General features: G+C 53.5%; 86 protein-coding genes (2 of these 86 cut by a window edge). 49 read left to right on the top strand and 37 right to left on the bottom strand.

Annotated elements, in window-relative coordinates; genetic code table 11:
- The 3 genes from FIV00_RS18230 to FIV00_RS18220 form a co-directional block, all read right to left on the bottom strand.
- Nucleotides 1-75, bottom strand: partial view of an autotransporter assembly complex family protein gene (locus FIV00_RS18230; RefSeq protein ID WP_209006603.1) — the 5' portion only. It extends 1,908 nt beyond the left edge of the window; only the first 75 of its 1,983 coding nucleotides appear in the window; its start codon is at nucleotides 73-75; its stop codon lies off the left edge, out of view.
- A gap of 214 nt (nucleotides 76-289) precedes the next feature.
- The gene (folD, locus tag FIV00_RS18225) at nucleotides 290-1,201 is read right to left on the bottom strand and encodes a bifunctional methylenetetrahydrofolate dehydrogenase/methenyltetrahydrofolate cyclohydrolase FolD (RefSeq protein WP_152502086.1); all 912 of its coding nucleotides are present in this window, start codon (nucleotides 1,199-1,201) and stop codon (nucleotides 290-292) included.
- 136 nt (nucleotides 1,202-1,337) lie between these two features.
- Nucleotides 1,338-2,522, bottom strand: coding sequence for an AGE family epimerase/isomerase (locus tag FIV00_RS18220; RefSeq protein WP_152502085.1), 1,185 nt, complete (start codon nucleotides 2,520-2,522; stop codon nucleotides 1,338-1,340).
- A 234-nt stretch (nucleotides 2,523-2,756) separates the two neighbouring features.
- Here FIV00_RS18220 and FIV00_RS18215 point away from each other — a divergent pair, with 234 nt between their 5' ends.
- The 5 genes from FIV00_RS18215 (at nucleotide 2,757) to FIV00_RS18195 (ending at nucleotide 9,197) form a co-directional block, all read left to right on the top strand.
- A complete protein-coding gene (locus FIV00_RS18215; RefSeq protein ID WP_152502084.1) occupies nucleotides 2,757-3,887 on the top strand; it encodes a polysaccharide biosynthesis/export family protein in 1,131 nt (376 codons plus the stop codon).
- Between the two features lie 73 nt (nucleotides 3,888-3,960).
- Nucleotides 3,961-5,310: a capsule biosynthesis protein gene (locus FIV00_RS18210; protein WP_152502083.1), complete on the top strand. Its 1,350-nt coding sequence runs from the start codon at nucleotides 3,961-3,963 to the stop codon at nucleotides 5,308-5,310.
- The gene (locus FIV00_RS18205; RefSeq protein ID WP_152502082.1) at nucleotides 5,294-6,616 is read left to right on the top strand and encodes a capsule biosynthesis protein; all 1,323 of its coding nucleotides are present in this window, start codon (nucleotides 5,294-5,296) and stop codon (nucleotides 6,614-6,616) included. Before FIV00_RS18210 ends, FIV00_RS18205 begins: the two co-directional genes overlap by 17 nt.
- Before the next feature lie 50 nt (nucleotides 6,617-6,666).
- A complete protein-coding gene (locus tag FIV00_RS18200; RefSeq protein ID WP_152502081.1) occupies nucleotides 6,667-8,358 on the top strand; it encodes a hypothetical protein in 1,692 nt (563 codons plus the stop codon).
- Between the two features lie 29 nt (nucleotides 8,359-8,387).
- A complete protein-coding gene (locus FIV00_RS18195) occupies nucleotides 8,388-9,197 on the top strand; it encodes an SDR family oxidoreductase (RefSeq protein WP_152502080.1) in 810 nt (269 codons plus the stop codon).
- Between the two features lie 53 nt (nucleotides 9,198-9,250).
- Here the strand turns inward: FIV00_RS18195 and FIV00_RS18190 are convergent, their stop codons facing one another.
- The 3 genes from FIV00_RS18190 to FIV00_RS18180 all read right to left on the bottom strand — a co-directional run bounded on the left by FIV00_RS18190 (nucleotide 9,251) and on the right by FIV00_RS18180 (nucleotide 20,165).
- Nucleotides 9,251-10,609, bottom strand: coding sequence for an aminotransferase class I/II-fold pyridoxal phosphate-dependent enzyme (locus FIV00_RS18190; RefSeq protein WP_152502079.1), 1,359 nt, complete (start codon nucleotides 10,607-10,609; stop codon nucleotides 9,251-9,253).
- 24 nt (nucleotides 10,610-10,633) lie between these two features.
- Nucleotides 10,634-18,259: a type I polyketide synthase gene (locus FIV00_RS18185; RefSeq protein WP_209006602.1), complete on the bottom strand. Its 7,626-nt coding sequence runs from the start codon at nucleotides 18,257-18,259 to the stop codon at nucleotides 10,634-10,636.
- A 367-nt stretch (nucleotides 18,260-18,626) separates the two neighbouring features.
- On the bottom strand, nucleotides 18,627-20,165 hold the full coding sequence (locus tag FIV00_RS18180; RefSeq protein ID WP_152502078.1) for a trimethylamine methyltransferase family protein: 1,539 nt from the start codon (nucleotides 20,163-20,165) through the stop codon (nucleotides 18,627-18,629).
- 244 nt (nucleotides 20,166-20,409) lie between these two features.
- Here FIV00_RS18180 and bmt point away from each other — a divergent pair, with 244 nt between their 5' ends.
- From bmt to FIV00_RS18165, 3 genes are all read left to right on the top strand, one after another.
- Nucleotides 20,410-21,438: a betaine--homocysteine S-methyltransferase gene (gene bmt / locus FIV00_RS18175; protein WP_152502077.1), complete on the top strand. Its 1,029-nt coding sequence runs from the start codon at nucleotides 20,410-20,412 to the stop codon at nucleotides 21,436-21,438.
- 161 nt (nucleotides 21,439-21,599) lie between these two features.
- Entirely contained in the window at nucleotides 21,600-22,943 is a 1,344-nt protein-coding gene (locus FIV00_RS18170) for a ferric reductase-like transmembrane domain-containing protein (protein WP_152502076.1), read from the top strand.
- A 174-nt stretch (nucleotides 22,944-23,117) separates the two neighbouring features.
- Complete coding sequence (locus tag FIV00_RS18165) at nucleotides 23,118-23,549, top strand: PaaI family thioesterase (RefSeq protein ID WP_152502075.1); 432 nt, start codon at nucleotides 23,118-23,120, stop codon at nucleotides 23,547-23,549.
- Nucleotides 23,550-23,565: 16 nt separating this feature from the next.
- On the opposite strand, the gene FIV00_RS18160 is transcribed toward FIV00_RS18165, so the two are convergent.
- On the bottom strand, nucleotides 23,566-24,777 hold the full coding sequence (locus FIV00_RS18160) for a GGDEF domain-containing protein (RefSeq protein ID WP_152502074.1): 1,212 nt from the start codon (nucleotides 24,775-24,777) through the stop codon (nucleotides 23,566-23,568).
- 315 nt (nucleotides 24,778-25,092) lie between these two features.
- On the opposite strand from FIV00_RS18160, the gene rplM reads away from it, so the two are divergent.
- From rplM to FIV00_RS18145, 3 genes are all read left to right on the top strand, one after another.
- Complete coding sequence (rplM, locus tag FIV00_RS18155) at nucleotides 25,093-25,560, top strand: 50S ribosomal protein L13 (protein WP_152502073.1); 468 nt, start codon at nucleotides 25,093-25,095, stop codon at nucleotides 25,558-25,560.
- A gap of 2 nt (nucleotides 25,561-25,562) precedes the next feature.
- Nucleotides 25,563-26,039, top strand: coding sequence for a 30S ribosomal protein S9 (rpsI, locus tag FIV00_RS18150; RefSeq protein WP_152502072.1), 477 nt, complete (start codon nucleotides 25,563-25,565; stop codon nucleotides 26,037-26,039).
- 193 nt (nucleotides 26,040-26,232) lie between these two features.
- On the top strand, nucleotides 26,233-27,630 hold the full coding sequence (locus FIV00_RS18145) for an MATE family efflux transporter (RefSeq protein WP_152502071.1): 1,398 nt from the start codon (nucleotides 26,233-26,235) through the stop codon (nucleotides 27,628-27,630).
- A 3-nt stretch (nucleotides 27,631-27,633) separates the two neighbouring features.
- On the opposite strand, the gene FIV00_RS18140 is transcribed toward FIV00_RS18145, so the two are convergent.
- Nucleotides 27,634-28,071 (bottom strand): helix-turn-helix domain-containing protein, encoded by a 438-nt coding sequence (locus FIV00_RS18140; protein ID WP_152502070.1) that lies wholly within the window; start codon nucleotides 28,069-28,071, stop codon nucleotides 27,634-27,636.
- A 69-nt stretch (nucleotides 28,072-28,140) separates the two neighbouring features.
- Between FIV00_RS18140 and FIV00_RS18135 the strand changes: the two genes are divergently transcribed.
- Nucleotides 28,141-29,382, top strand: coding sequence for an MFS transporter (locus tag FIV00_RS18135; protein WP_209006601.1), 1,242 nt, complete (start codon nucleotides 28,141-28,143; stop codon nucleotides 29,380-29,382).
- 23 nt (nucleotides 29,383-29,405) lie between these two features.
- Here FIV00_RS18135 and guaD read toward each other — a convergent pair whose 3' ends face one another.
- Nucleotides 29,406-30,710, bottom strand: a complete 1,305-nt coding sequence (guaD, locus tag FIV00_RS18130) for a guanine deaminase (RefSeq protein WP_152502069.1) — start codon at nucleotides 30,708-30,710, stop codon at nucleotides 29,406-29,408.
- A 152-nt stretch (nucleotides 30,711-30,862) separates the two neighbouring features.
- The gene (locus FIV00_RS18125; protein ID WP_152502068.1) at nucleotides 30,863-31,798 is read right to left on the bottom strand and encodes a hypothetical protein; all 936 of its coding nucleotides are present in this window, start codon (nucleotides 31,796-31,798) and stop codon (nucleotides 30,863-30,865) included.
- A gap of 390 nt (nucleotides 31,799-32,188) precedes the next feature.
- On the opposite strand from FIV00_RS18125, the gene speB reads away from it, so the two are divergent.
- A complete protein-coding gene (speB, locus tag FIV00_RS18120) occupies nucleotides 32,189-33,151 on the top strand; it encodes an agmatinase (RefSeq protein ID WP_152502067.1) in 963 nt (320 codons plus the stop codon).
- A 38-nt stretch (nucleotides 33,152-33,189) separates the two neighbouring features.
- Here the strand turns inward: speB and FIV00_RS18115 are convergent, their stop codons facing one another.
- A complete protein-coding gene (locus FIV00_RS18115) occupies nucleotides 33,190-33,786 on the bottom strand; it encodes a DUF6653 family protein (protein ID WP_152502066.1) in 597 nt (198 codons plus the stop codon).
- Between the two features lie 314 nt (nucleotides 33,787-34,100).
- Between FIV00_RS18115 and FIV00_RS18110 the strand changes: the two genes are divergently transcribed.
- Nucleotides 34,101-36,422, top strand: a complete 2,322-nt coding sequence (locus FIV00_RS18110) for an EAL domain-containing protein (protein WP_152502065.1) — start codon at nucleotides 34,101-34,103, stop codon at nucleotides 36,420-36,422.
- Between the two features lie 31 nt (nucleotides 36,423-36,453).
- Here FIV00_RS18110 and FIV00_RS18105 read toward each other — a convergent pair whose 3' ends face one another.
- Nucleotides 36,454-38,259 carry an alpha/beta hydrolase gene (locus FIV00_RS18105; protein WP_152502064.1) on the bottom strand — a complete coding sequence of 602 codons (1,806 nt, stop codon included), beginning with the start codon at nucleotides 38,257-38,259 and terminating at the stop codon, nucleotides 36,454-36,456.
- 340 nt (nucleotides 38,260-38,599) lie between these two features.
- Here FIV00_RS18105 and FIV00_RS18100 point away from each other — a divergent pair, with 340 nt between their 5' ends.
- The 5 genes from FIV00_RS18100 to recJ all read left to right on the top strand — a co-directional run bounded on the left by FIV00_RS18100 (nucleotide 38,600) and on the right by recJ (nucleotide 44,676).
- The gene (locus FIV00_RS18100) at nucleotides 38,600-38,842 is read left to right on the top strand and encodes a hypothetical protein (protein ID WP_152502063.1); all 243 of its coding nucleotides are present in this window, start codon (nucleotides 38,600-38,602) and stop codon (nucleotides 38,840-38,842) included.
- 394 nt (nucleotides 38,843-39,236) lie between these two features.
- A complete protein-coding gene (locus FIV00_RS18095) occupies nucleotides 39,237-40,454 on the top strand; it encodes an LL-diaminopimelate aminotransferase (RefSeq protein ID WP_152502062.1) in 1,218 nt (405 codons plus the stop codon).
- Nucleotides 40,455-40,477: 23 nt separating this feature from the next.
- A complete protein-coding gene (locus FIV00_RS18090; RefSeq protein ID WP_152502061.1) occupies nucleotides 40,478-41,800 on the top strand; it encodes a homoserine dehydrogenase in 1,323 nt (440 codons plus the stop codon).
- A gap of 51 nt (nucleotides 41,801-41,851) precedes the next feature.
- Nucleotides 41,852-42,847 (top strand): class II fructose-bisphosphatase, encoded by a 996-nt coding sequence (glpX, locus tag FIV00_RS18085; protein WP_173006045.1) that lies wholly within the window; start codon nucleotides 41,852-41,854, stop codon nucleotides 42,845-42,847.
- An 11-nt stretch (nucleotides 42,848-42,858) separates the two neighbouring features.
- Nucleotides 42,859-44,676, top strand: a complete 1,818-nt coding sequence (recJ, locus tag FIV00_RS18080) for a single-stranded-DNA-specific exonuclease RecJ (protein ID WP_152502059.1) — start codon at nucleotides 42,859-42,861, stop codon at nucleotides 44,674-44,676.
- Nucleotide 44,677: 1 nt separating this feature from the next.
- On the opposite strand, the gene FIV00_RS18075 is transcribed toward recJ, so the two are convergent.
- Nucleotides 44,678-45,301 carry a LysE family translocator gene (locus FIV00_RS18075; protein ID WP_152502058.1) on the bottom strand — a complete coding sequence of 208 codons (624 nt, stop codon included), beginning with the start codon at nucleotides 45,299-45,301 and terminating at the stop codon, nucleotides 44,678-44,680.
- Nucleotides 45,302-45,716: 415 nt separating this feature from the next.
- Here FIV00_RS18075 and FIV00_RS18065 point away from each other — a divergent pair, with 415 nt between their 5' ends.
- From FIV00_RS18065 to FIV00_RS18055, 3 genes are all read left to right on the top strand, one after another.
- A complete protein-coding gene (locus FIV00_RS18065) occupies nucleotides 45,717-46,604 on the top strand; it encodes a nitrilase-related carbon-nitrogen hydrolase (protein ID WP_152502056.1) in 888 nt (295 codons plus the stop codon).
- A 115-nt stretch (nucleotides 46,605-46,719) separates the two neighbouring features.
- Nucleotides 46,720-47,205, top strand: a complete 486-nt coding sequence (locus FIV00_RS18060; protein WP_152502055.1) for an NUDIX hydrolase — start codon at nucleotides 46,720-46,722, stop codon at nucleotides 47,203-47,205.
- 148 nt (nucleotides 47,206-47,353) lie between these two features.
- On the top strand, nucleotides 47,354-48,874 hold the full coding sequence (locus FIV00_RS18055; protein ID WP_371419538.1) for an inorganic phosphate transporter: 1,521 nt from the start codon (nucleotides 47,354-47,356) through the stop codon (nucleotides 48,872-48,874).
- 16 nt (nucleotides 48,875-48,890) lie between these two features.
- On the opposite strand, the gene FIV00_RS18050 is transcribed toward FIV00_RS18055, so the two are convergent.
- The 5 genes from FIV00_RS18050 to FIV00_RS18030 all read right to left on the bottom strand — a co-directional run bounded on the left by FIV00_RS18050 (nucleotide 48,891) and on the right by FIV00_RS18030 (nucleotide 54,887).
- Complete coding sequence (locus FIV00_RS18050) at nucleotides 48,891-49,628, bottom strand: endonuclease/exonuclease/phosphatase family protein (protein ID WP_152502054.1); 738 nt, start codon at nucleotides 49,626-49,628, stop codon at nucleotides 48,891-48,893.
- Between the two features lie 119 nt (nucleotides 49,629-49,747).
- On the bottom strand, nucleotides 49,748-50,323 hold the full coding sequence (locus tag FIV00_RS18045) for a sarcosine oxidase subunit gamma (RefSeq protein WP_152502053.1): 576 nt from the start codon (nucleotides 50,321-50,323) through the stop codon (nucleotides 49,748-49,750).
- Complete coding sequence (locus FIV00_RS18040) at nucleotides 50,316-53,318, bottom strand: sarcosine oxidase subunit alpha family protein (RefSeq protein WP_152502052.1); 3,003 nt, start codon at nucleotides 53,316-53,318, stop codon at nucleotides 50,316-50,318. The genes FIV00_RS18045 and FIV00_RS18040 overlap by 8 nt, the downstream gene beginning before the upstream one ends.
- Entirely contained in the window at nucleotides 53,315-53,620 is a 306-nt protein-coding gene (locus FIV00_RS18035) for a sarcosine oxidase subunit delta (RefSeq protein WP_152502051.1), read from the bottom strand. Before FIV00_RS18035 ends, FIV00_RS18040 begins: the two co-directional genes overlap by 4 nt.
- 13 nt (nucleotides 53,621-53,633) lie before the next feature.
- Nucleotides 53,634-54,887: a sarcosine oxidase subunit beta family protein gene (locus FIV00_RS18030; RefSeq protein WP_152502050.1), complete on the bottom strand. Its 1,254-nt coding sequence runs from the start codon at nucleotides 54,885-54,887 to the stop codon at nucleotides 53,634-53,636.
- Nucleotides 54,888-55,277: 390 nt separating this feature from the next.
- Between FIV00_RS18030 and FIV00_RS18025 the strand changes: the two genes are divergently transcribed.
- On the top strand, nucleotides 55,278-56,390 hold the full coding sequence (locus tag FIV00_RS18025; protein ID WP_152502049.1) for an S-(hydroxymethyl)glutathione dehydrogenase/class III alcohol dehydrogenase: 1,113 nt from the start codon (nucleotides 55,278-55,280) through the stop codon (nucleotides 56,388-56,390).
- Nucleotides 56,391-56,560: 170 nt separating this feature from the next.
- Entirely contained in the window at nucleotides 56,561-57,388 is an 828-nt protein-coding gene (fghA, locus tag FIV00_RS18020; protein ID WP_152502048.1) for an S-formylglutathione hydrolase, read from the top strand.
- On the opposite strand, the gene FIV00_RS18015 is transcribed toward fghA, so the two are convergent.
- From FIV00_RS18015 to FIV00_RS17995, 5 genes are all read right to left on the bottom strand, one after another.
- Nucleotides 57,385-58,473, bottom strand: coding sequence for a lysophospholipid acyltransferase family protein (locus FIV00_RS18015; RefSeq protein ID WP_152502047.1), 1,089 nt, complete (start codon nucleotides 58,471-58,473; stop codon nucleotides 57,385-57,387). The genes fghA and FIV00_RS18015 overlap by 4 nt on opposite strands.
- Nucleotides 58,470-59,903 (bottom strand): cytochrome P450, encoded by a 1,434-nt coding sequence (locus FIV00_RS18010; RefSeq protein ID WP_209006600.1) that lies wholly within the window; start codon nucleotides 59,901-59,903, stop codon nucleotides 58,470-58,472. The genes FIV00_RS18015 and FIV00_RS18010 overlap by 4 nt, the downstream gene beginning before the upstream one ends.
- 56 nt (nucleotides 59,904-59,959) lie before the next feature.
- Nucleotides 59,960-60,334: a DUF423 domain-containing protein gene (locus tag FIV00_RS18005; protein ID WP_209006599.1), complete on the bottom strand. Its 375-nt coding sequence runs from the start codon at nucleotides 60,332-60,334 to the stop codon at nucleotides 59,960-59,962.
- Between the two features lie 94 nt (nucleotides 60,335-60,428).
- On the bottom strand, nucleotides 60,429-62,471 hold the full coding sequence (locus FIV00_RS18000; protein ID WP_152502045.1) for a M3 family metallopeptidase: 2,043 nt from the start codon (nucleotides 62,469-62,471) through the stop codon (nucleotides 60,429-60,431).
- Nucleotides 62,472-62,942: 471 nt separating this feature from the next.
- Nucleotides 62,943-63,551 carry a pyridoxamine 5'-phosphate oxidase family protein gene (locus tag FIV00_RS17995; protein ID WP_152502044.1) on the bottom strand — a complete coding sequence of 203 codons (609 nt, stop codon included), beginning with the start codon at nucleotides 63,549-63,551 and terminating at the stop codon, nucleotides 62,943-62,945.
- A 489-nt stretch (nucleotides 63,552-64,040) separates the two neighbouring features.
- Between FIV00_RS17995 and FIV00_RS17990 the strand changes: the two genes are divergently transcribed.
- The 7 genes from FIV00_RS17990 to FIV00_RS17960 all read left to right on the top strand — a co-directional run bounded on the left by FIV00_RS17990 (nucleotide 64,041) and on the right by FIV00_RS17960 (nucleotide 71,579).
- On the top strand, nucleotides 64,041-65,396 hold the full coding sequence (locus FIV00_RS17990) for a substrate-binding protein (protein ID WP_152502043.1): 1,356 nt from the start codon (nucleotides 64,041-64,043) through the stop codon (nucleotides 65,394-65,396).
- Nucleotides 65,397-65,502: 106 nt separating this feature from the next.
- The gene (locus FIV00_RS17985) at nucleotides 65,503-66,534 is read left to right on the top strand and encodes a branched-chain amino acid ABC transporter permease (protein WP_152502042.1); all 1,032 of its coding nucleotides are present in this window, start codon (nucleotides 65,503-65,505) and stop codon (nucleotides 66,532-66,534) included.
- Between the two features lie 3 nt (nucleotides 66,535-66,537).
- The gene (locus FIV00_RS17980) at nucleotides 66,538-67,746 is read left to right on the top strand and encodes a branched-chain amino acid ABC transporter permease (protein ID WP_152502041.1); all 1,209 of its coding nucleotides are present in this window, start codon (nucleotides 66,538-66,540) and stop codon (nucleotides 67,744-67,746) included.
- Between the two features lie 11 nt (nucleotides 67,747-67,757).
- Nucleotides 67,758-68,513 (top strand): ABC transporter ATP-binding protein, encoded by a 756-nt coding sequence (locus tag FIV00_RS17975; RefSeq protein WP_152502040.1) that lies wholly within the window; start codon nucleotides 67,758-67,760, stop codon nucleotides 68,511-68,513.
- Nucleotides 68,510-69,289 (top strand): ABC transporter ATP-binding protein, encoded by a 780-nt coding sequence (locus FIV00_RS17970; protein ID WP_152502039.1) that lies wholly within the window; start codon nucleotides 68,510-68,512, stop codon nucleotides 69,287-69,289. Before FIV00_RS17975 ends, FIV00_RS17970 begins: the two co-directional genes overlap by 4 nt.
- Nucleotides 69,290-69,451: 162 nt before the next feature.
- Complete coding sequence (locus FIV00_RS17965) at nucleotides 69,452-70,534, top strand: calcium:proton antiporter (RefSeq protein WP_152504314.1); 1,083 nt, start codon at nucleotides 69,452-69,454, stop codon at nucleotides 70,532-70,534.
- Nucleotides 70,535-70,634: 100 nt separating this feature from the next.
- On the top strand, nucleotides 70,635-71,579 hold the full coding sequence (locus tag FIV00_RS17960; protein WP_152502038.1) for an ornithine cyclodeaminase family protein: 945 nt from the start codon (nucleotides 70,635-70,637) through the stop codon (nucleotides 71,577-71,579).
- A gap of 26 nt (nucleotides 71,580-71,605) precedes the next feature.
- Here FIV00_RS17960 and FIV00_RS17955 read toward each other — a convergent pair whose 3' ends face one another.
- Nucleotides 71,606-72,457: a GNAT family N-acetyltransferase gene (locus tag FIV00_RS17955; RefSeq protein WP_152502037.1), complete on the bottom strand. Its 852-nt coding sequence runs from the start codon at nucleotides 72,455-72,457 to the stop codon at nucleotides 71,606-71,608.
- Nucleotides 72,458-72,737: 280 nt separating this feature from the next.
- On the opposite strand from FIV00_RS17955, the gene FIV00_RS17950 reads away from it, so the two are divergent.
- From FIV00_RS17950 to FIV00_RS17925, 6 genes are all read left to right on the top strand, one after another.
- A complete protein-coding gene (locus FIV00_RS17950; RefSeq protein WP_152502036.1) occupies nucleotides 72,738-75,449 on the top strand; it encodes a caspase family protein in 2,712 nt (903 codons plus the stop codon).
- 117 nt (nucleotides 75,450-75,566) lie between these two features.
- Nucleotides 75,567-75,851 (top strand): hypothetical protein, encoded by a 285-nt coding sequence (locus FIV00_RS17945; RefSeq protein WP_152502035.1) that lies wholly within the window; start codon nucleotides 75,567-75,569, stop codon nucleotides 75,849-75,851.
- 68 nt (nucleotides 75,852-75,919) lie between these two features.
- A complete protein-coding gene (locus FIV00_RS17940; protein ID WP_173006043.1) occupies nucleotides 75,920-77,491 on the top strand; it encodes a caspase family protein in 1,572 nt (523 codons plus the stop codon).
- Nucleotides 77,492-77,654: 163 nt separating this feature from the next.
- Complete coding sequence (locus FIV00_RS17935) at nucleotides 77,655-78,341, top strand: hypothetical protein (protein ID WP_209006598.1); 687 nt, start codon at nucleotides 77,655-77,657, stop codon at nucleotides 78,339-78,341.
- Nucleotides 78,338-80,269 carry an adenylate/guanylate cyclase domain-containing protein gene (locus tag FIV00_RS17930; protein ID WP_152502033.1) on the top strand — a complete coding sequence of 644 codons (1,932 nt, stop codon included), beginning with the start codon at nucleotides 78,338-78,340 and terminating at the stop codon, nucleotides 80,267-80,269. Before FIV00_RS17935 ends, FIV00_RS17930 begins: the two co-directional genes overlap by 4 nt.
- Before the next feature lie 101 nt (nucleotides 80,270-80,370).
- A complete protein-coding gene (locus tag FIV00_RS17925; protein WP_152502032.1) occupies nucleotides 80,371-82,374 on the top strand; it encodes a M23 family metallopeptidase in 2,004 nt (667 codons plus the stop codon).
- Nucleotides 82,375-82,603: 229 nt separating this feature from the next.
- Here FIV00_RS17925 and tssH read toward each other — a convergent pair whose 3' ends face one another.
- The 9 genes from tssH to FIV00_RS17880 all read right to left on the bottom strand — a co-directional run bounded on the left by tssH (nucleotide 82,604) and on the right by FIV00_RS17880 (nucleotide 94,868).
- Nucleotides 82,604-85,411, bottom strand: a complete 2,808-nt coding sequence (gene tssH, locus FIV00_RS17920) for a type VI secretion system ATPase TssH (protein ID WP_152502031.1) — start codon at nucleotides 85,409-85,411, stop codon at nucleotides 82,604-82,606.
- A 25-nt stretch (nucleotides 85,412-85,436) separates the two neighbouring features.
- The gene (gene tssG / locus FIV00_RS17915; RefSeq protein WP_173006042.1) at nucleotides 85,437-87,077 is read right to left on the bottom strand and encodes a type VI secretion system baseplate subunit TssG; all 1,641 of its coding nucleotides are present in this window, start codon (nucleotides 87,075-87,077) and stop codon (nucleotides 85,437-85,439) included.
- Complete coding sequence (tssF, locus tag FIV00_RS17910) at nucleotides 87,074-89,071, bottom strand: type VI secretion system baseplate subunit TssF (RefSeq protein WP_152502029.1); 1,998 nt, start codon at nucleotides 89,069-89,071, stop codon at nucleotides 87,074-87,076. The genes tssG and tssF overlap by 4 nt, the downstream gene beginning before the upstream one ends.
- Nucleotides 89,068-89,619, bottom strand: a complete 552-nt coding sequence (gene tssE, locus FIV00_RS17905; RefSeq protein WP_152502028.1) for a type VI secretion system baseplate subunit TssE — start codon at nucleotides 89,617-89,619, stop codon at nucleotides 89,068-89,070. Before tssE ends, tssF begins: the two co-directional genes overlap by 4 nt.
- Nucleotides 89,620-89,763: 144 nt before the next feature.
- Nucleotides 89,764-90,249 (bottom strand): type VI secretion system tube protein Hcp, encoded by a 486-nt coding sequence (locus FIV00_RS17900; protein WP_152502027.1) that lies wholly within the window; start codon nucleotides 90,247-90,249, stop codon nucleotides 89,764-89,766.
- Between the two features lie 207 nt (nucleotides 90,250-90,456).
- Nucleotides 90,457-91,980, bottom strand: a complete 1,524-nt coding sequence (gene tssC, locus FIV00_RS17895; RefSeq protein WP_152502026.1) for a type VI secretion system contractile sheath large subunit — start codon at nucleotides 91,978-91,980, stop codon at nucleotides 90,457-90,459.
- Nucleotides 91,981-92,535 (bottom strand): type VI secretion system contractile sheath small subunit, encoded by a 555-nt coding sequence (tssB, locus tag FIV00_RS17890; RefSeq protein WP_152502025.1) that lies wholly within the window; start codon nucleotides 92,533-92,535, stop codon nucleotides 91,981-91,983.
- Between the two features lie 274 nt (nucleotides 92,536-92,809).
- Nucleotides 92,810-94,093, bottom strand: coding sequence for an ImpA family type VI secretion system protein (locus FIV00_RS17885; protein ID WP_152502024.1), 1,284 nt, complete (start codon nucleotides 94,091-94,093; stop codon nucleotides 92,810-92,812).
- A 79-nt stretch (nucleotides 94,094-94,172) separates the two neighbouring features.
- Nucleotides 94,173-94,868, bottom strand: a complete 696-nt coding sequence (locus FIV00_RS17880) for an OmpA family protein (RefSeq protein WP_209006597.1) — start codon at nucleotides 94,866-94,868, stop codon at nucleotides 94,173-94,175.
- A 423-nt stretch (nucleotides 94,869-95,291) separates the two neighbouring features.
- On the opposite strand from FIV00_RS17880, the gene FIV00_RS17875 reads away from it, so the two are divergent.
- The 11 genes from FIV00_RS17875 (at nucleotide 95,292) to FIV00_RS17825 (ending at nucleotide 111,792) form a co-directional block, all read left to right on the top strand.
- The gene (locus tag FIV00_RS17875) at nucleotides 95,292-97,085 is read left to right on the top strand and encodes a type VI secretion system Vgr family protein (protein WP_152502022.1); all 1,794 of its coding nucleotides are present in this window, start codon (nucleotides 95,292-95,294) and stop codon (nucleotides 97,083-97,085) included.
- A gap of 42 nt (nucleotides 97,086-97,127) precedes the next feature.
- Nucleotides 97,128-97,718 (top strand): hypothetical protein, encoded by a 591-nt coding sequence (locus tag FIV00_RS17870; protein ID WP_152502021.1) that lies wholly within the window; start codon nucleotides 97,128-97,130, stop codon nucleotides 97,716-97,718.
- Between the two features lie 24 nt (nucleotides 97,719-97,742).
- Nucleotides 97,743-99,497, top strand: coding sequence for a type VI secretion system-associated FHA domain protein TagH (gene tagH, locus FIV00_RS17865; RefSeq protein ID WP_152502020.1), 1,755 nt, complete (start codon nucleotides 97,743-97,745; stop codon nucleotides 99,495-99,497).
- 68 nt (nucleotides 99,498-99,565) lie between these two features.
- On the top strand, nucleotides 99,566-100,900 hold the full coding sequence (tssK, locus tag FIV00_RS17860) for a type VI secretion system baseplate subunit TssK (RefSeq protein WP_152502019.1): 1,335 nt from the start codon (nucleotides 99,566-99,568) through the stop codon (nucleotides 100,898-100,900).
- Nucleotides 100,900-102,510 (top strand): type IVB secretion system protein IcmH/DotU, encoded by a 1,611-nt coding sequence (icmH, locus tag FIV00_RS17855; protein WP_152502018.1) that lies wholly within the window; start codon nucleotides 100,900-100,902, stop codon nucleotides 102,508-102,510. The genes tssK and icmH overlap by 1 nt, the downstream gene beginning before the upstream one ends.
- Before the next feature lie 33 nt (nucleotides 102,511-102,543).
- A complete protein-coding gene (tssM, locus tag FIV00_RS17850; protein ID WP_152502017.1) occupies nucleotides 102,544-106,197 on the top strand; it encodes a type VI secretion system membrane subunit TssM in 3,654 nt (1,217 codons plus the stop codon).
- A gap of 4 nt (nucleotides 106,198-106,201) precedes the next feature.
- Nucleotides 106,202-106,879 (top strand): type VI secretion system-associated protein TagF, encoded by a 678-nt coding sequence (gene tagF, locus FIV00_RS17845; RefSeq protein WP_152502016.1) that lies wholly within the window; start codon nucleotides 106,202-106,204, stop codon nucleotides 106,877-106,879.
- Nucleotides 106,876-107,625 (top strand): PP2C family serine/threonine-protein phosphatase, encoded by a 750-nt coding sequence (locus FIV00_RS17840; protein WP_173006040.1) that lies wholly within the window; start codon nucleotides 106,876-106,878, stop codon nucleotides 107,623-107,625. Before tagF ends, FIV00_RS17840 begins: the two co-directional genes overlap by 4 nt.
- Before the next feature lie 13 nt (nucleotides 107,626-107,638).
- Nucleotides 107,639-109,546 carry a serine/threonine-protein kinase gene (locus FIV00_RS17835; protein WP_152502014.1) on the top strand — a complete coding sequence of 636 codons (1,908 nt, stop codon included), beginning with the start codon at nucleotides 107,639-107,641 and terminating at the stop codon, nucleotides 109,544-109,546.
- A 30-nt stretch (nucleotides 109,547-109,576) separates the two neighbouring features.
- Complete coding sequence (locus FIV00_RS17830; RefSeq protein ID WP_152502013.1) at nucleotides 109,577-109,999, top strand: biopolymer transporter ExbD; 423 nt, start codon at nucleotides 109,577-109,579, stop codon at nucleotides 109,997-109,999.
- The gene (locus FIV00_RS17825) at nucleotides 109,996-111,792 is read left to right on the top strand and encodes a hypothetical protein (protein WP_152502012.1); all 1,797 of its coding nucleotides are present in this window, start codon (nucleotides 109,996-109,998) and stop codon (nucleotides 111,790-111,792) included. Before FIV00_RS17830 ends, FIV00_RS17825 begins: the two co-directional genes overlap by 4 nt.
- Here FIV00_RS17825 and FIV00_RS17820 read toward each other — a convergent pair.
- The 3 genes from FIV00_RS17820 to FIV00_RS17810 all read right to left on the bottom strand — a co-directional run bounded on the left by FIV00_RS17820 (nucleotide 111,784) and on the right by FIV00_RS17810 (nucleotide 113,441).
- A complete protein-coding gene (locus FIV00_RS17820; protein WP_152502011.1) occupies nucleotides 111,784-112,455 on the bottom strand; it encodes a MotA/TolQ/ExbB proton channel family protein in 672 nt (223 codons plus the stop codon). The two genes, FIV00_RS17825 and FIV00_RS17820, sit on opposite strands and share 9 nt — an antisense overlap.
- A gap of 35 nt (nucleotides 112,456-112,490) precedes the next feature.
- Nucleotides 112,491-112,922: a hypothetical protein gene (locus FIV00_RS17815; protein WP_152502010.1), complete on the bottom strand. Its 432-nt coding sequence runs from the start codon at nucleotides 112,920-112,922 to the stop codon at nucleotides 112,491-112,493.
- Nucleotides 112,923-112,988: 66 nt separating this feature from the next.
- The gene (locus FIV00_RS17810; protein WP_209006596.1) at nucleotides 112,989-113,441 is read right to left on the bottom strand and encodes a DUF1036 domain-containing protein; all 453 of its coding nucleotides are present in this window, start codon (nucleotides 113,439-113,441) and stop codon (nucleotides 112,989-112,991) included.
- 137 nt (nucleotides 113,442-113,578) lie between these two features.
- Here FIV00_RS17810 and FIV00_RS17805 point away from each other — a divergent pair, with 137 nt between their 5' ends.
- Complete coding sequence (locus FIV00_RS17805; RefSeq protein ID WP_152502008.1) at nucleotides 113,579-114,004, top strand: biopolymer transporter ExbD; 426 nt, start codon at nucleotides 113,579-113,581, stop codon at nucleotides 114,002-114,004.
- 82 nt (nucleotides 114,005-114,086) lie between these two features.
- Here the strand turns inward: FIV00_RS17805 and FIV00_RS17800 are convergent, their stop codons facing one another.
- Nucleotides 114,087-115,343, bottom strand: partial view of a caspase family protein gene (locus FIV00_RS17800; protein WP_152502007.1) — the 3' portion only. It continues 297 nt past the right edge of the window; 1,257 of the gene's 1,554 nt are visible here — the last part of the coding sequence; its start codon lies beyond the right edge, outside the window — the gene reads right to left on this strand; the stop codon is at nucleotides 114,087-114,089.

Genomic DNA, 115,343 nt, shown 5'->3' with positions numbered 1-115,343 from the left:
CGCTGCCAGTGCAGTGTGAACGTTGAGACGCGTGTCCGCTCGAGAGCCGGACATGCAGGACGGAAGACCCTTCACTTACTGCCGCCTGTCGGATTGGCATGGCTTCTTGCAAAGAAACACTCTTGTGCAATTCAACCAGCTGCTGATGCAGCCCCTACGTCACCCACGTTAAGGAGCCATGGTTAAAGTAATACAAACACGATAGACCATGGCGCAGGTATCAACGCAAGAGTGAAGGGTCCTCAAGAGCTTGATCACCTGAATTGGGTGTCAAATACTCCAATGGTTGTCAGAACAGTGCTTGATCTTCTGGTAAATTCATCAAACGTCGAGCGGCGGTCAAAGTATTGGCCATGAGCATGGCAATTGTCATGGGACCAACGCCACCTGGCACAGGTGTGATCGCGCCGACATGATCGACAGCCTCATCGAAGGCGACATCCCCAACAAGTCGTGTCTTTCCCTCGCCCTTTTCGGTGGCCGGAATACGATTTATGCCAACATCGATGACGGTAGCGCCAGGCTTGATCCAGTCACCTTTGACCATTTCAGGTCTCCCGACTGCCGCAACAACAATGTCAGCCGCCTTAACAATCGCTGGGAGATCCTTGGTTCGGCTGTGAGCGATGGTGACCGTGCAACTTTCTTGGAGCAGCAGGCTGGCCATTGGTTTGCCGACAATATTGGAACGACCGACGACGACCGCGTTCAGTCCAGACAAAGTGTCGCCCAATGTCCGTTTCAGAAGCACGAGACTGCCTGCCGGTGTGCAGGGGACAAGCGCGCTGGCACGTTCTCCAGCCGTCAAAAGGCCGACATTTACCGGATGAAAACCGTCGACATCCTTTTCAGGACGAATCAGGCGAAGAACCTTGCTTTCGTCAATGTGACCGGGCAGCGGCAATTGTACCAGAATGCCGTGAATCTCCTCGTCTTCATTCAACTGCGACACCAGAGCGAGCACGTCCTCTTCGCTCGTGTCCGCCGCGAGTGTGTGTTTCACGGAATGAAAGCCGCAAGCTTCTGCCGCTCGGTCTTTGTTTCGGACGTAGACTTGGCTTGCCGGGTCTTCACCAACAAGAACAACCGCCAGTCCCGGCCGTTTTCCAGTCGCTTCCAATAACTGCGCTGCGCGATGAGTGATTTCATCGCGAACTGAATTTGCGATTTCCTTGCCGTCAATTATCTGCGCCTGGGGCATTCAGCCTCCTCATACATCTGCAATTGCAACATCCGATTTCAGAGGAACCTATAGAACCGCAATCAAGTTTCCAAAAGACGGTTTGCGTCTTTTCCTTTGCTGGTTGCGCCACGAAATGCACGCTTGTTGATAAGCACTATTTACCAGCTGCAAACCTGTTCAGTTCGGAAATGGCGCAGACAATGTGGTATAAGGAGCTGGCCGGTGCCGGCTCGTCTTCAAACTCTCCGTCTGGACTCATCTTGTCCCGCCAAAGGCCTTCAGGCGCTGATTCGAAGAACTTTCGCATCGCGTTTGCAGCATCCGGTATGTCTGACAGATAGGCGTCGCGCTCCGGTCCGTTGGAAATTTCTGCAAGAGCGATCGCGGCCTTTAACCATTCGGTCTGACCCCATAGTCGCGCGATCGGGTCGCGAACACTGAAATCGTCATTCATTGCCATGAATGTGACACCACGTGACTCGTCGATTCCATACGTCCAGGCAATATCATAAAGGCGCCTTGCGGCTATCAATGCACCGGCGTCGTTGCGAGATTGGCCCCATCGTGCCAAAAGCCAGGCCCATTCAAATTGATGTCCCGGTTCCATAACGCGGCCCAAATCTTCGCTGAATGGAGACCAATCCATCTCAAAAAACTCTCGCAATCCTCCGGTGACGGGATCGATAAAGCGGTTCAGTGCCAGTTCGGCGATTTCGTCAGAAAGTTCCCGCCATGCAGGATCAGCGGAAATGGCTTCCCAGGCCAGGCATGCTTCAAACATGTGCATGTGCGGGTTTGAGCAAAGAGGCAGTTTGTCGGGATTGGCTTCTCGAAACCCGCCATGTGGATTGCGATAGTTTTCAGTCAGATAGTTCAATAAATCGGATGCATGCTCTTCGGCGTCTGACTGCAAGTCAGAGACATTGCCTGCTATTTGCGCGAATGCAAACAGTGCAAAGGCCTGATTATAGAGATCGAACGTTTGATCCGTTACCCGGTTTTCGACATCAACCGACGAGATGAAGTAGCCCTCGTTCGAATGATATGCGTCAAGGAACCATTTATATAGACCCTTGGTGAGGGCTTCGGCTGGGCCGGACCACCCTAGCTTCGCCCCTTCCAGAAAAGAGTAGATCTGTCTTGGAACAACTCTGGCCCGCCTGGCGACAAACAGGGGTTTCTGTGTTGCCAGATCAATCGACTCGTAACACTCGCCTTTGTCGATATCGGCACCGAGAGCTGTCCACATCGGCAGTGCACAATTATTCAGCCAGACTGTCAATTCTGCGGATTGGTGCTGTACCGATCTTCCGACTTGAGTTTTGTCAATTGTTGTCATCGAAGACTCCGATACGAGCATAATTCTGCCGGACTCAACCAGGACACTAATGGCCTTGGCGCTAAGAACTGAAGACGATAAATCAGAAATTAATCAATTCACTAGGAAAAACGGTCTACTGTTACAGCAAAGTCACAGATGGGATGTTTCTCCGGGGGAAAGGGCCGTTGTGTCTTGGACAACCCCGACAGGGAATGCTACCAGACTGGCAACCAATGGGTGGATCGGGTTCTAATGCGTTTTATTTCTGTTTTGGTAGCTGCGGCGGCTTTGTTCGGGTGTTCCGCACTGCCCGGCGATGGGCCGGCTGCCATTAACATTACTTCCCAGGATGTTGAATCGAGCGCCGAAGCCGGTGATTTCACCGTCGTTGTGATCGATCCGGTCAACATTGAGGCGATCCGGGCGTATCGCCCTCTGGCTTTTGCCAACCAATTCCGTGGCGTTGGGCGCGGTGGGTCACCAACTCTCTTGGGTGTTGGCGATACGCTTGTTGTAACAATATGGGAAGCTTCACCGGATGGCCTGTTTTCCAGCGGCGATAGCGGCTCCAGCCAAATTCCATCGGTCGTCGATGAGAACGGCTTTATCTTCGTGCCTTACGCCGGGAGGGTGCGTGCCGCCGGATTGAGTATCGAAGGTCTTCGTCAATCGGTTCAGAAGAAGCTTGTCGGAAAGGCAGTGGAGCCGCAGGTTCTGATTTCTCTGAAAGACAAGCTTAGTTCCACGGCCGTTGTTGTTGGTGATGTCATGAAGCCGGGTGTCTACCCGCTTCCACTGCGCAATACGCGGTTGCTTGATCTCGTTGCGCAGGCCGGTGGCGCTCGCGAGGCGACATACGAGACCGTCGTTACTTTGAAGCGAGGCAACAGGGCAGGGACGACACGTCTGGAAGACCTGATCGATTTTCCTGAAAATAACGTCCTTATTTCACCAAGCGACAACATTCTCTTGTCTCATCGCCCGAGAACGTTCTCAGCGTTTGGTGCCGTAAAGTCCAACCAGTTAGTGCCTTTCCGTACAAAGAGTGTTTCGATGGCTGAAGCGCTCGCTACAGTTGGTGGTCTTAGAGACGAAAGAGCGGACGCCAATGGTGTGTTCTTGTTCAGATACGAAGACGCCGCGTTGGTCCGGCAGCTTAGACCGGAACTTGCTGACAAACTGGCCGGTAAAAAGACTGCTCCGCTGGTATACAAAGTGAGCTTGCGTGACCCGAAGGGGTTCTTCATGACGCAGCACTTTGAAATGCGAGACAAAGATATTCTTTATATCGCGAACCATCCGACGGCAGAACTTGGCAAGTTCCTTCAGATAATTGCGCCGTTGATCAGTAACTATTCTGTGGTACAGGGTATTACCGACTAACAGTCGTGGGCCAAACATGATGACGGTTCAAAAAGTTGGGTGAACCGTCATTGCCAGCAGGTTGGCAAAACATATGAGTTCAGTCAGCTGCAAGGTCGTTCTCTTTTTGCAGGGACCTCCAGGAGTGTTTGCCCGCTCAATTGCGGACAGCCTGGAGAAACGCGACGTGAAAACGCTTCGCGTGAACTTATCTGCAGGCGATTGGCTGGGTTGGCACGATCGAAGATGTACCTCATACCGTGGAAGCCTGGAGAATTGGCCCGACTGGCTCAGAGCCTTTTGTCTGGAGAACCAGGTCACTCACATCGTCTACTATGCCGACAGGGTTCCTTATCACGTCGCTGCGGCTGAGATTGGCGATGAGCTTGGTATATGCTGTATGGCATTTGAAAATGGCTATCTGCGGCCAGACTGGATTACGCTTGAACATGTCGGCATGTCGGCGCATTCTCGTTTCCCGGAAGATGCTGGTCACATCAAAAAAGCAGCTGAAACGTTACCTGATGTGGATCGCGAGGCGCGATACAAATACCCGTTTATCAATGAAGCCGTGAACGAAGTGACGTACAACATGGCAAATGTGATATTTGCTTTGGCTTATCCAGGATATGTACGCGATAAACTATATCATCCCTTGCTTGACTACCTGAGCAATATTCCTCGTTTTACCTTTGCCAAAAGTCGAAACCGACGTGCCTTGCACGTCATCGACGATATCATTGCAACCGGGCTGCCTTACTACGTATTTCCTTTGCAGCTTCAAAGCGATTATCAGCTTCGATTCAACTCACAGTATGATCACATCGCTGAGGCAGCGGAAGAAGTCATCCGTTCATTCTCTCAACATGCGCCTTCTGCTGCTCGTCTTGTTTTCAAAGTACATCCACTCGACAACGGAATTGAGCCCTGGTCTCGCATCTTAAAGTCCATTTCGAAAAAACATGGAGTAAAAAAGCGAGTTCTGTTGGTTGATGGCGGAAATCTGGATCAATTGCTTACGCACGCAGCCGGTTCGCTAACAATCAACAGTACAACAGGGCTGCATTCGCTTCGTGTAGGCTGCCCAACAAAAGTTCTCGGCATTGCGCTTTACGATATAGACGGATTGACCTGTCAGAAATCACTGGATGAATTCTGGCGTGAAGGAAGTGAACCAGACGTTGAGCTCAGAGATGCGCTGGAGCGCTTGCTGGCGGCAAGCATTCAGGTCAAGGGGTGTTTTTACACTAAGGAAGGTCGAGAAGCCGCAGCAGAACTGATGGCGCAGCGGATGATTGCTGGTACTGTCAATTTGCCGGATGCCCTTTGTCAAATCCCGCCACGCCTAAAAAAAGCTCGAGCGCGTGGAATTGCGACGACATTTGCCGAGCAATTGAAAACGCGCGGCCGCACGGAACGCTGGTCTCATGTCTGGCGAGGCTAACGACCCTCACTGCGACACGCCTCTTTTGGTGTCCGAAAGAGCGATCCTTTTTCTACAAGGACCTTTGTCGCCATTCTACCGACAGGCAGGCGACATCTTAAGGCAAAAGGGGTACCGGGTTCATAGACTGAACTTTTGTGCGGGTGATTGGCTTCACTGGCACGGCGAGGGATGCACAAGCTATAAGAGCGACGAACGACATTGGCCGGAGTTCATCGCCGAGTTCTTAAGCAAAAACCAGATAACTGATCTTGTACTTCACGGTGATCAGCGCCTCTATCATCGACTTGCGATTGAAGCAGCATTGAAAACCGACGTCTTCGTTGCCGTAACTGAGCTGGGAGCGCTACGCCCTGGATGGATGACACTGGAACGGAACGGTCTTTCGACCTTAAGCCACTTTCCAGTAAACGCTGACGAGATTCGTGAAATTGCGAAGAGGGCAGGCGATGTGGATTTGAGCCCTCTTTATCCAAGTTCATTCTGGCTGCAGACTGCACCTGATGTGACTTACAACTTGATCAATGTCTTCCTGAAGGTTCTCTACCCGAACTACCAACGGCATACGATCTATCCGCCTGTATCAGAGTATTTGAGAGGTGCATTGCGCCTGATTTCACAAGGCAAACGTGACAGGGCTGTACAGCGTGATGTTGGCACCCTTAAAAAGTCGGGAAAACCATTTTTCTTGCTGCCCTTGCAGTTGGAAGGGGACTTTCAGCTTCGAAGGCACTCACCTTACGATAGCTTTGCTGAAGTTATTGATGTTGTTTTCAGGTCGTTTGCAAAGAATGGCCCTCAAGATGATTGTCTCGTTTTGAAAACCCACCCGCTCGATGTCGGATTTGAAAACTGGCGAGAAGCGAGTTTGTCGCTTGCTCATCAACATGGCCTGTCAAAAAGGCTATTATTCCTCGATGGCGGGCGTTTGTCCGATCTTTTCGACGCGGCGAGAGGCGTCGTGACATTAAATTCGACTGCCGGTGTGGAAGCTTTACAGGCAGGTCTACCGGTTAAAACGCTGGTGCCGGCACATTATGATATTGAGGGATTGACGCATCAGGGAGACCTAGAAAGTTTCTGGCAATCACCGCAGAAACCTGATCTGGAACTTTTGGGCTGTTACATCCGGGCACTCGCCGCAACAACACAAATTCGCGGATCGATACACAATCGCAAAGGAACGCGAATTGCAGCAGAAAATCTTGCCAATCATATCGCAGATAGAACAATAAATCCGCTAGGCGCATTTGTTGATCCTCCGCCGAGACTCACAAGAGCACGAGAGCTCGGAGTACCCTTGTGATCAATTGGCTTCCATCGAGAAAACGAAAGAGGCTGGTGGTGGCACCAGACTTGCTGGACATCAAACCCAAGCTATTAGGGGCCATGGGTGCTGGTTTTTTGCAAGGGGCGGACCTGAACAATCCAGTCTATGCGATGTCGACGAAGTCTCTGATGAAAAATAGTTTCAAAGAGCAATATGCAAGTGCGTCTCACGCCCTTGTCTTGGCAGGTCCTACGCCACTAAACGCAAAGAGAGTGCCTGGCAGTTTAATTGTCTTGCCAATCGAGAGCTCCTGGCTTCTGGAAGATGATGTTTTTTCCAAGATTGCTCTCGGCCTCGTAAAAATGTGTTCCGCTGGGCTCCGGGAAAATGAAACATCATTTGAGTTCGTTGGGGGGTGGCGCACTAGCGGCTTGGCCTGCGAACTGGCCGGTGAAACCGCTGTAGCCGAAAGCGAATGCGTTGAATGTGAAAATATTCTCTCAGATCGCTCAGATTCGGTTGACCGAAATGGCTTTTGGAATGCTCTAAAAAGCACTTGTCTGACAGAGGCGACGCGGTTGGACAAAGTCCTGAACTGGATCCTTCTCCGCCACACGGCCTGGTACTCGCCTTATTCTGGGGCACTCCTATCGTCTCGTGAAGCTTTCGAGATTTTTGCCTTGGTCCAAGCGAACTGGCAAAAAAACGAGAAACCGGTTCATGCCTTTGGTGCGCAATATTGGAACCATCCCTCAATCGCCGCTACTTTTTCCGGTAAAGGCGGACCGGTAGAGTTCCACGAAGCCAAAGAAGAGGCGATTTCCGCAGCTGAGGCTAATGGGGGAGAAATCGTGTCTTGGGCGGGCAGAACTGACAAAGGGTTTGAGGTCGATTGCGAGAAAAAAAACATCCCACTTTCGAGGATTGAGGATGGTTTTCTGAGGTCTGTAGGCCTGGGGGCGGGACTTGCCCGAGGTGCTATGTTGGCAGTTGATGACCTTGGGATCTACTATGATCCGTCACGACCAAGCCGTCTTGAGGCTCTACTGAGAAACGAAGATCTAACCGCAACCGAAGTGGCACGCGGCCGTGATCTGGTTTCTTTGATCAAGACTGCCCGTGTGTCGAAATATAACTTCGGAAAGTCCAAACAATTCAAGTTTCCAGAGGATCGGAAGACAATTCTGGTCCCCGGTCAGGTCGCTGATGATGCCGCAATCCGTAAATCCTTGTCCGCAACGATCGATTGTGCCACAACGCCAAATGTCAATCTGGATTTGCTAAAACTCACGCGAGAACGCAATCCTGACGCCTTTCTCGTCTTCAAGCCACATCCGGATGTGGAAACAGGACTTCGAAAAGGGCGTGTTCCAAGGAAAGTTGCACTTCAATATGCCGACGTAATTGCTGAAGATGCCAACATTGTTGATCTCATAGAAGCAGTCGAGGCCTTGGAAACGTTCTCCTCCCTTTCTGGTTTCGAAGCGTTGTTACGAGACAAGGAAGTGACCGTACACGGGGCACCTTTTTATGCAGGATGGGGCCTTACCAAAGATCTGACGAAAATTGAGGGACGTGGTCGGGTTCGCTCCATGCCCGAATTGGTTTATTTGGCGATCGTGCGTTACTCGCGAACAATCGACCCAGTGTCGCTACTGCCCTGTACGCCAGAATATCTGATATCAAGGCTCTCCGAACAACGGCAAGATCGTCGCCATCTTATTGTAACTGCAGTTAAACGGCATTCATCCTGGCTAGGACGCAAGCTTGGTATCTAGGCGTCGCAATCCCGAGAGGACTTTGAAGCATGACAACAAGGGATACCAGGGTCATCGTTTTGACGGGTGCAAGTGGCGGTATAGGGCAAGCGCTTGCGTGTGAATTCGCGAAGGAAAACGCTTATTTCGCTCTAATCGCAAGGGATGAAGCGCGCTTACATCCCTTATTGCAAGAGATACGCGCGCTAGGCTCGGATGGTGAAATTGCAGCGATCGATATTCGCGATCGCCAAGAAATGCATGAATTTTTGCATGACCTTGATGGGCGTCGTCCAATCGATCTCGTCATCGCAAACGCAGGTGTGACTGCAGGCCTTGGTCCCAACAGAACGAGAGAAAGTGACGAGGATAGCGATCGGCAAATCGACGTGAACTACAAGGGAGTTGTAAACACTGTAACTGGGGCAGTTGGCGCGCTGCAGAAGCGTGGAAAAGGCCAGATTGTGCTGATGTCATCGCTGGCAGGTATGCGTGCACTGCCGGACATGCCTTCCTATAGCGCAACGAAGGCAGCGGTCATTGCATACGGCCATGCGCTGCGCGGTTGGTTGAAGCCATTTGGAGTTTCTGTAACGATTATCTGTCCAGGATTTGTAACTTCACCGATGTCTGAGCGTCACAAAGGGTCGAAGCCATTTGAAATATCAGCCGAAAAGGCGGCTCGACTTATGCGGCGTGCCATAAATCGACAACAAGCATTTTACGCATTTCCCTTCATTCTGGCGATGGGAATCCGCTTGCAGAACCTGTTGCCAGCAAAGATCGGTGACTTGTTCCTCGGCGGTTTTGAGGCTGAGATTGAACAGGACCCAAGATATCTCAATAAGAAGGGCTCTTAGTAAGCGAGCTCCAAATTTATTGAGTGCTGCGCAGGTTTAAATGGCTCTATCTTTTATCTGGCAGCCTTGATGAGCCTGTCGACAGCGGTGCCATCTGAACGCATGGCGTCAAGTTCTTCGACAGTTGCTTGAACTGCCCGTTCAATTTGTTCTGGAGTGTGTTCACTCGTAATGAAAAAGCGAATGCGCGCTGACTTCTCTGGAACTGCTGGGAAGATTATCGGTAGTGCGTTTATTCCCCTTGCTAGCAATCTGTTTGACAGTGTTGCTGCGCTCGCAGAATCGCCGACAATGACAGGCACCACAGCATAGCCGGCACTGGGTCCTGTGTTGAGGTTCGCTTCTTTTGCTAGCTTTAAGAACAGTGCCCCGTTTTTTTGAAGTTTTGTAACGCGCTCCGGCTCCTGAAGCATCAGTTCAGCTGACGCAATGGCCGCTCCAGCCAATGCCGCGGACATCCCGACTGAAAAAACAAATCCGGGTGCTGAGACTTTCAAGTAGTCGCAAAGGACTTTCGAGCCAGCAATGTAGCCTCCGCATGACGAAAATGTCTTGCTAAGCGTTCCCATCCATATTTCAACTTCATTCGGGTCGATGTCGAAATGTTCGGAAATGCCTCTGCCGGTTTTTCCCAACACACCGATAGAATGGGCTTCGTCAACCATAAGCCAGGCATCGTAAGCCTGTTTGAGCGCAATCACGCGCTTGAGATCCGGAAAGTCTCCATCCATTGAATAAAGGCCTTCGACGATCACCAGGACTTTGTCGAATTTGTGCCTGTGGTCAGCTAAGAGCTTTTCCAATGCATCGAGGTTGTCATGCGGGAAATTCATGCGTGTGGCGCCGGAGAGCCTGGCGCCTTCGGCAATCGAGTTGTGCACGAAGGAATCTGTCAAAATCAGATCTCCTTTGTGCATCAGGTGACCGATCGTAGTTACATTTGTTGCATGGCCCGATACCATGACCACCGAAGACTCGACACCGTGAATGCGTGCAAGAATGGCTTCGAGTTCTGCATGGAATGGTCGCTCGCCAGCAACAATCCGGCTGGCCGAAACACTTGTTCCAAAGTGTTCCACTGCCGCTGTGGCGGCCGCATTCACTTTTGGATGACCGTTCAAGCCAATGTAATTGTAGGATGCAAAATTATCATAGTTGCTGCCTTCAATTACGCTCGTACCAGCTGCCAATCCGTCGTGTGGCCTGAAAAACGGGTTTTCAATACCCATCATGTCAGCAGCGGCCTTATGCATCTGCAGCTGCTTGATCTGCGGAAGTTCTTTAAAGTCGTAAACCTTGCGCTTCGGCGCCGCCGGTTTTTTGCGGGCAGGGGTGTCTGAGGCGCGCCCCCTTGCGGAGCGTCGGTTTGCTTTCAAGCTGTCCATCAGCTTGGCGCGATCGTCTGCGCCCATTCCGGTATTCCTTTATGTTGCCGGTTACAGGAAAGAACCAAGTTCCCGGCTTTTGTTTTCAACTTCTGCTGCAACGTCTGAAAGATCTTCTGTTTCCGGCCGTTCGTCGTCCATATGCAAGCTTGCAAGTTGTTGCGTCTCGTCGGAGATGCCTGTTGCATTTTCTTCGCCGAGCACACGGTTGGCGACCCGACCAGAAAGATCGATGAGTGTAGCTCCGTTCGCAAGAGACATAAGCGGTATATCGATACCCAACTGCCGTTCAGCGCTCATGCGCAGCTCCAGAGCCATCAAGGAATCCATGCCGATATCAGACAAAGGCTTGTGCGGATCAATTTCCTCAGGTGCAATCCTCAAGATTTTACCGATTTCGGCAGCTAGCAACTTGGCGACAGTTTGTGCGGCTGTAACTTGATCCATGCCTTCAAGCATTGCTGCCAGATCAACCATCCCATCTGCGCCGGCGTCGTCTTCGTCGCCAAGTCCCAACAGGCTGACCAGTGGTGTTCCAACCAGCGTTAGGTCTTTGCGGGCAGCTTGCCAGTCGATCCGCGCAAAACCGAGGGAAGCCTCTGAGACGTCATCGGTTGCGGACTGCGCAAGCAGCGACATAAGACCGTCAAGCGCCTCCTTGGCAGTCAATGCATGACGACCCAGCTTGCGAGACAGCATCTCGTTGACGTCTTCATTTCGAGCCAAATACCCCGCGTCGGAGATTGCACCCCAGGCAATCGCCAGCCCAGGCTTGCCCTCTGCACGCCTCCGGCGTGCCAAGCCTTCCAGATACCCGTTCGCAGCAACGTAATTTGCCTGTCCTGGATTTCCGACAAGCGTAGTAGCAGACGAATACAGCACGAAATGGTCAAGTGGATCGTCTTCAGTAAATCGGTCTAGAAGCTCTGCGCCGCGAATCTTGGGTGCAAGAACGCTTGTCAGACCGTCATGATCCATGTTTGCAAGCAAGACGTCGTTAAGTACCATCGCAGTGTGGAAGACGCCTTTGATCTGTTTTCCACCAGCCCGGATTTCTCTGAGAGCAGTTCTTACAGCGTCTTCATCGGTGATGTCGCAGGAGATGCCATCAATGGAAACCTTGCGTTCCTCAAATTCACGAATGACGGCCTTAGCTTCTTCACTGGTCGCGCCACGTCGGCTCAGGACCGCGAGATTTCTGGCGCCATGATCTGCAAGCCGATGCAAAAGAGCTGCACCAAAGCCACCGAAGCCCCCGGCAATGACGTAAACAGCGTCGCCATCGAACTCAACGACAGATTGGGTGGCGACTGCCTCTGGAACCTGCGGCGGACGGATCACAATTTTTCCGATATGACCGGCCTGTTGCATAAGACGAAATGCGTCGACTGCGTCTGATGCTTCGAATACGCGGTGAGGGAGCGGCTTGAGAACGCCATCTTCAAACAATTCAACCAACTTGACAAAAAGGTCGACTGCCAATTGAGGCTGACGCGTCAGAAGCTGGTCGGCGTCTATGCCGAAATAGGTCAGATTCTGCCTGAATGGCCGGAGACCAATACGCGTGTTGCTGTAATAGTCTCGTTTTCCAAGCTCCAGGAAACGTCCAAACGGCTTCAGCACTTCTATACTGCGTTCCATCGCTTCGCCAAAGAGAGAATTCAGAACAACGTCGACGCCTTCGCCTCGTGTTTCCTCCATCACAGCATCGACAAAAGCCAGGCTGCGCGAGTCCAGGACGACGTCTGCGCCAAGTAATGTCAGAGTGTTGCGCTTGTCTTCAGATCCCGCGGTTGCGATAATTTTGGCACCGCGCCACTTTGCGATCTGCAGTGCAGCCAGACCAACACCACCGGCGCCACCATGTATCAGGACAGTGTCGTCCTTTGACAATTCAGCAAGATGCACCAGTGCATAATATGCAGTCAGGAAGGTCACTGGAATTGTTGCTGCCTCTTCGGGCGAAACCGTACGAGGCATGGGGGCGCATCCGGCTTCTGCGACTGTGACATGTGTTGCAAAACAAGCAGGTGCAAAGGTAATAACTTTGTCGCCGGGCTGGAAGCGTGTCACGTCTGGTCCGCAACCGACAACATGTCCGCAGCATTCCATTCCGAGTGTAGGCCCCGCAAAGCCATCTTCGAGCGCTTCTTCCGGCAACAATCCAAGAGCCCACATCACGTCACGGAAATTCAATCCGCTGGCGTCGACCGCAATCTCAACGTCGCTTCCTTGCAAGGGCTTGCGTTCAACGGCTTGCCATTTCAGCTGATCCAGCGACCCTTGCCTCTGGATATCAAGCATCATTGCCGGTCGAGCACCTTCCGGAAGAGTTGCTTCCGGCAGAACACCACCTCTGAGGAGCCGAATACCTGATCGAGTTTCGCTGTTTAGGACGATTTCTCTCTCGCAGTTCTCGATCAGTATTTCGTCGGCAACGCGTGCCGCCGCTATACCCGGTTCCAGGTCTGGAGAGACATCGATCAGTTTCAAGTTGGCATCAGGGTACTCGTTCATAACTACCCGGCCAAATGCCCAGATCCCTGCCTGACTGGGCACTGCAGACTTGCCACCTGCAATGTCCTGAGCACCGGCCGGAGAAACAAGTGTAAATTCGCCAGTATTCGGCCCAAGTGCCTTGAGTAACGCCATGAGGCTGTAGGCTCTTGTGTCAACAGATTTCAGTGCATCTGTGTCGTCGGCGTATGAGCCCAATAAATGAACGACCCGTCCTTGATGATCGGCCAACAGCTTGTTCAAGGCGACATCGGGGGATGTGCTCAGCTTGTCTGCGTCGAGTGCCGCACTCCATATGTCCTCACCAAGTTCTTCTGTAACTTCGCCAGGAACCAACAGGGTTGCCGTGTGACCATTGCGTTCAAGGCAAGACTTCAGCCCCTCGGCAAGCCGATGTGCAGTACCATCTGCATCGGTCAGTAGCAGGTAAGATTTTTGTAAGTCTTGAGCGCTTGAAGTAGCTGAGTCGGCGTCCGTGGTCTCATCAAAAACACTCTCAGGCGCACGAGCGGCAATCAAGTCAGCTTCGATTTGTGCACTCTTTAGCGGTATACTTTCAACCAATCGGAAACCTGCTGCTTCCAGTGGTTTGGTCCAGTTGCTTTGTTGCTTGGTTACCGGGAATTCCGCCGTTGCCGTATCGTCCCACCAGGAACTTCCAACACCCATGATCATATCGGTCAATGGGTGTGGCAAAGCCTCAGCCGCAAGGATCAGGCCATTGGTCAATGCTGAACTCGCAAACCGTTTAAGCGTTTCAGCTTCGATGTCTGCAAGAGACGTATCGAAAAGTATGATGTCGAAATAATTGTCAAACTTGAAGTCGGCTTCTGTTGGCTCGACAAATTCAGTTGCAGACGAACCTTGCCAAAGACGTTCACCGCGCCCGACTTGCGCTGAAGTCGCATCGGTCACAGTCAGGGCCATATGTGTCGGATCTAGGACTGTGTCGAGATTTGCGGCAAGCGCGCTTGTTGCACCAACAAGCAAAATCCGAAGCACTTGGTCTTTCGGCCAAGTCTCTACGGATTTCAGTGCGCATTTCTGGAGCGCGTCGGTCAATGCACGTTTCCCAGGCGAAGAAGCCTTGTAGGCCTCAAACAGGCTGGAGGAATAGAGTTTGTTGGCAGTGTCCTCCAAACCATCGGATAGGATAGTTTCAAGTCCTGTCCAAAGACGTGCAAGAAGGGCGGCCTCGGCTATGTGTTCACCACCGCCGTCTGTCAGTGCTTGCAGCAGTTCTGCCGAAGACGGAAATTCTTCAGGGTTCTTGAGGTCGAAGCCGTTTTCACCTTCGTTGCAAAGACCGCTTTCGCAGAGCCATAAGAATAAAGTGGAAGCAAGCGGACCCGAGGTTTCATGCAACTCGCCGGAAGCCATCAAATCCGGAACCCGGACAATTCGAGTGCCGAACTTATTGAAAAGAGTTTGATGAGCGATCGTTCTGCCAAGTGCTTCAATCAGCACCCTGCTATCATCGAGCTCCTCATCATCAGAACCTGCAAGTCCGAGGTCTGCTGCCAGCGCCTCAATTCCCTTGAACGTTTGTTCTAGCGGAGATGTTCGATCACTCTCCGGAAGAATGGATGCAATCTGCCGGTAAACCAGGTCATCCGGCCTCACATCCTGCCCAAGCGTGACAGCTTTGAATCGAGACTTGTTCAGACGAGCGACAGTCAGACCATCAGCGTCGAGAAACTCAAAACTTGCCTCGATTGATCGAGGTGAGGCTTTGGTGACTTCAATTCGAACGGTGGTCGGTCTGGTGTCCGGCGCCAAAAGCCGAAGCGTACCCAATCTGATTGGCAGGAACGACGTATTTTGCGGGATATCTTCAACACCGTCCAGCAGGGCGAAAAGACCATGGAAACCAGCATCGACAAGAGTTGGACAAAGAGCAAATGATAGCGGCTCAACAGTGCTATCCTGGCCAAGAAGGGAGACAGTCGCGGTTGTATCGCTATGCTTTACGACTTTGTCGGCGCGACGGAATGCAGGCCCGTAATTCAGGCCGAAGGTCTCCGTTATCTTGTAGAGTTCGTCATGGCTCAACTGGGAAACCGACTGCTCGCCTGTCTTGAGCCACGGTGTCCGGGACGAAGTCGATGGCGTGATAAAGGTTCCCCGGGCATTCAAGGACCAGTCATTGTCGGAGAGCCTTGGCCTTGACAGAATTTCAACAACACTGTCGTCGGGAGATATTCTGACTTGCGTTTCCCAGACTTCGTCGCCTTCAATCACCAGAGGACGAACAATGTCGAAATCTCGCAGTTCAATTATTTCGCCCTGCGTCCAGCGCAAAGCCGCGCGAAGGCTCATCTCGATATAACCAGCCGCGGGAAAGACAACACTGTCCTCAACCTTGTGATCCTGAAGGAAGGGAAGAGAGCCGCTGTCAATATGGTTGAACCATTCCGCAGTGTCTTTGCGGAGCCTGTGTCCGAGCAAGGGCCAGTTTTGGCCAAACATGAAATCAATGTGCTCAGGACTGTTTTCGGGCCGATATTCCGAATTTTGCCAGGGGTAGGAAGGAAGTGGACGCAAACGCGCAGGTTTCGGCCCCACATATTTTTCAAGTTCGGTAACGCCACCATTTGCAAGGATCGACGCGGCAATCCGGTCAAGTGGATTGCCTTCACTCGCTTCAGAGTTCTTCGATGGCTCCTTCAGCGTTTCCAGGAATTTGGCCTTCTTGCCTTTCGAACGCAGGACGTCATTCACATATGTGCCCAATACGGCCTTGGGGCCAATTTCAACCAACACTGAGAAATCGTCGGCTGCCATGTTTTCAATTGCAGCTGCAAATTTCACGGGCTGGCGCACATTTTTCCACCAGTACTCGGCCGACACCTTGGCGTCGGGCAACTCTGGCGTCACCGTCGAATAAAAGGGAAGAGCGGCGTGCGAGGGTTTCAGGCCTTTGAGGGCCGCCAATAGTGGTTTTTCAATCGGGTCAACAAGCGCACTGTGGAAGGGATATGCCAGATTGAGCTTCCGCATGGCCCATTTCTTTTTCCGTGCGAATTTGGCAAACGCGTCAAGGCTCTCACTATCGCCCGAAATGGTGACACTGCGAGGACTGTTATCAGCCGCCAGCTCCAAACGGGATAAGCCGCTCTCCTTGATGGCTTCAACAGCTTTTTCCGCTGGCAGCAGCAATGCTCCCATGGAACCGAGGTCTCGGACAACCTCCTGTTCGCTTGATCGGGCTCTAATGACTTTAACGGCCTGCTCAAGATCAAGTGCGCCAGCACACCAAGCAGCTGCAACCTCACCAACTGAATGACCGGTTGTGCCCGAGGCCTCAATGCCTCTGTCCCGCAAGGCTTCTACAATGGCAACCTGAATTGCAAACAGAAGCGGTTGCGCGACCTCGGACCTTTCCAGATCGCTTTCCAGATCTTCTGCAAAGAGTGTGGTGACAAGGGACCATCCGCTGAGCCCCATGAAAATCTTGTCGACCTTGTCGAAAGAATTCCGGAATGCAATGTCTGCCTGATAGGCCTCTTGGCCCATACCAGCCCATTGTGAACCATTACCGGAAAAGACAAATCCAACCTTGGCATCAGGCTTGATGATGCTTCCGACAATCAGATTGTCACTTTCATTTCCGTCTTCAGAAAATGCACGGAGGGCATCCGCTTTTTCAGACTTCGTCTTTCCCAGAACGACAAGCCGTTCTGACAGTAGATCACGGGCGTGTGCGCTCGTCGAAATCAGGTCTGCAACGCTTTCATTTGGCTCGTCTGATAGGAAGTCCTGATACCTACCGGCCAGCTCCTGAAGTGCTTCCTTGGAACGAGCGCTGACAACAAGTGGGGCTTCAGCCGTAAGCGATTGCTTTGATTTCTTTTTCCGTAGAACGGGAAGCGGATCCGGGTCACCTATGATGGCATGGGCGTTGGTACCGCCAAAGCCGAAGGAATTGATCCCCGCCAGTCTGCGTTTCCCATTTCGCTCAAGCGAAACGGCTTGATCGGCGACCTTCAGGTTCAGTTCGTCAAAAGGGATATCCGGATTAGGCGTGTTGAAATGCAGGGACTTCGGAAAAGTGTCTTCCCGAAGCGCCATGACGGATTTCAGCAAGCCTATCAGGCCAGACACGGGCTCAAGGTGACCAACATTTGTTTTCACCGAGCCGATCGGAAGAACATCGCTTCGTTTTTGGCCAATGACCTTGCCAAGTGCGTCTGCTTCAGCCGGGTCACCAACTCGCGTTCCAGTCCCGTGCGCTTCGACAAAGGCAAGTTCTGAAGGATCTATTTCCAGACCGTCATAAATCTCCCGAAGCAGATCTGCTTGGGCATAGGGAGAAGGCAGCGACAGACCTACTGTTCTTCCGTCGGCGTTAATCCCGGTTGCCAGCAATTTTCCGTGGCTTTTGGAGCCTTCTGGTATTCCTGCGCGGTCTGCCCGCAAAACCAGTACTGCGCCACCTTCCGAACGCACATATCCATCACCGTTGGCGTCAAAAGCCTGACAGAGACCGGTCGGCGAGAGCATTGTCGCCCTTGAGAAGCCGACAAAGGCAAATGGACTGAGAAGCAAGCTGACGCCGCACACAATGGCGGTGTCAATCTGTCCACTTTCAATGGCGGACACGGCTTCATGCAAGGCGACGATGGAGGAGGAACAAGCTGTATCTACGGTGAAGCTTGGGCCCCTAAGATCGTAAATGTAAGAAATACGGTTTGAGACAATCGACAGCGTATTGCCGGTCATGAATTGCATGTCGGCCATTGCAGGATCCACCAAAAAACGATGGTGGTAATCCAATGAGGATGCGCCTACATAAACCCCGGTATTTGAACCTGCCAGATCGCTCGGACGCATATTCGCATGTTCAAGTGCTTCCCAGACCAACTGAAGAAGCAATCTTTGCTGTGGGTCCATTTGGACCGCTTCCCGCGGGGAAATGCCAAAAAACGATGGGTCGAAGCCCCAGACATCATCAAGTTGCCCGGCTGCCCAAGTATACGTTTTTCCGGAAGTGGATTGTGAAGGATGTGAAAAACGTGTCAGCGGCCAGCGTTCCGGCGATACGGAACTCACTGCACATTCGCCATTCTTCAAAAGAGACCAGAATTCACCAGAATCATTGGCACCTGGGAGACGCGTAGAATAACCGAGAATGTTTATGTTTGAGGTAAGAGACGCCACAGAACAACCTGTTTTATTTATCGAGATCGGTCAAGTCATTGAGGTATTTAATAAATTAATGGTCAGCGAATTCGCATCTCAAACAGCTCCCTCAAGCTTTAAACCTGCCTGGCACAACCGATCCCCGAATACATGTGCACAAGCTTATCGCATGCTTCTGAGCGTTTCCAGCATCAGAAACCCGCAATGAATGGGAACCTTTAACTCAAGCTGGAAACTTCTGGAAGACATTATGCAAAAAATCCGCAGGTCTTCCTTCAGTTATTGCTAACGTGCATCAGTTTTTTGCAGCAAGCACTATGAATTTGCACAAAAAAAGACGCCTAGCAGATTGCCGGGCGTCCTTTGTCGATGGTTGAAATACAATTCAAACGTTGCTGTCTGGAAAAGATGCTTTGCGTTTTGCCATAAATTCCAGCAAGGCCTCGTCGATCCCAGGGTCAATATCCGGTCCTGAATAGCCCCTCAACTGTTCCTTCCATCGTGAATTCGCGCGCATTGCAGCATCCAGTTCACCGTCTGCAAGCCACTGCTCATAGGAGTTGTTGTCGGCGATCGTGGAGCGATAAAAGGCACTTTCGAAATTTCGCTGGGTGTGTGAGGCTCCGAGAAAATGTCCTCCCGGTCCAACTTCTTCCAGGGCGTCCATTGCCAAGCTTTCTTCGGAGATATCGATGCCCTTTGCAAGCACGTGCATCATGCCAAGTTGATCTGCATCCATGACAAACTTCTCGTAGGAAGAGCAAAGACCGCCTTCAAGCCAACCTGCGGAATGGAGCGCGAAGTTTACACCTGACTGAACGGTCGCAAGAATCGTTTGTGCAGATTCTTGCGCTGACTGTGCATCAGGGCTTTTCGACGCGGTAAATGATCCGCCGGAACGGAAGGGAAGGTTAAGCCTTCTGGCCAGTTTTGCGGCCCCGTTTAGAAGCAATGATCCCTCCGGGCTTCCGAAAGTGGGTGCTCCGGACTGCATGGATATGGAACTGACAAAGGCACCGAAGACAACTGGAGCACCAGGCCGCACAAGTTGTGTCAAAGCACAGCCGGCCATCGCTTCGGCCAATACCTGGGAAAGAGTGCCGGCGACAGTAACCGGACTCATGGCACCAGCAAGAATGAACGGTGAGACGATGCATGCCTGATTGTGCCGGGCATAAACCTTTAGGGCCCCAAGCATTGTGGCATCAAAGACCAGCGGTGAGTTGGCATTGATAAGCTGGATCATGACACAATTCTGGTCGACGAAATCTTCGCCGAATGCGATTTGCGCCATTTTAACCGAGTCTACCGCGCGTTCAGGAGCTGTCACAGAGCCCATGAAGGGTTTGTCGGAATACTTGATATGTGAATAAACCATATCGAAGTGGCGTTTGTTGACCGGCAAATCCACAGGCTCGCAAACCGTGCCTCCGGAATGATGCATCCAAGGTGACATGTAGGCGAGCTTTACGAAATTCCTGAAGTCTTCAATGGTACCGTAGCGGCGGCCTTGGTCCAGATCTGTTACGAATGGGGGGCCGTAGACCGGTGCAAAAACGAGGTTATTGCCACCAATTTCGACGTTTCGAGCAGGATTGCGCGCATGCTGGGTGAACTGCGATGGTGCCGATTTAAGGATTTCTCGGAGCATATCTTTCGGAAAACGAACGCGTTCGCCATCGATCTCGGCACCGGCGGACTTCCAGATTTCGAGAACTTCGGGGTCCTCTCGGAACTCCAGTCCGATCTCGGCAAGAATCCTGTCTGTATTTGCCTCGATCCGAGCAGCCCCTTCATCGGTCAAGACTTCATAGTTGGGAATATTTCGTGAGATAAATGGAACAGCCATTGCGCCGGGGCCGGCTTGGCGCCTTTCTCTACGGGCGTTTCTACCGCGTCGACCAGATGGGGCGGCGTCAGACATTTCGTGTCTCCCAGGATCAATTTTAGTTGGCGTAGTCTCGATCAGGCGCACTTGTTACCGGGCATCAGATGCGTCGCACAATACCGTAAATGCGTCATGTAGTTTTGTTGCTAGGCTTTCACCAGTTTGTCCATTGACATTCTTGGTTCAAAAGGGAAAACAGCGAGCACAATGCAAGGCCTGCCTTTGTTGCCTGAGAGCCTGCGGGCCGTTCCGAAAAAAAATTGAAAAGAAAGACAGCTGAATGTCCAAGCTGGAAAGCCTTTTGTCCCGACGCGGTGCCCTTCTTGCGGACGGCGCTTTCGGTACCAATCTGTTTGACATGGGGCTCGTCTCAGGAGATGCGCCAGAACTCTGGAACACGGACGAGCCGGAAAAAATCAAGGCCCTGCACAGGTCCTTCGTTCAAGCTGGCGCTGATATCATTCTGACGAACACATTTGGATGCAACCGCCATCGTCTCAAACTGCATGCGGCTGAGGAGCGGGTGAACGAACTCAATAGCCTTGGTGTGCAGTTGGCACGTGAAGTTTGCGAAGAGACCGATCGCGAAATTCTCATCGCGGGTTCCATTGGTCCCACTGGAGAACTGTTTCAACCGCTCGGCGCTCTGAGCTACCAGGAAGGCGTTGAGGCATTCAGGGAACAGATCGAAGGTCTGAGGGACGGGGGCGCAGATATTCTCTGGGCCGAAACAATGTCAGCCGTCGAGGAGATGAAAGCGGTTGCTGAGGCTGCAAGTGAATTCGATCTGCCGCTTGTGATAACGGCAAGTTTTGACACAGCTGGCAAGACTATGATGGGTCTTGCTCCTGCAAACCTTGGTGAATTGCAAAATCAATTTGCGTGTACACCGGCCGCGATTGGTTCCAACTGTGGTGTCGGAGCGTCGGACCTTTTGGCAGCCATCTTGGAAATTACAGATGCGTATCCTGACGCGATTGTTGTCGCCAAAGCCAATTGCGGTATCCCGCAGATCCAAGGTGACGAAGTCGTCTACACGGGTACACCCGAACTGATGGCGAAATATGCCCATATGGCAATGGATGTCGGAGCACGAATTATTGGTGGTTGTTGCGGAACGTCTCCAAGTCATCTCGCCGCCATGAGAAGAGCTTTGGACGATCATAAACCCGGGCCACGACCGACGCTTGAAACGATGATTTCCGAGATCGGTCCACTGGTTTCCCCGCCGAACAAGAAAGCAGATGCAGCACGGGCAGAAAGTGAAGCTGCTGGTGTCGGTCGCCGTAGAGGGCGCCGCCGCAGCTGATACGCGACTGACTTCATAAACTTTGGTTCTAAAGGGCGCTCAATGAGCGCCCTTTTTGTCGACTTGTCTTCCTGTCCCATTGCGTTCCTCCGCGGGAAACTCTAACGAAATCAAGCACGGTCGACCGCCTCGTCGCCGCGAACACAAATGGAATTCTTAGTGTGCGCTTGATTGGCTTCATCTTCATATTTGTCGCATCGACGGTGCCACTTCTTTGGTATTGGCCCTTGATGTCATCAAGCGATCCGATCGCGATTTTTAGTCAATACATCGGATCCGTTGCTCTCATTTTGTTTGGGACAAACCAGTTCATTGCCACCCGGTTGCCTGGGCTGGAATTCGTTTTCGGACCGCTTGATAGAATTTATGTGCTGCACAAGTGGTTGGGCATCACAGCGATGGTGTGTCTCGGCCTGCACGATATCATCGACGCAGAAATCAATGGTCTGCGGGGAGGGCCTTTGTCAGGGATTGCCGAAGATATCGGAGAGGTCGGACTCTATGGATTGCTCATTTTGACGATTGCTTCGGTGATCACCTTCATTCCCTATCATCTTTGGAAATGGAGCCACAGGCTGATCGGGATTTTCTTCATTCTCGGGACATTTCATTTTTTCTTTATTGAAAAGCCTTTTTCAAATCTGGAGCCACTTGGTCTCTATGTTTCCAGTTTTTGCTTGCTCGGCATCTTTAGTTACATCTGGTTGGCGCTTCTCCGCCCTTTGTCACCGCGTGGCCATCTTTATCAAGTCGCATCCATCAAGCACCTCACGGGTTTGACAGAAGTTGTCCTTCACCCACAAGGACAAGGACTGAAGCATGAGTCCGGTCAGTTTGTGTTTCTTTCATTGAACGCAGCCGGTCTTTCCGAAGAGCATCCCTTCACATTGAGTGCCGCTCCGACCCAAGATCGAGCATTGCGGTTTTCAATCAAGGAACTTGGGGACTACACGCGGCGCCTTCGTGCAGAACTAAAAGTTGGAACGTCTGCCAAAGTTTTGGGTCCTTACGGCCGTTTTACCTTTCCAAAAGGGGCGGACCCCCAAGTTTGGATCGGAGCGGGCATTGGTGTCACACCTTTTCTTGCATTCGCCGAAAGCCTGAAATCACGAGAGAGCGGTCCCGTGAAACTCTACTACTGTGTGCGTGAACGAGGCGAAATTCCCTACGCGCAAGAGTTGGAACAAATTGCGAAGAAGACTGAAAACTTGGAACTCTCTGTAATCAACTCAAACCAAGGATCTCGCCTGACTGTGGATCGTATTGTTGACGATCTCGGTGGACGGCTTATGGAAGCGCACGTTTTCTTCTGCGGGCCCGTTGAAATGCGCAAAAGCTTGAAGAAAGAGCTGGTTTTGGAAGGACTGCCTCACGGCAGATTTCACTTCGAAGAATTTCAGATGAGGTCGGGTGTCGGCTTGAACCGATTAGCGCTTTGGCTCTGGAACCGAGGAACTCAAGAGATTGAAAAGCGCAAGGTCATAACGGCAAGCCCGACAGAATAATCAAACCTTGCAATTCGTTTCGCTACCAGCTCGCCTCACCATGTCGCGATCGTTGACAACGAAATACTAGAATATCTGGCAGTACCTATAGCCAAATCGCCACTTGCAATTTGAAGGAATTGACGTTTACGTAATTGGCAATGAATTTTTTACGTTTTTTGAACGCGATATGAGATGCCGATGAAACCAGTCATGACAGCTTTGGACATAATGGCTTTGCTGGACAAGGAGTTTCCGCAAATACATGCAGGTGGCCGGGTATACTCGATAGACGGCGTTTCCTCGGGCACGGCGGTTGTGCGTTTGAGCGCAAATGAAATGCACTTAAGGCCGGGAGGAACCGTATCCGGCCCGGCAATGATGGCACTGGCTGACTTGGCAGCTTATGTAGTCATTCTTGCACATATTGGCCCCGAGGCTCTCGCGGTGACAACAAATCTCAATATCAATTTTCTGCGCAAACCGGACCAGGGAGATCTTTTAGGCACGTGTCGTCTCCTGAAGCTTGGCAAAAGGTTGGCTGTTGTGGAGTGCACAATCGCTGGTGAGGGCGAAGAGGTGCCAGTTGCACATGCAACGGCGACCTACTCTATTCCACCGCGATAATTCGCAGGCGAAAAAATTACGCGGACTGCCTTGAAACTTCCTGGTCAAAAAGACCTTCCAGTGTAGGCGTGTATTCGACCAACTGACTTCTGCCCGAGCGTTTGGCTGCGTAAACAGCGAGGTCGGCCTTGTGCAGAGCCGACTTCTCCGTGTCCCGGGTTTCGGTGAGATATGCTCCGACGCTCAGGCTCGGGATGAAGTTGATGTCCTTGTGTCTGCAGGGCGTTTGCGACGCTTTCATAATGAGCGAACACCTTTCACGGAACATGTCCCTGGAAATTTCTGGCATCAGAATTACAAATTCATCGCCCCCATAGCGCCCTATCAAATCGGTCTCAGTTTTGATGCAGCCCTTTAGAACGGTCGCTATGTGTTGCAGAAGTTTGTCTCCTGCTGCATGTCCATACTGATCGTTTACTTGTTTGAAATGGTCGACGTCGACAAAAAATATTCCGAGATTTCCTCCTGCCTCCGGCGATGCGAAAAACTGCGTCAGATACGTCGAAACAGTATCCCTGTTGTAAATGCCCGTTAGCTTGTCGTAACGGGTCAATTCAAGCAGCTGTTTGTCCTTTCGCATGATTTGGCGTGTTGTTCGAACATAGGCAACCGCAGGGAAAAGGCCGATTAGCAGCGTACCCAGGATGAGATATCCGCTGATTTGCTGAAAAACTTCCTCCAGCTCATCTTCGAATCTCGTTACGTCGACATAGACCTCAATCGCGCCTATCGTTTCACCAGAGGGTAGAATTGCGGGCAGGTAAACCTCAACATAGGTTTCAAGCTGTGTCGCTTGTGTTTCGTAGTCCTCTTTTTCATGAATGAATACGAGCGGCAGCCCCGTTTCATAAACCCGGAGCGCGGTGGTATTTACACCGCTGGAGGGGTCAAGAACCCCGGTGTCGGACAAAAGCGTTCGCACACCCTCACGGTTGAACATCTCGAAACGGATAACATCAACCAGGGCAAATGAACTTTCCAGCCGATCCAGTTCGGAAGGGGTCGCAATGCCTTTCTCCACCATCCGGCGTGAACTCGGTGTTGTTGCAAAGAAGTTTTCCGACCAGTTAAGTGCACGCACTTCAGCGTTTTTGCGAATTGCAACCTGGACCTGCCAGTCAATAAGTTCGTCAAGCGCTGCAGCAACAAGCACAACGACGGCAATCGTTCCCGCCAATGCGAATAGGATCGGCTTACGGTTTTCATTGATTAGGCTGGCCAAACCCATTCTGTTGCCTCCGGTAATTTGCGGAAACACCCTATCGATCAACGCTTAAGCGCGCGTAAAATCGCTAAGCCTTCACGGAACAAATGCGATTTGAAGCGCCTAAGGTTCGCACCTCAAAAAGTGTGGTATCATAATACCGTTTTTTTAAGTAATTGAAAAATAAAAGAAAAAATAGTCAAAGACGAAATATTTGTAATTGACCTCACTTGTGTGTCGGCGTATAAGCGCACTCGAACGAATTCAAGGTCCGTTCGCAGACTTTATTATGAAGTCGCGCGGGCCTTTTCTTTAACCGACCAATTATGGATCAAACCCATGAAGACCTACTCTGCCAAGCCGGCTGAGGTCGAGAAAAAGTGGATCTTGATTGACGCAGAAGGCATGGTCGTCGGCCGTTTGGCTGCCTACATCGCCAATCACCTGCGCGGCAAGCATCTGCCGACCTATACGCCTCACATTGACACGGGTGACAATGTTATCGTCATCAATGCTGACAAGGTGGTGCTCACCGGCCGTAAGTACGACAACAAGAAGTATTACTGGCACACCGGCCACCCGGGTGGCATCAAGGAACGCACAGCTCGTGCGATCCTGGAAGGCCGTTTTCCTGAGCGTATTCTGGAAAAAGCTGTCCAGCGCATGATGCCAGGCGGTCCTCTGTCCAACAAGCAGCTGAAGAACCTCAAGGTTTATGCTGGTCCGAACCACCCGCACGAAGCTCAGTCGCCGGAACTCGTCGACGTTAAGGGCCTTAATGCAAAGAATGACGGCAAGAGGGCTTAACGATGGCTGAGCTGCAATCCTTGGAAGAATTGGGCGGCGCGGTCGAAACCGCAGCCCCTGAAGCACCGGTCCACGTTCAGAAGTTGGACGCACAAGGTCGCGCATATGCGACTGGCAAACGTAAAGACGCTATTGCGCGCGTATGGATCAAGCCGGGCACTGGCAAGATCGTGATCAACAAGAAGGACTATACTGAGTATTTTGCTCGTCCTGTCCTCCAGATGATCCTGCAACAGCCGATCATGTTGACGGACCGTGCCGGTCAGTATGACGTCATTGCGACTGTCACCGGCGGTGGACTTTCCGGTCAGGCAGGTGCTGTACGTCACGGTCTCTCCAAGGCCCTGACACACTACGAGCCTGAGCTTCGCGGTATTTTGAAGAAAAACGGCTTCCTCACACGTGACAGCCGCGTTGTTGAACGTAAGAAGTTCGGCAAGCGCAAAGCACGCCGTTCGTTCCAGTTCTCCAAGCGTTAATCGCTCAAAGGACTGTTACGCCAAAGACCTTCAAAGCCTGCCGGCTTGTTCCGGCAGGCTTTTTTGTTTCCAAAAGTTTGGGCTTAGGCCCTCATGTCTTTTCCTGTTTAATGGGCTGTCCGGATCGTTCTTGTGTGTGGCAAATGACATCCGACATCCACTGGGGTTTTCGACCGAACCGTCCCAAGGCGTCATGAACCAGGCAAAATTTCTCACCGGAAACTTGTTCCGTCACATCACAGTGATGTCTTTGACCTCTTCTGTCGGCCTGATGGCGATATTTGCGGTCGATTTCGTCGACATGATCTTCATCTCAATGCTTGGCAAAGCCGAATTGGCGGCAGCTGTCGGATATGCCGGGGCTATTCTTTTTTTCACCACGTCGTTCAACATCGGCGTTGCCATTGCAGCAGGCGCACTTGTCGCCAGAGCACTGGGCGCCGGAGACAAAGAGATGGCGCGTCAACAGGCAGCTAACGCTCTGACGGTTGGCGTAATTTTTTGTAGCGTATTTGCTGTCGCCGTCTGGTTTTCGTTGGATGAACTAGTCTCTCTCATGGGCGCTCGAGAACAAACCCACGAGCTTGCCGTTCACTACCTGGCGATCATAGTGCCCACCTTGCCCTTACTTCTTCTTGGCATGGCAGGTGGGGCGATCTTGCGTGCCCATGGCGATGCCAAAAGAGCAATGATGTCGACGATTGCGGGTGGTCTGGTAAATGCGATCCTCGATCCCATCCTGATTTTCGGGCTGGATCTGGAATTGACCGGTGCAGCACTTGCAAGTGCAGCGTCTCGGGTCGCTATCGCCTTCTTCGCACTGGCGCCTCTCATTCGCCACCATGGTGGATTGAGCCTGCCAAGGGCGAAAAAACTGCTGATCGACCTTCCACCCATTTCAGCAATCGCGTTTCCCGCGATCCTCACTCAACTTGCGACACCTGTTGGACAGGCCTGGGTAACCAGATCCATGGCCGAATACGGGGAGGAGGCGGTTGCTGGCATGGCCGTTGTGGCGCGTATGTCACCACTTGCCTTTGCGACAATATTTGCCTTGTCCGGTGCAATCGGACCGATTGTGGGTCAGAACTACGGTGCTGCAAAGTATGACCGGGTTCGTAGTGTGCTGCGTGAATCGTTGTTGTTTACCGCGATCGTTGTCGGGACGGCTGCGCTTGCACTCTATTTTCTGCGCGGTCCGATCGTCCATTTGTTCGATGCTAGCGGTTTGGCACTGACATTGATTTACTTGTTTTGTGGTCCGCTCGCGCTTGCATTCTTTTTCAATGGCGCACTCTTTGTGTCCAATGCGTTCTTCAACAACCTGGGCAGACCTTTTTATTCCACCTGGATGAACTGGGGCAGGCACACGCTTGGTACGATCCCATTCGTTTGGATCGGTGGGACTCTTTTCGGAGCACCTGGCGTGTTAATCGGTCAGGCCGCTGGTGGGGTCGTCTTCGGGATCGCCTCTTTGCTGCTGGTGCGCCATGTGATCCGCAACGTGGAAATTCGACACGAGGAAGCCAGCGGTCCTGGCCTTTTTCAGCGTCAAGCAAGGCAAGTGGTGTTGTTCTTTTCTCGAAGGTGAGCGTCACTTTGAGCGCGACCAGGTCGGCGCCGTTGGTGAGTTCCCAAGTGACCTTTTGCTACTGATTTTGATCAGTTTTTGAAACTTTGGACATTCCATATGGCTGGGTGCCGGGCACTCGGCGACGTGACGGATCATATCACGTAATGCGTTCAGCCTCTCGATTTGCCTGTCCAGCTCATCCACACGCGCGTGAAGTTTTTGCCTGGACAGAGCAGGGCGCCCATCCGGGCCAAACATTGTCTTTATCTCGTCGAGCGAAAACCCACCTGCTTTGCCGAGGTTGATGAGTGCAAGTTGATCAATGATATCCGGTGCGAAGAGACGCTTCATACCTCGGCGCCCGATGGAGGCAATCAGGCCTTTCTCCTCATAATGGCGCAGGGCCGAAGCAGCGATGCCGGTTGATTTCGATAATTCTGAAATATCCAATAATTTCATCTCTTGACCTCAAGTCGACTTGAACTTGTAGGGTTGCGCGATTCCGATAAATGTTCAAGGACAACAGCCGTGCCCCGCAATGAGAATTCCTCGCGCCCGCCAATCTGGTTGCAGAAAACAACCATCGCTTTGCTTTTGGTTGCGACACTCAAAATCATGGCAAACGCCACCATCAGTCCAGCTCTGCCAGAGCTTGAGAAAGCCTTTTCCGGCAACGTACAGGCTGCATATCTCACGCGTTTTCTAGTGGCTGCACCTTCGCTCACAGTGGTGCTTGTGGCACCGATTGCCGGGATGTTCGCAGACCGATTTGGCCGCGCACCCCTTCTGGTTTCAGGCGTCATACTGTTTGCGTTGAGCGGCAGTGCAGGCGCTTATCTGCCTGACCTGTTCTCCGTTCTGGTTAGCCGCTTAGTTCTTGGTATTGCCGTTGCCTTGACCATGACAGCTCAAGTTGCCTTGGTCGGTGACCTCTTTGAAGGCAATCGCCGCAGTGCTTTCATGGGGTTGCAAACAGCCGCCATTAACTTCAGCGGGTTCTTGTACATTGGCTTCGCTGGTTTCCTTGCGGGGTATTCGCCTCGTTGGCCATTCTTGATCTACGCATTGCCGTTTTTGCTGTTGCCGCTTTTGTTGCCCCTGTTGCGCCGAGAGAGAGAATATGCGGCCAATCGGGAACCAGCGCCCGAAGGTCAGAATGCACCATCTGATGGAAACTGGTTTTTGCGTGCATCAGCCTTGTCGTTGCTCACAACGGCAACTGTGATGCTCTTCTTCTTGATGCCAAGTCAGCTTCCTTTCTTTTTGTCGGAGAACGGAATGGATGGCGCGTCGGGTACTGCGATTGGATTGGGTGCATTGACGCTCACTGGCGGCTGCGTGGCCATGGTGTTCAAGCGCATAAGTGGTTTCCTAGGGTTGCGTGCAACATTTGCCCTGGGGTTTGCGTTGATGGGCACTGGATTTGCGACACTCTCGGTGGATGCAAGTTGGCCAACGGTTCTTGGCGGGGCTGTGCAGATTGGCGCAGGTTACGCTCTGGTCCAACCAGCGCTCTTTCTGGTTGCGTTAAGTGTGGCACCACAGAGCAAGCGTGGCAGGGTTTCGGGAATGGTGACGACTGCAATGTTCATGGGCCAAGTGATATCGCCCCTGTTGCTGACGCCGTTGCTGCAAGCAGTTGGGTTTGGTCCGGTTTTTGGGATGTCGTCGATAGTGCTCAGTGTTTTTGCCTTCACAGCACTTTGCATGCTTGTGTTTCAGGCAATCGCACTTCGCAAAACAGTTCAAGCCCAACCAGACAGGCTTTAGGACAGAAGCCGGACCAGCTGATGTTACATCTTCGAAGGTGAACCGGAGACGTAGGTCTCAACAACGGAGCGGTCATCGCCCAAGGTCTGCAGCACAAAGAGCTCTTCAGAAAGTGTTTCGACAGTTTCCATGCGCAAAGCCATTGGCGGGGTCGCATTGGCATTCAACACCACGACGTCTGCATCAGTTTCCGGTTCCAGTGTTCCGATCCTGTCGGATAGGGAGAGGGCTTCGGCATTTCCTAGTGTCATCCAATAGAAACTGGTGAGCGGATGCATGCGTTGGCGTTGAAGCTGCAAAACCTTGTAGCCTTCATCCAGGGTTCGAAGCATTGAATAATTTGTCCCGCCGCCGACATCGGTTGCGATTGCAGTCCTGATGCCAGCGCTTTCCATCCCTGATTTGTCGAAGAGGCCACTTCCCAGGAAAAGGTTTGAAGTTGGGCAAAAGACCGCAATTGATCTGGTTTCCCTCATCACCTGGAGTTCGTGACCAGTCATGTGGATGCAGTGACCCAGGAGTGTCTTGGAACCGAGAAGGCCAAAGCTCTCATAGACGCCCAGATAATGAGCAGCATCAGGATAGAGCTCCTGCGTATAGGCAATTTCATTGTGGTTCTCGTTGATATGCGTTTGCAAATGGCATGCAGGGTGCTCTTTCAAAAGTGTTCCTGCAGCTTCCAATTGTTCCGGCGTCGAAGTGATCGCAAATCGAGGCGTGATGACGTAGTGAGCCCTGCCGCGTCCATGCCACTTTGAAAGAAGTGCCTTGCTGTCGTCGTATGAGCTTTGCGCCGTATCACAAAGTTCGGGTGGCGCATTTCGATCCATCATTGTCTTGCCGCCGAGCATCAGCATTCCACGCGCTTCGGCTTCCTCGAAATAGGCGTCGACTGAGTTCCGGTGACTGGAACAATAGGCAACGGCCGTCGTGGTACCGTTGGAAAGAAGTGCGTCATAGAACTCGCTGGCGATCCGCTTGCCATGGGCCTTGTCGGCAAAACGAATTTCTGCGGGAAACGTGTAGTCGTTGAGCCAGTCAAGAAGCTGATCTGCCCAGGATGCGATTACTTGTGCCTGAGGGAAGTGGATATGCGTGTCGATAAACCCCGGGACAATCAAGTGTGGTTGGTGATCCACAACCTGTGTACCGTCCGGTGCATTTGTGCGGACATCCGAATACGTGCCGCGTTTGAGGATTTTTCCGTCTGAAATCAGCAGTGCACCGTCCGGTTCATAGGAATAAGCGCTTACATCGTCCGGTCCTTGCGGACATGTTTGGAAGGTGAGCAGCCTGCCTCGCAGGATTTTGATACTTTGGTCAGCCAAAAAATGAGGGCCTTGTCCCGATAAGGATTGGAAATGGATTCGCCAACACACGAGTTTAAGCGCGTGCCCGGACGGGAACAATGAAATCTGAAGTCTATCGCTGAAATCAGCACAGGCACCCCAAAACCTGTTTGGTCAGGCAACAACCAATTTCACCACTTTTTCGGTGTCAGCAACTTTTGCTGCAGGCTGTTAAAAAAACCTGTCGGTTTGTTGTAGATCTGGCGAACTTCGCTGTCACTGGCTGGGCGAGGGGCGCGTGTCGTTGTGGTGGAATATGAATTGAGCGCGTCCTTGTTGATCTGTGATTGCGCAAAAGAGGGGACAGCTTTTGTCAGCAGCAGTGTGTTTGATCGGTAAGGACCACTGCCACTTACACTTACGTAGCTCGATCGCTCGCCACCGACTTGGATGAACAGCTCACCGTTGACTTGACCCTTGGCAGCTTTGGCAGAGAACTCGAATACCGCCGTCTGGCCGGCGGCAATAGCCTGAACCTGTTCATAGGGTCGACGCGCATTCCGATCGAAAAACGAGACTTTGACTTCAACGGGAATCGCGAGGTCGTTTTTCACGGGAACAATTGCTAGGTCGACAATATCCATTGCAAGCATGAGCCCGCCAAAATCGGACGAGGCCAGTTGAATGGTCTTGTTCGTTGGCAGGTTGAGACTGTCCTCCTGACTGCTGTCAGGTGCCGTGGGCAAGCCCGATTTGAGCGGTTGATATGGTGTAACGGTCATTATTGAGGCAATGACGCCAGCTCCAACCGCAAATCCTGCCCGCCGATTGTTTGGCTGGAAGACGAAGCAGAGGAGGACGCCAAGAACGACTACAATCGCAAAAACGTAGAGCGGGGGAACCGCCAGATCGAGATGACGGGCCGAAACTGATGTCATCTTCAGAACTGCAGACGCTTGTTCTTTCTGTACGATATCGGCAATGGCCGTAATGGTTCCGCCAATCGCAGCGCACAGATAGACGGTCATCATTGTGACCGGACTTACCGATCCGGGTCTACTTTCCTGGTTGGACTTCTTCTTTTCCTTGACCGGTGCTTGCGCCGAGGTTTCCTGAGTATCAGACATCCTGCGCCTCCAAAAATACTAAAATAACGTAACGTAAAGTGTCGGTTACTTCAATCAAGAAGGCGTTCTGATGCATTGTGCATCTTTAAGTTGATGATGGGGGTGTGGCGATTTCCAGTCTTGGTCGTGATCGGAGCAAAGAACATTTGAATTGCGTTGCTAGCGACCTCGTCGGGTCTATTTGCGCTTTGGTCAAAGGAAATAGCGGCCCCTTGGAAGCCACCCAAATATGAGAGATGCTTTAAAGGGATTTGACGTAAGGCAATCGCTCTTTGTGATATTTGGACGTCCGAACCGACCGATTTAATCCTATGCGCAATCAGACGGTTATGACAGAAATACGATCTGGTTCACCTCGAAAAGCGCGCTTGACGCCCCAGGGATAACGACATGACATCGGATTTGCCTCGCCCGACCGACAACGCATTCTTGGGAAAGAGCGTCAAAGGAGGTTCGCATGAACCGACCTATGCCGGAGCATTGTCTTTCATGCGGCGTCGCTACAGTCGAGATTTATCGAATGTCGACTTGGCCATCTGGGGAATACCTTTTGATGCCTCGGTGTCAAACAGACCTGGAGCACGTTTCGGCCCGCAGGGCGTACGCAGGGCCTCAGCCATTTTTGATGGGGACCCTCAATACCCCTTTCAAATGGACCCCTTCGAAAACCTTGCCTGCGTAGACTATGGCGATTGCGTTTTCGACTATGGAAAGAATGCAGATATTCCGGGGCATATCCAGGCACAGGCATCCACGATCCTTTCAAGCGATACGCATCTGTTTTCTATTGGGGGCGATCACTTCGTCACCTATCCGCTTTTGAAGGCACATGTGGCAAAGCACGGACCGCTCGCGCTTGTTCAATTCGATGCGCATCAGGACACCTGGTCAGATGAGGGCGACCGAATAGATCATGGTACCTTTACAGGCCGTGCCGTCCGCGAAGGGCTGATTGACGCGAACCGCTCCATTCAAATTGGCATACGCACGCATGCCCCCGAAACCTGCGGTCTGGAGATTATCTACGGTCACGAGATGGATGATTTGGGTATCAGGGGTGTCGTTGAACGGATCAAGAACCGGGTTGGGGAAGGGGCAGCCTATATGACGTTCGATATCGACTGCCTGGACCCGGCATTTGCTCCTGGCACAGGAACACCAGTATCTGGAGGGCTTTCGTCACGAGAGGCTTTGTCCATCTTACGTGAACTCGGAACACTGAATTTTGTCGGGGGCGATGTGGTGGAGGTTGCACCGGCGTATGACCACGCGGATACCACATCAATTGCAGGTGCGAGTGTTGCGCTGACATATATCGGGCTTTTGGCCGAGCGGAGGTCCAAAGCAACCTGACGATCCATCATGACTGGATAAAGGATCCCGAAGCCGGTTCAGGCGCTTTGCCGTCCAGCTTTGGAGTTGTCGTTGACCGCTTCAATGGACCAGAAACGGTAAAGGGGAGCTTTGTCCTGCATGATGCTGTGAAGATGGATCAATTTGCGGAAACAGACAAATTGTGTGGCATAGGCGACCGTAAGGCCCGAAAGAGCGAGTAGCAGCGACGCGGTAAAGCCGCCTGTTATTGCGACAAGGGTGCCTGTCCAAAATACAAGGTAAAGGGTGGTAATTCTGAAGTTGAGGTTTTGCGGGATAGGCACCACCATCCGGTTGAGCCAAATTCTTTCGCCAAATGCGACCCGGCGCGCCCATCCATTGTGCTTGCCGACTGCAAAGAACAAACGTGAAAGGACCAAAAAAGCCCCCATCACCGCAACCGCCATCACAATGGACCCAAATGAGCCGAGCCAAACATGCGTCCACAATGCTGCAGTGAGCGCACTTGGCGCAATAATCTTGATATAGGTGACGATTGCAGATGCCGGTTTTGCCATAGCGCCATGAGCACGCAGTTGCAGCGTTGGCTGCGCAGGCGCGCGCGTCATGTGCTCAGTGGCAATTGAAAGGCTTGGACGTTGTGTGGTCTGCATCTCAGGTACTTGCTGGTCCCGCTGAGCTGATCATAACCGGGATACGACGCGATAGGCAAATAACATCCGCTTCAAATTTAGCCAGGAAGAGCCCTGCATTTGTTGAGTGATCAAAAGATATCTATTGTAAAAAATACGGGTAATATTAGTTCTTCGCTCTTTGAAACTGAGAGGGTCTAGGTCAGGCCAAGTTTCAGCAAGACAATTTCAAGTTTAACGGGGGTAAATCTGTGTCTTGCATCGTATTCATTGTTTTTTAGTTCCAGTTCAGCGAATATCGCTTTCAGTTCAGGTGCAACCGGCTGGGTGGATGAATGGACTTGCCCGAGAGCAAGCATGTCGAGAATGTCGCGAATGAAGATGACCTCGTCTCATTGGCGACCGAGCTTGCCCGTCTCAACAAGATCAGCCATCTGAGCAAAAGTGATGAACTCCGGCCAAACGGCGCCTGGTTGACCACACTCGTGAACCAGGTGGCCGACTATATTTTTGTCAAGGATCGCCACAGCCGTTTTGTCATGGCTAATCGTCAGATCGCCCTCGACATCGGTTGCGAGGCCAGCTCGGATCTGATTGGCAAAACGGATCTGGATCTTCATTCTCAACCCATAGGCAGTGCCTTCCTTTCTGCCGAAGACGAAATCATGTCGTCGCAAGAGGCGAAATACGATTTCGAAGAGCTGCTGATCCTCCCGAATGGCAAGCGAAAGTGGTTTTCGTCTTCCAAATTTCCTGTGATCGATAGGGAAGGAGTGTCTGTCGGTATCGTGGGTATTTGCCGAGACATTACTGCACGCAAGAATGCAGAACTTTTGCAGCAAGGACAGAACCAGGTCCTACAGAAAATCGCGACGGGAGCACCTATAAGCGATGTTCTGGATACACTCGTCCTGGCGATCGAAAGCCAGATGGAAGGCGTCATGGGGTCAGTGATGCTGCTTGACGAGAGCGGTGAACACTTGCTCAGCAGTTCGGGACCTTCTTTACCAAAGGCTTATCTTGAAGCTGCTAATGGTGTTCCTATCGGACCAAAAGCCGGTTCATGCGGAACAGCTGCCTTTCGACAAGAGTGCGTCATTGTTGAAGACATATTGAACGATCCGCTATGGGAAGACTTCATCGACGTCGTGTCTCAGTTTGATATGCGCTCCTGCTGGTCCATGCCATTTTTCGGGCAGGACACGAAGCTGCTCGGGACATTCGGCCTCTATTCAAACGAGGTAAGAGCGCCCAGCGACAACGAACAGAACTTGGCCCGGGAAGCTGCACGCCTTGCTTCCATCGCCGTCGAAAGGGACAGGGCGGAAAGTCGTATCCGATATCTTGCAAATCATGATGTTCTGACTGGCCTGCCCAACAGACATGAATTCAAGGCCAAGCTTGAACAGAAAATCACTGCCAGCCATGACACAGGTGGTCCCGTTGCAGTTGTCTTCGTCGATCTGGATAATTTCAAGATCGTGAACGATAGCTTCGGGCATGCGATCGGCGATCAGGTGTTGATGATTGTCGCAGAGCGTATCATGTCCTTGCATGGTCACGCCCATGAAGCCATCCGCTTTGGCGGCGACGAGTTTGTTCTGATTTTGGATGGTGAGGCTGCGCAAAAACGAGAACTGGCTAGCTTCATGGGCCGTTTGCGTGACGAGATTATCAAAACAATTCGTATTGGTGACCTTTCCTTTCACATCACCTGCAGCATCGGAGCTGCTTGCTATCCAGAAGACGCTGCCGATGCCGCCGAGTTGTTGCGGAATGCAGACAAGGCAATGTTTGAAGCCAAGTCGTCCGGGCGGGATGGTTACAAGGTATTTGAGCAGACACGCCCGGAAAAATCGCTGAACCGGTTGACCCTGCTTGAAGAAATGCGCACCGGCATTGAAAGCGGTGAATTTTTCCTCGAGTACCAGCCGCAATACAACCTGGAAAGCGGACGTATAGTTGGAGCGGAAGCCCTCGTTCGTTGGCAGCACAGCGCGCTGGGCCGCTTGATGCCGGCAGAGTTCATCGCTCTTGCAGAGGACAGTGGTCTGATTGTTCCGCTTGGACGGTGGGTAATGCATGAAGCTTGCCGTCAGAACAAGAAATGGCAGGACAAGGGATTCGCGCCCATTTCAGTTGGCGTCAACGTATCCGCCAGGCAGTTCCGGGACACAGGCCTTATTGCAGATGTCTCGGCAGCTCTCGCCGACGCTGGCCTGCCGGCACAATTTCTGGAACTCGAATTGACCGAAAGCTTGTTGATCCAGAATGCCGAACAGGCCGTGAAATTGATGGAAGGCTTCCGGCACATTGGGGTGAACTTGGCCATTGATGATTTTGGTACGGGTTATTCCAGCCTGGCGTCATTGAAAAGTTTCCCGCTAACGAGGCTCAAGATCGATCGGAGTTTCATCCTGAATCTCGACTTTGACGAAAGCGACCGCAGCATTGCGCGCGCCATTATTTCACTCGGGCGGGAATTGGGGCTTTGCGTGGTTGCCGAAGGCGTGGAAACGGCAAAGCAACAGGCGTTTCTTGCAAGCTGCCAGTGTGAAATCGTTCAAGGTTTCCACTTTGGTCGTCCGATGAGCGCAGACAAGCTTGGCAAACTGCTGGCGATGACCTCAATGCCCCTCGGTGCGCGCTCAGGGTGATCGCCAACAATTATGCGCGTTTGATCAGGCTCTAAACCTTAGTCATCACGTAGGAGCCTGGCGCATCTTCCAGGATCTTGGTACGATTGGCACCCGGCTTTCGTGCCTTCGCTAAGGTGTCATCGTTTGAGCGGATCCATTGATCCCAGTAGGGCCACCAGGAACCGGGATGTTCCTTGGCCATCTTCAGCCAATTCTCAAGCGTGCCTTTGGGTTCTCTTCCGGTCCAATACTGGTATTTGTTTTTGGCAGGCGGATTGACGACGCCGGCAATGTGGCCTGACCCGGCAAGGACATATTCAACAGGTCCTCCAAAACATCCTGAGCCTACAAACACGGATTTTGGTGGGGCGATATGATCTTCCCGCGTTGCCAGATTGAAAATCGGGATTTTGACATCCTGCAAATCAAGCGTCTCTCCGGCGATTTCCATTTCACCCTTGGAAAGTTTGTTGTCGAGATAACAATTGCGCAGATAGAAGGAGTGATTGGCGGCCGGCATGCGGGTGGAATCTGAATTCCAGTAGAGCAGGTCAAACGGGAACGGCTCTTTTCCCTTCAGATAGTTGTTGACCACATAGGACCAGATTAGGTCGTTGGACCGCAGCATGTTGAAGGCCGAGGACATTTTGGAACCATCCAGATAACCCTGTTCCTCCATGCGTTTTTCCAAAATGGAGATCTGTTCCTCATCGACAAATACTTTCAGATCACCTGCAAAGGTGAAGTCGACCTGGGTCGTGAAAAAGGTAGAGGTTTTGATACGGTCGTCGCCAGTTCGAGCCATATAGGCAAGTGTGACGGCCAGTAGCGTTCCGCCGACACAATATCCGATGGAATTCACTTCCGATTGGCGTGTGGTTTTCTTGATGACGTCGAGCGTGTTGAGAATGCCTTCTCTCATATAGTGCTCAAAGCTTTTTTGAGCCTGCCGTTCGTCAGGGTTCACCCAGGAGATCACGAATACCGTGTGCCCTTGGTCAACAGCCCATTTGATGAAGGATTTTTCGGGATTGAGATCGAGGATATAGAACTTGTTGATCCATGGCGGTACGACCAGGAGCGGGCGCTTGAGGACATCTGTTGTGGTCGGCGTATACTGAACAACCTGGCAGACGTCATTTTGGGAAATCACTTTGCCGGGCGTATTTCCGAGATTGTCGCCTAGTTTGAATTTCGAAGGGTCCGTTTGCCTGATCTTGAGTTCGCCTTCACCGGTCTTCAGGTCTTCAACCAGGTGCTGCATGCCCTTTACCAGGTTTTCGCCGTTGCTCTCCATTGTCAGGCGCAGCAATTCGGGATTGGTCAAGACGAAGTTTGACGGCGAAACGGCATTTGCGATCTGGGTAACGTAGAATTCCGCCTTGTGGCGCGTGTGTTCATCAAGTCCATGGGCGTCATGGACCATGTCCTCAGCCCACTTGCTGGTGATCAGATAGAGCTGCTTGATGAAATCGAAAAACTGATTGTTTTCCCAATCAGGATCGGCAAAGCGCTTGTCTCTGGGGGGCGTTTCAACGGCCGGTTCCGAAGTTTCCCCCATCATTCTTTTCAGCGATGAGTTCCAGAGGTCAATGTAGCCGCTCCAAAGGCGGGACTGCGCCTCGATTGCGCGCTGCGGATCGGAAGTCCAGTATTCACCCACCTGGGCCAATGTTTTGACGACGCCGGTCAACTCGTCGGTCGACTCATGCTTGATCTTGCCCTGTTCCCGAGGCTCGATATAGGCGGCGAGAGCCTTGCCGGCCTGTTCCAGTGTTTTTGCCAGGTTTTGGGCAAAAGCTTCAGGATTGTTGATTATGTATTGCAACATCGGGTGCTGGCGATCGTCAGCCATTGGCAGAGGTTCCCTCCGGTTTTCGCGCTCTATACGGTCTCCAATCCTGACTCTCGAGACCGTGTGCGTTCAAATGCGTTATCTTGTTATAATTTCGCTGGTATTTTGAACTATCAGATATCTATGACACAAGGATCTGTTTCCGTCGATTGGTTAAAAGTGGACACCAAAATGGCTGGCTTTGTCAGGCTCATTCGCTTGCGTGAGAAATTCAAATCATGATTCAGGCCGAAAACGGTTGTCACCTCTTGTGGAATCGCCAGAAAGCAGGATCAAGTAATTGGATATTGTGACAGCCGCATGGTCGGCTGGGTGCACACCCGGAAAGGGCTAATTGAAAATGCGAAACAGATGCGCATACGCACTGGCATCGACGTTGTTGCTCGCACTTGCATCATGTGCAGTGGGGCCTGGAACGCCTCTGGTTGATGCGCTCAAGACTGATCCTGGGCCGCGAAATACCAATGTGCCGGCGCCGAAAGGCTATGGCCCAATAGTCAATACAGGTGAGCCAAGAGGATTGATCAATCCCGAAGATCGAAAGCAGACGGAAGCTTATCTGGAATCGCTCGCCGGCGAATGAGGCAGGACATCTGCGGTGAGGTCAATTCTTCAATCAAGGCAGCGTTTGATCTGAAGGGATTTTTTCATCCGACCTTGCGTTTCAGGGTCTTTCGTATTTGGCGAAGTGCTGAATTTTCTCCGCTCGAAACAACCGACAATCTGAAAGACGGCTTCGCAGCTTTTACCGCCGCAAAGGTACAATGCTTGGCCATATCCTTGGCATACATTTGAATTAAATCGGTTCAGTTTTTTAAGATGCGTTCTGCGGCTAAATTCCGTGCAAAAATTAGACGATTTGCGATGCAAAGACGGGTGCGCAATCTGATCCGGCCTGCTAAAAGACCTCCGCCGCGTCCGCGCCACGCCTCCCGCTTTGGCGTCGACAGTCATGAAATCTCGCAAGGAACCGCGCCATGGAGGAATTCCACAAGATCAAACGGCTGCCGCCGTATGTGTTCGAACAAGTCAACCGTCTGAAAGCAAAGGCGCGTGGGGCAGGGGCGGACATCATTGATCTTGGCATGGGCAACCCGGATCTGGCGACACCGCAACACATCGTCGACAAGCTGACGGAAGTTGTACAAGACCCCCGGACGCATCGATATTCAGCCTCAAAGGGCATTAATGGGCTGCGGAAGGCGCAGGCTGCCTATTATGAACGCCGTTTTGGCGTGAAGCTCGATCCCGATACACAGGTAATCGCGACACTTGGATCCAAGGAAGGCTTTGCCAATATGGCCCAAGCCATTTCTGCTCCTGGCGATGTGATTCTGAGCCCCAATCCGAGCTACCCGATCCACACGTTCGGATTCCTGATGGCGGGCGCTTCGATCCGCAACATTCCAGCCGAACCGGGCCCTTCATTCTTTGAAGCACTTGAGAGAGCGGTCATTCACTCGGTTCCGAAGCCAATTGCGATCATCCTTTGCTATCCAGCCAATCCGACGGCATTTTGCGCCGATCTGGACTTCTACCGGGACGTGGTCGCATTCGCACGCAAGCACAACATCTTCATTCTTTCAGATCTGGCTTATTCGGAAATCTATTTTGGCGATACGCCGCCACCCTCGGTACTTCAGGTGCCCGGGGCAATGGATATCACTGTGGAATTCACCTCGCTGTCCAAGACATTTTCAATGCCCGGTTGGCGCATGGGGTTTGCAGTCGGCAATGAAAGGCTTGTCGGCGCGCTGGCGAGGGTAAAGTCCTACCTGGATTATGGTGCCTTCACTCCAATTCAGGTCGCCGCCGCTGCTGCCCTTAACGGTCCCGAAGACTGCATAAAGGAAACGCGCGAAACCTATAAGCGTCGGCGCGACGTGGTCGTGGAAAGCTTTGGCAGAGCTGGTTGGGATATTCCGGCTCCGGAAGCCAGCATGTTTTGCTGGGCACCGATTCCGGAAAGTTTCCGCTCGCTCGGGAGTCTGGAGTTCTCAAAGCTTTTGTTGGAGCGAGCAGAAGTCGCGGTTGCACCGGGAATCGGGTTTGGAGAACACGGCGACGACTATGTGCGCATCGGTCTGGTGGAAAACGAGCAGAGACTTCGCCAAGCCGCGAGAAATGTCCGCCGCTTCCTTGAAACCGCGGAGCAAAAGCTGCACAACGTCATCCCGCTCGATACCTCTGGTTAAACGGAACTGGATCCATTTCTCATATGGCTGAAACATTGAAAGTCGGCGTCGCTGGTCTGGGCACTGTAGGTGCATCCGTCTTGCGCCTCCTGGCAAAACACGGCGACCAGATTGCCCGTAGAACGGGGCGCTCGGTTTCCGTGACCGCTGTTAGCGCCCGCGATCGCGACAAGGATCGTGGTTTTGATGTTTCCGGATTCGAGTGGTTTACCGACCCCGTCGAAATGGCGGAAAAAGGCGATATCGATGTCTTTGTCGAACTGATTGGCGGAGACAGCGGGCCTGCAGAAGACAGCGTCAGAGCTGCGCTTGCACGTGGCATTCATGTTGTCACGGCCAACAAGGCCTTGCTGGCCCGGCACGGCGTTGCTCTTGCAGAGATCGCTGAAGCCAACGGTGCGTGTCTCAACTATGAAGCGGCCGTTGCCGGAGGAATTCCGATTGTAAAGACGTTGCGGGAATCGATGTCGGGCAATGGCATTAGCCGCGTTTATGGGATTTTGAACGGCACGTGCAATTATATCCTGACGCGGATGGAAGCAGAGGGCATCAGCTTTGAGGACTGCCTGTCTGATGCTCAGCGGCTGGGATACGCCGAAGCCGACCCGACTTTCGACATTGAAGGCAATGACACGGCGCATAAGCTCGCCATTCTGACCAGTCTTGCATTCGGTACCAGGATTGCCAGCGATGACATCTATCTGGAAGGCATCACGTCCATTACAACGGCAGATATTCAGGCCGCGGATGAATTGGGGTACCGCATCAAACTGCTTGGTGTGGCCCAGCAGACCGAGACCGGCATAGAGCAACGCGTGCACCCGACCATGGTTCCTAAAAATTCGGCCATTGCACAGGTCGATGGTGTTTTGAACGCCGTGGCGGTTGATGGCGATTTTGTCGGTGAAATCGTATTGGCAGGCCCGGGGGCAGGCGGCGATGCGACAGCGTCGGCCGTTGTCGCCGATGTTGCGGATGTGGCCCGGGGTGACCGGACACCGGTGCTTGGCATGCCGGCTGTGGACCTCAAAGACTATCAGCGGGCGCGAATGCGTTTGCATGAAGGTGGGTACTACATTCGGCTCTCGGTCTATGACCGACCCGGAGCCTTCGCAGAAATCGCTCATTGCATGGGCAATGCCGGTATTTCTCTTGAATCGATCGTTCAGAAACGACATGCCGGCAGCGAAGCCCCTGGAAAATACGATGAGAACGCGCCTCAACCTGTCATACTGATCACTTATGAAACCACAGAAGTTGCCATCAAGGAGGCTCTGGAGGTGATCATGTCGAAAGGGGTTGTTGCCGAGAAACCGCAAATGATCCGGATCGAAAACCTGAACTGATGTGTGTGTGCCCGCCCAGGTGTCTTGCGGGAAAAGAGACTGGAGATGTTGATGTCCGAAACTGAAAATCAGCCGGCAAGTGGACTTGACCGAATTCTGACGTTGGAACTGGCGCGTGTCAGTGAAAGAGCGGCCGTGTCGGCTGCACGTCTGCGTGGTCATGGCGATGAGATGGCGGCTGACCAGGCAGCGGTGGACGCAATGCGCCGGGAACTCAACAGGCTCCCGATCGATGGCACGGTAGTGATTGGCGAGGGCGAACGCGACGAAGCCCCGATGCTCTATATAGGCGAGAATGTCGGAACCAAACAGGGGCCAAAAGTTGATATCGCCCTGGATCCACTAGAAGGCACGACCATTTGCGCCAAAAACCTGCCGAATTCACTGGCCGTCATTGCCTTGGCACCTGAAAATGATCTCCTTAATGCTCCTGACAGCTATATGGACAAGATCGCCATCGGTCCCGGTTATCCGAAGGGGCTGATCGATCTTGATGCGCCGATTGCAGAGAACTTGGCGGCAGTTGCGAAAGAAAAGGGCGTCAAGATCGAAGAGATCACGGCCTGTGTTCTAGACCGTCCGCGTCATGCCAGGTTGATCGAGGAAATACGGGCCACTGGTGCTGCGATACGTCTTATTGGTGACGGCGATGTTGCTGGTGTCATTCATACAACGGATTCTGATGAAACCGGCATCGACATCTATACCGGGATCGGAGGAGCACCAGAGGGCGTTCTGGCAGCTGCTGCACTTCGCTGTATTGGCGGTCAGATGCAGTCGCGGCTCGTCATCACGCGCGATGAACAGGTTGAGCGCGCGCATCGTATGGGTATTGAAGACATCAAGAAGAAATACACGCTGGAGGAAATGGCAGGGCCCGACGTCTTGTTTGCGGCGACCGGCGTTACTGACGGAAATTTCCTTCAAGGTGTACGCTTCGGTCGGAACCATATCACCACCCATACCGTGGTTATGCGCTCGTCCACAGGTACCGTTCGCTACATTAAGGCTCAGCACACGGATCTTGAAAAATTCCATTTGGATTAAGCCGGGACTGAATGATCGGGTTGACCGGAGATGAGGAACGGCGGCTTGTACTTGGGGTCGCCAAATCCGCAAATGACAATGCCTGGCGGGAACGGCTAAGTGCAGCCCAGGCACGGTCAGCTATGGCCATATCCCAGCTGCATGGATTGCCCGACGTTCTGGCAAGAGTGATGGCGGCGAGGGACGTGGTGCCGGCAGATGCGAACCAGTTTCTTGAGCCGTCGCTCAAATCGCTGATGCCTGACCCCTCGAAGCTGGTCGACCTGGACGCAGCCGTTGAAAGAGTTGCCGATGCGGTGACATCTGGCAAAAAGATCGCGATTTTTGGCGACTATGATGTTGACGGCGCGACCTCGTCAGCCGTGTTTGCAAAATATCTGCAATGGCTCGGCCTCGAACCTGTCATCCATATTCCGGACCGGATTATCGAAGGCTATGGACCGAACGGGCCGGCCATTGAGGCATTGCACGCAGATGGGGCCGAACTGCTGGTCACGCTCGACTGTGGCAGCACATCGTTCGAAGCTTTTGAAACGGCAGAAAGTCTCGACCTCGATGTCGTTGTGATCGATCATCACCAAGTTGGTGAAACGTTGCCGACCGTATCAGCGCTGGTCAATCCCAATCGACAGGACGATCTTTCCAATCAGGGGCACCTTGCAGCTGTTGGCGTAACGTTTCTGTTTCTGGTCGGCCTGAATAGGGAATTGAGACAGCGCGGTGTCTTTCAGGGACGCAAAGAACCAGACCTCATGGCGCTGCTGGACCTTGTAGCGCTCGGCACCGTGTGTGACGTGGTGCCGCTCGTCGGCTTGAACCGTGCCTATGTCACACGTGGACTGGCTGTGATGCATCAAAGGCGCAACTACGGCCTGACCGCGCTGTCAGACACCGCACGTGTCAGCGGAAAACCTGCGCCATACCACTTGGGATTTTTGATCGGTCCACGCATTAATGCTGGTGGGCGCATTGGCGATGCCGCGCTTGGGGCGAGGTTGTTGACAACTGAAGATCCCATGGAAGCGCGTGCCATTGCCGAACGACTTGATCAGCTCAACACCGAACGCCAGGCTATGGAAGCGGCAATGTTGGAACAGGCCGGAGCTGAAGCTGTGCTGGCGTTGGAGGAACGCGACCCGGCGGTTCTTCTGACAGGTTCCGAAGACTGGCATCCTGGCATCGTTGGTCTGATTGCCTCTCGCCTGAAGGAAAGCCACCGCCGCCCGGCCTTCGCTGTTGCCTATGATGAGACAGGAAAAGGAACAGGCTCTGGCCGCTCGATACCCGGAGTTGATCTAGGCAAGACCGTCCGTAAGGCCGTAGAAGACGGGTTGCTTGAAAAGGGAGGCGGACACGCCATGGCCGCCGGATTGACGGTGCGCCGCGAGAAGGCGGCGGAGTTGGAGGCATTCTTCAATACTGAGTTGAAATCGGATGTCGAAGCGGCGACAGCCCATCGCAGTTTAAAGGTCGACGCAGCTTTGACGGCGACCGGCGCGACGCTCGATCTGCTAGAACTTCTCGAGCGGGCTGGGCCCTACGGCGCAGGACATTCAGAGCCCGTATTTGTGTTCCCGGCCCACAGGATTTCTTTCGCCGACGTTGTTGGCAATGGTCACGTGCGCGCTACGCTGGCTTCCGGTGACGGAACAGCTCTGAAAGCCATATGTTTCAAGGCAGATGACAAGCCGCACGGTCGCATGTTGCTTGAAAACCGGGGCCGCAACCTACATGTCGCCGGGTCACTCTCGATCGACACGTGGCAGGGTACTCCCAAGGTTCAACTTCGTATTCTGGACGTGGCGGACCCGCAGAAAACTCGCGTTTGATCTATTTTTCCTGAAGCGCCAGGCGAACTCCCAACGAGACGAATATCAATCCGACGACCTTGTTCTGCCATTTCACAACTGCTGGATTTTTTCTCAGGTAATCTCCAAGAGCGCCTGCGCTAACAGCAAAAACGACTGTGCTGATCAGGCCAAGTGCAACGAAAATCAAACCGAGAATGATCAGTTGAAGAAAGACCATTCCGTTTTCTGGTTGCACGAATTGAGGCAGAAACGAAAGGAAAAACAATGCTGTTTTCGGATTGAGCAGCTCAGCGTAGACAGCTTGTTTGAATGCAGTGCCGGGCGTAACGGGAGGAATTTTGATGCCAGCTAGGTTGGACCGCGCCAGGAGCGCTTTAACGCCCAAATAGATCAAGTAGGCGGCACCAAGATATTTGATCACGTTGAACAGAACCGCAGATGTCGCAATGATCGCCGAAAGGCCAAGAACCGCCAAAAGTGTATGAATCACATCTCCGACGGCTATTCCGGCACCGGTCGCAATTCCGGCCTTTGCACCTGAACTTGTTGCGCGCGTAACCGTAAGCAGTGTTGCAGGTCCCGGTATAAAAACAAATCCCAGAACGATGATCACATACGTTAGCAATACAGTTGGTTCAATCATGCGTGTTTTTCCCTGCGAGTGATGTTTGGATCCTATCAGGTCTTATTGTATTCACCACCTCCCGCGGAAAGGTCGTATTAACCAAGCTCTAACGCCGCTGCTTTATGTTGGATCCCACGAAGGAATCGTGAGGATCAGGCATGCGCGCTCAGAATGAGCTTTCGCCGTATTTTGCGGAAATTGACCAGCGAACGACACGCGCCCTGAAAGGGATCCGCGAAGTGCGAAAATCAGCCAAACTCACAGAGCTGCCGAGGGAGCCCAAAGGGGCCTTGATAGGGACTGGCTTCCTTGTTTTTCTCGCAGCTTTCGTTGGATTGTTTATAGACTGAAACTAAAACCTCATTTTTCTGACTTGATACAATAGCGCCCGGATTACTAAGTAAGATTTTCGTTAGTCATCTTTCAGGGTGCCATGACACATCTTTCTATCGCGCTGTGGTCTTTCAATCTGAGTCGGGCACCTGGGTCTGTTGAAGAATTCGCTTCAATGATCGAAGAAGGTATGGCGCGCGCAGCGAATGCCGACGCTGGCATTCTGATGATGCCTGAATATGTCATTGAATGTTGTCTTGCCTTCAAACCTGACGGGCTGGAGCCTAGAGGGGAATTAGCATTTCTTGCGTCGGTTGGAAGGGAGTTGCTGCCTTACTTGTCGGCACTTACCAAGAAACATAACCTTTCGCTTCTTGTCGGAACCATGCCAGTCGCGACACCATCCGGGCTGACAAACACTGCATTCCTGCTATCGCCCGATGGAAAGGTGCAACATCAGGACAAATTGAGCCTGACGCCATTTGAGCAAAGCCCGGACACCTGGCAATTGGTTCCAGGCAGTGAACTCAAGATTTTTGAGCTTAGTGGCATAAAGATTGCTGTCCTGATCTGTTTGGACATTGAAATGCCGGCACTGAGCTGCCTGCTTGCAAAGCACAATCCAGATCTGGTCCTGGTTCCTTCCATGACTGAAAAGCTGTCCGGCTATCACCGTGTCTTTGGGTGCGCCAGGGCGAGAGCGGTGGAACTTATGTGCGCGATCGCGGTGTGCGGTACTGTTGGTCGTTCAGATGGGACCACGCAAAACGAAACCAATGTGTCCGGCGCTGCTCTCTACTTGCCGTGTGAAGAAGAATTTGGATTTACGGGCATAGGTGCCGAAACTCCGGCCACCGACGGCATGGATAAAAGCGAGCCGTTCCTGATCGTAGATGCACCGTTAGAGCAGCTGCGCAATCTGAGGTCCGGACAGGCTGAAGTGTGGCCAGGAAACTGGACTGCAGATCATGTAAAAACAACAACCTGACAAAGAAGTGCAGGCAAATCTTATCCCCCGGAACACGCGCACCAAGTGCACTTTTGTCTGGACGGACGCAGCGGAAATCTCTATATAGCGCGCAATCAAGAGATTAGGTGTGGAGATGGCGGACGCCAAAGCAATTTCGACTCAGGATTCGTCCTGGTTGCAGGGTCTGGCAGGTTTGTTTTTCAAACCAGCCCGTCTGCAGATTGCTGCGCTGTGCGTCCGACCGGGAGAAAGTGAACCTGAAATCCTGTTGGTGTCCACCAGAGATACCGGGCGCATGATCTTGCCCAAGGGTTGGCCGGAAACTGACAAATCCGCCAGTGAAACCGCGAGCATTGAAGCTTATGAAGAAGCGGGTGTCATGGGTTCGGCTGAAACAAGACCGCTGGGAAGTTTTCGCTCGTTCAAAGGCTTGGCGAGCGGTTTGAAAATCCGCACCAAAGTGTTGGTTTTCAAAGTGCGATTCGAAAAACAGCTTCAGGATTTTCCTGAAATCGGACAAAGAAAATGTGTCTGGTCCCCGGTTTCCGAAGCCATGAAACTCGCCGATGAAGCCTCACTGCGGCGTTTTCTGCGTCGTCACAGGTCTGAAATTACCTGAACCTAACATTAGACAAACTGTTTCAGGTTTAGCTCCAGTTTGGTCTGAAAATGCGGGTCATTGACAATACGGCAGAAGACCCGCCAATCAAAAATCGTCGCCGTTGCTCGCGCTATTTGCGCACATCGGCGCATCAGGATTACGCTAGTTGCTGACACGCAAGGATGCCAGACAGAAAGCACTCGACAAGGATCTCGACAGATTGGGATTCGTCGGAGATGCGGCTGAAGCCATGGGGCGCCGGCTAAGTGGTCCAGGGCTGGCAATTGTCTTCGTGGCTCTCTGCGCTGCCGTAGCCGGTACACAAGTCATTTCCGCAACATATTCCGATGTCTTCATTCTTGTCGCTGCCAGCGCAATTGGCGGCTACATGGCCTTGAACATCGGTGCGAATGACGTTGCCAACAATGTCGGTCCAGCCGTCGGTGCGCGTGTCGTCAGCTTGACGGGCGCACTGATCATTGCTGCGATTTGTGAAAGTGCAGGGGCCTTGCTTGCGGGCAACGAAGTCATGTCGACGGTTTCAAGCGAGATACTCAGTCCGAACGATGTCGCGGACAACCTCGATTTTATGAAGGCAATGTTGACTGCGATGGCCGCCGCTGCGTTGTGGATCAATTTTGCGACGTTAATCGGAGCGCCGGTTTCAACGACGCATTCGATTATCGGAGGCATTGTTGGCGCAGGTATTGCGGCAAGTGGATTTTCGGCGATCAACTGGACCACGGTTTCGACGATTGCGGTTACCTGGATATTCTCACCGGTGCTTGGGGGACTGATTGGCGCCGGACTGATGGCATTCATCAACGCACGAGTGGTTTATTCCAAGGATCGTATAGAAGCGGCCAGGTTTTGGTTGCCGATGCTGTTGGGAGCTATGGGAGCGACCTTTTGCGCCTATCTGGTGCTGAAAGTGTCTGGCCGTTTGTTTGATTTGCCTGTGTGGCTCACGATCATTCTACCAATTTCCACCGGCTTGCTTGTCTGGCGCATCTACAAGGCCGTTGTCTTTTCTCAAACGGCGAGCAAGGAGGCATACGCCCACAGCGGGGCAAGCGCTCTCAAAGGGCTTTTTGCGATTCCACTGATGGTAACCGCTGCACTCTTGTCCTTTGCTCATGGCGCCAATGATGTTGCAAATGCAATCGGTCCGCTTGCGGCGATCGTTCTTAGCCAATCAAATGAGTTTACCGATTTAAGCTTCTGGTTCATGGGAACATTGAACCCCGTGATCCCGATATGGGTGAGTGCAGTCGGTGCGTTCGGTATCTCGGCGGGACTGCTTCTTTTTGGGCGAAGGCTAATTACTGTCGTCGGCAAAAAGATCACAAAACTCAGTCCGATCAGGGCCTTTTGCGTAACCTTGGCAACCGCAGCAACTGTGTTGGCGGCGTCAGCATTCGGCCTGCCGGTGTCTTCCACTCATATTGCCGTTGGTGCTGTGTTCGGCGTCGGGTTTTACCGAGAATGGTACCGAAACCGCTATGTTGCCGATGACGGCATCATGAAACCGCGAAATCAGCTTCAGAACAGGGAGGAGCGTCAGCGACGCCTTCTGGTTCGTCGGGCGAATCTGATGACGATTGTTGCGGCCTGGACCGTGACGGTACCGGCGGCCGCAATGTTGGCAGCAGCTCTTTTTGGATTTCTTAAACTGATCATATCTTGATGATCTGGCTGGGCTGTCATTCCGAAGGGGTCTCAAGACCTTTTGACAGGTGAGCTGCGGGCTCCAGCGTGAGATTGGCCCAAACGGGCAAGTGGTCGGATGCAACACGGGCTGTCTTGGATTTGTGAACACCTGCTTGCGTAACGGTGAATTCCGGGCTCGTGATAATCCGATCCAGGCTACCGACGGGCATTGGGCTGGGAAAGCTTCTTCCAGGTGTTGTCACTTCGTAGTGTTTCTCGAACAACTTGATACTTCCGGCGGTGTCACGCCATTCGTTCAGGTCACCGATCAGCACCGTGGGCAAGTAGTCCAAGTGCTCGTGCAGTTGATGCATGAGCGAGGTAATCTGTTTCTTTCGGAAATGCCCGACAAGACTGAGATGCATTGCTGCGATCCGAATCTTTTTGTCAGCCACCATCAGGTCGGCAGTGACAGCACCTCGAGGTTCAAGTTTCGGCAGGTCGATCCTTTGATAGCTTAAGACACTTATATCCTTGCGAACGAGGATCGCGTTTCCATGCCAGCCGAGGCTCTTTTCGCTGGTCCCAAATGGAACAGGGCGATAGTCGGTTTCCGCTACTATGCTGTTCCTGTCCAGGGTGCTCTCTCTTGGTCCGAAACGTTTGTCGGCTTCCTGAAGCGCTAGAATATCGCAGTCCAGTTCTCGGATAACTTTGAGTGTCCGGTCCGGTCTTCGCCGCGCATCCACGCCAATTGCTTTTTGAATGTTGTAGGAACCGATTTTCAGCATCCCAGCAATTGGCTGGGTTTTGTTCTCTTTTGCAAGTGTTTAGGCAGGGAAATCAGTAAAATAGGCTTGTTCTCGCGGGCGGACCCGCGATTACAGAGAGCTCATAGCAAGAAACGTATTCAGGCTGCACTCAACTCAGAAGCCGATTGCACTAGCAGTCCGGACACATAGTCCATGAATGATACCCAGGCCTCGACAACAAACGCTTCTTCACCAGTGCGCCATACCATCACCGGAGACTTGTGAAAAATCGTCCTGGACACCGTTCCGACAGGAAATTCTTCGATCGAAAAATCAATGAAGATCCCCGTGTTCAACAACCATGCAGCCTTTTGTCCGCTCACGATTATTGCCTCGGAGCGTTCAGAAACATCGACGAGCGAGTGTGGTTGAGCTCCGAGTTGTTCGTCGAAGTCGGAGAAGACGGACTGAGAAGTACTTTCCGGTGCAAGTAGTGTCCATTCATCCGGGCCCATCCAAAGGGCGGCGCGTTTGTGAGCGGTCGCGGAACTCAATGGCTCGACCGGAAGGTCAACGCCAAAAGCGGATCCGGCGGCCTTTTGCGACGCTTCGCGCAAACGCAGCGACAATCGGGTAAGCGGAACCACCTTAAGAATTGAAACCTCATTTGTGCTCAGCAGGGGAGCTTCTCCGGCGTCCGGCGTGATGAGGTCGCTTGCCATGAGGTCAGACATTGAGCCGTGCTCCTTCCTTGTCATAGAACACTGGTCCGGTGACTTCTACCGGTATGCTGCCATCTGGCATGGGCACATAGAGGGTTTTGCCTTCGAGCGAATGGCCATTTTTTACGATCGCAAGTGCAATGCTTCTGTCGAGCGCAGGACTGAAATAGGAGGAGGTTACGTGGCCCTCGGCTGGTGTCCCGATTGCCGGGTTCTCGGCCGTCGTAATTTGAGCCCCTTCTTCCAACTGGACTTTGGGGTCCTTGGTCAACAGGCCGACAAACTGCTTGCGGTTGTCTGCAACAAGGTCTGGTCTATCCAGTCCGCGCTTGCCGACGAAGTCTGCTTTCTTCTTGCCTATTGCCCAGCTCATTCCGGCATCTTGTGGTGTCACGGTACCGTCTGTGTCCTGGCCGACGATGATGTACCCCTTTTCTGCACGAAGAACGTGCATGCTTTCGGTTCCGTATGCCGTGCCGCCAAACTTCTCGATTTCCTTGGCCAGCGTTTCCCACATCATTTTGCCATGGCGTCGAGAGACGTTGATTTCAAAGCCGAGTTCTCCGGTGAACGAGATGCGGAACAAACGACAAGGAACACCGCAGAATTTCGCCTCTTTAACGCTCATATGAGGCAGGGCGTCTGCAGAAAGGTCCACACCTTCAACAAAAGGCGCCAGGACGTCGCGCGCCTTTGGTCCCTGAACTGCTGCAACAGCGTATTGCTCAGTGGTGGAGGTGATCCAAACATCCAGTTCCGGCCACTCGGTCTGCAGATAGTCCTCCATTGTGGCAAATACGCTTGGCGCGCCGCCTGTCGTGGTGGTGACGTGAAAACGATCTTCCGCCAGGCGACCGATGACACCGTCATCTGTTATGAAACCGGCATCATTCAACAACAGACCATAGCGACAACGCCCCGGCGCTAGTTTTTTCCAAGGGTTGGTGTACATCCGCTCTAGGAACTCGGCGGCATCCGGGCCGACCACTTCAATTTTGCCGAGCGTTGAAGCATCAAAGAGGCCAACGCTTTCGCGAACCGTTTTGCATTCACGCGCGACGGCTGCGTGCATGTCTTCTCCGTTTTTTGGGAAGTACCAGGTGCGTTTCCACTGGCCGACATCTTCAAAAACGCCGCCATTCTCAACAACCCAATCGTGTGAGGGGGTCTTGCGCACCGGATCGAAAAAGTCACCGCGGGCAACGCCCGCAAAAAGGCCGAACGTCGTCGGTGTGTACGGAAGGCGGAATGTTGTCAAACCAACATCCGTCACTGGCCTGTCCAGCGAATCTGATGCAATTTGCAACGCATTCATGTTGGACAACCGACCTTGGTCGGTCGCCATACCTGTTGTCGTGTAGCGTTTGATGTGTTCGATGGACTGCATGCCTTCGCGCACGGCCAGCTTGACGTCCTTTGCCGTAACGTCGTTCTGATAGTCGACAAACGCTTTGACACGAGAAGCATTTCGATCGTGTGGCAGTGCTCCGAGTGTTCCGCCGGATCCGGCTTCCCCACCGGTAGCTGCCGCATAAGTGATCTTCTTGGATTTACCGATGGCAGCCTTGGCAGCGTCTTCTCCGGCTGCATATCCGTCTTCAAGCGCCGCCTGCAGACCATAAAGTCCCTTGCTCGCTCCTGCCGAGCGCTCTCGTTGAACTGAAGCCCCGGGAACGTAAGCTCCCTTGTCTGCGTCCCAGACCACCTTGCCGCGAGATTGGGAGTAGAGACTGACGGTTGGTGTCCAGCCGCCGGACATCAGCAATGTGTCACAGGAAATCTGTCCGCCGGAGGCGACATTTCCAGACGTCATCATGCGTCCGAGCAATGCAGCCTTGATGCGCTTACGGCCAAGCGTGCCGGTTACCATGCATCCTGCCTCAACACGAATTCCGCGCGCTTTGGCAATCGCCATTAGGTTTTCTGGCGGAGTTTCCCGCAAGTCCACGATCCCGGCAACTTCAACGCCATGGTCGGCGAGATCAAACGCTGCTTGCCAGGCGGTATCGCAAGCCGCAGCGACCAGAACGTTGTGTCCGACCTTTACACCATATCGGTTCAGGTAGGTCCGCCCGGCTTCCGCGAGCATGATGCCCGGTCGATCATTTTCGGGAAAGATCATCGGACGTTCGATAGCGCCTGAGGCAATCACCACTTCCTTGGCACGTACCTGCCAGAGACGCTCGCGTGGCAACTTGGGGTCGGGATCGGGCAGGTGCTCCGTCACGCGTTCCGCGAGGGCGATATAGTTATGGGCGAAGTAGCCGAAAGCCGTCGTGCGCGGCAGCAGAGTGACATTGTCCATCTGTCCAAGCTTGGCAATTGTTTCTGCAATCCATTCCGACGGGTCTTTCCCATCGATGCTTGCACTGACTTCGCTGAGCAACGAGCCGCCGAATTCAGATTGTTCGTCGCAAAGGATGACCTTTGCGCCAGTCTCTGAAGCTGCAAGAGCTGCGGCAAGACCGGCAGGACCAGATCCAGCAATCAAGACATCGCAATGGGCGTAAATATTGCCATAGGTGTCCTGGTCGGGTGTCTTGGGTGGCTTTCCAAGACCGGCGGCAGCGCGGATGACCGGCTCATAGACGCGATCCCAGAAGGCTTTCGGCCACATGAAAGTCTTGTAGTAGAAACCCGCCGGGAAAAGTGGTGATAGCAGGTCGTTTACAGCTCCGATGTCAAAGCCGAGTGAAGGAAACCGGTTCTGAGAGATGGCCTCCAGACCCTGATAGAGTTCTACCTGGGTTGCTCGCAGGTTCGGCGTCTGATCACCGTGCCGATAAATGCCGACCAATGCATTCGGTTCTTCTGATCCAGACGTCACGATGCCGCGCGGTCGATGGTACTTGAAGGAGCGGCCAACCAGATGCACGCCGTTGGCAAGAAGGGCCGAAGCCAGGGTATCGCCCTGGTGCCCCTGCATTTCCTCACCGTCAAAGGTAAAGGTCAATTGTTCGGTCCGGTTGATCCGGCCGCCTTTTTCCGTACGGAAGGGCTGGCTCATTTGCCGGCCTCCTTGGCAAGAGCCTCAAGGTCCGGCATTGGTTCGCCTGCCTTGTAGAACGTCAGAAAATTGTCGCTGACCGTATCTCGCACGGCGTTGAAAAAGCGACCGCACCCGTGAATGTGCCGCCAACGCTCGGCATAGATGCCTTTGGTATTGGAGCGCATGTATAGGTAGTTGACCCAGTCCTCGTCACAGGTTTGCGAAGGGTCGGACGGACGGGCAATATGGGCCTCTCCGCGACAGGAAAACTCTGTCTCCGGGCGTTCCACTTTGCAATAGGGGCAATAAACCAGCAGCATTTCGAAAAATTCCTTAGTGCGCCACGGCGGCTGCTGCCGCCTCGTCAATCAGGCGACCGGTACGGAAACGGTCGATCGTGAAAGCCGCGTTGATCTTGTGCGGCTCATCTTTGGCGATGGTGTGCGCAAACACGTGTCCAGAGCCAGGCGTCGCCTTGAAGCCACCTGTACCCCAACCGCAGTTCACATAAAGCCCGGGGACGGGTGTTTTGGACAAAATGGGAGACCGGTCTGGTGTGACATCGACAATACCGCCCCAGTTCCGCAGCATGCGCATACGTCTGAAATGCGGGAAAAGTTCGCAGATCGCGTCAATCGTATGATTGCTGATGTGGATACCGCCCGTTTGCGAATAGGAAATGAACTGATCGGTTCCGGCGCCGATGACAAGCTCACCCTTGTCCGATTGCGATATATAGGCATGGATGGTGTTGGACATGACAACACAGGGAAAGGCCGGCTTTACCGGTTCGGAGACCAGGGCCTGAAGCGGATAAGATTCCAACGGGAGTCGAACGCCAGCCATTTCCATGACAACCGACGTGTGACCTGCCGCGACAACACCAACTTTCCTGGCCTTGATGAAGCCTTTTGCTGTTTCCACGCCCTCAATCGCGCCGCTCTGGTCACGTCGAATGCCGGTTACTGCACAGTTCTGAATGATGTCGACACCAAGTGCGTCCGCACCGCGTGCATAACCCCAGGCAACGGCATCGTGACGCGCGGTGCCGCCGACGCGCTGAAGCGCAGCGCCCATCACCGGATAACGGATGTTTTTTGAAATATTAAGCGGTGGGCAGTATTCCTTGGCTTCTTCAGGTGACAGCCATTCATTTTGCACCCCGGCCAACCGGTTAGCATGAATGTGTCTTTGAGAGACCTGCACATCGTGAACCGTGTGTGCCAGCATCATGACGCCGCGCGCTGAATACATCACATTGTAATTCAGTTCCTGCGACAAGCCCTGCCAAAGGTCGATTGCGTGGTTATAGAGACCAGCGCTTTCTTCCCACAAATAGTTGGAACGCACGATCGTGGTGTTGCGACCGGTGTTTCCGCCACCCAGCCATCCTTTCTCGACAACAGCGATGTTGCGGACACCGTGCTCCTTGGCCAGGTAGTAGGCGGTCGCCAGGCCATGTCCACCAGCCCCGACGATGACGACGTCATATTCGGCTTTGGGTTCCGGACTGCGCCACTGTCGGCCCCAGTTCTGATGCGCGGAAAAGGCGTTTTTTGCCAGTTCCAGGAAGGAATAACGCTTCATCAATCAGCGGCTCCGCACGTTGCGGCCGACACGCCTATTCAGGCAGATACCAGCCCATTGTTTCAAACGCTTAAGGGTCGCACAGCCTAAATTGGCTCGACCCACCCGTTGACGGGCATATTCGCGATTGCGTTCCAACTTGCGTATAAGGTTTCGGTCGCACGCTTGTCAGAAAGCGACATAGGTGTCGCATGCCTTGAGAGCAATTGCGAGCGGCGAGCAAAAACCAACAAAATTCTTGTCTCAAAGGCCACTTGTGCGTCCCCCGCGCAAATCGAAATTAAAACGGTTGATGCGCAATCGAAACATCCGGTGCCGCATCGGTCCTTGCAATTGGAGCCTTGGAAGGTAACTCTCGCTTCAAAGAATTGCAGTAAGGGAGTGCCATTCATGGAAGTTCGTGCAGCAGTCGCCGTTGGGGCCGGTAAACCACTTGAAGTCACAACCGTGAATCTGGAGGGGCCGCGCGCCTTTGAGGTGTTGGTCGAAGTCAAGGCCACCGGTATTTGCCACACGGATGAATTCACGTTGTCAGGCGCGGACCCGGAAGGCTTGTTTCCCGCCATTTTGGGCCATGAAGGAGCAGGTGTCGTTGTCGAGGTCGGACCTGGCGTGACCACTTTGAAACCGGGTGACCATGTGATCCCGCTTTATACGCCTGAGTGCCGGACGTGCGAATACTGCCTCAATCCGAAAACCAACCTTTGTCAGGCCATTCGGTCCACGCAGGGGCAAGGCCTGATGCCCGATGGTTCCTCTCGTTTCAAGACGCTCGATGGCGACCCCATCCTTCACTACATGGGCACGTCAACGTTCGCCAATTACACGGTTGTTCCTGAGATCGCGCTGGCGAAAATCCGGCCTGACGCACCGTTCGACAAGGTTTGTTACATCGGCTGCGGTGTTACGACCGGTATCGGCGCGGTCATCAACACGGCAAAGGTGGAAATCGGGTCACGAGCAATTGTGTTCGGCCTGGGCGGTATCGGTCTCAATGTTATTCAGGGCCTTCGTCTTGCCGGCGCCGACCAGATTGTCGGTGTTGATCTGAACCCTGAGAAGAAGGAAATGGCGGAACGATTCGGAATGACCGATTTTGTCAATCCGAGCGAGGTTGAGGAAGATCTTGTTCCATATCTCGTCAACCTCACTAAGGGAGGTGCCGACTACACATTTGATGCGACTGGAAACGTTCAAGTCATGAGAACGGCACTGGAAGCAGCCCACAAGGGCTGGGGAGAGAGCATCATCATCGGAGTGGCTCCTGCGGGAGCCGAGATAGCAACCCGTCCGTTCCAACTGGTCACGGGCCGGGTTTGGAAGGGGACCGCGTTCGGTGGTGCTCGTGGGCGCACCGATGTTCCCAAAATCGTTGATTGGTACATGGACGGAAAAATCGAAATCGATCCAATGATTACGCACACGATGCCGCTTGACGATATCAACAAAGGCTTTGACCTGATGCATGCAGGCGAATCCATTCGGTCAGTCGTAGTTTACTAATCAAAGAGAGATCGGAAGCAGGTGCCGATGAAAGGTGTCGCCTGAGATAAAGAGCATCCAAAAGATGCAAAACTTGTCTCTTAAATAAGCGGAACTGCTTCCGCCTCGAAAATGGTGTGACCGTTCCCTTCGATCTGGCGGAGGGAACAAGTGTGGATTTGAGTGTTTTGATGAAAACCATCTCTGAAAACAAATCATATGGCGGTGTGCAGGGCGTTTACAGCCACACGTCCCAAGCGTGTTCTTGCGACATGACATTTGCTGTCTACATGCCACCCCAAGCCGAAAAAGGACCTGTTCCTTGTCTTTGGTATCTCTCTGGCCTTACCTGTACGCATGAAAATGCAATGACCAAGGCTGGTCTGCAGGCGCACGCCGCTGAGTTTGGACTGGCAATCGTATTTCCTGACACCAGCCCCCGTGGTGACGATGTTGCAAACGACGATGCTTACGATTTGGGGCAAGGCGCAGGCTTTTATGTAAACGCCGGCGAAACTCCCTGGAGCCCGCATTTTCAGATGGAAAAATATGTGGCCAGTGAGCTACGGGATCTGGTTACCGAGCAATTCGGGATTTCTGTACACCATGGAATTACCGGGCATTCCATGGGCGGGCACGGGGCTCTCACTTTGGCAATGAAATACCCGGGCCACTTCCAGTCTCTTTCAGCGTTCGCACCGATTGCAAATCCGACCCGATCTGACTGGGGTCGCAAGCAACTTAGCGCCTATCTTGGTTCCGATGAGAGCCTCTGGGCTGCGCATGACGCAACCTTGCTGCTCAAAGACAGGGGTTGGAACGGGGATGTTCTGATCGATCAAGGTGGGGAAGATCAGTTCTTCGATCTTTTGAAACCGGATGCGTTGGTGAATGCGTTGGTCGAAACCAAAACGGCACACCAGTACCGCCTTCAGGCCGGATACGATCACTCCTATTATTTTGTGTCCACATTCGCGCGGGATCATGTGGCTTGGCATGCCGAGAGACTGACGAGTTAGGTCAAGTTGCTGTTTTTGTGTCTTTCTGCATTCCCTTTTGAAAGCTTTTGCGCAAATGGTGCTTGTTCAAAGGACTTCGGCAGCCTGAGTTCTCCCAGCATGTACCATTCTTCGATGTTTTCCAGCACAATGGGTTCGAAAATGTCGTTGAGAGCATTGACTGTGCCCCGAATGTCGTAGGCTTTTTCAGTTCCGGTCCGTTCGATGGCTGGCAATATGACCAATTTGAAGCGGGCTGGGCCTAGCCTTTTCAGGTAGGTTGGCACAATTGTTCCACCGCAGGAGTTGGCGATTTTTATCGCAACAACCGCATTGCCCTTTTCGGGCGGCTTGCGACCAAAAAGGGGCAGGTGAACCTGCTTCTCGCGCACCTCGTCGATGAAGATAGTCATGGAGAAAAGCCCGCTTCCCATCAGTCGGTGCAGGCGGTATGCGCTTCGTTGACCTGGCGGAAACAGGTATTGATTGCGCTCCTTGCGGATTGCGTGAACAATTCTGTTTTTGAAGCGGTTGGGTTCGGGTTGAAATGGTCCGATGCTTGGCCCGGACAGACCTTCATGGATTGCAACAAAAAGGGCCTCCCAGGTCGAAAGATGCACCGATGTGAAGATCAATGGCCCACCAAGAGCACGGGCGTCTTCAAGGTTTTCAGAGCCTTCAACTCGAATGCGAGAATGTTTCCATAACTTATTGACAATACTGAATTCAGAGATCGTTCGACCGATATTGATCCACCAGCGTTCCAGCCCAAGCTGTCGTTGTCTTTCATTGGACCATCGGCCTTTGGTCAGGGCCGTGAAATTCTGTGAAATACGTTTAGGGAATACTTTGTTTCGGTAGGCCCATCGAGACAATGGAACGAGCGACTGCCCAAAGCGAGAAACAAATCCCGGCGGACAATTCTTGAGACATGCGTGAAAAGCACTGTTGAGACATCCATCAAAAGTATGGCGGAACCAGTAGAGCCTTGCGCTGGCCCGCAAATCCTCTCTGTCGGACGCGACGTCACCAAATCGTGGTGCTTCCGGTTCCTCGCCAAGCGTTTCCGAAAATGGAATGTCTTCGAGCCGCGCGGGCTTCTTCATGATGATCGCGGATGCAGTGTCATGGGCAAATTTTCACCCGGGCGAAGCGTCAATCGTGCAACGGGTTGAACGTCGATCCCATCTTTAAGGCTCAAAGAAAAGTTTTGAGCCAAAATCGCGAGGCTCAAGATTGCTTCAGTCATCCCGAACTGAAGGCCCGCGCAGATCCTTGGTCCAATGCTGAAGGGTACATAGCCGTATTTGTTCGGCTTCTTGGCCTTTGGATCAATGAACCGGTCTGGATCAAATACATCCGGTTTTGACCAGAGCACTGGGCTCCGATGCATAAGCCAGGGAACCACCATGACCAGGGAGCCCTTGGGAATAGGCTTGCTGCCAATGGTCGTGTCGGCCATCGCTTCCCGAGCAAGAATTGGAACTGGCGGATAAAGGCGCAGCGTCTCTTCAATCACAGCCTTGGTATAAGGAAGGCTTGAGACATCCTGAAATGTCGGAGTGCGACCTGCAAGAACGGTATCGAGTTCCTTGTGCAGCTTGTCTTGCACGGAATGGCATTGGGACAACAGATACCATGCCCAAGCCAACGTGTTCGCCGTTGTCTCGTGTCCTGCCATGAAAATCACAGCAGCTTCACTTCGGATGGCATCCCGACTAAGCGGTTTTCCATCGTCATCGCGCGCTTCCAATAGACCGCCGATGACGGAAGCTTCTCCCTTTTCCTTCAAAGCCTCGTAGCTATCAATGATTTCGTCCAACACGGACATGATGCGCGCAATCGGTTTCTTAATCGCCCGTCCGCGCCTCCGCGGAAGCCATTCGGGTAGACCGAACAAAGAGAAGAGGTCAATTTGATCGATGTGTCGCTGATAGTCTGAAAATCCCTGAACAACTTCAGCGGCATAGCTCTTGCCAAGTTGCCGTCCGAAAATTGTTCTGCAAATGATTTCAGCGGTGAGATGCGCCATATCGGCGAGAGCATCGACTTGTGCTCCTGCGCCAGCTTTTTTCCATTCGTCGGATTTTTCCGTGATTGTGTCGATCATGATCGGAGCGAAACCTTTGACACGGGATCCGTGAATGATCGGTGCCACGATTTTCCGACGCTTCTTCCAGGTCTCGGTGTCACTGATAAAGAGACCATCACCGAGAAGGGGTTCCAAAGCATGCCGCATTTGAGGGCTCTTGCGCTGCAACACTTCGTGATTGCTCTGGAAAGCCTCCCTGACGACATCGGGCCTGTTGCAAATGACCAGCTCTCTTGTGAATACCCTTTTGCTGCGTAGCCTGCTTTGAAAGTCTTCAACACCCCAGATCGAGAGGAAATTCCGCTTGGCCATGCCAATAAGCTTCCAGACCGGCGGCATTTTTTCGTAGCGAAACGGATAAGGCGGAACAAAGTCTTCGGCCTGCGTTGCCTTTTTAGAAGGCTCGGCCTTGTGTTGAGCAGTCAATTGAGCAGTAGCGGTCACAAAACAGTCCCGGTTTCAGTCATCTAATGTGCAATAACTTAACTTGAGGCTTTTAATCAGTTGGGCTGAACACGTAAAGCGCTGAGCGCCAGCACAAGCCAGCCTAAGATAACCGACATGCCGCCGATTGGCGCTGCCATGTGAAACAATCGTTCTTCCACGAAAACGCGCAAAACAAGGTCTCCGCAGAACAACGAAAGACCGATTGCCATGAGCACCACTGCGACGGGCACCAGAGGAGCCCGCCTGATCTGCGTCAATATGCCGGCACCTAGAATGACGGGAGCGTGCGCAAGAAGCATCTGGGCAGCTGTCTGCAGAAGGCTGGACTTTGCCGGCATGGAAACGGCGTCGGCGTGTGCGGCCAAGGCCAGACACGCCACGCCTAGGCTGCCAGCCAGACCACTGAAAATCAGACATAGACGCAACATAAACTTGGTTGGGACCCCATCCCGGAAAAGTGACCGCTCCCTCATGGCGTCAGATGCCGAATTGAAATCAGTGAAAGCATGTCAGTGGCGTAGATCAAGCTGCGAACCCACGTTTTTCTAAAAGGGCGTCAATTTTGGGTGTCCGGCCTCTGAATGCAACATAGGCATCGGCGGGATCCTGTTTGCCGCCTGAAGAATAGATGAATGACAGAAGCTTCTGCGCAACTTCTGCATCAAAAATATCTCCGGCCTCCTTAAATGCGTCGAATGCATCCGCGTCCATGACTTCCGACCACATGTAGCTGTAGTAGCCTGCCGAATATCCATCTCCTGAAAAGACGTGTTGGAAATGCGGAATGCGGTGACGCATCGTTATGGCCTTTGGCATGCCGATTTTTGCAAGCTCGTCCGTTTCGAAGGATGAGGTGTCGATTTCTTTTGGATCGTCAATCAGATGGAGTTCAAGGTCCATCAGCGCAGATGCCGTGTATTCAACTGTCGCAAAGCCTTGATTGAAATTTGCGGCTGCCAGCAGTTTGTCGAGAAGGTCCTTCGGCATTGCTTCGCCAGTTTTGTAGTGGACGGCATATTTTGACAAGATTTCGGGCTCGGACAGCCAGTGCTCGTAGAGTTGCGAGGGCAGTTCAACAAAATCCCGGGCGACGCTGGTGCCCGAAATCATAGGGTAGGTGACATCGGACAACAGGCCGTGAAGAGCATGGCCGAACTCGTGGAAAAGTGTCCTGGCATCGTCAAAGGTGAGCAGCGACGCCTCATCTTCTGCACCTTTCGAAAAATTCATGACATTGACAATGATGGGTGTGATGTCGCCGCCGAGCTTTTGTTGCTTGCGAAACGCGCTCATCCAGGCTCCGGATCGTTTCGAGGGTCGCGCAAAATAGTCGCCAAGAAACAGTCCGACGTGCTTGCCGTTGCGATCAAGCACTTCAAATACTCTGACATCAGGATGATAGACCGGTAGTTCCGAAAGCTCCTTGAAAGAAAGCCCGAACAATCGTCCCGCGGTATCGAAGGCTGCCTGGATCATGTTTTCCAGTTGCAGGTAAGGTTTTAGAATGGTTTCGTCGAGATCGTGCTCGGCTTTGCGTACCTTTTCTGTATAAAAGCGCCAGTCCCATGCTTCAATTTCATGGTTGTTTCCCGTGCTGCGCGCCATTTCGGCCAGCTTTGCTTCTTCTTCACGCGCTTGCGAAACAGCTGGTTCCCAGACCTTCGTCAGCAATTCTCGGACATTGTCCGGTGTCTTTGCCATCGTGTCGTCCAGCTTGAACGCAGCGAAGCTGTCGTAACCCAGCATGCTTGCCTTTTCAGCCCTCAAGGAGAGAGTTTCCTTGATGATGTCCCGATTGTCGGTCTGACCACCGTTTTCTCCGCGCGACGTCCAACCTTTGAAAGCTTCTTCACGAAGGCGTCTGTTGGTAGAAAACTGCAAAAACGGTTCGATCGAAGAGCGGGAAAGCGTGATAACGTGTTTGCCGTCGAGGCCTCTTTCCTTTGCGGCCTCCGCAGCGGCGTTAAGCAGGAAGTCAGGTAAGCCTGCTCTGTCTTCCTTGCTCTCCAGAACGAGCTGAAAGTCAGATTCGTCCTTGAGAACATTTTGAGAAAATCCGGTTCCCAGCGTCGCCAATCTTTGTGAGATGTCAGCCATACGCTCTTTACCAGGCTCATTCAGTCCAGCACCGGCCCGTTGGAACATCGTTCGATAGCGTTCCAGAACTCTTGCGTCTTCAGAACTGAGATCAAGTGTTGTCCTCTGATCCCAAAGCGAAGCAATCCGATTGTAAAGCTGAGCATTCAACAGGGTTTCTGAGCTGTGTTTCGCCAGCTTTGGAGCAACATCTCGCTCGATCGCCTGAATGTCTTTGTTTGTGTGTGCGCCTGTAAGGTTGAAAAAGGTCATTGCGACCCTTGTGAGGTCTTTGCCAGCCTGTTCCAAAGCAACGATTGTATTGTCGAAGGTCGGAGCAGCTTCCTGATCGGCAATTGCTTTGATTTCGATTGTCGCTTGCCCCATTGCGTGATCGAAAGCTTCTTTGAAATGCTCGGGTTTGATGTCACCGAAAGGCGGTAGTTCGAAGGGAGTGTTCCAATCGGCAATCAGCGGGTTCTCGGTCATTGATTTCCTCAAAGGGGCATTGGGTATGGCTTGGTCGAGATATGGCGCAGAATACGCCACCTTCCAAGTTTTAATCAGTGCAATTAGACATCAAGTTTAGTCGCTTCGGTAAAATGGCAATGATGCCAATGAGCACAAATGCGCTCTTATAAGAGATCATCATGGTCTTCCTGAGTCGGGCAACGTTCTTGCGCCAATCCTTTGTGTCGTCACAGCACTGTCCAACCAACGCTAAGACAGACAGAAAATGGAAAGGACTGAAAGGTACCGAACAACGTATGTCATTGGAAAAGCGAGATAGTGCTGTTCAGAGCAAGAGAATGAATCAGACATATCCGAGTTGAATTGGACGCAGAGTGCCTTAAGAACGCAGGGCTGGAATCATGGCAGTAGCGCATTCGCTTTGAATGCATGATTTCAAATGAGTCAGCATGATTCAAGAACACGAGCGATGTGCAATGCAGACAGGCGCTACCACATGCTCCGGGACGCACGCTCAGGCCATTCTGCATCATATTTCGTGCCATCGAACGAGTGCTTGATCTCCTGCATGATCTGGCCCGGAGTAGGCAGCTTTTCTTTGGGAATGCGCATATCAGGGTTCCAAAGGTCCGCACGCATAATGGCCCGTGCACATTGAAAATAGACTGTTTCAATGGTCACAACGATGACTGACCTTGGTTGTTTGTTTTCCTTTTCAAAGGAAGCTAACAGGGTCGCGTCAACCGAAATGGCGGCGTGCCCGTTCACGCGAAGCACATTGTTCCAACCGGGAATCATGAACATCAGCGAGACCCTAGGGTCTCGTATGATATTTCGGAGAGAATCGATGCGATTGTTTCCGCGCCGGTCTGGTAAATGCAGTGTTTTCTCGTCTTCCACCCGAACAACATTTCCCTCATCTCCACGCGGAGAACAATCCAGACCCTCAGGACCACAGGTTGTCAGGGCGCAAAAAGGTGAGACTTCGATGATGTGTCGGTAGGCAGGGCTTAGGTGATCTATTTCTTTGACAAGCGATGCTTCTCCTACGGTTCCGTAGTGCTCGTGAAGCGCGTCCAGAGACGTCAGAAGGGTCATCTTGATGCTGTCCTGATAGGTCGATTCGAAGAATTCACAGTGCGTTCGGACCTTATCGATTGTGTGGCTTTTCCGTCAAATTCACGTTGCTGACCGAGATCTTGGTTTTGCATCTAAAACTTTGGTCTAACTCCTTGAGTGAATGGTGAGATTGACCATTACGTCAAAGTAATATTGCGGTGCCAAATATTTTCTCAGAAAATCTATGGAATTGCTTTGTAAAAGGGATGTTGCAATGCGAAATAAAAGTTCTCTATTTCCCGCATGAAAGTGCGATTACTTCGAAAGTCTAATGACTTAACTGACAGGCACGCGTCGATAGTCGTATTGCTGACCGGTATTGGACTTTTCTACAGTTGCGCCAGCTTGCAGTTTTGGCGCAGTGGATCCGGAATTCCGGACGGGGAACGGGCCAGGATTGCTTGCCGCTGTACAGCTATTCGCAGGCGTATCCGAGGTGGGTGCGCCGTGCCTTTCTGGGAGGAAAGTATGAGCTTTATTCGTAAACCGCTTAACCGCCGTTCTATCCTGCGCGCAGGCGCATTGGGTGGCGCTGCGTTGGCAACCCCGACAATTTTTACCAGCAGAGCCTGGTCTGCCGGCTATCTGAATGAGCCGACCGGTTCGACTGTCACACTTGGTTTCAACGTACCGCAAACAGGCCCATATGCAGACGAGGGCGCTGATGAATTGCGTGCCTATCAGCTGGCCGTCGAGCATCTGAACGGTGAGGGTGATGGCGGTATGCTGCCCACGTTCTCGTCCAAGGCGCTTAAAGGCAACGGTATCCTGGGCAAGAAAGTGGAATTCGTCACCGGTGACACGCAGACAAAGTCTGATGCTGCCCGCGCGTCGGCGAAGTCGATGATCGAAAAAGACGGCGCCATCATGATTACGGGTGGTTCTTCTTCCGGCGTTGCCGTTGCCGTGCAGGCACTTTGTCAGGAAGCCGGCGTTATCTTCATGGCCGGTCTCACCCACTCAAACGATACGACGGGTAAGGACAAGCGGGCCAACGGCTTCCGGCACTTCTTCAACTCTTATATGTCAGGTGCCGCACTGGCGCCGGTGTTGAAAAATGCCTATGGCGCTGACCGTAAGGCCTATCACCTGACGGCAGACTACAACTGGGGTTACACCACAGAGCAGGCCGTCAAGGAATCGACCGAGGCTCTAGGTTGGGAAACGGTTGAAACCGTCAAGACGCCATTGGCTGCGACCGACTTCTCCGCCTACATCACACCGGTTCTTCAGTCTGATGCTGACGTGCTCGTGTTGAACCACTATGGCGGCAACATGGTGAACTCGCTGACAAACGCGGTTCAGTTCGGCCTGCGCGACAAACTCGTCAACGGAAAGAACTTTGAAATCATCGTTCCGTTGTACTCGCGCCTGATGGCGAAAGGTGCCGGTGCGAACGTTAAAGGCATCTTCGGGTCCACGAACTGGCACTGGTCGCTTCAGGATGAAGGTTCCAAGGCCTTCGTTAAATCCTTCGGCCAAAAGTACGGCTTCCCGCCAAGTCAGGCAGCGCACACAACATACGTGCAGGCAATCCTTTACGCTGATGCATGTGAGCGTGCTGGAACGTTCAATCCTTGCGGCGTTGTCGAAGCCCTGGAAGGCTTTGAGTTTGATGGTCTTGGAAACGGTAAGACTCTTTATCGCGCTGAAGACCACCAGTGCTTCAAGGACGTTCTCGTCGTGAAGGGTAAAGAAAACCCGACTTCCGAGTTCGACCTTCTTGAAATCGTCGAAGTTACCCCGGTTGAGCAGGTCACTTACGCACCTGATCATCCGCAGTTCGCGGGCGGTGCTCTCGGCACTTGTAACCCGGGCGCCTAATACACCAAAAACTGACAGGCAGGGCGGTGCACCGCCCTGCCTGATCCTTTAAACACCGCGCGGTTGGGGGCAGGTCCACACGCGCTTAGGATCCGAGCGAAGAGCGATGGACGCGATACTTCTTCAAATTCTGAACGGGCTCGACAAAGGCTCAGCCTATGCGCTGATTGCGCTGGGGCTGACGCTGATTTTCGGCACCCTTGGCGTGGTCAACTTTGCGCATGGTGCCCTTTTCATGATCGGGGCTTTCTGTGCTGTAACACTCAATCGTCTGCTGAGCCTCTCGTTCACGACTGTCGATCCGGACAGAACCGATTTTCTCGGCAATCCACTGAAAGTGGAAACGCCTTACGTGGAAGCCTGGTTTGGACCCGAGACGGGGGCTGCCATCATTGACTGGTCGGTGCCACTCGCGATCCTCTTCTCAATACCAATCATGGCCCTTGTCGGACTGTTCATGGAACGTGGTCTGATCAAGTATTTCTATAAGCGCCCGCACGCTGACCAGATCCTCGTGACCTTCGGCCTGGCGATTGTTCTCCAGGAAATCATCAAGTATTTTTACGGCGCCAACCCGATCCCGACGCCAGCTCCGGAAGCTTTTTCCGGAAGCTTCGACTTCGGTGTCTTGATTGGCCTCGATCCGAACCTGATCATTTATCCTTACTGGCGGATCGTCTATTTCCTCTTCGCCGCCGGCATCATCAGCGCTGTTTTCGCCTTTCTGCAGTTCACGACGTTCGGAATGGTCGTCAGGGCAGGAATGGCAGACCGTCAGACAGTCGGCCTTCTGGGGATCAACATCGACAAGCGCTTTACCTTCATGTTTGCGCTGGCCGCGGTTGTCGCCGGCCTTGCAGGCGTCATGTACGCTCCAATCAATTCGCCCAACTATCACATGGGCATGGACTTCCTGGTCCTGAGTTTTGTCGTGGTTGTTGTCGGAGGCATGGGGTCGTTGCCAGGCGCTGTCCTGGCCGGGTTCCTCCTCGGCATTCTGGAAAGCTTTGCGTCAATGGCCCAGGTCGTCGCGCTGCTTCCAGGCATCAACCAGATCATCATCTATCTCGTCGCCATCGTAATCCTTCTGACCCGTCCTCGTGGTCTGATGGGGCGCAAAGGCGTCATGGAGAGCTAAGTCATGTTGGGATTGAATAAAAAAGACACCTACATGTTCCTGCTTGTCCTGGCTCTCGTGGTTTTTGCACCTTTCTTGCTGAACCCGTTTCCAGAGAACTCGGAACTGGCCCAATTTAATGCCGGATATCCTGATCTGATGCAGCGGTTCCTGATCTTTGGGATCTTCGCAATCGGCTTCAATATTCTCTTTGGTTTGACTGGCTATCTCAGCTTTGGCCATGCAGCATTCCTCGGCGTCGGCTCCTATGCCGGTGTCTGGATGATGAAACTGCTCACGATGAACGTCATTCCGGCAATCTTCATGTCTGTTGTTTTTGCCGGACTATTCTCTTTGCTCGTTGGCTATATCTCGCTCCGGCGTTCGGGGATCTATTTCTCGATCTTGACGCTGGCCTTCGCTCAGATGTCGTTCTCGCTGGCTTATTCCGTGCTGACGCCAATTACGAATGGTGAAACCGGCCTCCAGCTGGCACTGGACGATCCCCGGGTCATTGGTGTCAGTCAGGTTGACGGCTCAATCCCGCCTGCGAACTTCTTCGGGATGCCGATGCGGGAAAGCTTTGAAATGTCGATGGGCGGGTGGCTCTTCACATTCAACGCTGGGTACTACCTGTGCGCCGTTGTCATGATGATTGCCTTCTATATTGCAATCCGGATCTTCCGTTCACCGTTCGGCATGATGCTGCGCGCCGTGAAGTCCAACCAACAGCGGATGAATTTCACCGGTTTGAACAGCAAGCCGTACACTTTGGCAGCGTTCGTGATTTCAGGCATGTATGCCGGTCTGGCCGGCGGATTGATGGTCGCGATGGATCCACTCGCAGGCGCAGAGCGCATGCAATGGACAGCCTCGGGTGAAGTTGTGCTTATGACGATCCTTGGCGGGGCAGGTACCTTGATCGGACCAGTGCTCGGAGCAGGTTTCATCAAGTATTGTGAAAACATCTTCTCCAAGATCAACGACAACATCCTCTATGACTGGTTTGCAGCGCTGCCGGACGGGTTGGCAGATGTTCTGGTGTTCATCATCCATCCGTTCATTGGTAAGGGCTGGCACCTGACTCTCGGCATCATGTTCATGCTGATCGTGATTTTCCTGCCGGGTGGCATCATGGAAGGCTTGGAGCGTATCGGAGGTCTTTTCAAACGGCGGAAGCCGCCCTCACAAGACAAGTCTGCGCCTCAGGCATCCGCGGCCCCTGCAGAATAAGGTGAACTGATATGGAAATCCTACGCGTCGAGGGTGTGAACAAGTCGTTCGGCGGACTGCGGGCCCTCAACAATGTGAACTTCTCCGTAGAAGAAGGGACAGTTCACGCCATTATCGGCCCGAACGGGGCCGGCAAGTCGACCTTTCTGAACTGTATGATCGGACGGCTCGCCCCGGATACCGGAACCGTGATGTTCGGCGACGTTTCTCTTACCGGAATGAAGCCGCATGAAATCAACCAGATCGGCGTTTCGCGTGTTTTTCAGACACCGGAAATTTTCGATGACCTGACATTGCTCGAAAACATCATGATCCCGGCGCTTGCAAAGCGCGATGGTGAATTCGCCCTACATGCGTTCGCCCGTGTCGATCAGGACGCGGAGATACATGACAGGGCAATGCACATGCTTGAAGATGTCGGTCTTCAGGACAAGAAGGGAGTGACCGCGAGCTCTTTGTCGCGCGGTGACAAACGCCGTTTGGAATTGGCAATGTGCCTTTCTCAAGATCCAAAGCTCCTTTTGCTTGACGAACCAACCGCCGGAATGTCGCGTGCGGACACCAACAACACCATTGATCTTCTCAAACGCATCGGTGATCGCGGCATCACCAAGGTGGTGATCGAGCATGACATGCACGTTGTTTTTTCGCTGGCAGAAAAGGTAACGGTTCTCGCTCAGGGCACTATTATTGCCGAAGGAAAACCTGAAGACATCAAGGGTGATCCACGCGTTCAGGAAGCCTATCTCGGAGGAGCGCATCTGTGACCCTACTTGAAGATCAATTTGCCGGAAAACAAGCGCCAGGGATCAAACCCAAAAAAGCGACAGGCGCTGCACCAGCCTATTTCTCAGCATGGGATTTGCACGCCTATTACGGCGAGAGCTACATCGTGCAGGGTGTCGGGTTCGATGTCCGCGAGGGCGAGATCCTGGCTCTTCTTGGCCGCAACGGCGCGGGAAAAACGTCTACCTTGCGGACCATTGCCCGCATGGACGATCCGCAGCTGACACATGGTGAGGTATGGCTCGATCACAAACCTCTGCACGAAATGAAAAGTTTCGAGGCAGCACGTTGCGGTGTGGGGCTCGTTCCTGAAGACCGGCGCATCATTCCCGGATTGACTGTTCAGGAAAATTTGGAACTTTCTCAGATTGCCGAGCCCAAGGGCTGGTCTATCGAGCGGATTTACGAGCACTTCCCACGACTTGCCGAGCGGCGGTCGCAGGAGGCTGTAACAATGTCGGGTGGGGAGCAGCAAATGCTTGCTGTGGCCCGTATTCTCGCACGGGACATCAAACTGCTTCTTCTTGATGAACCTTACGAAGGGCTTGCCCCGGTGATTGTTCAAGAAATTGAGCGGATCCTGGAGGGCGTGAAAGAGCTTGGCATGACGACGATCATCGTCGAACAAAACGCAATCGCGGCTCTTCATTTGGCGGATCGTGCCGTCATCCTCGATATGGGTGAAGTGGTGTTTGACGGATCTGCTCAGGAAGTACTCGACAACGCGGAACTGCGTCAGGAATATCTCGCCATTTGATGGCTTCATCATCGAACTGCAAAACCGGCGCTATGCGTCGGTTTTTTTGTATGAACAAATTCAGCTCGTTCTTGCGTATTGCAGCTGACAATGTGAGCAGCCTATAGTTGATTGCAGTTTCCAATCTCTGGTCCCGGGGGCGTGACCTTGCTGAAGTCCGAAATGCCAAGTCTGGCCGGGTTTCTCCTTTTTGCTGCATTTGCGTATCTGGGAGGGTTTTTAAAACCTGACGACATCGGCGTTGGTTCGTCGCTGCTGCTGTTGGCGCTGATCTTTGTCGTTGTCATGTGGTGCGCCTTTTCAGTTGTACGGCATGCGGAATGCCTCGCCACATTGCTTGGCGAGCCTTTTGGTACACTGATACTAACCCTGGCTGTCATCGGCATTGAGGTCGCGCTTATCGTTGCGATCATGTTGTCGGGCGATGCTGCACCGACCATGGCACGAGACACAATGTTTTCAGTCGTGATGATCGTTCTGAATGGATTGATCGGAATTTGTCTTCTTGTCGGCGGATTGCAACATCAAAACCAATCCTACAACCTGGAAGGTGCGAAGGCATTCTTATCGGTTCTCGTGCCACTTGCCATTTTTGCGCTTGTGCTACCGCGCTTCACGCATTCAGCCCCAGGAGGTGAGCTTTCGCCACTCCAGGCGGGTTTTGAAGTGGTCATGTCATTGATGCTGTATGGCGTGTTTCTGGCGATCCAGACCGTCACTCACAGCGATATTTTTCGTCAACCGGACGCAGCCGAAGACGACGACCACGCCCATCATGGCATAGTGGTTCGCTCGATGCCCTTTCATATTGTTGGTCTTCTAGGGGCATTGCTGCCGATAATACTGCTGTCCAAGAAACTGGCGCTTTATGTTGAATTTGGGATTGACGGTCTTGGCGCACCAATTGCGCTGAGTGGATTTATCGTTGCAGCTCTTGTGTTGATGCCGGAAGGGCTCAGTGCATTGCAGGCGGCGAAGGAAAACAAGCTGCAGCGCGCCGTCAATATTTGCCTCGGCTCCGCCGTGGCGACAATCGGGCTAACTGTCCCGGCGGTTCTTTTTGTTGGGTTCTATACTGGGCACACGGTTGAGCTCGGCCTGGAGCCACCAGAGATCGTACTCCTCGCACTGACATTATTCGTCAGTTTGCTGACATTCGGCAGTCGAACCACGAATTATCTACTCGGCGCGGTTCATCTTGCACTCTTTGCAGCTTACGTGATGATGATCTTCGATTTATCCTGAGAAGTTTCCGCTTTTATCTATTGAAAAGATAGTTCTTGGTCCGGGTCGGCGAATATGATTTGTTCCAGCAAGTATTAACAACACTATTGATTGACAAAAGATGCTGCTCCTGAACGAAGACCAGACACGTGATGCGCTTCCATTCCCGGACTTGATAGACGCTCTTGCAGAAATGTTTCGAACCGGGTGCATGATGCCGACGCGACATCATCATGACATGGAGATACCGGGTGAACCAGACGCAACGCTCTTGTTGATGCCTGCCTGGTTGCCAGGCAAATACGCCGGGGTGAAAGTCGCGACAGTTGTACCAGGCAATTCTGAGCGGTCGCTGCCGGCAGTTTCAGCTCAGTACCTGCTCTCCGATGCAGGGACGGGTGAAATGCTGGCCTTGATCGATGGTGGTGAGCTCACAGCGCGGCGAACCGCAGCAGCTTCTGCGTTGGCTGCGCGCTATCTGGCACGTTCAGATGCTCGCCATTTGCTATTGCTTGGGACGGGGCGACTTGTACCCAATTTGATAGCGGCTCACATGGCAATACGCTCGATCGAGGAAGTCACGATTTGGGGGCGCTCAAAGACGAAAGCGAATGAGCTTGCAACGGAATTGCAGTCTGTTTTTCCCATCACGATCAACTCAGCTGATAGCCTGACGGAAGCGCTTGGACAGGCTGATATTATCAGTGCCGCGACCCTTTCTTCAGAACCTTTGATCAAGGGAAAGGCCCTGAAACCTGGAGCACATGTTGATCTCGTCGGGGCTTTCAAGCCAACAATGCGGGAAAGCGATGATGACCTTATCAAAAGAGCGGAAATTTTTGTCGACACAAGGGACGGATGTCTGACTGAAGGTGGTGATATCGTCCAACCTCTCAAGGCCGGGCTGATATCGCGCGATGACATTCGCGCAGATCTTTATGATCTTTGTCGGACCGATCATCCGGGTCGACAGTCAGACGACGCGATTACGATGTTCAAGTCTGTCGGTGCGGCTCTGGAAGATTTGACCGGTGCCATGCTTGCATATCGAAATGTCGAACATTGAGTTTGCCCTCAATGTTCTAAAGACGGCTAGCCTAGTTCGAATGTCGTAATTCCGAACATTTGGTCCAGTGGCAGCTCGGGCGCTTTTCCCCGATACATGCGAAAGGTTTCGAATTCGGGAGACAATTCGTATTTCTCTGCAAGCAGAAGTGCCGCTGCATTGGGTTCGGGCGTATCCAGTATCACAAATTGCCCTTTAACCTGACCTGCCAGGGCCCTGAACAAGGTGTCCGCAATCTCTGGAGTGTCGGCGAAAAGGGGACCGATTTTGAAACCTTCATGGCATTGGCGGATCACACCGTAGCCCATCACGATACCGTCTTCGACAAAGGCGAAGCCTTTTCGGGTTTCGCTCATGGGATCTGTCCACCGCTTCAGAAAGTCTTCGCGTTCTGCGGGAAAAAAGCGTTGGTCATAGTCCCTGATCGACGGGAAGATACCTCGTCCAAGAGGTGCAATGCGCGGATCCATGGGTGTGTCACACGTGGACGTGCCGATTTGCCGGATGTTCCGGTAGATGGACTTGAAGCCGTGCTCTGCGTAACTGGCGGTCTGTTCGTTGACAGCATCAAGACCTATGACGCGCGTTCCCAGATATGACATTGCATGATGCCATATTTGATGGCCGTAGCCTTTTGTCCTGAATTCACGTTTGCAAATATAAAGCCCGATAAAACCATACCCGTTTCCATAACGCACACCTGAGATAACGTTGACGAGCTTGCCATCGATTTCTCCGGCGAAATAGCCAGTTGGATCTGCTGAAAAGAATGCCGGTCCATCCTCCAGACCCGGATTCCATCCTTCCTCCATGGCCATTGAAAGAGGGACGTGGATTTCGTTTTCGGTCAACTGGCGGATTTGGAGCTCGGTGGTCATGGATAATCCGGGTGTCCTGATGTGTGGGTTGTCGAATCTTAGAATGACTCGGTTTGATTGAAAATCTGCGGGTCAACAATTGAAATGGAAAAATGAAAACAGCTTTTGCACCCTAGGCTTGGCTTGCTTCCACGCGGCAAGTGTGCATCACTTTACGCTAGGGCATACTATCGCGGGGCGCTGATCGTATCGGCAAGATCGATCTCCTTGTGAGGTTTGTCACAGTCTGACATCTGCTTGAGCGCTAAAGTATCGTCGAGGTTACAGCGCTGAGGACGTAATGCAAAATCGGAAATCGCATCCAATCGTGCTCCGGTCCGCCGGACCAAAAGCTCCAAAACCACTTGCCAGGCTTCGCAGGGCTGTACGGATCGGATTGATCAGTCTGCCGCTTAGCCTTGCTTTACCCGGCCAATACGCACTTGCGGCGCCCACACCGGAAGACGGGCGAAGAGTGGCATTGGTCATCGGTAACCAGGACTATGAGTATGTCGAGCCGTTGGTAAATCCGATCAACGACACGCTGGCAATTTCAAAGGTGCTGCGTGAGGCTGATTTTGATGTCACGATCGGTAAGAACCTTAGCAAGAAAGAGCTAGAGAAAGTCGTTCGGAGGTTTCTTCGTGAACTGAAAGACGGTGATACGGCATTGTTTTATTATTCCGGTCACGCGCTTCAGGTTGGAGAATCCAATTTCATCTTGCCGATCGATGCGAAATTGACGTCCGAATATGATCTGGAATTTGAAAGTTTGAAGGTTTCGCACCTGCTCGACTACATGAAGGCTGCTTCCAGCCTGCAAATCGTGATGCTGGATGCCTGCCGCGACAATCCGTTTGAAATCGGCAGTTTGTTCTGGGGTGAGGAGGAGTATTCGCTCGGAAAGACCCGTGGGCTCAGACGTATCCCCAATAAGCTCGGCGCATTCATTTCATACGCAACGCGGCCGGGTCAGGTAGCTTTTGACGGCGAGGGGCCCATGAGCCCCTTCACCACGTCTGTGGTTGGCCATGCTCTCAATCCTGCGCTTGAGATCAAGGATCTCATGACCAAGGTGCGCGATGAGGTTGTCAAAAAAACAGGCGGCCAGCAGATCCCTTATGAGGACTCTACGCTCGTCACAAATTTTTACTTTGTTCCGCCAAAGCCGGAACCGATTGTGACAGCCCATCACCGGGTAACGGTTTCCGCAGGTGAGGAAGCAGTACCGCTCAGAATACCTGAACCTGTGCAACCCGAAGGTGGCAGTCTACAGGCGACTTTGACGCTTTCTCCTGAAAAAGGCGAGTTGCGTTTACCGGGTGGAGCTGTCGTTTCTGAAGGCGACATCATCGGCGCATCTGAATTGGCCAGTCTGGAATTTGTGCCCGCGCAGTCCGGTGCGGGAGACGTCGAGCTGATCGGATATGAGGTCAAGGACCAGTGGGGTGGCACGGCCAACGCAATCGCCTCCATCACGGTTGCCCAGGCAGCAGAGCCTGTTGACGACAACAAGGACCAGGAAGACCGCGCCAAGCGCCTCCAGGACTTGTTGGCCTGGCTGACGGATCAGGCCACCTCCGGTGCCGTTGATGCGGATATCGGAGTTGGACCGGTTCCCGTTTATCCGGAAGCGCCAGCAGACGGCCTGCCGGCAACCAGCGACTGGCTGAAGGTTGTTTCCGTTGATCCGGATCTACAGCTTTCATCAGAAGGAAGGCTTCTTCAAAGTGGCGACCGATTTCCGGTATCGGCTCTGCCGACGCTGACTGTGCGTCCCCAGATTGGCAGTGAGACCGAGGCCGGAAAGTTTTCGCTCGAATTGCCTGCCGCCACCGGTCAGTCAACGACGCTCACACAGATTGTTCAGCCGCGTGTCACACAGTGTGATCAGTTGGCGACACAGCCTTTCGATCTCCAGGCCGTTACAGAGGGCCGGTTGGCCAACGACCTGGATCCGGAGGCCGTGGACAAGGCTTGTGCGGCTGCCATGGCTGCCTATCCCGAATTTGGCAGGTTTGTTTTCCAGCGAGGGCGCGGCGCATTTGCCGCCGGAGATCTGGAACAGGCGAGCGCTTATTTTGAGCAGGCCTACCAAATGGGTCATGTCCGAGCAGGTCAGGTTCTGGGACGCATGTATTATCTCGGTGCCGGTATCGATCGGAACCGTGAAAAGGCGGTTGAGCTTTACCGCAAGGCTGCCGAACGTGGTGATGCCTATGCGCTTCATTCTCTCGGCATGGCTGAGATCAGAGGGGAAGGCACTGCCCAAAATGAAGAAGCGGGTCTGGAAAAGCTTCTGCAATCCGTAGAGGCCGGACACACATTTTCCTACAATGCGATCGGCGGATTTTATCTTCGCGGCCAACACGTTGGCGAGAATGTCGATAGGGCTGTCTACTATTACAACAGATCTGCATCCCGCGATGACATCTACGGCTTCCTGAACATGGGGACTCTTTACCGAGACGGAAAAGGTGTTCCGCAGGACTTTGAAGCCTCTCTCGGTTGGTTCATGAAAGCGCATGACGGTGGTCATCCGGCAGCGGGAACTGCGATTGGACTGCTGTACTTCAACGGCCAAGGCGTGGAAAAAAGTCCCGAAGAGGCAACCAAGTGGTTCCGGGAAAGCGCACAACGCGGTGATGCCTGGGGTGCGTTCAACACGGCATTCATGCTCGGCAAACAGTCCGGCGAGGGTGCTGCACGTGATCGCATCAGGATGCTTGCAATGGCCGTCGCTGTCGATCCCTCTTCGCAAGCAGCCGACAAGGCCACCGGATCGCTGAAAGATGCGGACAAGAGGTTGAAAGCCAAAGTGTTGCAGCAAGCATTGACGGATTTGGGTTTTGCGCCCGGGCCCGTGGATGGTCAGCCTGGCAGGAAAACCCGCGAGGCGCTGGCAGCCTTCTTTGAGGCGAGTGGTCGTGAACCGGTTCAGGGTGACGAGGCCGTCATTTCATTGGTTAAACATCAGTGGGAACAGAGCCGTCCACGTTACGATCTGTTCTAAATTTTCGATTTTCCCAAGTCTATTTGGGAAGGTTTTTGGGTTGATCGACGTTTTTGAGTTGGAGCATTCGGTCAGTTTTTACCGGAGTAATATTTCCGGGGGCTAAGGAGAAAGACGATGAATTCACTACTGCGTTTAATACCTCTGGCTGGGATGGCCGCACTTCTGGTTGCGGGCTGCCAGACGCAGCAGAACCCGAATCCAAACCCGGTTGCACAACCAGCCGCGGCGAATGCCTCCACCACAACAAGATCGACAACCCGTCCGGTTGTTGATCCGATCAATGACCCGTCACTTCGCGACAGTTCGAACGACAGCGGCGGCGGCGGTGGTGGCAATGACAGCGGCGGCGGCGGTGGCAATGACAGTCCTGGCGGCGGCGGCGGCGGCTCCTGGGGCTAACGCGGTCCTTTTGCGAGTATGACATGAGATCAGCGATCCGACATTTGGGCCGGTTGGGATACCAACATATGGCCGCATCTATGCTGTGTCTGTTTGCATTCGCTGCAACAGCCACCGCAGGTGAATGGCGGGCGCTGGTAATCGGTATTGATGCCTATCGTCACGTTTCACCGCTCAAGGGAGCGGTGAACGACGCAAGGGATATTGCCGAGACTCTGACCGCAGCCGGCGTTCAAGATCTGACAACGCTTTTTGATGACGACGCGTCGCGCGCCGCCATTCTAACGTCTTGGCAGGAACTGGTTGCCCGTTCAGGACCCGATGATGTGCTTGTCTTGTCTTATGCAGGCCATGGAGCGCAGGAGGCGGAGTGGCTCGAAGGTTCTGAAGAAGACGGCCTGGACGAGGTTTTTTTGCTCGCAGGGTTTGATGTGTCGGCGCCTGGCAACGGAGAACGCCTGAGGGACGACGACATAGCGGCCATGTTGCGTGCGGCCGGACGGCGCAGCGTCATGGTTATAGCTGATAGCTGCCATTCCGGAACAATGACGCGCTCGATTGACCCGCGTGTCACGCGACTGGGGACAAGGCTCATCGGCTTACCGCCATTTGAGAATGACGTCTTGCGCTCCGCACCTGTTCATCCAGTGCTGGTCGAGACCAATTCTGAAGATCTTCAGGAATTGCCCAATGTCATCTATGTTGGGGCGACTGTCGACGGCCAGGTCATTCCCGAATTGATGATTGGTGGCGAACCGCGAGGAGCTTTGAGCTGGGCTTTTGCGCGCGGTGTTGAAGGACGTGCCGATCTCGACCGGGATGGTGGCATCTCAATGGCCGAGCTGAGCCGGTTCTTGCAGGAGACGGTTCGTGTTGCAACCGAAGGCAGGCAATCCCCAAGCCTCAGTGTTGGCGGTGACAGCCGCGCAGCCGTCCTGCCGCGCGTGGAAGACACTTTTCTGGAAGGTCGCGTCTACGAGCTGACACTTTCTGCCAGTGCCGATGCCGCACGTCCGATCCTTGAAAACCTGGCAACGCTTCATTCTGGAAGACTGAAGATTGCAGGCAGTGAAAATGCAGATCTTTTCTGGGACGTTGAAGAGGGAGACGTTCTGACCAAGTTTGGCGACGTTGTTCTTCGCGGTCAGGCACAAAATGCGGATCGATTTGCAAATGTGGTCACAAAATGGGTGCTGCTTTCCGATCTTTATGCGCTTTCTAGGGACGTGCAGCCCATTGAAGGAAAATTGCAGCCTTCCGTTGGTCATATCCCGGAAGGAGCTGCCTTCAAGGTTGGTTTGACGTCCGACGAAGGTGGTTACATGACGGTGTTCGCATTGGAAGCTGACGGGACCATGCGGTTGCTGGCGCCGGACAAGAGAGCAGACCCCTTGGGTAAGGATTCGCTGCTTGATGCAGACAAACCCTATGGCCTCAACTTGCGCGCAGCTTTGCCATTTGGCGCGGATCACATCATTTTGGTGCGGTCGAACAAACCGATGGTGCAGCTTGTTGGCGTTCTGTCTGCGCTTGACGGAAAAGCGCTCAGTCCTGAGCTTCTGCCAAGTCTTCTGAAATTGATCAGGACCTCTGCGAGCGGTATCGGGATCGCCGGGGTCTACACTCAGCCTGCTGGATAGATGCGCATCATCTGCACGGTGTTTGCTTGATTTGGCGCGAAAAACTCCTTTGTGTGACCATAGCCACACTCAAATTGCCACACTCTGATATAACTTGTTTCACAAGAACGGCTTTGGCACCTTGTCGCCGACTGCCGAACAGCACTTAACTTGGGAGACCGAGATGACGTATTCATTCAAAAATATTCCTTTGGGACGATGTATGAAGGTTGCCGCTATCGGATCCGTGTTTTCTGTCGGGCTGGTCGCTTCCGTGAGCACTGCCTTTGCTGATCCTGTAGCGCTTGTTCTGGACAAGTCGGAAGGCATTGGTGTTTCCGCATTTGAAGAACTGATGCCGGGTGACGTGATTGATCTTGGCAAGTCTGGCCATATCGATTTGCTCAGCTACGGTGCCTGTCAGGAAGTGCGCTTGATGGCTGGCGTCGTGAATGTTTCTTCAGACGGCTACACTCTTGATGGCGGCGAAGAAAAGCTGCTCAGAGCAGGCAATTGTCTCCAGGCTGAAAGTGGCTCAGGTGATGAGAAGGCCGATAAGGGATTGACCGTAACCCTTCGGGGTCTGACCCTTGAGAACAAGAAAGCGGCGTCCCTGATGCTCCGTTTCGACAACAAGCTGCGTGAAGAATACGACAAGGTTTTCGTTTCCTTCGGCGGTGGTGCTCCCAAGCGGTTTGACGTGCTCGATAACATTCTGACCGAAATGCCGGATCGTGTCGAAGAAGACGAATCCGTCGAAGTCGAACTGTTTCTACAAGGCAAAGCGCCGGACTACGGCGTTGTCATGCGAAAGATCACCATTGATCCCGTTCAGGTTGGACGAGAAACTGCGGTAGTCATCGTGAAATGACCTTTGCGGGCCGGATTGCAGACGCAGCATTCGGCCGGAAACAGCTCATCGTGCTCATTGCATGTGTTGCGATGGCCATCGGTGTTATCGCCGGCCTGTCTGCGAAAAAGGCTATTTGGGAAGGTTGGTTCACTGACCGGCTTTTTCAGATCAGGGCCATTATGGGTGGTGCGCAGCCTTCTGCATCAGCACCAGTTGCCGTGATCGGATTGGATCAGACGGCGCTCGATTCAGACCCGCTTTCACCCTATCCGCGGGTCTTGATGACACCGGTTTTGGCTGAAACCGGCCAGGCGATACTTGATTCTGGTGCTGTCGCGCTCGGTTTTGATTTTGTTTTCGCCTACAGCGCGGATTCCTTTGTTTATCCCGAGACTGGAGAAGAAAGCCTGCGCGGCTTCGATCTTCCGTTTCAGCGCTTTCTTTTTGCCAATCGCGGCAGGGTTTTTATCGCGCATACCGAGGTCGGTGTGCCGCACAGACGGTTCACTGCCGCAGCTGGCAGTGGTGGTGTCCGCTCCGTTATCATTTCTACCGACAGCGATGGCGTTGTGCGCAGTCACACGCCTCAGCTGCCGCTCGCACAGTCGCCATACTTGATTGATGCCTTGTTGGGGGCGGCAAGGTCTTCAATGTCGGAAACCTACACGGCAATTCCCGATGCCCGACTGTCCTCCTCAATACCCTATCTTTCCATGATCGATGTGTTGACCATGATGGAAAGTGAGGAGGGGCGCGAAAAACTTAAGGAGTTTGCCCGAGGACGGATCATCCTGATCGGTAGTTTGATCCCGTTCGAAGACGAGCATCTATATTCGGACCGTTTCTTGCCGGTTGCCGCGGCCGATCAGGTTGAAACTGGGCAGAGCGGACGGCCCAGAGTACAAGCGCAAACGGCAGGTGTTTTCATCCTGGCCGACCTTGTGGGGGCGGCCCTAACTGGCCGTGTCGCGCTTGAACCGCCAACTGGTCTGCTATGGGGCCTTGCCATCGCATTTGCGATCGCCGGAGCATTTGCCGGTCTCATGTTACCCCTGATGACTTTGCCATTGGTCGCAATTGGAGGGATCGCAGCTGCGCTGGGGATCAGCCTGGCGGGGTTGGAGTTTGGTTTTCTGATCGCACCGGGCGTAGCGCCGGTTGCCTGCATCGTGGCGATGGTTGTCGCGGCATCCGGCAAGGTTGCGGTGTTACAACGCAAACAGAGATCTTTGGTCAGACTGTTCAGTCACTATCTGGCGCCTGATGTGATCCGGCAGATGGCGCATTCGGAGCAACTTCCGGAATTGGGTGGGGATACGAGAACGGTTGTTGTCGCCTTTATCGACATTGCGGGCTTCACCAAGATGTCCGACAGTCTTGCCGACGGAGAAGTGGTCAAGATGGTCAATACCTGTTTTGACGAGATCGGACGTGTGATAACGGCGCATCACGGCTACATCGACAAATATATCGGTGACGCAATCATGGCAGTCTGGAACGCGCCCAACACGGTCGCCAATCCGGAACAGGCTGCTGTCGATGCATCGCGAGAGATTGTCGGCCTGCTTGATGACCTGCGCCGGAAAACCGGCCAGTCCATTCTCGATTTGCGGGTTGCATTGAACGCAGGTCCTGTTCTGGTCGGTGATATCGGTGGGGAGTTCCGCCGGTCCTTCACTGTCATGGGAACGACGGTCAATACGGCCAGCCGAATAGAATCTGTCGCCAAGGACAAGAAGGTTCGTTTGGCTTTTAGTCAATCCGTCGCTCAAAACCTGGCCAGCACATACCCGGTCAAGGAGATCTGGTCGGGTCAGCTACGCGGCCTGAGCAAGGACATTTCTGTGTTCACTCTGGACATCGCTGAAATGTACATGGAAGACGATTTTTCGACGAAAGACAAATCCAAGCAACAACAGCCGAAGTTGCTTAAGTTCCCGCGTTGACGACTATTTTCAGCCTTTGCATCCTAACTTGCGATCCGGCATGATCAAACTGTTCAGACTTGGTGGTTCCAATGGAACCATGAGGGAGCAAGGAAGGCGGTATGGCCCAATGGCCTGACAATCGAAATCAGGGTGGCAACAGGCCCGAATTCGACCGGACCATCATCCGGCCGGCGGGAAAGCCACAAGCTGCGCAGAGAGCCGAGCCCGCGAAGGCCACTCAGGAAGCACCGCTTCAGAAGACGCCACCACGACAAAAAAAATCCTCACCCAAGCTCGTTTACGCCGGTCTTGCCGTTGGTTTTCTCCTGTTCGGAGGAGTTGTCGGAGGTTTGACGCATTTGTTCACTTCGGGTTCCATTTCGTTTTCGCCGCCGGAAAATTTGCCAGGAAACGATGTTGCCGAACTGTCCGACGGTGTTGACGCGCCAGTCCAGGGCGACACAGATGGCCAGAATGTTCAAGTGACGGAAACCGATAACAAACCGATAGAACAGCCCGCCCCAGAAACAGTGGTTGCAAGCGATGACGAACTGGATGTTCCGGCAGATCCGTTTTTCGATATGGCGTTGTCGGCCGTTATTCCGCTTGCAGGAGACCCGGTGTTGCTCGGCAGCGGAGCCTCAAGCAGGCGCATAGAACTCTCTGAGCGGCCCGTCCCAACAAATGCGAATACCGGCAAAGTTGCGGTCCCCACGCTGACGGCCTTCGTTCTCGACAGTCAGATGCTGGATGCTGACGGGAACCTCGTGATCCGTGCACCAGGCAGTGAAGCCGATTTTCAGTTCGGCAATTTTGGTGGTGGCGAAGATACGGAGGGACTGGTTGTTGAAGAAGACCAGACCAGTGATGGCGGTACGGATCTTCCGGTTTTCCTGAAACCACCCACTGACACATTGGACCTCTTTTTGACAGAGCGTCCGATCGGGCAGGGGCCGAGCAGAATTGAAGTCCGGGAGCGGATCGAAAAGGCAACCTCTCTGACGGACTATTTAAAAGCCAAGGGTTTCGATGAAGATGTCTTGAAACCCTTGCAGGAATTTGCCCAATCAGAATTCAAGAAAAGCGATTTGATCGCGGGCGATACAATCGCCGTACGTGGTGTGCGAATGCCAAATAAGGTTGGGCGGATCGGTGATTATTACCGTCCTGTGCAGATATCCTTTCATTCCAAGGATGGATACCTTGGAACTGCGGCATTTTCTCTGAGCCGGGATGGAGACAGCTATGTCCATGGAGCTGACCCCTGGTTCGGGAAAGCCATCGTTGAAGAAAAGATCGCGAGCGATAAAAGCGCTGGCGATGGTGGGGCATCTGCCGGCAAGACGCATCGATTGATAGACGGTCTTTATGCAACAGCTGTCCGCAATGCGGTGCCGGCCTCAATCGTGGGTGAAGCCATCGCCTATCTGGCTCCAACGACAGATCTGAAACGGGCGATCAAACCGGATGAACGATTTACCCTTGTGTTCACTGATGCACCAAGAGACGAAAAACGAGGCGGTGGCCGGGTTCTGTTTGCCGGAGTACGCCGAGGCGATGACTGGTCAGTGCGTTGTTATGTGCTCAAGGCTCCTGGGAACAGAGGATTTGCCTGTGTCAGTGAAGGCGGAAAGGTTAGCCTGTCAGGCGCCATGCTTGTTCCGGTAAAAGGGGTTTTGACCTCAAAATTCGGCATGCGTTTTCACCCGATCAAGAAGACGGAGAGACTGCATGCGGGTGTTGACTGGGCTGCACCGACGGGAACACCAATTCGAGCTGCGTTTTCTGGAAAGGTAACTTACCGCGACGTACGTGGAGGGTACGGTAATTTCATCGAGCTCACACACAAGGATGGAATTACGACCAGATATGCTCATATGCACGAATATGGGGATGGCATCGAAAAAGGGACGGTCGTCCAGGCCGGAGATCTGATCGGCTATGTTGGCACGACAGGACTGTCTACCGGTCCGCACCTGCATTTTGAGATCCGGCAACGCGGTGAACCGACCGACCCGCTCGCATTCGAAATGGAAACCGGATCAGACGCACCGCAATCCGTTGCGAGTAAGGATCTCAAAGACTATCGCTCTGTTGTCGGCGAAATCTTGAGCGTACAATAGACACGTATTCAATCAGTTCTTGAAAGACACAGAGCTTCAACTCTGATGTGGATTGTGTTCCCCGGAAGCTGAACTGAACAATCCAGCTTTCCGCTCTAGTTTCGAGGCCCCAAGAGATATGCGAGATCAAGTTTCCCATGTCTCGCATATCCGTGAACCATTCTTCCTGGCGTCGATCATCCAAAAACCAAAAGCTGAGCGCAGGGTGAAATTGAGTTCTTGGTTCAACTCAGTCTGTCGTGACGCTCAGCTCTCCATCAGATGCGTGCACTGTTGCCGTCTTGATTTCCTGACCATTCATCTGGGCTGTCAGGAAGGCTCTGGAGAGTTTCGGCAGCAGGTCGTTGGTCAGAATGTTATCGATCATACGCCCACCGCTGTCAGGATCGCGGCAAAGAGACACGATATGCGCGACCACGTCGTCTCCATAGACAAGTTCCGCATTTTGGTTCTGTTTTACACGCTTTACGACGCGGTTAAGCTGCAACCTGATGATGAAGCCGAGCACAGATGGCGACAGCGGGAAATAGGGGATCGTAACAATACGGCCAAGCAGAGCAGGTGGGAAAACGTCCAGCAAAGCAGGCCGTAGGTCTTCAGCAAGTTTTTCCGGATCAGGCGCATTTGGGTCAACCGCTGCAACAGTCGGATCGTCAGAAATCGGCTGGTCAAGTATGTGGCCCGCAGCATCCATGATCTGATCCGTGCCCACGTTTGACGTCAACAGGATCAGTGTGTTGCGGAAGTCGATCTTCCGGCCCATTCCATCTTCCATCCAGCCCTTGTCGAAGACCTGGAAGAATATTTCATGCACGTCCGGGTGCGCTTTTTCCACCTCGTCCAGCAGCACCACGGAATAGGGCTTACGGCGCACGGCCTCTGTCAGCCGGCCACCTTCGCCATATCCGACATATCCGGGAGGCGCGCCTTTCAGGCCGGACACTGAATGCGCTTCCTGAAATTCCGACATGTTGATCGTGATCAGGTTGTCTTCGCCGCCGTAGAGAGCTTCAGCGAGTGCAATCGCCGTTTCGGTCTTGCCGACACCGGATGGGCCGCAAAGCATGAAGACGCCGATCGGTTTGTCCGGATTGCCCAGTTGAGCGCGACTGGTTTCAATCCTTTTGGAAATCATGCCAAGTCCATGTGCCTGCCCAATCACGCGCTTGTTCAGTGTGTCGGAGAGACTGAGGATCGTCTCCATTTCATCCTGAACCATGCGACCAACAGGAATGCCGGTCCAGTCGGCTATGATCGTGGCGACTGCATCGTCATCGACATAGGCAAAGACCATCCGGTCCTCTTCGGGGATTTCCGCAAGTGCTTCGCGATTTTCCTTGAGAGCTGTCCGGATCGCTTCTTCGTCCTCAAGATCGACATCAAGGTCGAGATCCAGGTCGTCGATGGGAACAAGGGCAGGCGCGTCGCCGTTCTCAGCTTCTTCAGGAGCACTTTCCGGCATGGGGGCCGGTTCACCGTTCTTCAGCCGGGCAAGCGCGGCATTCAGGCTGCGGATGCTGGCCACCAGCTTGCGCTCTTTCTCCCATGCTTCCTGAACCTCTCCGATGGCTGTTTCCGTGTCCGCAATCGCTTCATCGATTGCTTCGAGTTGCTCTGCACCGTCGTGGCCAAGTTCAGCATCGTTCAGGAGGGCCTGTTTTTCCGTTTCCAGAAAACCCTTCTTGGCGACAAGGTCAGAAAGGCGAGCAGGGTGAGCTGCTTGCGAAATGTTGACCTTGGCGGAGGCCGTATCCAGGACGCTGACTGCTTTGTCAGGCAATTGTCGGGCAGGGATGTAGCGGCGAGACAGGGAAACCGCAGCTTTCACTGCGCTGTCAAGAATGCGCACCTGATGATGGTCTTCCATCGGGCCGAGTAGACCACGCACCATGGTGAAACACTTCTCTTCGTCCGGCTCATCCACCTGTACCGGCTGGAAGCGACGTGTCAGTGCGGGGTCTTTTTCAAAATGCTGTCGGTATTCGGACCAGGTGGTGGCTGCCACTGTCCGCAGTGTCCCGCGGGCAAGCGCGGGTTTCAACAAGTTGGCAGCATCGCCTGTTCCTGCTGCACCGCCCGCACCAACAAGTGTATGCGCTTCATCAATGAAGAGGATGGTTGGCACAATGGAGGCATGAACGGCATCGATGACCGCGCGCAGGCGTTTTTCGAATTCACCCTTCATGGAAGCCCCGGCCTGCAGCAGCCCGAGATCCAGAGCGCACAACCTTGTTCCGAGCAGTGCGGGCGGGACGTCGCCCGAAACAATTTTTTGGGCGAAACCTTCAACAATTGCGGTTTTACCGACGCCGGCTTCGCCGGTCAGGATTGGATTGTTCTGGCGACGGCGCATCAGAACATCGATAACCTGACGGATTTCTTCATCTCGTCCGACAATGGGATCAAATTCGTCAGCTCGTGCACGGGCTGTGAAATCGACCGTAAACTGGGTAAGGGCATCCTCGCCGACGCCGCTGCCCGGCGATGCCTCGGCGGCCTCGCCAGGGGCTGCACCTGCGGCAGCCTTTGGGCCGGACCCATCGATTGGCCGCGCACCGGTTTCAGAGGACGCGCCTGCAATGGATTCAAACTCACGGATGATTTCATCCTTGTTGAGCGTTTCCAGGGCGGAGGAGTATCTGCAAAGTTGACGCCAGGAGCTTTTGTCGCCCATGACCGCAAGCAGCACATAAGCTGAGCGGATTTTATAGTCGCCGAAGCGCAGCGTCCCTTCAAACCAGGCGCGCTCCAGCGCTTCCTGAAAAGGTGCCGACATGGATGGCAATTCGGTCTGGTTGATCTTGAGATCCGAAATGGCCTGCTGAAGATCCGCGTGAACAGCTCCAAGGTCGATCCCGTAGTGGCGGAGAATATGCGTCAGATCGGTATTCTCGTCCCGGATCAGATAGTAGAGCCAGTGCAGGATTTCCAAGTGCCGGTGACCGGAACTTTTGGTCAGCCGCATGGCCTTTTCCAGGCACTCGTAGCTTACCGTGGTGAGTTTGTTGGCAACAGTTTCAACCAGAATGTCACTCATAACATCGGCCTTTCAAATTAGAGACCTATTGATAGACGGTAGTATGGCGGCGCACAGGCCGGAAACGGGTGTCGGTCAGCATTTCCTCATCTTCAAACTCGAACTCTTCCTCGTCTGTTTCCTCCGAGGAAGGGGGCTTCAGCCAGCCAATGTGCCCCAATGTTGCAGAACTGCTGCTGTTCATCTGAACCGCAGAAGCACATCGTTTGGGCAGGGCCAATTCGATCTCGTATTCAATTTCCAGACCGAGATAAAAATCGATCAGATCGAAGAGCTTTTCAGTCCAAAGATTTGGCTTTGTCCGGGTCGGCGGCAAAAACTTGCGGTATTCTTCCAAGGAGCTGGTGAAGATCCTTATGCGGATCTTGTCACTGACGCTGTACACCTTGGCACCAACGATCGTGTCTGCCCCCAACTGTCCAGCGCCCCCCGGACCAAAACCGCCGAGGCTGAGTTGGTCGTCCTTGTCCAGGTGCAGCCAGGTGCCGACACATTGATCAATTTCGACTTCTACGCCAAAAACGCCGGTGATCAGCGCCTTAAGGCGGGCGGCGCTTTTCGTCTTTGCAGATGTCAGGCCTGCATAAAGAAGCTTGAGGCGATCATCGATATGGTCGAGGTCGCGGAAAATCGGCGAACCGATCCCGATTGGCGCTCCCAGATAGGCAAGGAAACGGTCATCGTCGGGTCGGTCGTGTTGGACAATCGGGCGTGCGTCGGCCCATGCACGATAAAACAGCTGAACAAAGCGATTGTTGAAGACATCGAGAAAGCGCGGAAAACTGTCCTCGCCACGCAGGCCGCGCATGATGGCTTCGTCGGTATAAGCAGCCGGCAACGCACCGTGAGGCCCGAGCATACCCAGGAAACGCTCCAGCAGCACTAGTCCACCATCAGCATCGCGCGTAGCACGTTCAATCGTTGATGGAGCATATTCGCTGGAAGGATCTTGCCCAAAACGAACAATGTCTTCCATGGATCTGCGGCTTTTTCCGATCCGGGGTGGGGCGGGTTCATCAGCCTTTTTCTTCGGATTCATGCCTGCCGGAGCTTGCGCGCCGGGTGCGGTTTGCCCCTCGAGCATACGCAGCACCGCCAAGAGGTCATGACCACCAGGATGTTTTTCGATACGGGCACTTAATGCGGCCAGAAGAGATGCATATTGCTGCTGAACGGGAACTTCTATTCTCGGTTCTTCGTTCGGGACCGGCTCTGCGTCCAGGTCAGACTGTTGGTCAGACGGCGCCGCGAGCGGCTCCACCGTGTCACCATTGCTTTGGTCAGGAACATCTTCTGAGGTGGATTTCTGTTCCAGTTCGCGGCTGTCTTCCTGTGGCTTGGCAGTATCCTGGTGCTTTGCACTGATGACAGTTTTATCGGGCTCATTGGACACAGGATCTGTGGCTGCGTCGCGCGGCGTTTCGGTTTTTTCCTGAAAAACGCTTTCGTTGTGAACAGGTGCTGTTTCTGGCCAGGGTGTTTCCAGGTCAGCGGGATCAAGCGTAAGCGTTTCAACACTATCTTGCTGAACGTCGGTACTCTCTTCGGCTGCTTGCCAATCAGCCGGTTTTTGCGCCCCGATTTGAACAACCGTCTTGTCCGCGGCAGGTTTCCGGTCAGGCTTTTTCTTTTTCCCGCGTGTGCTTTTGTCGTCCTTGCCGCTCATAGGATCCCCTTTGCGCCGATCCTTGGCGGCCATTTCATGATCGTTCCACGTTCGGTGGTGGCAATTACGCATTGGGTGAAGTGATTGATGGACGCATATTCTGCAAGGAACCGATCAAGCACAGCTCCCATCAGAAAGGCGCTCGCTCCTTCGAATGCCTTGTCATCCAGCGTGATCGTGATCTCCAGACCCCTGGCAACGCCGGTGCCTGACTTCTGCTGAAGCCTTCGAACAACCGGACGGGTTGAGACTGAGCGAACCGACTGGGCCTGACGGTCGGAGGCGTTGTCAGACAACGGGGCAAAGACGCTCAAAAGGTCACGGAAAGATCTTCCATCTTCTCCAGCCGCATCGTGCACCAGTCCGGTGTGGTTGAGCGCCAGGATATTGATGAGCCTCCAGGCGATTGCTCCGGAATGCCCATCTTCACCAAGGCGTTCATTGTATGACAGCAACGGCGGCCTTGGTGCGGTTGGGCCGGCGACACAATCGACTTTCAGGCTGACATCCTCAAGAATGCGGAAATCGCCGACGGCCGCCTTGTCGGGATTGGACCCGACCGGAAGATCTGCCGCAAGCGAGCGGTTCGATGCCATCACCTTCAATGAGAGCTCCGCCAGCCGCTTGTCGCCACTTTGCAAAAGGGCCGTTGCCTGAGCGCCGCTGGAAATGGAAATGAAAGTCTCGGTCCCAATGTATGGGCTTGGCTGCATGCGCCGGAGTTCCGATGAGGACTGTCTGCGCGGCAAGCGACGTATGGTGTAGAACCACTCATGTCCTGCCTTCTCGGTATCGGGAGCAACGCTATAAAGCGGTTCCACAGCCCGTTTCTGTCCGCCCGAGAAGTGGGCATTCACTTCTGTAACTGCGTGCACCTCGTAGTCCAGTGGACGTGTTCTGTCCGCAATGACCGCAAATTCATGCTGGCCTTTCTTGATCGGAACGCGATCGGTCTGTCGTTCGAACAGATTGACAGCCGGTGCGGTGTGTAGAGCGAAAATCTTGTGCTCGACATGCGCAGGCAAACGGGTTTCCGCTTCGTCGAACACGAAGACGAGTTCAAAGGACTTCGCATTGATCCGGTCGAGATAGCGACGCAGGCCAGTGAGGCGGAAGCCCAGGAAACTGCGCGGGAAGTTGAAATAGTCGCGAATGTGGTCGAAGCCGACGAAAAGGCGGCGGTCATTATGCAAAAGCGCGTCTTCTTCATCAAACCCGAGTTGCTCGATAGCATTTACGGGGACCCGGTGAAGGGTGGCCTGACCGTATGAGTCTTCTGTTCTCAGATAAAGCGCGATTGTGTGTCCGAAGATCTGCTCATACACTTTTGCAGCAAGATCCATCGGGCCGACCAGGCGGATCGGCAGCTCGTTTATCCTGCAGCCCGCAACCTGATATTCAGGTTTCTTCTGCGCTTCTTCCGCCGAGACCTCATTTTCAGGATCCTCCGCCATGCGGTGGGTGAGGGTGATCGAAAGGCCTGCGCGCGCACGTTTGTCTTCGGCCATTTCGGCGCCGAGACCAGAGATTTGGGCCGCGGAACTCAGATATTTGGCATCTGTAAGTTCAAGAGGGGTCATCGTGATCGGCGCGCACAGCGTAAAACGGCACCTGACTTCACCCCTCCGTTCCCGGAAAACGGCTTCCATGGGGGCATGGCGCGCGATCTTGATACCGTTGCGCAGGTTCGCGTCGCCGTATTTTGGCTTTACCCGGGCAAGCACCATCGAAGGTATTGGAGCAAGCGCGGTTGGATAGAGCTGTTCAAAAAGATTGGAAGTGAACTCTGAAAACTCGTGCTTCATCTTCAACTGGACGCGCGCTGCCAGAAACGCGGTGCCTTCCAGCAAGCCTGAAAGCATCGGATCGGATCTGTCTTCCAGAAGGCCGCCAAGCCGTTCTGCAACAGCCGGATATGCCTCAGCGAAGGCGACACCCTGTTCACGCAGATAGGTGAGCTCCTGATTGTAAAGATCTAGAAATTCCCGGTTCATCCAGCCGCCCCAACTATCTTAATTCGGCCGAAGGCAGGATCGACATCCGCGACGAATTCACTGCCCACGCGCACCGGATCGCACCGGATTTCTGCCTTAATCAAAAAACGCACCTTGAAGGTTTCGCTACTGTCGCTTTCATCGCGCACAACTTGGAGCGTACGCGGGTCCATTCGTGGCTCAAAACGAATGAGTGCCTGCCGGATATCCTCGGCAAGTTGGTTGATCCTGATTGTGTCGACCACATGGACTGACAAATCAGGCAAGCCATAATTCAGAATTGAGTTTTCGACTTCGGGGTAATCGGAGAGATCCTGGGTCGAATTCAGATTGACCGTGTTCAAAAGCGCTTGAAGGTCCCGGCGAACTTCGGCGAGCAAGGTATGTTCAGAAACACCGTAGGAGCGTGAAAGCCGTCGGCCGGATTTGAGATTACGGCCCTTTTCAGCTTCCTTTTGCTTCGCTTGAGCAGCCTTGTAGTCCGGGTCATCCATGGCCCGAAAAGCCCACATCAGCGGAGAATGCATTTTCACGGTCGATTTAGCCATTGGCTATGCCCACGCTGGAGGCCCAGTTACGCTTATTAGTTGATCAAGTTTGCCGCACTGTTGGAATGGAAACGTGTGTCACGCCACGGCAAAAAAGGACCGGCTGCCGCACCATGAGAGCGGCAGCCGGTTCGGCGAAATGCCTTACTTCTTTTCGTTTGCAGCGATGTCCCATGCAAACTCTGGAGCCGCGCCTTTGGAGCCATCCGGCTTCTGCTCGGTGTAGATGAACTTGTATTCACCAAAGTTGAGCGTTGCGCTTTCCGTGATCCGGTCGTCGGAACCACTGCCACCGGTCGAGACGTTGGTGACGATGATGTCCTTCATTTCCAGCTTGATGTATTCCAGTGGGCTATCGCCAGCTGCTTTGCGGACGAACAGCGTACCCTTGGCAATGTGCTTGCCGGTGGACACATGCTGAAGAAAAACCGGTGTCGATTTGTCGACATACTTGGTAATGCTCAAATCCTGGAAGAAAGCCTTACCGGAGCCGGAGCCACCACCCATATGCGTGGTACCGGACTGGGACGCTCCCCAGGACCAGGACAACACATCAATTTCGTCCTTGTGGGACTTGTCCTGAGATTCACCATTGATTCCATCAAGTTTCAGAAAAAAATCGACAGCCATTTTAAAAGATCCTCTTGGTTGTTGACGGCCAGGAAAAAATGCCTGGCATTACGTCTACTATTCTTGACAACTACCTCGGACCATACGGTCCAAACCCCTAGGCGCGTTCGCGTCTCGTTTGCACCTCCACCCGGTGAAACCGGGTTGCATCCGATTGGGATGCCTGCCGGAAGAACGGGCCAACGCCCTTCCGGCAATTCTTGTCAATCAGCTTGCGTCTTGCGGAATGCGGGACGCCAGGCTCATGCCAATGTCCATGCCTTCCAGCTGATAGTGTGGACGCAGGAAGAACTGAGCTCTGTAGTAGCCCGGGTTTTCCTCGTCAGCGACAATGGTCACCTTGGCTTCCCTCAGCGGCTTACGCGCTTTGGTTTCCTCGGTTGAATTGTCAGGATCACCATCGACATAGTCCATGATCCAGTCGTTCAGCCAACGTTGCAGCTGTGCTGCTTCTTTGGTCGAACCAATCTTGTTGCGCACCATGACCTTCAGGTAATGGGCAAAACGCGTGGTCGCGAACATGTAGGGCAGACGCGCGGACAGATTGTCCGATGCGGTTGCATCCTTGCCGTCCGGGCCCGAGAACTGCCGCGGTTTGAAGACGGACTGTGCGCCCAGGAAGGCAGCCTGGTCCGTGTTCTTGCGGTGGATCAGCGGGATCAGTCCCAAACGGGAAATCTCGTGTTCACGGCGATCGGAGATCGCAACTTCGGCCGGGCATTTCTGGTCGACACCACCGTCATCTGTCTCAAATACGTGCGTTGGTAGGTCTTCCACAAGGCCGCCGCTTTCCACGCCGCGGATACGAACTGTCCAGCCGTATTCCTTGTAGGCGCGGTTGACATTGGCAGCCATTGCATAGGCCGAGTTCATCCAGGCGTAGTTCTGGTGAGTGTCTTCACCGAACTCTTCCTCGAACGCGAACTCTTCAACCGGGTCGGACTTTGCACCATAGGGCTGCCGCGCCAGTACGCGAGGCATGGTCAGGCCCAGATAGCGAGCATCTTCCGATTCCCGCAAAGTCCGCCATTGTGCGTGGATCTCCGTATCGAAAATCTTGGATAGATCCCGTTTTGCGGGAAGTTCAGTCCAGTCATCCATTTGCATCAGTTGCGGATTGGCTGCTGCAAGGAACGGCGCGTGAGCCGCTGATGCAATCTTTGCCATGCCGCGCAATACGGTGATGTCCTGCGGCTCGTAGGAGAACTCGTAGTCACCAACAAGGCACCCGTATGGCTGGCCGCCAAGCTGACCGAACTCAGCTTCATAGATCTGCTTGAACAGCGGGCTCTGGTCCCACTTGGCACCACGGTAACTCTTGAAGACACCTGCCAGTTCCTTTTTAGAGATATTCAGGAACTGAAGCTTCAGGGTCGCGTCCGTCTCGGACTGGTGAACCAGATAGTCAAGTCCACGCCAGGCACTCTCCAGCGTCTGGAACTCAGGCGCGTGAATGATCTCATTCACCTGTTCCGTCAGCTTCTCGTCCAGCTTTGCGATCATCTCATCGATGGTGTCATAGACATCATCCTTTATGAGCGCCTGGTCGGTAAGTGCTTCCGAAAGGAAGGTCGACATGGCGTTGTCGACGAGTTCGTTGGCGGTGTCGTTCTCGTTCTTGATGCGGAAATTCTGCTTCAAGATAGAGGCAAATTCTTCTGGGCTTTTTTCACCCGCGACTTCGCCCGCTGCTGCGCCGCTCGTTTGGGCGCTTGTATCAGTGTTGCTCATTTACGCCTCCTCCGTATCGTCGCCTTTGTCTGCACCGTCGGGTGACTTTGCCTTGTCGGCTTCGATTTTCTGAGCAAGAGCCTGCATCAATGCCGGATCCCGTGTCAGTTCTTCCAGCTGAGAGATAGCCTGTACGCGTCCATCCATCATGGTGCGCAGCGCTGCAAGACTGCGACGTGCTTCCAGAAGCTTGTTGAGCGCCGGAACCTGTTCGGCAACTTTACCCGGAGTAAAATCGTCCATGCTCTTGAAGCGGAGTTGAACGCTCATCTTGGAATTGTCTTCACCAGACAGTTTGTCTTTTACAGTGAAGGACGTGCCAGGCTCGATGGCTTCCATGCGCTTGGTGAAGTTGTCCATGTCGATGTCGAGAAGTTTGCGATCATCGATATCCGGTTTTTCGACACCAGGACTATCGCCGGACAGGTCGGCCATAATGCCCATCACGAAGGGAAGTTCTACTTTCTCTTCTGCATCAAAGGGATCTTCATAAAAAATATGGACCCGGGGAGGTCTATTGCGCTTAATAAAGCTTTGCCCGCTACTCTTTGCCATTGTACTTGCCTTTCACGTTTCTGACCGAATAGTCACTGGCCAAATCTAGTCAAATACTAACGCAGGGCGTCTTCTTATTGATTCGTTGTTTTGGGTCTGCGTTGTGTCTTGTTGATCTTTATGTACTTCGATTGCCGGGTTCAGGAAGTGATCACAGTCACATGATCGCTGGTTTACATTTTTTCTTTCAAATATTGAGGACCTGTTGGGCTGTTGAGTCAAGGAAGAAGCTGAAAACGTTGGGGTAGTTTCGCCAGATCGATTCGTCTTTCCGTCAATCGTCTTCAGGCCGCAAGAACAGATTGAGCAATCCAGCAAAGGATCCCGCGCTCATATTCTGGGCTTCGTCCAACAACAACGGGATCGGGCTCGTCGGTTCGTGGGACGTATAATATCCCTTGACCGCCGCGATGCCCTTCATCGCGTCGTTCCTGTTTTCAACAACCAGGACAGAAAAATCGTCGATATCGCCCAGATCGTGATCGCTGCCGTCATTCAGATCGACCAGTCGGTCGTTGGAGAGCTGCAACCCGCTTGCTCCAAGAATGAGAGACACTTCGTCAAATCGGCGAGGCATCAGGATCTTCAGCGCATCCAGATAGGATTTGCCAACGAGGCCACGTGCTTCCCGGACAAGAAAAAGGGCAGGGTGAGACGGCTCACGCGATGCAAAATACTCTTCCACAGCATCCAGTATCAGTTTTGCCTGAGCAGCATTCTTAATGTCAGCAGGCCCTGATGACACCTGATCCTGGACAGTGTCTTGCCCATCGGCTTCTTCCGTGTCCTCACTTGCGGCATCTTCAGGAGAAAGTTTTCCGAGGCGAACATTCAACTCGCGACCCATGTCGCGAACAAGCGTGATCAGCTTCTCATAATCCGGAGGACTGGCCTTCGCTTCGCTTTCTTTCAGCTTCTCCGTGCAGGCGTCTGCAATGCCTTGAAGGTCGTCTGGCAGGTCGGCCAGGTCTTTCAGAACTTCGTCAATGACATCCTGTTCCAATTCACCGGATGTAAGCGCGGCGTCGATGGCGCCCAGAGAAATTGTGTGTTCGTCCGCTCTTGCCGTCTCTTCGCCCAGAGCGATCTGAATGGCACGATAGCTGATTGGTCCGCTGCGACGCGTCTTCAATAGCGGAGCGGCCTCAAGTGGAAGTATCACGGTCGGTCGATTGTTGAGCGCTTCGAGTGCACCTAGGCGTTCCATGTGATCGAAGTCCGCGTCGTCAGGATTGACCTGCGACCAATGGTTTTCGACCAGCCTTCGAATGATCCGCACTGCATTTGCAAATACATGAAGTTGTCCGTTGAGCAGACCCAGCTGCGCCATCAGCACCAACAGGCGAAGATCGCGGGACTGCTTCAGAAAGCCGTCCATTTGTTTGAAGAGATCGGTGAATTCAATTTCAGAACGGTCAAACTCGCTAAACCGTTCAGGAAGCATTTCTTCGCAAGAGTCCATGAGCGCGGCAAATGCCGGCTCCGTATCGTAAAGGTCGGGACCACATCCAGCGCCGGGTGATACTTCGGTGCCGTAGACTTCCGGATCAAAATTCATGTGCGCTTCCCGGCCCAGACTTTTTTGTTTTGGTCCGGCCGAATTTTGATCCGGCCGGAAAAAGCTATTCTGCGTGTGCTTATTCGAGAACCAGCTTGCTCTCTACACGACGGTTGGCCGGGTCATTGATATCGGCAACCTTCGGCCGCGATTCGCCATAAGCCACCGTCTTGAGGCGGTTCTGGCTCACTCCGAGTGAAATCAGGAACTGAGTAACGGCTTGCGCCCGATCTTCAGACAGTCGCTGATTATAGGATATGGAGCCGATGCCGTCGGTGTGGCCTTCGATGACAAACTTTGCACCTTCCAAATCGGCAACATTTATGCCCTTGGCAAATTCACGCAGGTTGGCCTTCGCGGAATTGCTCAAACGCGCAGAGGCGTATTCAAAGGAAACAAGCAGATTGAATGCGTCATCGATTGCTTGGGTTTCCGGATCAACGACCAGCGTTTCTGCTGTTTCTGTTTCTGCGGATCCTTCAGGCGACACCGCAACCTGACCACCGCCTTCATTGGAAGCGTTGGGATTGCATTCGTCACGCGTGCCGATGCATAGCGCGCGCGTTGCGCCAGTCGGTTTCAAAGAACGGGTTTTCAGCTGCTTGAAGTGTTTGCTGACTTCTTCAGCGGAATAGGTCGGGTCTTGCGCAGCGGCCGGTTCGAACCCGCCTGGTAGTGTGATTATGGCAAGTGCGAGAACACCTGCACATAAGGAATGTCTCAAGCTGTTTTGCAGAGGCGCATGTCTCAGCGGTTGGTTGGTCTTCGGGGTCACGATTTCAATCCTCCCTTGTGGAGTGTTCGAATACAGTTTCGAAATGGGCTTCGAATGGCATCGTGCCTTAACTTAAAGAATATGAGTGTGGCGAAAGTCACTAAAGTGCGGTTTGATGTCAGTATGTCTTTTTATCGTGATTTATCAAGAGCAGAGGTGAACTCTAAGCGTATTGAGCCGCATAAATAATAGTGATGAACCCCACCTAAGTTAGTAGACAATTGGGTAAGCCAGTCTAAAACGTTTGGGAACGTGGGGCGCTGTTTTTTGTATTTGCAACAATTGTGTTGTTGAGCACATTATTTTCGGCCGAAACGCCATAGTTATCTGAAGAACGGTGGCTCTACTGCTGCCTTAGTCAGGAACTTCTGTATTTCGAAGGAGAACTTCGTGGCCCAGGGACAACTAAAACAAGCGAATCGTATGGCCGAATTGAAATCGGTCTTCGGTCAAGACGAGCTTTCCGTTGTTACCGTTGAGTGCGATGAAGGCCTGAGCGATGATTTTGTGATCCGCCTGGAAGTGGTCAGCCAACAGGAAGATCTGGATTTCGACCAAGCCATTGCCACGCATATGACAGTCAAGGTGGTTACCAACAATGGCGACACGCGCCATTTTGACGGACTTCTGACCGATGCCAAGTGGCTTGGTCATCGCGATTCATATTATCGCTACAGGCTGACGTTGCGTCCTTGGTTCTGGCTTTTGACGAAAAATGCCAATTGCAGGATTTTCAAGGATAAGTCAGCACCCGACATCATTTCAGAAGTGCTTGGTGAACACGATTTTGCTGATCACCGCAAAAACCTGACCGAAAGCTACGAACCCATCCACTACTGCGTACAGTACCGGGAATCGGATTACGATTTCTGTTGTCGCCTGATGGAAGAGTTCGGCATTTCCTATTTCTTCGAACACGAAGACGGAAAACACACCATGGTTTTGGCTGACGCGAAATCGTCCTACAGCCCGATCACAGGTGACAGCAATATTCCGTTCATACCGCTCGGCGGGGACAGCCAGCGAGACAAGGAACACCTTTACCACTGGGTTCCGAGCCGTCGCTTTCGCACCGGCAAATTTGCCATGAACGACTATGATTTTAAAAAACCGAGTGCGTCGCTCGAAGCGGATCGCGATGCGGGGTCATCTTATAGAGCTGGGTCGCTTGAAAGTTATGACTATCCCGGTCGGTACACAGAGAAGGACAAAGGTGGCACCTTCAGCAACATTCGTCTGGAGGCCGAACAAGCAGCAGACAAACGTATTGAAACGGCTGGAGAAGTTCCGCGCCTGTTTGCAGGCGGGTTGTTCACTTTGCAAGACCATCCCCACGGTCCGCAAAACCGCGAATATCTGGTCATCAGGGCCAGTCACCAGATCATCACCGAACAGTATCGCTCGGGCGGCGGTGGCGCTCAAGGTGAAGCCTATACAGGTACCTATGATGTGCTATCGACAGATATTCCTTTCCGTACTCCGGCAATTACACCGAAACCGCGTATCCCCGGACCACAAACCGCGAAGGTCGTGGGACAGGGCGAAATCGATGTCGATGAGTACGGTCAGATCATGGTCGAGTTTCACTGGGACCGTGACAAGACGCAGTCAAGGCGCGTGCGTGTCGCTCAGGTCTGGTCCGGCAAGAATTGGGGTGGCATCTACATTCCGCGCGTAGACCAGGAAGTGATCGTGCAATTCCTGGAAGGCGATCCAGACCAGCCGATCGTTATCGGAACGGTCTACAATGCCGACAACATGCCCCCATATTCCTTGCCTGGCGAAAAGAACAAGGCCGGTATCAAGTCCGACTCGACGATGGGGGGAGGTGGCTACAACGAGTTTGTGCTCGATGATTCCAAAGGACAGGAAGAAATTGGCATTCATGCGCAAAAAGACATGAACACCGTCATCGAGAACAATGAAACCCTTCATGTGAAGAACTGCCGTGACACCAAGATTGATGTCAACAGAACCGAAAAAGTCGGCATGAACACGACTGAAGAAATCGGAATGGTCTGGAAGGCGAAAGCCGGCATGATGATCGAGTTCGAAGTCGGTGCGAGCAAGATCACGATGACCCCGGCTATGATCAACATCAAGTCTCCAATGATCAATATCGAGGCTGATGCGATGTTGAACGCTAAAGGCACTTTGACCACCGTCACCGGAAGCGCATTCTTGACGCTGAAAGGTGGACTTGTTCTGATCAATTAATGCCGTTGAACGCACGACGGAAACAGAAACGGAGTTGGGTTGATGGGATCTCGTATCCGCTTCACGAAAGCCAAGCAGGTGTTTGAAACATATCCAGAATTGTCCGATAGTGTTGTCGAACCAACATCGGATGTTGCACCTCAAGATTATGTGCGTGCGTTGCAGGAAGGCGAAAGCCCGCTCACCTCAATCTGTTATTTCGCGCACGCTTTGCCGAAAAGAGAGTCCGTCTGGTGGGGAATGAAATGTGTTTCTGGCCTTGGTGCTGTCAAGACCGACACCGACAGGCACATATTGGAACTATGCGAACACTGGGTACGCGAGGGCGATGAAGAAGCCCGGTCAGCGGTCCAAGCAGCAGCGGAAGCTGCAAAGCCTGACAGTGCCGCAGTATGGATCGGAATGGCCGCTGGATGGTCCGGTGGATCGTTGTCGCCAAATCCCGATCACCGGGTTGATATGCCGGCAGATCTGACGGCCAAAGCCGTCAATGCGGGCATCATGATCGCGATGGGGCATGTCGAGCCGCCGAATCGCGATAATGCTCTCGATACCTGCATTTCTGCGGGACTGTCGTTTGCCGAAGGTGGGTCGATGCCAACAGTCAGCCTGCGCGAACCGGCAGCATTGTAAACTGAATTGGAAGGTCCGGTGGGCATGCGTATCACGCTGCAGATTGAGAATGTTGATCGGCTGGAAACCGGAGGGCAGGTATCCTATAGCTGCGCCGACCGGGGTTTCGATATTGGCCGACACGAACATCTTGATTGGAGCCTGCCTGATCCTCAACGTGTCATTTCCGGAAGACACTGCGAAGTACGATATGAGGGCGGGCAATTTGTTCTCTATGACGTCTCAACAAATGGAACGTTTTTGAACGGCAGCCCAAACCGTATGGACAAGGAACATGTCCTGCGTCCTGGCGACAAGGTGATGATTGGCGACTACATTATCGTTGTGTCGCTCGATGCTGACCAAAGTCTTGGCAGCCCGGCAAGTGTTTCACCAAATCCAGCCCCTCCGCAATGGCAAGCTCCGCAGCCTGCAGCTCCTGCAATGCCTGACCCGGCATGGCCCTCAGCGCCGCCTGCACATCAGCAAGCACCTTATCCTGTCGAGCAGCAAGGTGGTCCGTGGGCGTCCGGTCCCTCAGGCATGGAAGGACGGCATGCTCCCCCATCTTCTGCGCCAGGCATAGGCACACCAGCTGATGACGTTTGGAGCCAACAGGGGCACGGTTGGGGAAGCGCTGACCCGTCTCTCTATGATCCGCAGGCGAGAGCTCCTGAACCAGAGCAGGTGCGGCCTGCTTTGGCTGATCCCATGGAACACCTGGCGGATCAACCGCATCTCAACAGACCGGAAATGGCCGTTGCCACTCCGGCCTTTCCGCAACAGGAAGAGCCACAACAGGATCTCGGCAGCTCGCCTTTTCCTGCCCTGAGTGACGGACCGGCTGGAGCAGCAGAAGAAAAACCGCTTTTCAATATGCCGGACCTCGGTGCAGCTGATGTGGAGGTTGAAACCCCTCAGGCACCACCTCCGCCTCAACCTGAACCTGTGGCAATTGCGGACAGCCCAAGCGTTTCTGAAGCTGAGCCTGAACCCCAAACAGATGCACCTTTTCCGGAAGCCCCGGATTGGGCTGCCGCGCAAATCGTCGAAAAAGCCGGCAATGCTGCAGAGGCAGCGCCCGAGACACTTCCGGAAGCCCAAAAAGTTGAAACGGCTGTTACTCCGGTTGAACATCCGAATGAGCCTGTTGTCGAACCTACCGTTGAAACATCTTCGCCCAAGGCAATTTCTGAAGTTTCAGTCGATTTCATCAAGGCATTTGCAGAAGGTGCAGGTATTCCCGAAGGTGTTCTGGAAGGCAGGGATCAGGAAGAATTTGCGCGAGAGCTCGGTGTCATCATGCAAGGCATAACGAGCGACCTGATGGGGCTGCTGCAGGCACGCAGTCAGGTTAAAGCCATGACACGCAATGCCAACCGAACCCTGATCAGTCGCAGCGGCAACAACGCATTGAAGTTTTCGCCGACGCCTCAGATGGCCTTGCAGACTATGCTGTCTCAAGGCGCTGAGGATAACGGGTATTTGCCGATGGATCGTGCGATGACCGCGGCGTTCAAGGACATTCAAAAACACCATGTCTGGACCTATGCCGCGATGCAAAAAGCTGCGGCGCGATTTGATGAAACGCTATCGCCCAATGCCATCGAGGCAGAAGGCCAGGTGGCCAAGAGTACCTTTGGCAATCAAAAAGCAAAGCTCTGGGAGCGCATGCAGGAGCGCTGGACTTCCTTGTCCGGTGCTTACGACGATGGTTTGGTCGGCGTGTTCACTCAGTATTTCACTGAGAGTTACGAAGAGCTGACAAGTGAAGATCCGGAACAAAATTCCGGAATGTAATTGAATTGAATTTTTGCATTGCGTTCAATGTCTTTGAACGCTGAAAGAGTTAAGGGAGCAGAGCCTTAATGTCGTGGTATAGCAAGGTTGCATGGACCGAAGGCTTGTTTTTGCGGCCGCACCACCTTCAGCAGAGCGACCGTTATGGCGAGCACCTGCTCGATGAACGGGTTCGCTTGGCGTCTCCTTATCCCTGGGGCTTCTCGGAAATTGAAATTGACCAGGATGTCGGCCAGCAATGCCGCTTCGCACTTAGGTATGGGCGCGGAATTTTCCCGGACGGCACGGTTTTCAACTTTCCAGCCGATGGAACACCGCCGCCGGCAATCGATGTGCCGGAAGATGCGGCGGGACAGATCGTCTGGCTCGGAATCCCCGAGACCACAGTCAACGCGGTCGAAGTTGCGAGTGGTCGTGACGATGCCGCCACACGCTATATTCAGGGGCGTGAGACCATCATCGATTCCACATCTGCAATCCGGCAGGAGGAGGAGATCGATGTTGCGCACCCAAGGTTGATGTACTCGATCAGATCCACGCCTCATCCGGGACACGTTTGTTTGCCGGTTGCCCGGATCACAGAGATCAAGGACCGCATCGTCATCACTGACGGCACATTTGCACCGCCCGTGCTGGCCTGTCATGTGCACCCCGCAGTTACGGGCTGGATCGATTCAGTGATTGGTTGGGTTGAGCGCAAGTTGAGCGAATTGGCGCGCTATGCGGCAGATACTTCGGCCGGTGGCGGATTGCAGAACTTTGATTACCTGACCTTGCAGATGCTGAACAGGATCCATCCGATGCTGATGCATCTGCGCAAATCTGCCTATATCCATCCAGAGCGCCTTTATTCGGAGTTTCTGCAAATCGCCGGCGAACTGGCGACCTTCGCGACGGAGGAACGCCGAGCACGCAATTATCCTGTTTACGACCACGACAAGCTGCATGAGATCTTCAAGCCGGTGATGTCCGACATCCAGGCCTTCTTGTCGGCAGGGTACGATCGCCGTGCGATCAGGCTTCCTCTGGAACAACTGGCGCCCAATGCCTTCAAGTCGACGATTGTCGATCGCAATTTGTTTTCACAAGCAAGCTTTGTCATCGAGGTGGCTGCCCGTCGTCCGCTTACCGAGATCCAGAACGAGTTCCCGAAACTGTTCAAGGTCGGCCCGTTCGGCCAGATGCGGCAGATTGTTTATTCCAACTTGCCGGGCATCCCGTTGATTCACATGCCGGTTCCACCTGCGCAGATCCGGGCGTTGACTGATCGGGTTTATTTCAGGCTCGACAAGACAACGCCGCTTTGGCGCGAGTTCAGTCAGGATTCAGCAGTCGGTCTGCAATTCTCGGGCAATTGGCCTGATTTGCAGCTTGAGTTCTACGCTATTCGGGAGGGCCGCTGATGTCGGATAACGACGATCCCTTTGGCGTTTCCAAACGCAAGGGAAAAACCATAGTTCGGCCCAATCCCGGCGGACGATGGAGCGAGACCCAGCAAGGCAGCCCGCCTGGGCAGCCGGGCCAGCCCCCTCAAGCGCCGCCAGGCCAGGTTCCACCGCAGGCCCCGCCGCCACAAGCGCGACCGGGCGGGGCTCCGGATCCGTGGCAAGGAGGTCAAGGTTCCGGGCCGGACCCTTATGCGCCGACACCGACCGGCTATGAATACGGTCAGCAACAAGCCCCGGACCTCCGGACACCACCACCTCAGCAACCCCAGCATCCGGTGCCACCGCAACAGCCTGCGCCACCGCCAGCTGGAACCCCTGCGCCCGGAGCCGGGCAGCTGGAACACACTCCAGATATCAATGAGATCCGGGTCGCCAATCGCAATCCGATTTCAAGGGCTGCAGCACCTCTGCTTCTGCTACTGGGGCGCTTGCATCTGACCATGACGGATGCCCAGTTCGATGCATTGATGCGCGATGTCTACAACTCTATCAAAACATTCGAAAAAGACCTCAGAAACGCAGGCATAACGGACGACCAGATCCAGTCCGCAGCTTACGCCTTATGTGCGACATCCGACGACATCGTCCAAAATCTTCCCTCTGCCGGACGACATCAATGGACGCAATACTCCATGCTGACCCAGTTTTTCGGGCAGGCGACCGGCGGTGTCGAGTTTTTTCAACTGCTTGAAAAGGCAAAGCAGGATCCAGGACGTAACTACGGCGTTCTGGAGGTCATGCATTCGTGTTTGTCTCTTGGTTTTTACGGAAAGTATCGAGCCATCCAGGGCGGTCAACAGGGACTTGAGCGCGAACGCCGGGATCTGCATGAGATCTTGCGGCGGGTAAGACCTCGACCCGGTGACGACCTGTCTCCACACTGGCGCGGGCTGGAACTGCTCCAAAGGCGCACAGGTTTTTCCATCCCGATCTGGTCCGTTGCGGCCGTTGCAGGCGCGTTGCTGCTCGGCGGATATGTGACGCTCATGCTGCTATTGGCGAGTGGCAGCGAAGTCATTGCAAGTCGCGCAACAGCGCTTTACCCCACAGGTCCTGTCGAACTCGCTCGCGAGGGCTATCAGCCGAAACCTCCACCAGCACCTGAGCCCCCGGCAGATGCCACGATAGACACGGTCTCCGAACAGCTGGCTGGTTTGGAAGGCGTCGAAATTCAGCAGGCAGGCCCTGCGATCATGTTGCGTATGCGTGCTCAGTTTGATGTGGCAGCTGCCACGTTGCGACCCGAGTTTCAGTTGCTGGTCGAACAGGTCGGTCAGACCTTGGATGGCGTCGACGGCGAGATTCTCGTTGTCGGGCACACGGACAGTGATCCTATCCGCAACAATCCGAGGTTTCCGACCAATTGGCACCTTTCAGTGGAACGCGCCAAATCGGTTGCCGCAGTGATGCAATCCATTTTGCAGCAGCCCGATAGGGTGGCGGTGGAAGGGCGCGGTGCAGATGAACCGATCGCACCCAATACAAGCCGTGACGGCAAGGCCCTCAACCGCAGGGTGGAAGTTTTCTTGAAACCGCCGACCAAAGGTCTGGTGATCAACAATTAGTTTCCGGGGCAACCGAATAACAAGGCTGTATAAATGAAATTCTGGCTCGGTATTACGGCAATATTTATAGGCATTCTTGCCTTGATCGCCCTGATCTGGTTTGGCGGCCCGTTTTTGGCGATCGCAGGCGTTCGCCCGTTCGAACCACTTTGGGTGCGGCTGCTGCTGGCTTCGATCATCTTGCTGACAATCGGCGGCTGGCAGGTTTACCGGATCTACAAACGCATTGCGGCCAATCGCGCGCTTGAGCAGGAAATTCTGCAACCCAAAGCAAGTGACGAAGACATCCAGATCATGTCTGAGCGCATGAAGGATGCCCTGAAGACGCTCAAGACGGCTAGTGGCAACACGCGCACGTATCTTTACGACTTGCCCTGGTACTTGATGATCGGGCCACCAGGCTCAGGCAAAACCACAGCTTTGATGCATTCTGGCCTGAAATTCGCAAATTCTCGCGGCAAGGGCGAAGCGCAGAAGCTCGAAGGACTGGGTGGAACGCGCTACTGCGACTGGTGGTTCGCCGAAAATGCCGTGCTGATCGATACCGCCGGGCGATACACAACACAGGATTCCGACGAAGAGCACGATCGGGACGCCTGGTTGGGATTCCTCAAGATCCTGCGAAAAGCCCGCCCGCGGCAGCCGGTCAATGGCGTGATGGTGTCGATCAGTTTGGAAGACTTGATGACGCTATCCGAAGCGGAGCTCAAGCTTCACACGGACGCGATCAGAACCCGTCTGATCGAGCTTTATAAGACGCTGAAAATCGACTTTCCGGTCTATGTGATCTTCACCAAGGCCGATACCGTTGCGGGTTTCATGGAGTTCTTTGGCTCTTATCCGGAAAGCCGGCGCAATCTTGTCTGGGGTGCAACATTCCAGACACGGGAAAAGAACAAGAACATGGTCGCCGAAACACCAGCGGAGTTCGATCTATTGATCGAGCGTTTGAACGAGGAAATGGCGGACCGCCTGCAGGAAGAACCTGATCCGCGTGCTCGCCTGATGCTTTATGGCTTTCCAACCCAGGTTGCCGCGCTCAAAGACCGGATTACCGGCTTCCTCAATGCCATTTTCGAGCCGAGCCGGTATTATCCAAACGCTGTCCTCCGAGGTTTTTATTTTACATCCGGCACCCAGACCGGCACCGCGATTGACCGGGTGATTGGCTCTATGAACCAGGCATTCGGCACGGCGTATCAGCAGGCTGCTCTGTCGGGTCAGGGCAAAAGCTATTTCCTGCGAGACTTGCTGACGAAGGTCATCATTGGCGAGGCAGGCTGGGTTACGCACAACCGACAAGTGGTGCGATGGGCAACAGCCACCAGGATTGCGGCTTATTCTGTGATCGTGCTGGCAACGCTTGGACTCGGCAGCATCTGGACCATCAGCTATTTCAACAACAGGGCTCTCATTGATGAGACAGCCAAGGCGGTCGCAGCTGTGCGCGCTGAAGGTGAGGGGGTCCTGGAACAACGTATCGTGCGCGATGATAGCCTGCGCGACACAGCGTATATCCTCTCTCTCTTGCGTGGATTGCCGGCTGGTTACGATACCCGCAATGACCCGACACCGATGATGGAAAAGTTCGGTCTCAGTCAGCGCGAGAGGCTTCAGGCTGCAGGTATCACTTCCTATCGCAGCGGATTGGAAAGGCTGCTCCGCCCGCGTCTGTTGCTGCGAATTGAAGAACAAATGACCGATGTCCTGGACAACCGCACGGCTCCAGGTGGTGAAGCCATCGATCAGCTATACAATCTTGCCAAGCTCTATCGAATGGTGGCGGGAGATGCGCCTGAAATTGACAAGGACCAGATCAAAAACTCCTTCCGTGCGGACTTCCTGCAAAGTTTCCCTGGACCGCAAGGCGAAGTTCTGCGCAACGAACTAAATACCCACGTCACCGCGATGCTGGATCTGGATTTCGGTGGCAACGTCATGACGGATCAGCTCGACGGTGTGCTGGTGGCCGAGGTGCAACGTGAACTGGCGCGGGTCAGTCTCGCTGAACGGGGCTATGCATTGTTGAAGTCGCGCGCCAAAGGACTGGCCAGCGACAACTGGATTGCCGAACAGCGTGGCGGACCGGACATGGTGACGGTGTTCGAGACCGTCAACGGAGACACTCTGGACACTGTCGTCGTCGACAAATTTTACACGTATCCTGGTTTCCATCTGTCCGTATTGCCGAACCTTGCCGGCATTCGGGAAGAACTGGAGCGAGACAAGTGGGTGTTTGGCGATATTGGCGAGGCCAATGCCTTTTCCGACCAGTATCAGTCGCTGCCCAGTGAGATCCTTGGGCTCTATACCAAAGACTTCATCGAAGCCTGGGAAGAAGCTCTGGGGAACCTCAAGTTCAAATCTATGAGGGCTGACAAGCCGCTCTATACGACTTTGCAGGCGGTTTCCGCGCCAACGTCCCCTGTTGTCCAGCTTCTGGAAAGCATCCGAAACGAAACGTTGCTGACACAAGACCTGTCCAGTCCAACTCTTGCAGGTGCGGTTGCCGACGGCAGCGCAGCAAATGCAGGAGCAGAAGCTGCGCAAAAAGTGTTCCAGCGTTATGTGTTCGACGCTGCTGGCGGACTGAAACGCATCGGTATTGAGGCGGGTCTGAAGGTTCTGGCTCCCGGTGGCATTGCAGATGCCGTAGGAGGGACAGGTGGCAACAGTGGGCCGACCATCATTCCGGGCAAGGCCATAGAAGACCATTTCCGGCCATATCATGTGCTCGTAGAAGGCGAAAACAGCCGCAAGATCGATGCCCTGTTGCTGAACTTCAAAAACATTCTGGACAATCTCCTGGTCGTTGCCAACAACCCGCTTCAAAGCGAAACCGCAAATTCAAATGTCCAGATCCAGGCTTCACTCCTTAGAAGCAATGCAACGCGCTTCCCCAATCCGTTTGATCAGTTGATCCTGCAGTCGGCCAAGGAATTCGATGAGGAATTCAAGGAAACGTCGATTACCCAACTGAATGAAAAACTGAAGTCGCAGGTCGTTGAACAGTGCCGACAGATCGTTGGCAGAAACTATCCGTTCTCCAATGGCCGCTCTGAAGTGCCCATGACGGAGTTTGCAAAGCTGTTTTCACCGGCCGGCATCATGCAGCGATTTTTCGATGAAAACCTGAAGCCACTGGTAGATACCTCCTCAAGACCATGGAACTGGAAGCCGGAAGTCTCGCAGGCAGACCGGCTTTCCAATGCGACGCTGCGCCAATTCGAACGGGCAGACCTTATCAAGCAGGCCTTTTTCCCGACAGGCAACGCGTTCCCTTCAGTTGGTCTTCAGGTTGTTCCACGGGCATTGTCGCAACAGGCCGATGCTGCCAGCCTGGAGGTAAATGGCAACCTTGTGCTGGTCACACGTGGCCCGGGATTTAACGCGGATATTGAGCCCTTGCCGGCGAGCTTCGATTGGCCGAGCAATACGGCGACCCCACGCGTTGTGCTGGTGATCCAGCCTGAGGTGCCGGGATATCGTTCACGTCAGGAAATCCACGGTGATTGGGCATTTTACCGCTTTGTCAGAGCCAATCGGGTGAGCTCGGGCCAGAACAAGTTTGTCATTCGGAAAACACTCGGCGGTCGTCAGGTCGCCTTTACCGTGACACTGCGTTCCAAACCCAATCCGTTCTTTTTGTCTGCGGTCGGCGACTTCAGCTGCCCCACGAGCTTCTGAGCGCATGGGGGCCGGGTATTTTGGAAAACTGGCGGCACGGGCGGATTTTGTTGTTGCGAATTGTCCAGCTGGTTTCATGAGATTGTGGGAGCCCTTTCTCATGAAGGGGCTTGCGCAGTCACGGCTGGATTTAAAAGAAGCCTGGGAGGAGGCCTATATGACCATGCCGGTCTGGCGGTTCTGGTTGACGCCGGCTCAGAGCGACAGCGACCTTGGCGCTGCCGTTGCCGGTGCATTCATGCCGAGCATCGACAAGGTTGGGCGCGAATTCCCGCTTACAGTGGCCGCGTCGGCCGAATCTGGTTTGGGAGGACCTCCCTCCTCAGGTTGGTATGACAAGGCCGAGGACGTTCTTCTAGAGACATTGGAAGAAGATGCGACGCTTGAGGCCTTTCAATCTGGCGTCAAAAGGCTCGATGCGCCCGACGGTCTGAACGGCGTGTTCCGTGAAACGGACCAAGTTGCACTTGATGCAGCACCGGGCACGGGAGAACATCTGATCTCGCAGTTTCGCTGCCAGGCTGGAGATCGGCCGATAGAGTTCAGCTGTCAGGGACTGCCGGGCGCGAGCGCGTTTCAATGGCTCATATTGCCGGAGCAGCACAAGATAGACGGAGGAGACGAGGAAGAAGAGGTGGGAGGAAATCATGGGCGATACCATCCGGAGGATCATCGAACATGACCGAAAAAACACAAGGAGCCCTTAGAAGCTTCGCGGTCGGACAGACACATGTAGGACGGGTGCGGGAGGAAAACGAGGACGCGTATCTGGTTGATGAAGGCAAAGGTGTCTTCGCCGTAATGGACGGGGCCGGGGGCATGCACTGTGGTGCAATGGCATCTGGTCTGGTGAAGGAGGCGCTCACAAGCATTACACCCCCGCGCAGCGCCGAGGACCTTCTTGAACAATTTGAAGGCCGGCTGATTGTCGCAAAGGACAGAATAGAGCGCGCCTCAGCCAAAGCTGACGGTGCAGCAATGGGGACGACGATTGTCGCTTTGTTGACGTATGCAGGCGCATTTGCCTGTCTGTGGGCCGGTGACAGCCGTGTCTATCGATTTCGTGGCGGAATGCTGGAGCAACTGACGACAGATCACACTGAGGCGCAGGAGCTCGTCGACCAGAACGTTCTGACCGAAGAAGAGGCTCGAAACTTTTCGCGGCGACATGTGATTACGCGAGCAATTGGGTCTGGCCTTGAACTGGAATTGGAACTGGTGTCTGGAAATCTGAGACCCGGTGATCGTTTTCTGCTTTGTTCCGACGGCTTGACCGGTCATCTGGACGATGCGGTGATCAAGACGATGCTGATGAACGGTGCGCCTGACATGACGGCACGAAGTCTGATCAATGGTGCACTTGAGGGCGGCGGAAGTGACAACGTGACCGTCGTAATCGTGGATTTTGACCGCAACGTAGCGGTTTGAGGAGCAGCTGCTGATGAACCCGGCCGACAATTTGCTGCCGCAAGGAACGCGTCTCAACAATCTCTATGAGATTGAGGAGCACATTGCCGACGGGGGTATCGGAACGGTCTATCGCGCACGCGACGTGGAAAGTGGTGACCCCGTCGCGATCAAGGTTCTGCTGGCAAGTTTTTCCCGGGACACGATGATTGTCGACCTCTTCAAGCGGGAAGCAAAAATCCTCCGGAATCTCAAGCACGACGCTTTGACGCAATACTATGTCTTCGCCAAAGAGCCGACTTTGGGCGTTTACTACCTGGCCATGGAGTTTGTCAGTGGCCCCTCGTTGCACTCGCGCCTGGAATCCGGGCCGCTAGAGCCTGAAGCGGTTTACAGACTTGTCCAGCGGCTAGCTTCTGCACTGCAGGCGGTTCACGACAAGGAAGTCATTCACCGCGATCTGTCTCCCGACAATATTATTCTGCAAAACAGTGATGTCGGGCAGGCCAAGATAATCGACTTCGGTATTTCACGCGCCAATACGGGAGGACCGACAATCATTGGCGACGGCTTTGCCGGAAAGGTCAATTATGTCTCGCCGGAACAGGTCGGCATATTCGACGGCAAGGTCACAGCCCGAAGCGATATCTATTCCCTCGGCCTTGTGATTGCAGAAGCCTTGACAGGCAAGCAAATTGACATGGGGGGCACGCAGGCGCAGATCGTTGAGAAGCGACGGATTGTGCCTTCGTTGGACGGCATTGACAATCGTTTCCGTCCGCTGCTTGAAGCAATGCTGCAGCCCGATCCGGCGAACCGTCCTGCCAGCATGGCTGAGATCGCCGATTGGACGCTTGGAGCTCCTCTGGGCCGACAGATGCCAGACAAGACGGTGATCAGGACATCGTCACCGCCGCCGGAACAGTCCGCACTTGATCACGAAGCACCGCCCGCCAACTGGGGACGGCGTATTCTGGTCGCTCTTTCACTGCTTGGTTTTGCCGGACTTGGAGCAGGCGGCGTCTACTTTATTGTTGGTCAGTCAGTGCCTGATCAGGATCAAAAACCTGTTCTGGTTGCTCCGCCACGAGACAATGCACCTGAAGCACCAACACAGCCGACGGACCCGACATCAGATGATGGATCGTCAGGCGAAAGCACTGGCAAGGAGACGTCGCCAACCACAGATGACGCGAAAAATACGGTTCCGGACATTCCGATACCTGACAACCAGGATCAACGTCCCCCGGTAAATGGCAATGAAACAAATAACAATGCGCCACCTCCGATCACGCCGCAACAGGATCAGTCTCAAGAGGTTTTGAAACCCGAGGACAGAATTCGAAATTTTGTCAGCAGTTATCAGGCTGGCGATTGCATGTATCTCCAGCCGGTCGAGATTGCGAGCCGGTCGGCAGAAATTGAAGGCTTTGCCTCACGGACCCCGCCGTTTATCGCTTTTGACAGCGATTTCACGCAGTCTCAGGGGTTTGAAGCCAAGATTCAGGTTAACCTGGTCAGCGATGATCAGTGTCCGGCCGTGGCATTCCTCAGAGGCACACCTGAGGGGAACGCCAAGACAGAACTTCATCTCGACATGCAGCGCACCGTCATTCCGAACGGAAGCAATATGGCTGGCCGAATTTCCGGTTATGATCCGACAACCGGGGAGCTCGGCTTGCTCTATGTTGGCAGCAAGGGAGAAGTCGTGAACCTGTCACCATTCCTTCAGACCGACAATGGCGGTGCGGGATTTGTAGTTCCCCTGAGCTTGAAAAGCGCTGTGGAAGAAACTGGACTGGTGATCGCCATGGTTGGACCTGACGTCGCGCAGTCACTTTCAAACCGATCGGAGAAACAGGCGTCGGCCTTTTTTGACAACCTCATGCGGGAGGTTGCGGTCTTGCGTGCAACGGCTACGACCGTCAAGGTGGTTCCATAAAGGACCGTCGCCGATGAGTGTGAATCTGTCGTGAAGCGCTATACGAAACCGATACACCTTCAGGAGCTGATCCCACAGCGGAGAGCTGATGCTTCGCTGGCGCTTATCAATGTTGTTTTTCTGTTGTTGTTGTTTTTGCTGGTCGCGGGAACACTTAGTCCACCTTTGCCAGATGACTTTCAATGGGCAGAAACCGTCAGTGACGAAGGGAGCGGAAGCATTCAAGGCAGTCTTGCTCTCGATAAATCGGGCGAGATTTGGCTTGATGGCAACAGGTTTGGGGCGGACGAGCTCGCGGCCTTTCTTAAGAGCAGTGCTGACGTATCCGATAAACTGACCCTTCAGGTTGATCGACGCACCAAAATGGGAGACCTGACAGCGCTTGCCGAGGACCTCAAGGCAGGTGGGATTCGAAAGATAACGCTTGTCACCATCGAGGCGGATGGCACGTGACAACGGCCCTCTACAATCAAGATGGACACTGGGGTATTCCTGGCTATATCTGGCCGGCTGTAGTGGGCACTTCGCTAGCTGCACATGTTTCAATTGTTCTGTTTGGGCTGGAGGATTTCTCCTGGAAAGTTCAGGAACCGCCGGTTCCACCTGAAGCGGAAATCGTGCTTGAAAGCGGTGGTCTGGAATTTGAGGCAATATCCGCTGTCGCAACAGCTCCAAAGGAGATGATCGCACCTGACAACGTCTCGGTCGTCAAAGCGACAGAAACGTCGCAACCCATACTTCAACAACCGTCCTCGATTGTTTCTCAGCCGATTGAGAGTACGGCTCTCCAACCAGTGCAAACGCCGACAGCGCAGGTCTCCAGTTTACCGGCCACCCCGCTTGCCATGGTTGACGTGAGCGATGCAATGGTTGTTGAGGCCAAGGAAAAAAGTGCGACTGAAAGTGATCCGTTGCCGCTCAACCAGACTGAACCGACGAAGGTGGAAAAAGTTGATCCCAGTGTTGGCGAGGCCTCAACCACCGTTCCTTCGACCGTTACCGAAGCTGCACAGGTAGCGCCCCCGACTAGCAACGTGGTATCGCTCGCACCTGTTGCAGCAACGGCTGTGATTACACCAACTAGTGCACCGCAATCCGCGAATTCAGGATCAAACGCAGCCACGGTCAATTCTGCACCTGTTACCGAACCGACAAGTATCGTTAGTCCTGTGACGGCGAGTTCTATTTCGACTGAGATCGATGGTGTTGTCGCCTCCGATGAGGCTTTAGTTGAAGTGGCGGTGCCTGTCACGGCTGTTACGCCCTCTCAAAGCGAGAACGATGCGATAGCCGTCACATCTGTTGAAGCAGCTTCAACGCAAACTGTGTCACCTCTGGTGCCTTCGCCCCAAGGGGGGGCTGTAAGCAACACCGTTGAACCCAGTTCGGTCACAGTAGCGACGCCCACGACCTCAGTTCAAATGGTGCAACCGGCAGAGCAACAACTCGCGGCCATTCGTCCTTTGGAGACGGAGCTTTCAGCAATTTCTCCAACAGAACCTCAACAGTCAGCCATACCCGCATCGCCGCAGTCCTCAGACCCAACACCGAGTGTTCCACCCGTTGAACTTGCGAGCATCGATCCACTGGCAAAGGTCACGAACTATGTCGCTGGCTACGATGCCGGAGAGTGCGCACATCTTTCGGTGATGTCTGCAGGAACGGACACGGCATCAGTAACGGCCTTCGGAGCAGGCATCGCACCGTTTGCGGTTTTCGACAAGAGTTTCGCGGCAAGTCAGGGCTATGAGGCCAATATCGAATTGCGGCTCGTGACACGGCCCCAATGTGCTCTGCTGGATGCCATCGGGTTTTCCAACGGTATTGAGGCGGCAGGTTTGGTTGAGCTTGAAAGAACTGTGGTCAAAAGCGGATCCAGCGTTTCGGGACTCATCCAGCGCGATTTGCCAATTGAGCGGATTGCCGCGGCTGAAACAGCTGGACTGGAGTTGAACGGTAAGGGGCCGCCGGAAATCTATCTGATTGACGACGCCGGAAGCATTCATGACGGCCGTGAGTTCGTCTTACCGGCATCGAACGCCGTGACGGCAGGCGGATGGCGATTTGCCATTCCTGTCACGCTGATCTCAAGGGTTGAAGAAGAAACGGCTCTTTTGCTGGCGATCTGGAACCGCCCCAAAGATCGGCAACCGCGCCGCTTCAGCAAACTCGGCGCAAACAGGATTGCCGAGGTGCTTGAAGCGCCAGGGGTTTATTCCTTGTCTGCGTTCAAAGTTCTACGTTGAAGCAACGGTCGAAGAGCTGCCAGCGGTAAAAACACCGGTCAAAAGCACTTCAAGAGCTGCTCGTTCTTTTTCCAACCGGGTCTCGAACCATGTCACCGCAACAGAGACGGGTATGGCAACCGCGAGGCCACAAGCGGTCGTCAACAGAGCAACCCAAATCCCGCCGGCAAGTGTTGCCGGATTTGCTGCAGCTCCGGATTCCTGCAGCGTTTGAAAGGTATCGATCATACCGAGAACCGTGCCGAACAGTCCCAGCAGCGGCGCAATCTGCGTGACGAGATCGAGCGCTTTCAGCCAGCTGGCCAGTGCGAAAAGGCGGTCCGCAGCACGCGCCGAAATCTCCTCCCGCAATCGCTCCTCACGAATGTCTCGTTCTTGTGACGAGAGCGGCTGCTGGTCCAGCATCTGGATGGCATCCATTGCATTGCGCACCAAGGCGGCTGAAAGCGAGCGGTCCTTGATAAGGTTCTGAGCAGCCGTATTTCGCTCGCCGGTCCGCCACTGGGTCACTGCTTGGCGAACCAGTCCGTGCCGGCCGACGCGCGCGCTGGCAAACTGAAACACTTTGGCCAGAATCACAGCAAGTGCGGCGATCGAAATGACAAGCAGTATGAGGACTACCGGTCCGCCCAGCTCCAAAAGAGAAGAAAATGTATCACCCATAAATTGGTCGGGTCCCGTTGTCGGCAGACAATCGCTTAGTCACCGAATTGAATCTCGGTGCGGTTTTTCAAATCCAGTAAATCCGGACAATAAACATCTGAAATGGCCGGCGGTACGCAGTTCAGAACGTCGTTTATATGCAGCCTGGAGAGGCTGTCACAGGCTTTACCTGCAAGGTCGAATTGAAGAACTTTAGTCTTCCCGGCTGAAATACGAGTGAAATCAAGGCGCAGAAATTGATCGACAAGGCCATCCTTATTGAAGGCGACCATTTCCAGTCCAAGCTGGTTCATTGGTCTTTCCAGGCCATTTGTCGCGATAATGGAAAGGCGGCACCCACCATCCGTTGTCGGCTGCGTGTGGTTGAGTTCCAGACCGATCTTTCCGCCGGTGTCCTGTGCCAGGACAGGGTTTGCGAAAGCAACTCCTAACAGAGCCAGCATGGCAGTCCGAACAATTTTTTGCATATACACCCCCCAAAATAATGCACCGGTGAAACCGCCTGATCGGAACCCAGTAAAGTGAGATCTCATTCAGTCATAAGACAACAGGACGGTCCAGTCTTCAGCTCCTCCGGTTTCAATCTGAAAAAAGTCTGCTTCGATTAAACCGCGTTGCCAGCATTGGTCACCATCATACACAACGAATTTTTCTTCACGAATGCAAAGAGTAATGTCGCCGACAAGTCTGCCTTCACCGAATCCATCTGCCACATGAAGAAAGTATCCGGCGCTTTTAAGCGGTTCCTGCAGAACCTGGCTGCAGGCATTAGAGGTGATCGTCCACCAGCCTTCCGTTCTGATGCCTTCATCGGTTTCATAGCCGATCGCAACATTAACAAGGTCGACAGAGCCATTGCACACCCTCAAACCTGCTTCCGTCTTCTGAGGCAGAGCAAAGCACGCCAGACAGGCAAACACGCCGAGCAGAGTGTATTTGCGAAAGATGTCTCTATAGCTAAGTTCTGTGTTTTGTGCTTGCGACATCAAGCGGTTACCTAATTGCTTGCTTCCCAGCACAACGCTACGGAAATGCGTGATCCGGGTCAAATCAGGGATTAGGATTGTACATCTTAAAAGAATACGAGACATTGGTGCCCAAAGTGCCAACGAAGCTAGTATAGATGCTGTCCATTCAGACGCCGCTTGCAAAACGCAGGCGCATTCCTCTAACGCCATTGATCGACGTGATCTTTATCTTGATCATGTTCTTCCTGTTGTCCTCCACTTTCGGTGTCTGGCGACCGCTCGATGTTGGTATTGGCAGCGAGCCGGCAGAAAAGACAAACGATCAGCAAATAAACGACGGTGCTCCTTCTGTTCTAATTCAGATCGGGCAGGGCGATGGAGTTGAAGGAACAACCATTGTCGTCAATGGAAGCACGTTGGAACTGGAGGAGCTGTCGGGCGAATTGAACCGCTTGGCAGGGCTTGGCGCGGATAGCGCTATTCTGCTTCCTGCAAAAGGCACCGAATTTCAGAGTGTGATCGAGATACTCGATGAGGCCCGCACATCCAATCTCAAGCGGATCAGCCTTAAACTGAACTGAGTCAGGCCTTGCGACACCGAATCTTCCACGAAAAAAGCCCGGCCTTTTGAGCCGGGCTTTTTTGTTTTGGATGTCGGTTTTGTCAGCGGCCGATTGCGCCACCGATAATGCCACCGACAACACCGCCAATGAACGCTGCACCGGCCGGGTTTACACCACCACCGTTGTTGCTGCGCCGTGTGGTCGTGGTGTTGTTGTTACGACGGGTCGTTGTCGACCTGCTAGTGCTGCTGCGCGAGGCTGCGGCGGCCTGTTGCTTGCGCCGCACTTCTGCTTGATAGGCAGCGTACTGAGTAGCTGTTTGCGTCGTTAGCAAAGCATATTGCGCAGGCGTGAAGAAGCCAGTCGGTACGATGCCGTTAGCTGTCTGCCAACCAGTGACACCTGCGCGGGTCTTTGGCCCGAAAGCGCCATCCGGACGGCCCACGTCAAATCCTGCAAGGTTGAGACGGGTTTGCACTTCACGACGAGCAGTCCGGTTCCAGCCAAGCGAAGATTCGGTTGCCTGCGTACCTGGGATGGCCTTTTGCGGGTCAGGCATAGTCGAGACAACACCTGCTTGACCTGGAACAGCCGTGGCACCTGGGTTGACTGCAGCCACCTGACTGCCGGATTGCAAGCGCTTGATGCTGTTACGAGCAAAGTTCGTGAAAGTGCCATTCGGATAGGCATCGAGGTACGACTGGTAATCGTCAACCGTATTGCTTGCCTTGGCCGTTTCCCAGATCAGCTTTTCACGCTCCCAGTCAATTGTGGACTGCGTGGTTGCAGCAACTGAGGGAGTTGTCGCGACGGGCTGAGGTGTCGTCGTAGGCGTTGTGCCGAGCGACGCAACTTCGGTCGTCGGCCCGCTTGCCACCGCAGCCTGCTTGTTGAGGAACACTTCGCCAATCAGAGAAGCATTGACCCAAGGGCGCTGACGTTTTTCAGTTTCCTGGTAGACGTCGCCGGTAACACGGGTCATGACGGTTTGGATCGATGCGTTCGGTGTATCGATATGCCGGATCAATGCGGAGGTGAACGGAGAGTTCGTACCTTCACCGTCAAGAGCGACATCGCCAGGACTGGTTGCAAATGCGATTACCGAACCTTCGCCACCGGTTTCTTCAATCTTGATTTCAGCAAGACCCTGACCAACGCTTCCTGAGCGTGTCGGTCCCATGCGCCGTGACAGCGTGCGCGCAAGCGGGTTATCGCGGCATGCGTCAAGGAACACCATCTGCACTTTCACGTCCTTGGACATCTGGCGCATGATGAAATCGACCGTGATGGTCTCGAAATCCAGAGAGGTTTCGTCTTCAATCGTGGCGTCGATAGGCACAAGGTGGTTCTGGCCGCC

Source organism: Labrenzia sp. THAF82, from assembly GCF_009363435.1.
Classification (GTDB): Bacteria; Pseudomonadota; Alphaproteobacteria; order Rhizobiales; family Stappiaceae; genus Roseibium; species Roseibium porphyridii.
The sequence above is the reverse complement of the archived record's forward strand: the minus strand, read 5'-3'. Positions and strand labels throughout refer to the sequence as shown.

Coding starts and splice junctions, on each gene's coding strand:
- folD (WP_152502086.1), bottom strand. CDS start 1,201: ATGCCCCAGGCGCAGATAATTGACGGCAAGGAAATCGCAAATTCAGTT.
- FIV00_RS18220 (WP_152502085.1), bottom strand. CDS start 2,522: ATGACAACAATTGACAAAACTCAAGTCGGAAGATCGGTACAGCACCAA.
- FIV00_RS18215 (WP_152502084.1), top strand. CDS start 2,757: ATGCGTTTTATTTCTGTTTTGGTAGCTGCGGCGGCTTTGTTCGGGTGT.
- FIV00_RS18210 (WP_152502083.1), top strand. CDS start 3,961: ATGAGTTCAGTCAGCTGCAAGGTCGTTCTCTTTTTGCAGGGACCTCCA.
- FIV00_RS18205 (WP_152502082.1), top strand. CDS start 5,294: ATGTCTGGCGAGGCTAACGACCCTCACTGCGACACGCCTCTTTTGGTG.
- FIV00_RS18195 (WP_152502080.1), top strand. CDS start 8,388: ATGACAACAAGGGATACCAGGGTCATCGTTTTGACGGGTGCAAGTGGC.
- FIV00_RS18190 (WP_152502079.1), bottom strand. CDS start 10,609: ATGGGCGCAGACGATCGCGCCAAGCTGATGGACAGCTTGAAAGCAAAC.
- FIV00_RS18180 (WP_152502078.1), bottom strand. CDS start 20,165: ATGTCTGACGCCGCCCCATCTGGTCGACGCGGTAGAAACGCCCGTAGA.
- bmt (WP_152502077.1), top strand. CDS start 20,410: ATGTCCAAGCTGGAAAGCCTTTTGTCCCGACGCGGTGCCCTTCTTGCG.
- FIV00_RS18165 (WP_152502075.1), top strand. CDS start 23,118: ATGCCGATGAAACCAGTCATGACAGCTTTGGACATAATGGCTTTGCTG.
- FIV00_RS18160 (WP_152502074.1), bottom strand. CDS start 24,777: ATGGGTTTGGCCAGCCTAATCAATGAAAACCGTAAGCCGATCCTATTC.
- rplM (WP_152502073.1), top strand. CDS start 25,093: ATGAAGACCTACTCTGCCAAGCCGGCTGAGGTCGAGAAAAAGTGGATC.
- rpsI (WP_152502072.1), top strand. CDS start 25,563: ATGGCTGAGCTGCAATCCTTGGAAGAATTGGGCGGCGCGGTCGAAACC.
- FIV00_RS18145 (WP_152502071.1), top strand. CDS start 26,233: ATGAACCAGGCAAAATTTCTCACCGGAAACTTGTTCCGTCACATCACA.
- FIV00_RS18140 (WP_152502070.1), bottom strand. CDS start 28,071: ATGAAATTATTGGATATTTCAGAATTATCGAAATCAACCGGCATCGCT.
- FIV00_RS18125 (WP_152502068.1), bottom strand. CDS start 31,798: ATGTCTGATACTCAGGAAACCTCGGCGCAAGCACCGGTCAAGGAAAAG.
- speB (WP_152502067.1), top strand. CDS start 32,189: ATGACATCGGATTTGCCTCGCCCGACCGACAACGCATTCTTGGGAAAG.
- FIV00_RS18115 (WP_152502066.1), bottom strand. CDS start 33,786: ATGCAGACCACACAACGTCCAAGCCTTTCAATTGCCACTGAGCACATG.
- FIV00_RS18110 (WP_152502065.1), top strand. CDS start 34,101: ATGGACTTGCCCGAGAGCAAGCATGTCGAGAATGTCGCGAATGAAGAT.
- FIV00_RS18105 (WP_152502064.1), bottom strand. CDS start 38,259: ATGGCTGACGATCGCCAGCACCCGATGTTGCAATACATAATCAACAAT.
- FIV00_RS18100 (WP_152502063.1), top strand. CDS start 38,600: ATGCGAAACAGATGCGCATACGCACTGGCATCGACGTTGTTGCTCGCA.
- FIV00_RS18095 (WP_152502062.1), top strand. CDS start 39,237: ATGGAGGAATTCCACAAGATCAAACGGCTGCCGCCGTATGTGTTCGAA.
- FIV00_RS18090 (WP_152502061.1), top strand. CDS start 40,478: ATGGCTGAAACATTGAAAGTCGGCGTCGCTGGTCTGGGCACTGTAGGT.
- glpX (WP_173006045.1), top strand. CDS start 41,852: ATGTCCGAAACTGAAAATCAGCCGGCAAGTGGACTTGACCGAATTCTG.
- recJ (WP_152502059.1), top strand. CDS start 42,859: ATGATCGGGTTGACCGGAGATGAGGAACGGCGGCTTGTACTTGGGGTC.
- FIV00_RS18075 (WP_152502058.1), bottom strand. CDS start 45,301: ATGATTGAACCAACTGTATTGCTAACGTATGTGATCATCGTTCTGGGA.
- FIV00_RS18065 (WP_152502056.1), top strand. CDS start 45,717: ATGACACATCTTTCTATCGCGCTGTGGTCTTTCAATCTGAGTCGGGCA.
- FIV00_RS18060 (WP_152502055.1), top strand. CDS start 46,720: ATGGCGGACGCCAAAGCAATTTCGACTCAGGATTCGTCCTGGTTGCAG.
- FIV00_RS18050 (WP_152502054.1), bottom strand. CDS start 49,628: ATGCTGAAAATCGGTTCCTACAACATTCAAAAAGCAATTGGCGTGGAT.
- FIV00_RS18045 (WP_152502053.1), bottom strand. CDS start 50,323: ATGTCTGACCTCATGGCAAGCGACCTCATCACGCCGGACGCCGGAGAA.
- FIV00_RS18040 (WP_152502052.1), bottom strand. CDS start 53,318: ATGAGCCAGCCCTTCCGTACGGAAAAAGGCGGCCGGATCAACCGGACC.
- FIV00_RS18035 (WP_152502051.1), bottom strand. CDS start 53,620: ATGCTGCTGGTTTATTGCCCCTATTGCAAAGTGGAACGCCCGGAGACA.
- FIV00_RS18030 (WP_152502050.1), bottom strand. CDS start 54,887: ATGAAGCGTTATTCCTTCCTGGAACTGGCAAAAAACGCCTTTTCCGCG.
- FIV00_RS18025 (WP_152502049.1), top strand. CDS start 55,278: ATGGAAGTTCGTGCAGCAGTCGCCGTTGGGGCCGGTAAACCACTTGAA.
- fghA (WP_152502048.1), top strand. CDS start 56,561: ATGAAAACCATCTCTGAAAACAAATCATATGGCGGTGTGCAGGGCGTT.
- FIV00_RS18015 (WP_152502047.1), bottom strand. CDS start 58,473: ATGAAGAAGCCCGCGCGGCTCGAAGACATTCCATTTTCGGAAACGCTT.
- FIV00_RS18005 (WP_209006599.1), bottom strand. CDS start 60,334: ATGTTGCGTCTATGTCTGATTTTCAGTGGTCTGGCTGGCAGCCTAGGC.
- FIV00_RS18000 (WP_152502045.1), bottom strand. CDS start 62,471: ATGACCGAGAACCCGCTGATTGCCGATTGGAACACTCCCTTCGAACTA.
- FIV00_RS17995 (WP_152502044.1), bottom strand. CDS start 63,551: ATGACCCTTCTGACGTCTCTGGACGCGCTTCACGAGCACTACGGAACC.
- FIV00_RS17990 (WP_152502043.1), top strand. CDS start 64,041: ATGAGCTTTATTCGTAAACCGCTTAACCGCCGTTCTATCCTGCGCGCA.
- FIV00_RS17985 (WP_152502042.1), top strand. CDS start 65,503: ATGGACGCGATACTTCTTCAAATTCTGAACGGGCTCGACAAAGGCTCA.
- FIV00_RS17980 (WP_152502041.1), top strand. CDS start 66,538: ATGTTGGGATTGAATAAAAAAGACACCTACATGTTCCTGCTTGTCCTG.
- FIV00_RS17975 (WP_152502040.1), top strand. CDS start 67,758: ATGGAAATCCTACGCGTCGAGGGTGTGAACAAGTCGTTCGGCGGACTG.
- FIV00_RS17965 (WP_152504314.1), top strand. CDS start 69,452: ATGCCAAGTCTGGCCGGGTTTCTCCTTTTTGCTGCATTTGCGTATCTG.
- FIV00_RS17960 (WP_152502038.1), top strand. CDS start 70,635: ATGCTGCTCCTGAACGAAGACCAGACACGTGATGCGCTTCCATTCCCG.
- FIV00_RS17955 (WP_152502037.1), bottom strand. CDS start 72,457: ATGACCACCGAGCTCCAAATCCGCCAGTTGACCGAAAACGAAATCCAC.
- FIV00_RS17950 (WP_152502036.1), top strand. CDS start 72,738: ATGCAAAATCGGAAATCGCATCCAATCGTGCTCCGGTCCGCCGGACCA.
- FIV00_RS17945 (WP_152502035.1), top strand. CDS start 75,567: ATGAATTCACTACTGCGTTTAATACCTCTGGCTGGGATGGCCGCACTT.
- FIV00_RS17940 (WP_173006043.1), top strand. CDS start 75,920: ATGGCCGCATCTATGCTGTGTCTGTTTGCATTCGCTGCAACAGCCACC.
- FIV00_RS17935 (WP_209006598.1), top strand. CDS start 77,655: ATGACGTATTCATTCAAAAATATTCCTTTGGGACGATGTATGAAGGTT.
- FIV00_RS17930 (WP_152502033.1), top strand. CDS start 78,338: ATGACCTTTGCGGGCCGGATTGCAGACGCAGCATTCGGCCGGAAACAG.
- FIV00_RS17925 (WP_152502032.1), top strand. CDS start 80,371: ATGGCCCAATGGCCTGACAATCGAAATCAGGGTGGCAACAGGCCCGAA.
- tssH (WP_152502031.1), bottom strand. CDS start 85,411: ATGAGTGACATTCTGGTTGAAACTGTTGCCAACAAACTCACCACGGTA.
- tssG (WP_173006042.1), bottom strand. CDS start 87,077: ATGAGCGGCAAGGACGACAAAAGCACACGCGGGAAAAAGAAAAAGCCT.
- tssF (WP_152502029.1), bottom strand. CDS start 89,071: ATGAACCGGGAATTTCTAGATCTTTACAATCAGGAGCTCACCTATCTG.
- tssE (WP_152502028.1), bottom strand. CDS start 89,619: ATGGCTAAATCGACCGTGAAAATGCATTCTCCGCTGATGTGGGCTTTT.
- FIV00_RS17900 (WP_152502027.1), bottom strand. CDS start 90,249: ATGGCTGTCGATTTTTTTCTGAAACTTGATGGAATCAATGGTGAATCT.
- tssC (WP_152502026.1), bottom strand. CDS start 91,980: ATGAGCAACACTGATACAAGCGCCCAAACGAGCGGCGCAGCAGCGGGC.
- tssB (WP_152502025.1), bottom strand. CDS start 92,535: ATGGCAAAGAGTAGCGGGCAAAGCTTTATTAAGCGCAATAGACCTCCC.
- FIV00_RS17885 (WP_152502024.1), bottom strand. CDS start 94,093: ATGAATTTTGATCCGGAAGTCTACGGCACCGAAGTATCACCCGGCGCT.
- FIV00_RS17875 (WP_152502022.1), top strand. CDS start 95,292: ATGGCCGAATTGAAATCGGTCTTCGGTCAAGACGAGCTTTCCGTTGTT.
- FIV00_RS17870 (WP_152502021.1), top strand. CDS start 97,128: ATGGGATCTCGTATCCGCTTCACGAAAGCCAAGCAGGTGTTTGAAACA.
- tagH (WP_152502020.1), top strand. CDS start 97,743: ATGCGTATCACGCTGCAGATTGAGAATGTTGATCGGCTGGAAACCGGA.
- tssK (WP_152502019.1), top strand. CDS start 99,566: ATGTCGTGGTATAGCAAGGTTGCATGGACCGAAGGCTTGTTTTTGCGG.
- icmH (WP_152502018.1), top strand. CDS start 100,900: ATGTCGGATAACGACGATCCCTTTGGCGTTTCCAAACGCAAGGGAAAA.
- tssM (WP_152502017.1), top strand. CDS start 102,544: ATGAAATTCTGGCTCGGTATTACGGCAATATTTATAGGCATTCTTGCC.
- tagF (WP_152502016.1), top strand. CDS start 106,202: ATGGGGGCCGGGTATTTTGGAAAACTGGCGGCACGGGCGGATTTTGTT.
- FIV00_RS17840 (WP_173006040.1), top strand. CDS start 106,876: ATGACCGAAAAAACACAAGGAGCCCTTAGAAGCTTCGCGGTCGGACAG.
- FIV00_RS17835 (WP_152502014.1), top strand. CDS start 107,639: ATGAACCCGGCCGACAATTTGCTGCCGCAAGGAACGCGTCTCAACAAT.
- FIV00_RS17820 (WP_152502011.1), bottom strand. CDS start 112,455: ATGGGTGATACATTTTCTTCTCTTTTGGAGCTGGGCGGACCGGTAGTC.
- FIV00_RS17815 (WP_152502010.1), bottom strand. CDS start 112,922: ATGCAAAAAATTGTTCGGACTGCCATGCTGGCTCTGTTAGGAGTTGCT.
- FIV00_RS17810 (WP_209006596.1), bottom strand. CDS start 113,441: ATGTCGCAAGCACAAAACACAGAACTTAGCTATAGAGACATCTTTCGC.
- FIV00_RS17805 (WP_152502008.1), top strand. CDS start 113,579: ATGCTGTCCATTCAGACGCCGCTTGCAAAACGCAGGCGCATTCCTCTA.